Source organism: Burkholderia sp. LK4 (genome assembly GCF_001043615.1).
Taxonomy (GTDB): domain Bacteria; phylum Pseudomonadota; class Gammaproteobacteria; order Burkholderiales; family Burkholderiaceae; genus Burkholderia; species Burkholderia cepacia.
Map to the genome: position 1 here is coordinate 1 of NZ_LDUL01000064.1, position 115343 is coordinate 115343.

The 115343-nt window shown below is 66.8% G+C and carries 100 protein-coding genes and 2 pseudogenes (1 of these 102 running past the window's edge); 29 read left to right on the forward strand and 73 right to left on the reverse strand.

What is annotated here, in order from left to right:
• The 3 genes and pseudogenes from VK92_RS28825 to VK92_RS28835 form a co-directional block, all read right to left on the reverse strand.
• The coding region (locus VK92_RS28825) for a type VI secretion system Vgr family protein (RefSeq protein WP_048468212.1) at window positions 1-1631 on the reverse strand (1631 nt) is incomplete at its 3' end.
• A gap of 271 nt (window positions 1632-1902) precedes the next feature.
• Window positions 1903-2463 (reverse strand): annotated as a pseudogene (locus VK92_RS28830) (sodium:solute symporter family transporter); the annotation flags it as partial.
• Window positions 2464-2472: 9 nt separating this feature from the next.
• Complete coding sequence (locus VK92_RS28835; RefSeq protein ID WP_048022615.1) at window positions 2473-3033, reverse strand: putative glycolipid-binding domain-containing protein; 561 nt, start codon at window positions 3031-3033, stop codon at window positions 2473-2475.
• 256 nt (window positions 3034-3289) lie between these two features.
• Between VK92_RS28835 and VK92_RS28840 the strand changes: the two genes are divergently transcribed.
• The 4 genes from VK92_RS28840 (at window position 3290) to VK92_RS28855 (ending at window position 10219) form a co-directional block, all read left to right on the forward strand.
• Entirely contained in the window at window positions 3290-4183 is an 894-nt protein-coding gene (locus VK92_RS28840) for an urea transporter (protein ID WP_048022616.1), read from the forward strand.
• A complete protein-coding gene (locus VK92_RS28845) occupies window positions 4158-4934 on the forward strand; it encodes a class II aldolase/adducin family protein (RefSeq protein ID WP_048022617.1) in 777 nt (258 codons plus the stop codon). The genes VK92_RS28840 and VK92_RS28845 overlap by 26 nt, the downstream gene beginning before the upstream one ends.
• 59 nt (window positions 4935-4993) lie before the next feature.
• The gene (locus VK92_RS28850) at window positions 4994-5182 is read left to right on the forward strand and encodes a 4-oxalocrotonate tautomerase (RefSeq protein ID WP_048022618.1); all 189 of its coding nucleotides are present in this window, start codon (window positions 4994-4996) and stop codon (window positions 5180-5182) included.
• Window positions 5183-5377: 195 nt separating this feature from the next.
• Window positions 5378-10219, forward strand: a complete 4842-nt coding sequence (locus tag VK92_RS28855) for an NAD-glutamate dehydrogenase (protein WP_048022619.1) — start codon at window positions 5378-5380, stop codon at window positions 10217-10219.
• Between the two features lie 89 nt (window positions 10220-10308).
• On the opposite strand, the gene VK92_RS28860 is transcribed toward VK92_RS28855, so the two are convergent.
• From VK92_RS28860 to VK92_RS28885, 6 genes are all read right to left on the reverse strand, one after another.
• Window positions 10309-11169, reverse strand: a complete 861-nt coding sequence (locus VK92_RS28860; RefSeq protein WP_021161488.1) for a class I SAM-dependent methyltransferase — start codon at window positions 11167-11169, stop codon at window positions 10309-10311.
• Window positions 11170-11176: 7 nt separating this feature from the next.
• Window positions 11177-11527 carry a VOC family protein gene (locus VK92_RS28865; RefSeq protein ID WP_021161489.1) on the reverse strand — a complete coding sequence of 117 codons (351 nt, stop codon included), beginning with the start codon at window positions 11525-11527 and terminating at the stop codon, window positions 11177-11179.
• Between the two features lies 1 nt (window position 11528).
• Window positions 11529-11705 carry a ribbon-helix-helix protein, CopG family gene (locus tag VK92_RS28870; RefSeq protein ID WP_048022620.1) on the reverse strand — a complete coding sequence of 59 codons (177 nt, stop codon included), beginning with the start codon at window positions 11703-11705 and terminating at the stop codon, window positions 11529-11531.
• 87 nt (window positions 11706-11792) lie between these two features.
• A complete protein-coding gene (locus VK92_RS28875; protein ID WP_048022621.1) occupies window positions 11793-12623 on the reverse strand; it encodes an arylamine N-acetyltransferase family protein in 831 nt (276 codons plus the stop codon).
• A gap of 120 nt (window positions 12624-12743) precedes the next feature.
• Complete coding sequence (locus VK92_RS28880) at window positions 12744-13430, reverse strand: hypothetical protein (protein WP_027789362.1); 687 nt, start codon at window positions 13428-13430, stop codon at window positions 12744-12746.
• 814 nt (window positions 13431-14244) lie between these two features.
• Entirely contained in the window at window positions 14245-15729 is a 1485-nt protein-coding gene (locus tag VK92_RS28885; RefSeq protein ID WP_048022622.1) for an amidase, read from the reverse strand.
• Window positions 15730-16097: 368 nt separating this feature from the next.
• Between VK92_RS28885 and VK92_RS28890 the strand changes: the two genes are divergently transcribed.
• The 3 genes from VK92_RS28890 to VK92_RS28900 all read left to right on the forward strand — a co-directional run bounded on the left by VK92_RS28890 (window position 16098) and on the right by VK92_RS28900 (window position 18197).
• Complete coding sequence (locus VK92_RS28890) at window positions 16098-16532, forward strand: universal stress protein (protein ID WP_021161496.1); 435 nt, start codon at window positions 16098-16100, stop codon at window positions 16530-16532.
• 639 nt (window positions 16533-17171) lie between these two features.
• On the forward strand, window positions 17172-17420 hold the full coding sequence (locus tag VK92_RS28895; RefSeq protein WP_021161497.1) for a hypothetical protein: 249 nt from the start codon (window positions 17172-17174) through the stop codon (window positions 17418-17420).
• Between the two features lie 303 nt (window positions 17421-17723).
• Window positions 17724-18197, forward strand: a complete 474-nt coding sequence (locus VK92_RS28900; RefSeq protein ID WP_048022623.1) for a nuclear transport factor 2 family protein — start codon at window positions 17724-17726, stop codon at window positions 18195-18197.
• Between the two features lie 11 nt (window positions 18198-18208).
• Here the strand turns inward: VK92_RS28900 and VK92_RS28905 are convergent, their stop codons facing one another.
• A complete protein-coding gene (locus VK92_RS28905; RefSeq protein WP_048022624.1) occupies window positions 18209-18964 on the reverse strand; it encodes a BPL-N domain-containing protein in 756 nt (251 codons plus the stop codon).
• Between the two features lie 697 nt (window positions 18965-19661).
• Here VK92_RS28905 and acnB point away from each other — a divergent pair.
• A complete protein-coding gene (gene acnB / locus VK92_RS28910) occupies window positions 19662-22247 on the forward strand; it encodes a bifunctional aconitate hydratase 2/2-methylisocitrate dehydratase (RefSeq protein WP_048022625.1) in 2586 nt (861 codons plus the stop codon).
• A gap of 125 nt (window positions 22248-22372) precedes the next feature.
• On the opposite strand, the gene VK92_RS28915 is transcribed toward acnB, so the two are convergent.
• Window positions 22373-22786 (reverse strand): PPC domain-containing DNA-binding protein, encoded by a 414-nt coding sequence (locus VK92_RS28915; RefSeq protein WP_048022626.1) that lies wholly within the window; start codon window positions 22784-22786, stop codon window positions 22373-22375.
• A gap of 389 nt (window positions 22787-23175) precedes the next feature.
• Between VK92_RS28915 and VK92_RS28920 the strand changes: the two genes are divergently transcribed.
• Window positions 23176-24003, forward strand: a complete 828-nt coding sequence (locus VK92_RS28920) for a hypothetical protein (RefSeq protein WP_231600543.1) — start codon at window positions 23176-23178, stop codon at window positions 24001-24003.
• A gap of 169 nt (window positions 24004-24172) precedes the next feature.
• Window positions 24173-25099: an ADP-ribosylglycohydrolase family protein gene (locus VK92_RS28925; protein WP_053076264.1), complete on the forward strand. Its 927-nt coding sequence runs from the start codon at window positions 24173-24175 to the stop codon at window positions 25097-25099.
• A 119-nt stretch (window positions 25100-25218) separates the two neighbouring features.
• On the opposite strand, the gene VK92_RS28930 is transcribed toward VK92_RS28925, so the two are convergent.
• The 15 genes from VK92_RS28930 to VK92_RS29000 form a co-directional block, all read right to left on the reverse strand.
• Window positions 25219-25767: a GNAT family N-acetyltransferase gene (locus tag VK92_RS28930; protein WP_048022628.1), complete on the reverse strand. Its 549-nt coding sequence runs from the start codon at window positions 25765-25767 to the stop codon at window positions 25219-25221.
• Window positions 25768-25905: 138 nt separating this feature from the next.
• Complete coding sequence (locus VK92_RS28935; protein WP_048022629.1) at window positions 25906-27306, reverse strand: MFS transporter; 1401 nt, start codon at window positions 27304-27306, stop codon at window positions 25906-25908.
• Between the two features lie 30 nt (window positions 27307-27336).
• A complete protein-coding gene (locus tag VK92_RS28940) occupies window positions 27337-28581 on the reverse strand; it encodes an NAD(P)/FAD-dependent oxidoreductase (RefSeq protein WP_048022630.1) in 1245 nt (414 codons plus the stop codon).
• Window positions 28578-29540 carry a VOC family protein gene (locus VK92_RS28945; protein ID WP_048022631.1) on the reverse strand — a complete coding sequence of 321 codons (963 nt, stop codon included), beginning with the start codon at window positions 29538-29540 and terminating at the stop codon, window positions 28578-28580. The genes VK92_RS28940 and VK92_RS28945 overlap by 4 nt, the downstream gene beginning before the upstream one ends.
• An 18-nt stretch (window positions 29541-29558) precedes the next feature.
• Window positions 29559-31049 carry an aldehyde dehydrogenase gene (locus VK92_RS28950; protein WP_048022632.1) on the reverse strand — a complete coding sequence of 497 codons (1491 nt, stop codon included), beginning with the start codon at window positions 31047-31049 and terminating at the stop codon, window positions 29559-29561.
• Between the two features lie 72 nt (window positions 31050-31121).
• Window positions 31122-31949, reverse strand: a complete 828-nt coding sequence (locus VK92_RS28955) for an aspartate dehydrogenase (protein WP_021161508.1) — start codon at window positions 31947-31949, stop codon at window positions 31122-31124.
• Complete coding sequence (locus VK92_RS28960; protein ID WP_048022633.1) at window positions 31942-33609, reverse strand: thiamine pyrophosphate-binding protein; 1668 nt, start codon at window positions 33607-33609, stop codon at window positions 31942-31944. Before VK92_RS28960 ends, VK92_RS28955 begins: the two co-directional genes overlap by 8 nt.
• A complete protein-coding gene (locus VK92_RS28965) occupies window positions 33602-34399 on the reverse strand; it encodes an SDR family oxidoreductase (RefSeq protein ID WP_048022634.1) in 798 nt (265 codons plus the stop codon). The genes VK92_RS28960 and VK92_RS28965 overlap by 8 nt, the downstream gene beginning before the upstream one ends.
• Window positions 34396-35253 (reverse strand): IclR family transcriptional regulator, encoded by an 858-nt coding sequence (locus tag VK92_RS28970; protein ID WP_021161511.1) that lies wholly within the window; start codon window positions 35251-35253, stop codon window positions 34396-34398. Before VK92_RS28970 ends, VK92_RS28965 begins: the two co-directional genes overlap by 4 nt.
• Complete coding sequence (locus VK92_RS28975) at window positions 35250-36146, reverse strand: alpha/beta fold hydrolase (RefSeq protein ID WP_048022635.1); 897 nt, start codon at window positions 36144-36146, stop codon at window positions 35250-35252. Before VK92_RS28975 ends, VK92_RS28970 begins: the two co-directional genes overlap by 4 nt.
• A gap of 18 nt (window positions 36147-36164) precedes the next feature.
• Entirely contained in the window at window positions 36165-36692 is a 528-nt protein-coding gene (locus VK92_RS28980; protein WP_048022636.1) for a cupin domain-containing protein, read from the reverse strand.
• Between the two features lie 33 nt (window positions 36693-36725).
• Window positions 36726-37496 carry an SDR family oxidoreductase gene (locus VK92_RS28985; protein WP_048022637.1) on the reverse strand — a complete coding sequence of 257 codons (771 nt, stop codon included), beginning with the start codon at window positions 37494-37496 and terminating at the stop codon, window positions 36726-36728.
• Window positions 37489-38559 (reverse strand): aromatic ring-hydroxylating dioxygenase subunit alpha, encoded by a 1071-nt coding sequence (locus VK92_RS28990; RefSeq protein WP_021161515.1) that lies wholly within the window; start codon window positions 38557-38559, stop codon window positions 37489-37491. The genes VK92_RS28985 and VK92_RS28990 overlap by 8 nt, the downstream gene beginning before the upstream one ends.
• Window positions 38560-38627: 68 nt before the next feature.
• Window positions 38628-38939, reverse strand: coding sequence for a recombinase-like helix-turn-helix domain-containing protein (locus VK92_RS28995; RefSeq protein ID WP_021161516.1), 312 nt, complete (start codon window positions 38937-38939; stop codon window positions 38628-38630).
• Between the two features lie 3 nt (window positions 38940-38942).
• Window positions 38943-39260, reverse strand: a complete 318-nt coding sequence (locus VK92_RS29000; protein WP_021161517.1) for a non-heme iron oxygenase ferredoxin subunit — start codon at window positions 39258-39260, stop codon at window positions 38943-38945.
• A gap of 445 nt (window positions 39261-39705) precedes the next feature.
• Here VK92_RS29000 and VK92_RS29005 point away from each other — a divergent pair, with 445 nt between their 5' ends.
• Window positions 39706-40785, forward strand: a complete 1080-nt coding sequence (locus VK92_RS29005) for a porin (protein WP_048022638.1) — start codon at window positions 39706-39708, stop codon at window positions 40783-40785.
• A 103-nt stretch (window positions 40786-40888) separates the two neighbouring features.
• On the opposite strand, the gene VK92_RS29010 is transcribed toward VK92_RS29005, so the two are convergent.
• From VK92_RS29010 to VK92_RS29090, 17 genes are all read right to left on the reverse strand, one after another.
• The gene (locus VK92_RS29010; protein ID WP_042976374.1) at window positions 40889-41782 is read right to left on the reverse strand and encodes an IclR family transcriptional regulator; all 894 of its coding nucleotides are present in this window, start codon (window positions 41780-41782) and stop codon (window positions 40889-40891) included.
• Window positions 41783-42049: 267 nt separating this feature from the next.
• Complete coding sequence (gene tecA, locus VK92_RS29015) at window positions 42050-42529, reverse strand: type 6 secretion system effector deamidase TecA (RefSeq protein WP_048022639.1); 480 nt, start codon at window positions 42527-42529, stop codon at window positions 42050-42052.
• 101 nt (window positions 42530-42630) lie between these two features.
• A complete protein-coding gene (locus VK92_RS29020) occupies window positions 42631-43110 on the reverse strand; it encodes a hypothetical protein (protein ID WP_048022640.1) in 480 nt (159 codons plus the stop codon).
• Between the two features lie 90 nt (window positions 43111-43200).
• Window positions 43201-44646, reverse strand: a complete 1446-nt coding sequence (locus VK92_RS29025) for a Do family serine endopeptidase (protein WP_048022641.1) — start codon at window positions 44644-44646, stop codon at window positions 43201-43203.
• A gap of 76 nt (window positions 44647-44722) precedes the next feature.
• Complete coding sequence (locus tag VK92_RS29030) at window positions 44723-45082, reverse strand: hypothetical protein (RefSeq protein WP_021161950.1); 360 nt, start codon at window positions 45080-45082, stop codon at window positions 44723-44725.
• 45 nt (window positions 45083-45127) lie between these two features.
• Window positions 45128-45988 (reverse strand): hypothetical protein, encoded by an 861-nt coding sequence (locus VK92_RS29035; RefSeq protein ID WP_048022642.1) that lies wholly within the window; start codon window positions 45986-45988, stop codon window positions 45128-45130.
• Between the two features lie 8 nt (window positions 45989-45996).
• Window positions 45997-46887, reverse strand: a complete 891-nt coding sequence (locus VK92_RS29040; RefSeq protein WP_042976691.1) for a peptidylprolyl isomerase — start codon at window positions 46885-46887, stop codon at window positions 45997-45999.
• Window positions 46884-47342 carry a hypothetical protein gene (locus VK92_RS29045; RefSeq protein ID WP_231600545.1) on the reverse strand — a complete coding sequence of 153 codons (459 nt, stop codon included), beginning with the start codon at window positions 47340-47342 and terminating at the stop codon, window positions 46884-46886. Before VK92_RS29045 ends, VK92_RS29040 begins: the two co-directional genes overlap by 4 nt.
• Window positions 47343-47368: 26 nt before the next feature.
• Entirely contained in the window at window positions 47369-47956 is a 588-nt protein-coding gene (locus tag VK92_RS29050) for a YbjN domain-containing protein (protein WP_042976690.1), read from the reverse strand.
• A gap of 59 nt (window positions 47957-48015) precedes the next feature.
• Window positions 48016-48711: a hypothetical protein gene (locus tag VK92_RS29055; RefSeq protein WP_048022644.1), complete on the reverse strand. Its 696-nt coding sequence runs from the start codon at window positions 48709-48711 to the stop codon at window positions 48016-48018.
• A 12-nt stretch (window positions 48712-48723) separates the two neighbouring features.
• Window positions 48724-50535: a putative porin gene (locus VK92_RS29060; RefSeq protein WP_048022645.1), complete on the reverse strand. Its 1812-nt coding sequence runs from the start codon at window positions 50533-50535 to the stop codon at window positions 48724-48726.
• Window positions 50536-50627: 92 nt separating this feature from the next.
• On the reverse strand, window positions 50628-51326 hold the full coding sequence (locus tag VK92_RS29065) for a TonB family protein (RefSeq protein WP_053076265.1): 699 nt from the start codon (window positions 51324-51326) through the stop codon (window positions 50628-50630).
• 4 nt (window positions 51327-51330) lie between these two features.
• Complete coding sequence (locus VK92_RS29070) at window positions 51331-51741, reverse strand: ExbD/TolR family protein (protein ID WP_021161942.1); 411 nt, start codon at window positions 51739-51741, stop codon at window positions 51331-51333.
• Between the two features lie 24 nt (window positions 51742-51765).
• Complete coding sequence (locus tag VK92_RS29075) at window positions 51766-53571, reverse strand: DUF2341 domain-containing protein (RefSeq protein WP_048022677.1); 1806 nt, start codon at window positions 53569-53571, stop codon at window positions 51766-51768.
• Window positions 53572-53637: 66 nt separating this feature from the next.
• Window positions 53638-55290 (reverse strand): ShlB/FhaC/HecB family hemolysin secretion/activation protein, encoded by a 1653-nt coding sequence (locus VK92_RS29080; RefSeq protein WP_053076266.1) that lies wholly within the window; start codon window positions 55288-55290, stop codon window positions 53638-53640.
• A gap of 150 nt (window positions 55291-55440) precedes the next feature.
• The gene (cysC, locus tag VK92_RS29085) at window positions 55441-55989 is read right to left on the reverse strand and encodes an adenylyl-sulfate kinase (protein ID WP_231600546.1); all 549 of its coding nucleotides are present in this window, start codon (window positions 55987-55989) and stop codon (window positions 55441-55443) included.
• Between the two features lie 95 nt (window positions 55990-56084).
• A complete protein-coding gene (locus VK92_RS29090) occupies window positions 56085-56648 on the reverse strand; it encodes a DUF4915 domain-containing protein (RefSeq protein WP_231600548.1) in 564 nt (187 codons plus the stop codon).
• A gap of 646 nt (window positions 56649-57294) precedes the next feature.
• Here VK92_RS29090 and VK92_RS29095 point away from each other — a divergent pair.
• Both VK92_RS29095 and gspK read left to right on the forward strand, forming a co-directional pair.
• Entirely contained in the window at window positions 57295-57858 is a 564-nt protein-coding gene (locus VK92_RS29095; RefSeq protein ID WP_048022647.1) for a hypothetical protein, read from the forward strand.
• Between the two features lie 32 nt (window positions 57859-57890).
• On the forward strand, window positions 57891-58886 hold the full coding sequence (gene gspK, locus VK92_RS29100) for a type II secretion system minor pseudopilin GspK (protein WP_048022680.1): 996 nt from the start codon (window positions 57891-57893) through the stop codon (window positions 58884-58886).
• Window positions 58887-58953: 67 nt separating this feature from the next.
• Here the strand turns inward: gspK and VK92_RS29105 are convergent, their stop codons facing one another.
• Window positions 58954-60588, reverse strand: coding sequence for a transposase (locus tag VK92_RS29105; RefSeq protein ID WP_048022648.1), 1635 nt, complete (start codon window positions 60586-60588; stop codon window positions 58954-58956).
• Window positions 60589-60770: 182 nt separating this feature from the next.
• On the opposite strand from VK92_RS29105, the gene VK92_RS29110 reads away from it, so the two are divergent.
• Complete coding sequence (locus VK92_RS29110; protein ID WP_048022649.1) at window positions 60771-61595, forward strand: hypothetical protein; 825 nt, start codon at window positions 60771-60773, stop codon at window positions 61593-61595.
• 275 nt (window positions 61596-61870) lie between these two features.
• On the opposite strand, the gene VK92_RS29115 is transcribed toward VK92_RS29110, so the two are convergent.
• From VK92_RS29115 to gspG, 6 genes are all read right to left on the reverse strand, one after another.
• The gene (locus VK92_RS29115) at window positions 61871-62122 is read right to left on the reverse strand and encodes a FecR/PupR family sigma factor regulator (protein WP_226203684.1); all 252 of its coding nucleotides are present in this window, start codon (window positions 62120-62122) and stop codon (window positions 61871-61873) included.
• Between the two features lie 257 nt (window positions 62123-62379).
• Window positions 62380-63375, reverse strand: coding sequence for a FecR family protein (locus VK92_RS29120; protein WP_048022651.1), 996 nt, complete (start codon window positions 63373-63375; stop codon window positions 62380-62382).
• A gap of 11 nt (window positions 63376-63386) precedes the next feature.
• Window positions 63387-63935 carry an RNA polymerase sigma factor gene (locus VK92_RS29125; RefSeq protein WP_011354683.1) on the reverse strand — a complete coding sequence of 183 codons (549 nt, stop codon included), beginning with the start codon at window positions 63933-63935 and terminating at the stop codon, window positions 63387-63389.
• 6 nt (window positions 63936-63941) lie between these two features.
• Entirely contained in the window at window positions 63942-64688 is a 747-nt protein-coding gene (locus VK92_RS29130; protein ID WP_048022652.1) for a secretin and TonB N-terminal domain-containing protein, read from the reverse strand.
• Between the two features lie 182 nt (window positions 64689-64870).
• A complete protein-coding gene (locus VK92_RS29135) occupies window positions 64871-65377 on the reverse strand; it encodes a GspH/FimT family pseudopilin (protein ID WP_048022653.1) in 507 nt (168 codons plus the stop codon).
• Window positions 65378-65384: 7 nt separating this feature from the next.
• Window positions 65385-65852, reverse strand: coding sequence for a type II secretion system major pseudopilin GspG (gene gspG / locus VK92_RS29140; RefSeq protein WP_046196550.1), 468 nt, complete (start codon window positions 65850-65852; stop codon window positions 65385-65387).
• 64 nt (window positions 65853-65916) lie between these two features.
• On the opposite strand from gspG, the gene VK92_RS29145 reads away from it, so the two are divergent.
• The gene (locus VK92_RS29145) at window positions 65917-66363 is read left to right on the forward strand and encodes a general secretion pathway protein GspC (protein ID WP_082160835.1); all 447 of its coding nucleotides are present in this window, start codon (window positions 65917-65919) and stop codon (window positions 66361-66363) included.
• A gap of 8 nt (window positions 66364-66371) precedes the next feature.
• Here VK92_RS29145 and gspF read toward each other — a convergent pair whose 3' ends face one another.
• Entirely contained in the window at window positions 66372-67589 is a 1218-nt protein-coding gene (gene gspF / locus VK92_RS29150) for a type II secretion system inner membrane protein GspF (protein WP_048022654.1), read from the reverse strand.
• 636 nt (window positions 67590-68225) lie between these two features.
• On the opposite strand from gspF, the gene VK92_RS29155 reads away from it, so the two are divergent.
• Both VK92_RS29155 and VK92_RS40830 read left to right on the forward strand, forming a co-directional pair.
• Entirely contained in the window at window positions 68226-69557 is a 1332-nt protein-coding gene (locus VK92_RS29155; protein ID WP_048022655.1) for a substrate-binding domain-containing protein, read from the forward strand.
• A 109-nt stretch (window positions 69558-69666) separates the two neighbouring features.
• The gene (locus VK92_RS40830) at window positions 69667-70140 is read left to right on the forward strand and encodes a substrate-binding domain-containing protein (protein ID WP_419761808.1); all 474 of its coding nucleotides are present in this window, start codon (window positions 69667-69669) and stop codon (window positions 70138-70140) included.
• A 219-nt stretch (window positions 70141-70359) separates the two neighbouring features.
• On the opposite strand, the gene VK92_RS29160 is transcribed toward VK92_RS40830, so the two are convergent.
• The 9 genes from VK92_RS29160 to VK92_RS29200 all read right to left on the reverse strand — a co-directional run bounded on the left by VK92_RS29160 (window position 70360) and on the right by VK92_RS29200 (window position 94221).
• Window positions 70360-83103, reverse strand: a complete 12744-nt coding sequence (locus tag VK92_RS29160; RefSeq protein WP_048022656.1) for a filamentous haemagglutinin family protein — start codon at window positions 83101-83103, stop codon at window positions 70360-70362.
• A 316-nt stretch (window positions 83104-83419) separates the two neighbouring features.
• The gene (locus VK92_RS29165; RefSeq protein WP_048022657.1) at window positions 83420-85660 is read right to left on the reverse strand and encodes a tetratricopeptide repeat protein; all 2241 of its coding nucleotides are present in this window, start codon (window positions 85658-85660) and stop codon (window positions 83420-83422) included.
• Window positions 85657-87900, reverse strand: a complete 2244-nt coding sequence (locus VK92_RS29170) for a tetratricopeptide repeat protein (RefSeq protein WP_048022658.1) — start codon at window positions 87898-87900, stop codon at window positions 85657-85659. The genes VK92_RS29165 and VK92_RS29170 overlap by 4 nt, the downstream gene beginning before the upstream one ends.
• Before the next feature lie 145 nt (window positions 87901-88045).
• Window positions 88046-90166: a tetratricopeptide repeat protein gene (locus VK92_RS29175; protein ID WP_231600551.1), complete on the reverse strand. Its 2121-nt coding sequence runs from the start codon at window positions 90164-90166 to the stop codon at window positions 88046-88048.
• A 186-nt stretch (window positions 90167-90352) separates the two neighbouring features.
• Window positions 90353-91015, reverse strand: a complete 663-nt coding sequence (locus tag VK92_RS29180) for a PulJ/GspJ family protein (protein ID WP_048022659.1) — start codon at window positions 91013-91015, stop codon at window positions 90353-90355.
• On the reverse strand, window positions 90999-91430 hold the full coding sequence (gspI, locus tag VK92_RS29185; protein ID WP_042976664.1) for a type II secretion system minor pseudopilin GspI: 432 nt from the start codon (window positions 91428-91430) through the stop codon (window positions 90999-91001). The genes VK92_RS29180 and gspI overlap by 17 nt, the downstream gene beginning before the upstream one ends.
• A 328-nt stretch (window positions 91431-91758) precedes the next feature.
• Window positions 91759-91965, reverse strand: a complete 207-nt coding sequence (locus VK92_RS29190; protein WP_021161906.1) for a hypothetical protein — start codon at window positions 91963-91965, stop codon at window positions 91759-91761.
• A 340-nt stretch (window positions 91966-92305) separates the two neighbouring features.
• Window positions 92306-92911: an alpha-ketoglutarate-dependent dioxygenase AlkB family protein gene (locus VK92_RS29195; RefSeq protein ID WP_048022660.1), complete on the reverse strand. Its 606-nt coding sequence runs from the start codon at window positions 92909-92911 to the stop codon at window positions 92306-92308.
• A gap of 161 nt (window positions 92912-93072) precedes the next feature.
• Window positions 93073-94221, reverse strand: a complete 1149-nt coding sequence (locus VK92_RS29200) for a metallophosphoesterase (protein ID WP_048022661.1) — start codon at window positions 94219-94221, stop codon at window positions 93073-93075.
• A gap of 577 nt (window positions 94222-94798) precedes the next feature.
• Here VK92_RS29200 and VK92_RS29205 point away from each other — a divergent pair.
• The 5 genes from VK92_RS29205 to VK92_RS29225 all read left to right on the forward strand — a co-directional run bounded on the left by VK92_RS29205 (window position 94799) and on the right by VK92_RS29225 (window position 100723).
• Complete coding sequence (locus VK92_RS29205) at window positions 94799-95092, forward strand: hypothetical protein (protein ID WP_011354664.1); 294 nt, start codon at window positions 94799-94801, stop codon at window positions 95090-95092.
• Window positions 95089-96138, forward strand: coding sequence for a multidrug transporter subunit MdtN (gene mdtN, locus VK92_RS29210; protein ID WP_021161910.1), 1050 nt, complete (start codon window positions 95089-95091; stop codon window positions 96136-96138). Before VK92_RS29205 ends, mdtN begins: the two co-directional genes overlap by 4 nt.
• Entirely contained in the window at window positions 96119-98179 is a 2061-nt protein-coding gene (locus VK92_RS29215; protein ID WP_048022662.1) for an FUSC family protein, read from the forward strand. Before mdtN ends, VK92_RS29215 begins: the two co-directional genes overlap by 20 nt.
• A complete protein-coding gene (locus VK92_RS29220) occupies window positions 98166-99710 on the forward strand; it encodes a TolC family protein (protein WP_048022663.1) in 1545 nt (514 codons plus the stop codon). The genes VK92_RS29215 and VK92_RS29220 overlap by 14 nt, the downstream gene beginning before the upstream one ends.
• Before the next feature lie 305 nt (window positions 99711-100015).
• Window positions 100016-100723, forward strand: a complete 708-nt coding sequence (locus VK92_RS29225; RefSeq protein WP_021162348.1) for an MgtC/SapB family protein — start codon at window positions 100016-100018, stop codon at window positions 100721-100723.
• 50 nt (window positions 100724-100773) lie between these two features.
• Here the strand turns inward: VK92_RS29225 and VK92_RS29230 are convergent, their stop codons facing one another.
• The gene (locus VK92_RS29230) at window positions 100774-101493 is read right to left on the reverse strand and encodes an autoinducer binding domain-containing protein (protein ID WP_021162347.1); all 720 of its coding nucleotides are present in this window, start codon (window positions 101491-101493) and stop codon (window positions 100774-100776) included.
• A gap of 73 nt (window positions 101494-101566) precedes the next feature.
• On the opposite strand from VK92_RS29230, the gene VK92_RS29235 reads away from it, so the two are divergent.
• The 4 genes from VK92_RS29235 (at window position 101567) to VK92_RS29250 (ending at window position 104288) form a co-directional block, all read left to right on the forward strand.
• Complete coding sequence (locus tag VK92_RS29235) at window positions 101567-102010, forward strand: DUF4902 domain-containing protein (RefSeq protein ID WP_042976964.1); 444 nt, start codon at window positions 101567-101569, stop codon at window positions 102008-102010.
• Window positions 102011-102220: 210 nt separating this feature from the next.
• Window positions 102221-102829 carry an acyl-homoserine-lactone synthase gene (locus VK92_RS29240; RefSeq protein ID WP_042976961.1) on the forward strand — a complete coding sequence of 203 codons (609 nt, stop codon included), beginning with the start codon at window positions 102221-102223 and terminating at the stop codon, window positions 102827-102829.
• 50 nt (window positions 102830-102879) lie between these two features.
• Window positions 102880-103644 (forward strand): hypothetical protein, encoded by a 765-nt coding sequence (locus tag VK92_RS29245; RefSeq protein WP_063778376.1) that lies wholly within the window; start codon window positions 102880-102882, stop codon window positions 103642-103644.
• A gap of 257 nt (window positions 103645-103901) precedes the next feature.
• Complete coding sequence (locus VK92_RS29250; RefSeq protein ID WP_048022665.1) at window positions 103902-104288, forward strand: VOC family protein; 387 nt, start codon at window positions 103902-103904, stop codon at window positions 104286-104288.
• A 21-nt stretch (window positions 104289-104309) separates the two neighbouring features.
• Here the strand turns inward: VK92_RS29250 and VK92_RS29255 are convergent, their stop codons facing one another.
• Window positions 104310-104876 carry a GNAT family N-acetyltransferase gene (locus tag VK92_RS29255; protein ID WP_048022666.1) on the reverse strand — a complete coding sequence of 189 codons (567 nt, stop codon included), beginning with the start codon at window positions 104874-104876 and terminating at the stop codon, window positions 104310-104312.
• 495 nt (window positions 104877-105371) lie between these two features.
• Here VK92_RS29255 and VK92_RS42085 point away from each other — a divergent pair, with 495 nt between their 5' ends.
• A complete protein-coding gene (locus VK92_RS42085) occupies window positions 105372-106475 on the forward strand; it encodes a hypothetical protein (RefSeq protein WP_131723313.1) in 1104 nt (367 codons plus the stop codon).
• Window positions 106476-106932: 457 nt separating this feature from the next.
• Here VK92_RS42085 and VK92_RS29260 read toward each other — a convergent pair whose 3' ends face one another.
• Window positions 106933-107154, reverse strand: coding sequence for a hypothetical protein (locus tag VK92_RS29260; protein ID WP_048022667.1), 222 nt, complete (start codon window positions 107152-107154; stop codon window positions 106933-106935).
• 80 nt (window positions 107155-107234) lie between these two features.
• On the opposite strand from VK92_RS29260, the gene VK92_RS42090 reads away from it, so the two are divergent.
• On the forward strand, window positions 107235-107573 hold the full coding sequence (locus VK92_RS42090; RefSeq protein WP_131723312.1) for a hypothetical protein: 339 nt from the start codon (window positions 107235-107237) through the stop codon (window positions 107571-107573).
• Window positions 107574-107833: 260 nt separating this feature from the next.
• Here VK92_RS42090 and VK92_RS42095 read toward each other — a convergent pair whose 3' ends face one another.
• The 8 genes from VK92_RS42095 to VK92_RS29295 form a co-directional block, all read right to left on the reverse strand.
• Window positions 107834-108334 carry a hypothetical protein gene (locus tag VK92_RS42095; protein ID WP_131723311.1) on the reverse strand — a complete coding sequence of 167 codons (501 nt, stop codon included), beginning with the start codon at window positions 108332-108334 and terminating at the stop codon, window positions 107834-107836.
• A 352-nt stretch (window positions 108335-108686) separates the two neighbouring features.
• A complete protein-coding gene (locus VK92_RS29265; RefSeq protein WP_231600552.1) occupies window positions 108687-108944 on the reverse strand; it encodes a hypothetical protein in 258 nt (85 codons plus the stop codon).
• A gap of 347 nt (window positions 108945-109291) precedes the next feature.
• Window positions 109292-110449, reverse strand: a complete 1158-nt coding sequence (locus VK92_RS29270; RefSeq protein WP_048022682.1) for a sensor histidine kinase — start codon at window positions 110447-110449, stop codon at window positions 109292-109294.
• Window positions 110450-110761: 312 nt separating this feature from the next.
• Window positions 110762-111055 (reverse strand): toxin-antitoxin system YwqK family antitoxin, encoded by a 294-nt coding sequence (locus tag VK92_RS29275; protein WP_081057338.1) that lies wholly within the window; start codon window positions 111053-111055, stop codon window positions 110762-110764.
• 94 nt (window positions 111056-111149) lie between these two features.
• Window positions 111150-111503 (reverse strand): hypothetical protein, encoded by a 354-nt coding sequence (locus VK92_RS29280; protein WP_131723310.1) that lies wholly within the window; start codon window positions 111501-111503, stop codon window positions 111150-111152.
• A gap of 384 nt (window positions 111504-111887) precedes the next feature.
• A complete protein-coding gene (locus tag VK92_RS29285; RefSeq protein ID WP_048022669.1) occupies window positions 111888-112229 on the reverse strand; it encodes a DHCW motif cupin fold protein in 342 nt (113 codons plus the stop codon).
• Window positions 112230-112560: 331 nt separating this feature from the next.
• Window positions 112561-113148 carry a class I SAM-dependent methyltransferase gene (locus VK92_RS29290; RefSeq protein ID WP_048022670.1) on the reverse strand — a complete coding sequence of 196 codons (588 nt, stop codon included), beginning with the start codon at window positions 113146-113148 and terminating at the stop codon, window positions 112561-112563.
• 263 nt (window positions 113149-113411) lie between these two features.
• Window positions 113412-113786 carry a nuclear transport factor 2 family protein gene (locus tag VK92_RS29295; protein ID WP_048022671.1) on the reverse strand — a complete coding sequence of 125 codons (375 nt, stop codon included), beginning with the start codon at window positions 113784-113786 and terminating at the stop codon, window positions 113412-113414.
• 161 nt (window positions 113787-113947) lie between these two features.
• Between VK92_RS29295 and VK92_RS29300 the strand changes: the two genes are divergently transcribed.
• Entirely contained in the window at window positions 113948-114643 is a 696-nt protein-coding gene (locus VK92_RS29300; protein ID WP_048022672.1) for an ArsR/SmtB family transcription factor, read from the forward strand.
• A 158-nt stretch (window positions 114644-114801) separates the two neighbouring features.
• Here VK92_RS29300 and VK92_RS43170 read toward each other — a convergent pair.
• Together VK92_RS43170 and ribA are read right to left on the reverse strand one after the other, a co-directional pair.
• Window positions 114802-114960, reverse strand: a pseudogene (locus VK92_RS43170) (tyrosine-type recombinase/integrase); the annotation flags it as partial.
• 221 nt (window positions 114961-115181) lie between these two features.
• A protein-coding gene (gene ribA / locus VK92_RS29310; protein ID WP_048022674.1) for a GTP cyclohydrolase II crosses the window boundary here: on the reverse strand, window positions 115182-115343 show its end. Its footprint extends 489 nt past the window's final position; 162 of the gene's 651 nt are visible here — the last part of the coding sequence; the start codon falls outside the window, past its right edge; it ends in the stop codon at window positions 115182-115184.

A 115343-nucleotide genomic window follows, 5' to 3' on the forward strand; every position in this document is an offset into this window, starting at 1 on the left:
TCGTCGCGCCCCACGGTCTCTTTGCGGTCATTGCCGATGGCGATGGTTTCGTCGTGTTCGACCTGCTCGCTGCGGTCGTTGCCCACGAAGGTGGTTTCGTCGTGATTGACGTGGATGTTCTGGTCCTTCTGCGCGTGGACGTAGATTTCCTCTTGATCCTTCTCGTCCTCGAAGCGCAGTTCGTTGTAGCCCTCGCCCTTGTGCGTCTGGCTCTTGATCGTCATCCGCGTCTTGTGCCGCGGCAGCTCGTACGGCGGCAACTGCAGGCGGTTGTACGCCCGCCCGATGATGAGAGGCTGGTCCGGATCGCCATCCAGATTGACCACAATGACTTCCTGCCCGATACGCGGGATCGCCATGTGCCCCCACATCGCGCCGGCCCAGTTCTGCGCGACCTGAATCCAGCACGAGCTGTGCTCGTCGTACTTGCCTTCGCGATCCCACGGGAACTGCACCTTTACCCGGCCGTACGCGTCGGTGTAGATCTCTTCGCCTTCGGGGCCGACCACCGTCGCCGGCTGCGGGCCGTCGATGCGCGGGCGCGGCAGCGGCTCGGCGCGCCATTCCGCGTCGTCGGGCACCAGCACCGCTTCGTAGCGGTAGTGCGTGCCCTGCTGCGCGTCGGCGCCCTCCTCCGCCTGGCTGGTGTATTGCACGCCGTGATGGACGATGCTGACCGGACGCCAGCCGCGGTTCATGTCCTCACGCGGGTGGCCGGTGAGATCGAAAGCGACTCCCGGTTGCAGGCGCGCATCGTCACCGTTCACCAGCGCGATGCGCGCATCGCGACGGTGACCGCGCAGGCGGTCCTGCGTAAAGGCCTTGCCACTGCCCTCGTGCTTGTAGCGGCCCGGATAGTCGTAGCGCGCGTAGCCGCGGCCCTGACGATCAAGGTCTGTGCCCTCGCGCGGGTACTCGTGCGGAAAGCGTGGGCTCTTGAAGGTGTAGTCGCGCTGCACCTGCCGCGCGGTGCGCACGTTCTCCGTATAGGTGAAGGTGCGCAGGCAAGGCCGCGGCTGGTCGCCGCCCGGTGTCGGGTTATACAGCACCGGCTCGCCCTGCTGACGACCGAAGATAAACAGCCGATCGCAGTGGATCAACCGATGACCGTCGGCCTTGTGCTGGAAGGCGTAGAAGAAGCCTTCCTCGCGCAAAATACGTTCGATGAAGTCGTAGTCGGTGTCGCCTGCCTGCACGCAATACTCGCGCGCCAGATGCTCGTTGGTGACACGCTGCTCGTAGTCCAGCGTTTGATTGTGTGCCTTGAGCACGGCCGTAGCGATCTCGGGCGCGCTCAGGGTCTGGAAGATACGCCAATCAGACGAGAGCTTCAGGCGCGCCAGGCGGGGTTCGACCACTGCGGAATAGCGGGTGCGGCGAAATCCCGTCTCTCCCTGAACAAACGACGAAACGGCGCCATGAACGTAGCGCACCGGCTGCCCACCCTGCCAAATCGTGAGCACGCCGCTGCGATCAAGCACCTCGCCAAAGTCGATGGCGGGATTCGCGCTGGCGAGTTCCACCTGCAACAGGAAGGTCTCGGACAGGCCCTCGTGCAGGCTGAACTCGACGACCTCGAATGATTCGTTGCCAGCGGTGAAGGTAAAGCGCAGGTCGGATTGGATAGCCATAGTTAAGCTGCTCGCTGAACGCCCAGCGGCAACGATTAACTATTGCGAGATCCCCGTCTATTGGACGAATCCGAAAGTTGCGCTTTTCCTCGACCTAGCCTCCACCATATTCGTGAGTTGCCCTGGTCGTATCCGCGATCGAGCCAGATTGCCCCGGCCACCTTGTCGCAAATTCCGTCTCTACTGGCGATTACCTCTGCGCCGCCCCCCAAAAAAAAGCGAAACCCCGAGAGATCTCGATCCTCGGGGTTTCACCACCCACAATCACGGATCAGTGCTGCACGGCCTCGCCCGCCAGCAAGCCCGTCTGCGCGTAGAACTCCTGCTGCGCGAACGCGTCGCGCTCGCGCCGTGCACGCTCGCCGCGATCCGCGAGCGAACCGACGACGATTCCGACGAACGCGAGCGGCACCGACACGAGCGCCGGGTTGTCGAGGAACACCGGCGCGTGCGCGTGATGCAGCACGTCGACCCATACCGACTTCGACAGCACCGTGAGCGTGACCGCCGACACGAGGCCGAGGCCGCCGCCGAGCACCGCACCGCGCGTCGTCATCCCGCGCCAGAAGATCGACATCGCGAGCACCGGGAAATTCGCGCTCGCGGCCACCGCCGCGACGAGGCCGACCATGAACGCGACATTCACGTGCTCGAACAGAATCGACAGCCCGATCGCGACCGCCGAAAACGCAATCGTCGCCGCGCGCGAGATACGCATCTCGAGGCGCTCGTCGGGCTTGCCGCGCGCCCACATCTGCGCGTAAAGATCATGCGAGATCGTCGTCGCGCCGGCGAGCGTGAGGCCCGCGACCACTGCGAGGATCGTCGCGAACGCCGCGGTTCAACGGCCCGTCGGCGCCGGCAGGCGTCTGAACAGCGTCTCGTAGTCGATCACGAGCCCGTCTTCGTCGATGTCCATCTCGGCGGTGAAATTCCGGAAGATGCCTTCGTAGCGGTAGCGCCGGCCCGGCTCGATGCACGCGTAAGCCTGCTTGACCGGCGTGACCTTCAGGTCCGGCGTCGAGATGTACGCGACGTCGATCGGCCGCCGCTCGCCGCGCGCGAGCCCCAGGCGGCCGATCGGCAGCGCGTTCGTGAACGGCGTCGCCGCGATGTCGATGTCGATGCAGCCGTCGAGTTCGGGCAGCGCACGGCCCGTGCCGTCGCGCCAGTGGCCTTCGCCGTCGCCGCGCAGCTCGAGCGTACCGCCGCCCATCACCTTCAACACCGCATACGTCACGCGCCAGGCCGCGTCGCACTCGACGCGATACGCGAGCCCGTACGCACGGCCGTACCGCTGGCCGACCACCGCGCTTTCGACGACGATCCCGCCGCCGCTCCGGTCGAACGTCAGATGTTCGACCCCGTCGCCTTCGAGCGACGCCCATCGCACTTCACGCATCGTTTCCCCTCCCGGTTTCTCCGCTGCGGGACACTGTCGCACGAATCCGCCGATGAAAGCGCCGGCGGATGCCTGAATTGCCTCACCACGGAACGTTCGCCCCGAAAAACGCCATGCGGCACCCGCCAGGACACGGCCAACCACCCGCATTCCCCATTTCGGGGCAGCGCCGACAAATCCTGACTATCCAGAATTCCCTATTCCGGTGCATCGGATTGTGTCCTATGCTCGCGGCTCGTCCTGTTCCGCCGCCATCATGCCTACCGCCCGCTCCGCCTCGCCGTCGATCGACCTGCGCATCCTGCTGCGCGGCATCGGTCAGATCGTACTGCAGGCGAACGCGCTCACCGGCGCGCTGCTGCTCGCCGCGCTGGCGCTGACCGATCTGCGGCTGGCATGCGCGGCGCTGCTCGGCTCGGCCGCCGCCAGCATGACCGCCGTGCTGACGGGCGCTGCGCGCCACGACGTCGAACAGGGGCTGCATGGCTTCAACGGCGCGCTCGCCGCGCTGATCGCGGCGCTGTTCGCGCCCGCTTCCCTTGCAGCCGTCGCGCTGGCGCCGCTGGCCGCGATCGGCGCGGCGCTCGTGCAGCGCGCGATGCGCACGCCGCTCGCCCGCTGGCGCCAGTGCCCGTATTCAAGCCCGTGCCTCGCCGCCACCGCGCTGTGGCTGCCGTTTGTCGCACCGCAACACGCGACCGACGCGACGGCCGGCATGGCACTGACGCCGTCGTCCGTCACCGACGCATTGCTGTCGGGAGTTGCTCAGACCACCTTCGCGCAAGGCGCATGGGCCGGCGCGCTGATCGTCGCCGGCCTCGCCGTCGCGTCGCGCCGCGCGGCCGCGTTCGCGCTCGGCGGCGCGATCGTGTCGACCGTGCTGCTGCTCATGCTCGGCGCGACCGGCGCGCCGTTCGCCGACGGCCTGCTCGGCTTCAACGGCGCGCTCGCCGCACTGGCGCTGATGTCGCGCGGCCCGCGCGCGGCACTTGCAGCCGCCGCGCTCGCCGCGCTGATCCAGTGGCTCGCGATGCGCGCCGGCATCCCCGTGTTCACGGCGCCGTTCGCCCTTGCATCGTGGGTGACCGTAGCCGTCGCGCGCCGCCTCACCTTCGGAGAACCCGATGTCGTCATTCGCACACCGTCCTGATGCCGTGAAACCGGGCGGCCCGATCTCGGACGCCGAACGCCGGCTGCGCGTCGACCTCGCCGCCGCCTATCGGCTCGTCGCGCTGAACGGCTGGGACGACCTGATCTACACGCATCTTTCCGCGACCGTGCCCGGCGAGCCCGGCCACTTCCTGATCAATCCGTTCGGCCTGACGTTCGACGAGGTCCGCGCATCGAACCTCGTGAAGATCGACCTGGCCGGCAACCGGATCGGCGCCGGCGAGCACGCGGTCAACGTAACGGGCTTCGCGCTGCATGCGGCCGTGCATGCCGCCCGCGCCGACGCCGTCTGCGTGATGCATCTGCACAATACGGCCGGCATCGCCGTATCGATCCAGCGCGACGGGCTGCTGCCCGCGTCGCAGCACGCGCTGCGCTTTCACGGCGACCTCGCGTACCACGACTACGAGGCGCTCGCGTTCTCGCCGGCCGAAGGCGCGCGGCTGACCGCGAGCCTCGGCACGAAATCCGCGATGCTGCTGCGCAACCACGGCACGCTGACGGTCGGCCGCACCGTCGCCGAAGCCTATGTGCTGATGGACACGCTGATCAAGGCCTGTGATATCCAGGTGCGCGCGCAGGCCGGCGGCGGGCCGCTCGTGCTGCCCGACCCGGCGGTGGCCGACCGCACCGCCGAACAACTGCGCGACGGCGGCGCGATCGAAGGCGAACTGGAATGGCCGGCGCTGCTGCGCCGGCTCGACCGGATCGATCCGTCGTATCGCGACTGACACCGCATCCCTGGCCGCGATCGCGGCCGAACCCGACACACTCAACCGGAGCACTTGTCATGCCGACTTTCAATATCCAGCTCTTCGAAGGCCGCACCGTCGAACAGAAGCGCGAATTCGTCGAAGCAATCACGCGCGTCACGTGCGAGACGCTCGGCTGCGAGCCGGGCGCGGTCGACATCATCCTCACCGACGTGAGGAAGGAGAACTGGGCGACGGCCGGGAAGCTGTGGAGCGACGAGCGCTGAACGTCACACCCGGCGATGCTTGAGCACCCGCCCGCATCGCACTGACTCATCCCCTGCGGCGCCCGCCCGGCGGCGCTGCAGGCAGCCTCCTTCTCCGCCTCCCGTTGTGCGCGCGCACATCGCAATGTCACGCGATCGGTGCATATAATGCGGCTCAGACGCAGCAGCCGATGGCCACCCGACGAGGAGACCGCCATGGAAGCGAAGAACGAGGAAGTCGTCGCACACCTGCTCTCGGACGTCGTCGAATTCGCGCGCGGGCGCCTGCCCGAAGCCACGTTCCGGATCGTCGAACCCTTCCTGCGTCATTACTACGACTTCGCCGATGCCGACGATCTGCAGAGCCGCAGCATCGCCGATCTCTACGGCGCGGCGATGGCGCACTGGCAGACCGCCCAGAAATTCGTGCCCGGCAGCGAGCGGCTGCGCGTGTACAACCCGATCCTCGAACAGCACGGCTGGCATTCCGACCACACGGTCATCGAGATCGTCAACGACGACATGCCGTTCCTCGTCGATTCGGTGACGATGGCCGTCAACCGCCTCGGGCTCGCGCTGCATTCGGCACTGCACCCGGTGTTCCGCATCTGGCGCGGCGTCGATGGCGGCATCGAGCGCGTCGATGCGGGCGGCGCAACGCCCGGCGACGGGCAGTCGCAGCTCGCGTCGTTCATCCATTTCGAAGTCGATCGCTGCGGCGATGCCGCGCTGCTTAACACCTTGCGCAACGACATCGCGCACGTGCTCGGCGACGTGCGCGCATCGGTGGAAGACTGGCCGAAGATCGTCGACATCGCCCGCGCGACGATCAAGGAGATGAAGGCGCGCGAATCGACCGCGGAAGACATCGAGGCGCGCGCGTTCCTCGAATGGATGGCCGCCGATCACTTCACGTTCCTCGGCCAGCGCGACTACGCGCTCGTGTCCGACGGCACGGGCTTCGGGCTGCGCGGCATCGAGGGCACCGGCTTCGGCATCCTGCGCGAATCGCTGCGCACGTCCGGCGCCCCCGACGTCACGCCGCTGCCGCAGGCCGCCGCCGACATCATCACCGGCCCCTGGCCGATCTTCCTGACCAAGGCGAATTCGCGCGCGACCGTGCACCGGCCCGGCTATCTCGACTACGTCGGCGTGAAACTCGTCGGCGCCGACGGCAAGGTCGCCGGCGAGCGCCGCTTCATCGGGCTCTATACGTCGACCGCCTATTTCGGTTCGTATACCGAGATCCCGATCGTGCGCCGCAAGTGCGCGAACATCGTGCGGCGCGCGGGCTTCCTGCCGAAGGGCCATCTCGGCAAGTCGCTCGTGACGGTGCTCGAAACCTATCCGCGCGACGAACTGTTCCAGGCCGACGAAGACCAGCTCTACGACATCGCGCTCGGCGTCCTGCGGCTGCAGGAACACCAGCGCACGCGCCTGTTCGTGCGGCGCGACCGCTTCGACCGCTTCGTGTCGTGCCTCGTGTTCGTGCCGCGCGACAAGTACAACACCGACCTGCGCCGGCGCATCGCGAAGCTGCTCGTCGATGCGTACAACGGCGTGAACGTCGAATTCACGCCGCTGCTGTCGGAATCGGCGATCGCGCGCATTCATTTCGTCGTGCATGCGGAACCGGGCACGATGCCCGACGTCGACACGCGCGAGCTCGAAACGCGGCTCGTACAGGTCACGCGCCGCTGGCAGGACGATCTCGCCGACGCGCTGCTCGACGCCTTCGGTGAAGAGCAAGGCAACCGGCTGCTGCAGCGTTATGCCGATTCGTTCCCGGCCGGCTACCGCGACGACTATCCGGCGCGCACGGCCGTGCGCGACATCGAGCTGATCGAGCGGGTGAAGGATTCAGGGCAGCTCGCGATGAACCTGTACCGGCCGATCGAGGCGGAAGCGCGCGCGTTCCGCTTCAAGGTCTATCGCGCGGGCGACCCGATCGCGCTGTCGCGCAGCCTGCCGATGCTCGAGCATCTCGGCGTGCGCGTGGACGAGGAGCGGCCGTACCGGATCCAGACGCAGGACGCCGCGCATGCGTGGGTGCACGACTTCGGCCTCGAGCTCGCGGACGACACCGAATTCGACATCGAGCGCGTGAAAGGCCTGTTCGAGGATGCGTTCGACCAGATCTGGAGCGGCCGGATCGAGAACGACGACTTCAACCGCCTCGTGCTGCGCGCCCATCTGAGTGCGCGCGAAGTGACGATCCTGCGCGCGTATGCGAAGTATCTGCGGCAAGTCGGCTCGACCTTCAGCGACGCGTATATCGAGCGCGCGCTGACCGGCAACCCGGCGATCGCACGGCAGCTCGTCGAGCTGTTCCTGCTGCGCTTCGACCCGGCCACCGGCGACACGCGCGACGTGCAGGCGGAGCGGCTGCTGAAGGCGATCGAAGGCGCGCTCGACCAGGTGCCGAACCTCGACGAAGACCGCATCCTGCGGCAGTTCCTCGGCGTGATCAACGCGACCGAGCGCACGAACTACTTCCTCGTCGACGCGAACGGCGAATCGAAACCGTATCTGTCGTTCAAGTTCAATCCGGCGAAGGTGCCCGGGCTGCCCGAACCGAAGCCGATGTTCGAGATCTGGGTGTACTCGCCGCGTGTCGAGGGCGTGCACCTGCGCGGCGGGCGCGTCGCGCGCGGCGGCCTGCGCTGGTCGGATCGCCGCGAGGATTTCCGCACCGAGGTGCTCGGGCTGATGAAGGCGCAGATGGTGAAGAATGTCGTGATCGTGCCGGTCGGCTCGAAAGGCGGCTTCGTCGTGAAGAACCCGCCGCCGCCGAGCGATCGCGAAGCGTGGATGCGCGAAGGCATCGCGTGTTACCAGACCTTCCTGCGCGGCCTGCTCGACCTGACCGACAACCTGGCCGGCAACACGATCGTGCCGCCGCCCGACGTCGTGCGGCACGATCCGGATGACCCGTACCTGGTGGTGGCCGCCGACAAGGGCACGGCCACCTTCTCCGACTACGCGAACGCGATCTCGCACGAATACGGCTTCTGGCTCGACGACGCGTTCGCGTCCGGCGGCTCGGTCGGCTACGACCACAAGAAGATGGCGATCACCGCGCGCGGCGCGTGGGAATCGGTCAAGCGCCACTTCCGCGAGATGGGCATCGATACGCAGACGACCGACTTCACCGTGGTCGGCGTCGGCGACATGTCGGGCGACGTGTTCGGCAACGGGATGCTGCTGTCGCCGCATATCCGGCTCGTCGCCGCGTTCGATCACCGGCACGTGTTCCTCGACCCGAACCCCGATCCCGCGACGAGCTTCGCGGAGCGCGCGCGCATGTTCGCGCTCGAACGCTCGAGCTGGGCCGACTACGATCCGGCCGCGATCTCGGCGGGCGGCGGTGTCTATCCGCGCACCGCGAAGACGATCCCGCTGTCGCCCGCCGTGCAGGCCGCGCTCGGCATCGACGCGCACGCGCTGCCGCCGGCCGAGCTGATCCGCGCGATCCTGCAGGCACCGGTCGACCTGCTGTACAACGGCGGCATCGGCACCTACGTGAAGGCGGCGCGCGAAACCCACCTGCAAGTGGGCGACCGCGCGAACGACGCGGTGCGCGTGAACGGCGCGGACCTGCGCTGCAAGGTCGTCGGCGAAGGCGGCAACCTCGGCTGCACGCAATTTGGCCGGATCGAGTTCGCGCAGCGCGGCGGCCGCATCAACACCGACGCGATCGACAACTCGGCCGGCGTCGATTGTTCGGACCACGAAGTCAATATCAAGATCCTGCTCGGGCTCGTCGTGTCCGACGGCGAGATGACCGAGAAGCAGCGCAACGCGCTGCTCGCGGAGATGACCGACGAAGTCGGGCTGCTCGTGCTGCGCGACAACTACTACCAGACGCAGGCGCTGTCGATCGCCGGTCGTTATGCGGTCGAGCTGCTCGATGCCGAGGCGCGCCTGATGCGCTGGCTCGAACGCGCGGGCCGCCTGAACCGCGTGATCGAATTCCTGCCGACCGACGACGAAGTCGCCGAACGGCAAGCCGCGAAGCTCGGCCTCACGTCGCCGGAACGCGCGGTGCTGCTCGCGTACAGCAAGATGTGGCTGTACGACGCGCTGCTCGAATCCGACGTGCCCGAGGATCCGCTGGTTGCCGCGATGCTCGTCGACTACTTCCCGAAGCCGCTGCAGCAGCGCTTCAGCGAACCGATGCGCCGCCATCCGCTGCGCCGCGAGATTCTCGCGACGCATCTGACCAACGCGCTCGTGAACCGCGTCGGCTGCGCATTCGTGCACCGGCTGATGGAAGAAACCGACGCGAAGCCCGGCGACATCGTGCGGGCGTGCATCATGGCGCGCGACGTGTTCGACCTCGATGCGGTGTGGCGCGACATCGATGCGCTCGACAACCGCGTCGCCGACGACGTGCAGGCGCGCATGTTCGTCGACGTCGCGCGGCTGCTGGAGCGCGCGGCGCTGTGGTTCCTGCGGCATCTGCAATCCGGCGCGGTGGCCGACGGCGGCGTCGCCGAGCTGATCGCGCGCTGCCGCGACGCGGCCGAGCGGCTTGCGCCGCAACTGCCGTCGCTGTTGCCGGCCGACGATCTCGAAGCGCTGTCCGGGCGGCAGCGCGTGCTGGTGGAAGCCGGTGTCGACAGCGCGCTCGCGGTGCGCGTCGCGAGCGGCGACATCTCGGCCGCGCTGCTCGACATCGCCGAAGTGGCCGCGACCAGCAACCGCAGCCTCGAACTCGTCGCGGGTGTGTATTTCTCGCTCGGCACGCTGCTCAATTACAGCTGGATCGGCGAGCGCGCGGCGACGCTGCCGACCCCGACGCACTGGGACATGCTGGCGCGCGCGGCCGCACTCGCGGAAGTCGCGCGCCTCAAGCGCACGCTCGCGGCGAGCGCACTTGCGGAATCGCCGGATTCGACCACGCCGGAGACGATCGTCGGCGCGTGGCGCGCGCGCCGCGAAGCCGCGCTCGCACGCTACGAGCACCTGCTCGCCGACTTGCGCGCGTCCGGCGGCGCCAGCCTCGCGGTGCTGCTCGTGGTCGTGCGGGAAATGGCCGTGCTCGAACGCGCGTGACCAGGCTGGCGGGCGCCCGGTGGACGAGCGTCGCCGGTTCCGCGTGACCGGAACCGGCGCGCTGCCGGCATGCTTGCGCACGCGCGAGGCTAGACCGTCGCGACCAGCAGTTCCTCCGCGTTGTTCGGCGGCCTGAGTCCGTCCGCACGATCCGCGAAATACCGACGCGTCAGTTCGGCAGCCGCAACGTGCTCGGTCTTCGTGAAGCCGGCCTCCCGCGCGAGCGCCTGCATCTGTGCCGGCATGAAGAAGCTGATGAACGGCGTGCCGCTTGCGCGCGCACCCTTCGCGGCCATTTCCAGCCCCGGACGCACGTCCGGATCCGCATTTTCCAGCGGCAGCAGGAACGTCATCGCGAGCGTCGAGCCCGGCGCGAGCGAGGCGACTTCGCGCAACGCCGCCGCGTTCGCCTCGCGCGTCAGGTACATGCTGACGCCGGTGGACACGACGACCGCCGGCTTGCCGGCATCGAAGCCGGCACCGACGAGCGCCGCCCGCCACGACTGTTTCGCCTCGAAATCGACCGGCACGAAACGCAGCCAGTCGGGCACGCCGAAGCCCAGCTCGACGAGGCGCCGTTGCTTCCAGCGCTGCGGCGCCGGCTGGTCGACTTCGAAGACGGTCACACGCGACGCCATGTCGGGCCGGCGCTGCACGAAGCTGTCGAGCCCTGCGCCGAGGATCACGTACTGGCTCACGCCGCGCGCGGCCTGCTCCACCACGAGATCCTCGATGAAGCGTGCCCGCGCGACGATCGACGCGCGAAACGGCCGCGTGAACTGCGGATCCATGTCACCACGCTGCTGCCAGCCGGGCTCCGGTGCGAGCAATTGCCGCCCGACTTCGTCGGCGAGCACATGCGGCGGCGCATCGAGTTCGACGTGCAGCGCACGCCACAGCGCGACGCGCGCGGCGGTGCTGTCGGGGGCGCTTTCGCGGGGTTCGGTCATGTCGGCCTCACGCGCCCTGCTGCCCTGGCGCCTGCAGGCGCCACACGCGACCGTCCGGATCGCGTACGGTCATGTCGCGCGTGCCCCAGTGCGTGTCCTCGAACGGCGTGACGACGTCGACGATCGGCTGCGGCTGCACCGCCTGTTCATTCGGCACCTTGAGCACGACCTGCATGTCCGGCGTTTCGCCCGGCGGCACTTCGGCGATGAACAGGAAGGGGCCGTCGCCATGACGCAGCTGGCCCGAGTTGTGATCGGTTTCGAACTCCAGCGTAAAGCCCAGCGCCTGGAAAAACTTCGCCGACTTGCCCCAGTTGTGCGTCGTCAGGTACACGGCTTCGATTCGCTCGGATGACATGTCACTCCTCCTTGGTGGGCGGTTCCGCGCCCGGCGGCGGCGCGGCCAGGTACGCGCGCAATGCATCGGCCACCAGCGCGGACAGCGACTGCTCCGTTTCGATGGCGCGATGCTTGACCTGCCGGATCAGGCTCAGCGGCAGATACACGTTGAATTGCTTCACTTCTTCGTCGGTCATGATGGCTAGTATGCTAGCAATCTAGCAAAAATCAAGTGCGGATGCAGCCCATCTGCGCGGGCTGCGATCGGGTACCGTGAGCCCGCGTTACGTCGCAGCGCGCGCCGCCAGCCGCGCGAACAGCGCGTCGAGATCGAATCCCGTCGTATCGATGCCGATCGTGTCGCGCAGGCATGCGGCCCATGCGGCCGCATCGTCGAACGTGACGGACTGCCCGGCACCCGCCGCATCGCGGATCGTCAGCGTGGTGTTGCGCAGCGCAGCGCGGCCGTCCGGCAGCACGCGGCATGCGATCAGGTTGTGCAGGAAGATCGATTCTGGATACGTCGACGTGAACCAGTTCGCGGCGTCGTAATCGATCCATTCGACCCGCTTCGACTGGAAGCGGTAGGTGGTCTGCCAGCCGTCCGGCGTCTCGAACTGCATGTCGAATTCACCGTCGACCGGCGCGGCGACGACGCGGAACGCGCCGTGCGGCGTCAGTTGCCGCTCGTCCGGCACGAACCGTAGCGGCGCGGTCAGCGTGGCGCTGCCGAAACCGATGTCGGCGAGCCAGGCCGCGCCGTCGAGATCGATGCGCAGCAGCATGTGCGTATGCGCGGTGGCGACTTCCGGCGGCTGCATCCAGCGCACACGCGCGATCATCGGCGTCACGCGAAAGCCGATCGTCGTGAGCGCGGTGTAGAACAGCTTGTTGAGTTCGAAGCAGTAGCCGCCGCGGCGGCGTTCGATCACCTTGTCGACGATCGCGGGCAGGTCGAGCGCAACGCGCGCGCCGGTCAGCGGATTGAGGTTTTCGAACGGAATCGCTTGCGGGTGCAGCAGGTGCAGCCGGCGCAGCACGTCGAGCGTCGGCGCGACCGGGCCGTCGTAGCCGATGCGGGAGAAATAGCGCGAGAGGTCGAACGAGTCAGTCATGAACCTGCACCGAAAAAAGGGACACGCCACGATAACATCGCGCGGAATCCCCATGTTGTGCGGGGCGATCTTCGCCGTCGCGCGCGATGCCGGCACTGCATCGCGCGGCCCCGCGCAACGTTACGGCAGCAGCTTCAGCGCCGACGACGCGACCGACGGCACCGAAATGCCCTGGCTCGTCGCGAACTGCACGGCCTGGCTGAGCGTCGCCGCGAGCGACTGCAGCTGGCCCGGCGCACTTTGCGCGATATATGACGCAGCCTGCATGTTCTGCGGGTTCAGGCCCGACTGCAACAGCGACGCCGCGCTCGTCGAGCCGAGATTGCCGAGCCCCGACTGCAGCTGCGAATACTGCGTGAGCCCCTGCCCGAGCGACGCGAGGCCGTTGCTGAACGCCTGCTTGTCGATCGGCCCGTGCGTCGCGCCGCCGCTCGCGAACGCCTGGCCGAGCGCCTGCGACACCGATTGCTGCGCGCCGCCCATCTGCGACAGCGCGGCCGGCGTCAGCGCGTCGCCGCCGGCCAGCTGGCTCGCGGCCTGCTGCGCCTGCCCGGCCGCGCCGGTCAGGCCCATCGCCGACGCGAGCGAAGACTGGCCGGTCAGCACCTGCTGGTTCGCGCCGACGTAAGCCTGCAGCAATTGGGAAACGCCGCCCTGCGCGGGCGCCGCCTGCTGCTGCCCGCCGCCGAGCAGCGACGCGCCGAGCGACTGCAGGTCGAGCTGCGCGTGCGCGGCGCCGCTTGCCAGGATGCCGAACGCGATGCCTGCCGAGGCCAGGTACCGGCCCGTCGCGCGAATGTGTTTCATGTGTGTTCCTCGTGCCGGAATGATCGAGGCCAATATTGTCGAAGCGCGCCGCGCGCCGCCGCAACGACTGAAACACATCGAAACGAAATCACGAGGCACGAAGGCTTGCAATTCCGCGGCCGGCGTACGCGCTCGAGCGGATTTGTCCGGGTTTGCCGCGCGATATCGGCCGTGTGCCGACATTCGTTCTCGAGGCGCATCAATGGCGGCGAATGTCGGCGTCTGCACGGTGACACGGCCGGTGGCCTGCCAGCCGTCGCACGTCTTGAACCGCGCGTCGGATTCAACATCGACCGGCGGCATGTGACGCGGAACGTGCCGGGCCGCATTAATCACATGACGCCACGCCGTCGCGCACATGCGCCCGTGCCGGGATCAGTGTGATGCGTGCCGACGAACAGCACGGCGCGGCGTGACGCGGAACGTGCCGTGCCGCATCAATCACATGACGCCACGCCGTCGCGCACATGCGCCCGTGCCGGGATCAGCGTGATGCGCGCCGACGAACAGCACGGCGCGGCGTGACGCGGAATGTGCCGGGCCGCGTCAATCACATGACGCCACACCGTCGCGCGCATGCGCCCGTGCCGGGATCAGTGTGATGTGCGCCGGCGAACAGCACGGCGCGGCGTGACGCGGAACATGCCGGGCCGCGTCATTGACATGACGCCACGCCGTCGCGCAACGCGCCCGCGCCACGGGCTCGGCGTGACATGCCCCGGCAACACGTTCGGAAACAAAAGCGAAACGAGCGGCTTGCCGCCGCCCGCTTGGTCATCCGCCATCCGCAACCGGCTATCGCCCGGCCTCCGTATCACCCCGCCATCCACGCCGGCAGCCGCCCGTCCACCCATCCGGCCGCCTGCTCGTAACCGCGCGCGAGCTGCAACACGGCGAGATCGGCACGCGGACGCCCGATCAGTTGCATCCCCATCGGCAGCCCCGCGTCGTTGAAGCCGACCGGCACGCTGATCACCGGGCAGCCGGCCAGCGTCCACGGCACGACCGTTTCCATCCAGCGGTGGTAGGTATCCATCGCGCGGCCCGCGATCTCCGTCGGCCAGCGCTGGTCGACGTCGAACGGGAACACCTGCGCGGTCGGCGCCGCGATGAAGTCGTAGCGGTCGAAGAAGCTCAGCACGGCCTGATGCCACGCGGTGCGCTCGACGCTCGCCTCGAACACGGCCGCGCCCTGCATCGCGAGCAGCCCTTCGACCTCGTAGATCGCCTCGGGCTTCAGCAACGCGCGCCGCGCCGGGTCGCGATAGTGCGCCAGCAGCCCGCCGCCGGACAACAAGTGCCGGTGCGCGAGCCACAGGCGCCAGATCCGGTCGGGCGCGAACGCCGGAAGTGCGGCATCGACGTCGCAGCCGATCTCGCGCAGCGTCGCCAGCCCCTGTTCACACAGCGCGAGCACACCGGCCTCGGTCGCGAGATAGCCGTTCCAGTCGCCGACCCACGCGATGCGCTTGCCGCGCAGATCGGTGTCGAGCGGCTGCGCGAACACGGCCGGATCCTCCGCGAGCGACAGCGGATCGTTGCAGTCGTAGCCGGCCTGGATCGCGAGCAGCTGCGCGACGTCGCCGACCGTGCGGCCCATCGGCCCTTCAATGCCGAGCTGCTGCACGAACACGTCGACACCCGGCCAGCGCGGCACGCGGCCCTGCGACGGGCGGAAGCCGTAGATGTTGCAGAACGCGGCCGGATTGCGCAGCGAACCGCCGAAATCGCTGCCGTCCGCGACCGGCAGCATCCGCGACGCGAGCGCCGCCGCCGTGCCGCCGCTGCTGCCGCCCGCGCTTTTCGTCAGGTCGTACGGGTTGCGCGTCGCGCCGTAGACTTCGTTGAACGTGTGCGAGCCGAGCCCGAATTCGGGCGTGTTGGTCTTGCCGATGAAGATCGCGCCGGCCGCGCGCATCCGCGCGACGCACACGGAATCGGCCTGCGGCACGTTTTCGCGGAAGATCGGCGAGCCGTAGGTCGTCCGCAGCCCCTTTGTCATCGCCAGATCCTTCGGCGCCTGCGGCATCCCGTGCATCCAGCCGTGGTACTCGCCACGCGCCAGTGCCGCATCCTTTTCCGCGGCTTCGGCGAGCAGCGCGTCGCGATCGCGCAGCGCGACGATCGCGTTGACCGCGCCGTTCACGCGCTCGACGTGATCGAGATACGCGCGCATCGTCTCGACGCACGACACGGCCTTGCCGCGGATCGCCGACGCGAGTTCGCCGGCCGACAGGCGCACGATCGGGTCGACGGGGATGGAAGCGGGAGCGAGAAGCTGCGGGGCGCCGTGCGGCATGCGGGGTCTCCTGGAATCGGAATGGGATGGCGGGCCGCATGGCGGCGGACGCCCCCCAAAACGGCCGGGCGGGGCCGCGCCGCGGCCGATGCACTACTCTACGCGACGCCGGATCGGCAACCTCCGATATTTTCCGCCGCGATTCATTGCGGTTCCGACTGAATCGGGGCCACAGGCCGCGCTTCGCACGCGCCGCCCGCGCGGATGAAATCGTTTATGCGCATAAACTTAAATTTCTTATATTTCTATCAGGCGCGGGACGAGACGGCGCGCGTTAACAACATTTTTACGCGGCCGCCCGTTCTCTTTAGATCGTTCGTCCCGGCCGCACGCTACGCTGGAATCATCTCGTTTCCTGGACAACGTTCATGCTCAAGCTGCTGGTACCGGTCGGCCACTCGCCCCGCTCGCTTCAGGCGGTTCGCCACGCGACATTCCTGTATCGCGAACGGTGCGCGTCGGAAATCGTACTGATCAACGTTCAGGCGCCGCTCGAATCGACGCGGCTCGAGGCCTACCATCCGCTGTCGCGGCTGCGTTCGATCGAGGAGAAGTTCGCGTCCGCCGACCTGGCCATGGCAGAGCGAATCCTGCAGGAAGCCGGCGTCAAGTACAGCGTCGTGATGAAAGTCGGCCCGGTGGCCGATACGATCGCCGCCGTGGCGGCCGAGACGGGGTGCGACGAGATCGTGGTCGCCGCGCCGCGGCACGATCCGTTACATGCGTTGATGTCGGTGTTCCGCCGCAGCGTGATGAGCCGGCTGGTGCGGATTACGAACGTGCCGGTCACGGCCGTGCAATGACGGCGATGACGCGCGGCAACGCGACGGCGGCCGTTCGCTGACGGACCACGGGTTTGCAGCGAGCCGTGCGACACCGGTGCGCGTTACCGCGTTCCGCATTACCGCCCACGCACGCACCGGCGTTCCCGCCGCGCTTACTTGATGACCTTGCGCCAGAACACGAAATAGGCGGCTGCCGAAGACGCAACGAGCAGGATGGCCCACATCGGAGCGAGGCTGATCAGGACGGAAGAGACGTTAAGCATTTGGATTCCTCACTATTTCGACAGCGATGTTCAATTCGCACCTGCTTGCCGGAACCGATGCATTCCTCCGCGATCGCGTTCCGTCAAACCATGCGTTCATGCTATCGCTGTGAACGGCCGTCCGGCCGCCCCCTCCCGCCCGTCTCCTGACATTCGTCAAACTCGCGCGAATCGCGGGCCTGTCGCGCTGAAAACCGTCGCGCGAATGTCTCGCCGCCCGTCCGGTTTCGCCCGCCGGCCGCATGGAAACCTTGCCTTCGCTCCGCCCGCAACACGCGAAAAACGGGACACGATCACCCCGCCCGCCCCCGATTCAGCAGACGTTTACCGGGGGAACCCCCAAGTGCTTCGTCGAACGTGTCCGCGTTACGCTTGTGCGACGAGGAGACGAACCATGAGACGAGCCGTACATATCGCTGTTTTCGCGCTGCTGGCGTACCTCATCGGCGATCGCGCGATCCTGCATGCGCAGGGCCGCGACACCAGCCCGCTCGCATGCGAACAGGGCGCCGCGCAAGTGAAGGTCGACGCGCTCGGCCGCGGCTTCGGCGAAGCAGCGGCCAGCAGCCAGGGCGAGGCATTCATGTCGGGCTGCCTGGTGACGGGGCGCGGCAACCAGGACGTCGCACTGGCGAATCGCTGACGTGCATTCGCCGACGCTCCGGCCGGGCTCGGGTCGCGACGGCTGAACCGGAGAAGCCGCGCACGCCCTCATCCCTTCCCGCTTGTTTCGATCGATATCGCGACATGCCGCGACGCAGGTCACGTTCAGGACGGCAGTCATGCCGAACGCGGCACGTGACCTGCATCGTCGCGTGGAAGACACGTCGACATCCGCTCGATCGGGGCATTCCTGCCGTATGGCATGCCCCCGTCGATCAACCGGTCGAATGTCCGGCCGCCGCGTCGAGACTCCGTTTCATCTGCAACGACACCCCACCCAACGATGAGCCATCCGCACACCGAGTTGATCCAGCGCTTCTACACGGCGTTCCAGCAGCGCGACATCGACGCGATGCTCGCCTGCTATGCCGATGACGTCGTCTTCAGCGATCCCGCGTTCGGCGAGCTGCGCGGCGACCTCGCACGCGACATGTGGCGCATGCTGGTCGCGCGTGCGCAGGACTTTTCCCTGACGTTCAGCGACGTCGCCGCGGATCAGCAGGCCGGGCGCGCCGAATGGATCGCCCATTACCGGTTCACCACGACCGGCCGGATGGTGGTCAACCGGATCGACGCGCGGTTCCGGTTTCGCGACGGGCGCATCGTCGAGCATCGCGACAGTTTCGACCTGTGGCGCTGGGCGCGTCAGGCGCTTGGACTGAAAGGCGCGCTGCTCGGCTGGACACCTTTCGTGCAACGCGCGATCCGCGCACAGGCGCGGAAGAACCTCGACGCGTATCGCGCACGGCGGAATTAGCTCGCGCACCATCATGGCTTCATCGTCGCGTTGATCAGGTCGTACGCCATGTCCGGCAGAACGCCGTCCGGATTCCGGAGGCCGTACTCGCGATACCAGCTTTCGTCGGCTTCGGGATGCGGGCCGACGAGCCCGACACGCCCTTTGCCGTAGCGATAGGTCGCGGCTGCGATATCGCGGTTCGGATAGATCGCCAGCACGGCCGCGCCGGGGGCGGCCGGGAGCATCGCGCCGTCCTGGAAGTAGATCCAGCGTTTTTTCCCGCGCCATACCACCGGCGTCACCGTGTCCGCGATACCGTGAAGCGTCGAGCGCGGCCGGTCGACCTCCGAGTCGATCTGGCCCGCGACCAGCCCGAAACCCGGGTCGCCCGCCAGGTAGGCGCCCATGCAGATGCCCAAATAGCGCCCGCCGTTCGACACGTATTGGCGCACGGCCTCGATCGCGTCTTTCCCGATGCTGGCCGCCGCGCCCGGGATGTCCTGCCCGCCGCCGGGCTGGACATACAGCGCGGCGCCGGACAGGACGGGAGGCGTGATCCGACGTTTTTCCGCCGGCCCGACGTAAAGCACCCGGAACTTGTGCTCCGATTCCCGCAGGCGCCTCGCAATCGTCTCGGGGCAACCGTCGCATGCGGCCGGGCCGCGGTAGACCAATGCGACGGGGCGGCTGTCGAAGCCGCGCGTTTCGTCGTCGGCCGCCGCCGCATGAACGAGCGACGACGCGACGAGCGACAGGACAACGAAAATCGATTCTCTGGATCGCATGTTCCCGACTGACGGGACTCGAGGGTTCGCGGTCGGCCGTTCACGACGAAGCAGCCGGCACGCGCCAATGCCGCCGTGTTTTGAAATCTCGCTGAAAGGCACGTGAAATACAGCGTAGGCGCCCGAAAGCGGTATGTGTGTACCGTTTCCTGCGTGCTTGTACAGAAATGTGCGCAGCCGGCTTCCGTGCTTCCGTGCTTCCGTGCTTCCGTGCTTCCGTGCTTCCGTGCTTCCGGGCTTCCGGGCTTCCGGGCTTCCGGGCTTCCGGGCTTCCGGGCTTCCGGGCTTCCGGGCTTTGTAACCGGTAGCGCCCCCGCGCGGGTCGCAGCCTCGGGCGCCCCTTGCCTGTTCACACGACAGCGGCCGGCGCCGCAACGCGGGCGACCCGGCGCAGACGGACGCCCCCGGATCCCGCTCACGCACACCGCCGCCCCCGCTTCTCCCATCAACAGTCGGGACACCCGAGACACCTCGCCCGCAGGCATGCCCCGGCGCGCCGCCGAAGCACATCCGCAATCACCGGCTCCCCCGCGCCCCCCACACTTTCCCGCACCCCAACTCTCAACTCTTATATAAGACATAAGACATTTGACGTTACAGATCATTGAGATTAGAATCCCGCTCAAAGCAGTGCCTGGAACAGCCCCGGAGTGCCGGCAAGGCCTTCCCCTCAAACGCAATATCAGCAGGTCTCCCCATGCTTGAAAACTTTCGTGCTCACGTGGCCGCCCGCGCCGCGCTCGGTATTCCTCCCCTGCCGCTGACGGCTCAGCAGACCGCCGAACTGGTGGAACTGCTGACCAACCCGCCCGCCGGCGAAGAGCAGACGCTCGTCGACCTGATCACCCATCGCGTGCCGGCCGGCGTCGACGAAGCCGCCCGCGTGAAGGCCGGCTTCCTGGCCGCCGTGGCCAAGGGCGAGACCGCCTGCCCGCTGATCTCGCGCGAACGCGCGACCGAACTGCTCGGCACGATGCTGGGCGGCTACAACATCCAGCCGCTGATCGAACTGCTGTCCGACGAGGCCGTCGCTGCCGTCGCCGCTGACGCACTGAAGAAAACCCTGCTGATGTTCGACCAGTTCCATGACGTGAAGGAACTCGCCGACAAGGGCAACGCGCACGCGAAGGCCGTGCTGCAGAGCTGGGCCGACGCCGAATGGTTCACGAGCCGTCCGGAAGTACCGGAAAGCCTGACCATCACCGTGTTCAAGGTCACGGGCGAAACGAACACCGACGACCTGTCGCCGGCGCCGGACGCCACCACCCGCCCGGACATCCCGATGCACGCGCTGGCGATGCTGAAGAACGCACGCCCGGGCATCACGCCGGAAGAAGACGGCAAGCGCGGCCCGGTCAAGTTCATCGAATCGCTGAAGGAAAAGGGTCACCTGGTCGCCTACGTGGGCGACGTGGTCGGCACCGGCTCCTCGCGCAAGTCGGCCACCAACTCGGTGCTGTGGTTCACCGGCGAAGACATCCCGTTCGTCCCGAACAAGCGCTTCGGCGGCGTGTGCCTCGGCGGCAAGATCGCCCCGATCTTCTACAACACGATGGAAGACGCCGGCGCGCTGCCGATCGAGCTCGACGTGTCGCAGATGGAAATGGGCGACGTGGTCGAACTGCGCCCGTACGAAGGCAAGGCGCTGAAGGACGGCAAGGTCATCGCCGAATTCCAGGTGAAGTCGGACGTGCTGTTCGACGAAGTGCGCGCCGGCGGCCGCATTCCGCTGATCATCGGCCGCGGCCTGACCGCGAAGGCGCGTGAAGCGCTGGGCCTCGCGCCGTCGACGCTGTTCCGCCTGCCGCACCAGCCGGCCGACAGCGGCAAGGGCTTCTCGCTCGCGCAGAAGATGGTCGGCCGCGCATGCGGTCTGCCGGAAGGCCAGGGCGTGCGCCCGGGCACGTACTGCGAACCGAAGATGACCTCGGTCGGCTCGCAGGACACCACGGGCCCGATGACCCGCGACGAACTGAAGGATCTGGCCTGCCTCGGCTTCTCGGCCGACCTCGTGATGCAGTCGTTCTGCCACACCGCCGCATATCCGAAGCCGGTCGACGTGAAGACGCACCAGACGCTGCCGAACTTCATCAGCACGCGTGGCGGCATCGCGCTGCGCCCGGGCGACGGCGTGATCCACTCGTGGCTGAACCGCATGCTGCTGCCCGACACCGTCGGCACCGGCGGCGATTCGCACACGCGTTTCCCGATCGGCATCAGCTTCCCGGCAGGCTCGGGCCTGGTCGCATTCGCGGCCGCCACCGGCACGATGCCGCTGGACATGCCGGAATCGGTGCTGGTCCGCTTCAAGGGCAAGATGCAGCCGGGCGTCACGCTGCGTGACCTCGTCAACGCGATCCCGCTGTACGCGATCAAGCAAGGCATGCTGACGGTCGCCAAGCAAGGCAAGAAGAACATCTTCTCGGGCCGCATCCTCGAAATCGAAGGCCTGCCCGACCTGAAGGTCGAGCAAGCGTTCGAGCTGTCGGATGCGTCCGCCGAGCGTTCGGCCGCCGGTTGCTCGGTGCGCCTGAACAAGGAACCGATCATCGAATACCTGAACAGCAACATCACGCTGCTGAAGTGGATGATCGCGCAGGGCTACCAGGATCCGCGCAGCCTGCAGCGCCGTATCGCGGCGATGGAGCAGTGGCTGGCCGACCCGCAACTGCTGTCGCCGGATGCCGACGCCGAATACGCGGCCGTCATCGAGATCGACCTCGCCGACATCCACGAGCCGATCGTCGCCTGCCCGAACGACCCGGACGACGTGAAGACGCTGTCGGACGTCGCCGGCGCCAAGATCGACGAAGTGTTCATCGGTTCGTGCATGACCAACATCGGTCACTTCCGCGCCGCGTCGAAGCTGCTCGAAGGCAAGCGCGACATCCCGGTCAAGCTGTGGGTCGCGCCGCCGACCAAGATGGACCAGAAGCAGCTGACGGAAGAAGGCCACTACGGCGTGTTCGGCACGGCCGGTGCGCGTACCGAAATGCCGGGCTGCTCGCTGTGCATGGGTAACCAGGCTCAGGTGCGCGAAGGCGCGACGGTCATGTCGACGTCGACCCGCAACTTCCCGAACCGTCTCGGCAAGAACACGAACGTGTATCTCGGCTCGGCGGAACTGGCGGCCATCTGCTCGCGTCTGGGCAAGATCCCGACCAAGGAAGAGTACATGGCCGACATGGGCGTGCTCACCGCCAATGGCGACAAGATCTACCAGTACATGAACTTCGACCAGATCGAGGACTTCAAGGAAGTGGCCGACACCGTGCAGGTGTAAGCACGCAGTCGGGCTGCGGCGGGTGGTCGACGTCGCAGCGCACTGGAAGGCGCCGCGTGCCGAAAGGCCGCGGCGCTTTTTTTATGCGGCGAGAAAAGGACGCAGCGATCGATGCATAGTCGCATTCATAGGGTGTCGCCGCCCGGCTCGCAACGGATCACCAGTTCGTTGAAGCCGGTGCCCGCGTCGGGCTCGCGCGAGAAGCGATGCGCGGGCATCAGCGCGAGCAGGATCTCGGCCGTCGTGCGCACCACACAGCCGCTCGCAACATGGCCGCCCGTCACGCGGCCGGCCGCATCGGAAATCGACATATGCAGATGCGCGCCGTCCGGCGACACCGAGCCGGCCAGCGTCAGGATTTCGAGGTCGCCGCGCAGCTCGGTCGGCTGATCGACGCCGGCGAAGCGCAACTGCGCGACGCTCAGGCTGCCGATGCCCTGGATCACGAAGGCCGCATGCGCTTCATGCCGGTGTAGCGCTGCCTCGATGGCGCCGCGCAGATCGTCGCCGGGGGAAAGACGCAAAGGATGGGCTTGCATGGTCGAGAACCTGTGGGTCGATCGCGGTATCGACCCAGCGTACGTTCGTCCCGTGAATCCGGCAAGTCATCCGCGCTCGATAATCCCGCGCGTCGGTGTCTTCCCGGCGTCGTTTCATCCGATGTCGTTCGACCCCGGGCCACCCGCGCATACGGGCCCCTGCCGCATGGTTTCGCACCGGCCGCAGCGCATCGGTCTTGTTTTCCGTATGAAACACACACGCGTCCGTCTGAGAACCGCCCCTAACGTATGCAAGAATCAGTTCCTCGAGGAAATCCCTGCTTTATCGCCCCCTTCACCGAACGCCCCGTCGAATGCCCGAATGCCCGAATACGTATGAGCGGTTCCACACCCCGAGCGACGACATTGCCGCGCGGGAAGTCGCGGCGATGAGCGACGAGGAGCGTGCGCGCGCCAGGTCGGCGGGGACCGTGCATGTCCGAAGCTGGCTCGCCATTCTGATGCTGCCGGTCGTAGTCGGGCCTGTGATCCCGGTGCTCGCGTATTTGCTGGGTATGCTGGCTTACCACGGAACGGTCGATCCGACCTTCGACATGGATCGTGCGGTGGACGGAACAGCCGTCACCATCATATGGGCCACGGCGCTCTTCATCGCAGCGTGGATCGGCCTGAACTGGTGCGTCGCGACGTACGGCACCCGACAGCGGTACTGGCGCGAAATGCCGTCCAACGGACATGTCGAATTGGAGCGCCATACGCTATGTTCGGCAATCGTCGTGTGGTCGGACGACTACGATCCGGAACCCCTCTACGTCGACGAATGGATCGACGGCAAGCTCAAATCCAGCAGGACCCGACTCAGGCAGTGGATCCTGGCCCGAACGTCCGTCGGTCATTGGCTGGTGCTGGATCATCGAATTGCGGCAGACAATTGGTACGCGCCGCCAACGTTCCCGTCGGAGACGAAACGATTGATCCCGCGGCGAGAATTGGCAATCGCATTTGCGCCGCGCACCCATATCCGCATCGGATTGAGATGGAGTGGACCGGCGGCGCCATTGGCCGTGACATCCTATCTGCTGGCTCGCGCCGAATGTGAGCGTCTGTCTGCGGCGGCTCACCACCATGCTTTTTTTCCGCCGGACCAATATGGCGTTGTCGACCCCGCCGATGCAGACTGGGTCGGGGAACTCGCCGCCAAGGCACTGGAGCGCGAAGTGCCTGTCGACGTGCCGGCCGGGCGAGCGTTGACGTAATCGTCGCGGGTCGTTTCAACGACGACTGCGGCCGCCACCGCGCGAAGGCGCACGGCGAACAGTCTGAAAAGGACGTCAATTGGCGGCGACGGCATAATGACGGGGTTCGACTCAAGGTCTTGCGCATGGCCTTCCGCGACGCAAGCCGCCCCAACCCGAATTCCTTTCGATGACACCGATTCCGAACCGACGATCCCGCCTGCGCGGCGGCCTGCTTGGCCTGCTGATCGGCGACGCGCTCGGCGTGCCGTACGAATTCCACGACGCCGCTTCGATTCCGCCCCCTGCCGCGATCGACATGACCCCGCCGCCGGGCTTCGCTCGCGCGCACGACGGCGTACCGCCCGGCACCTGGAGCGACGACGGTGCGCAGGCGCTCGCGCTGCTCGACGCACTGCTGCGCGAGCGCGACCTGAATCTCGATACGTTCGCCGACAACCTGCTGGACTGGTTTCATCGCGGCGCATTCACGCCGGACGGCCGCGTATTCGACGTCGGCCTGCAGACGCAACGCGCATTCCATGCGCTGGCGGCCGGCGCCGCGCCCGCAGCGGCCGGGCCCCGCGACGAGCGCGACAACGGCAACGGTTCGCTGATGCGCTGCTTCCCCGTCGTGATGGTCGCCGCGTCCTATGACGACGCGATCCGGCTCGCGCACAAGCAGAGCGTCGTCACGCATGGGCACGTGCGTTCGCAGCTTTGCTGCGCGCTCTATTGCCTGACGGCGCTGGGGATCGTCGATGGCCAGCCCGCGCCCGATGCGGTGCGCGCAGCCGAGGACGAACTGCTCGCGCGCTACGAAGGCACGGCCGACGAAATCGAACTGAAGATCGTGCTCGACGGCCGCTTCGACGCGCCGCAAGGATCGGGTTACGTGGTCGACAGTTTCTGGTCGGCGATCCATTGCCTGCTGTCGACGGGCAGCTACGAGGACTGCGTGAAGCGCGCGATCGCGCTCGGCAACGACACGGATACGACGGCAGCCATCGCCGGCAGCCTCGCCGGCGTGCTGTACGGCGAACGGGCGTTGCCCGACCGATGGGTCGCGACGCTGCGCGGGATAGACAAGGTCGAGGGCTGGCTCGCACAGTTGTGAATACAACCTCATCGGCCGGCCGTCGAATCGAACCTGGCGGGCCGAGCCCGATTGCGCCATGCAATTGCATCAACGCATGCGCGATCGTCTCCGCCGGGAAATAGACCGCCGCCGCGGCATCAGCCGCGATCGCTCGCCAGCAACCCGTACAGCGCGCTGTCCGACACTTCGTCACCGACGATCCAGCGTTCGCGCAGCAACCCTTCCCGCGCGAAGCCGAGCCGTTCGAGCAGCCGCGCCGACGCGACGTTGCGCGGATCGATATCGGCTTCGATCCGGTTCAGCCGCAGCGTGCCGAACGCGTGATCGATCACGGCCGACGCCGCCTCGCGCATGTAGCCGCCGCGCCAGTACCGGCGCCGCAGGCTGAAGCCGATCTCCGCACGCCGGCATTGCTCGTTCGCATGGAACAGCACGCATTCGCCGAGTGCTTCGCCGGTTTCACGCAGTTCGAGCACGCAGATCAGGTCCTGCCCGCTCGCGGACGTGTTCAGGTTGCGCGTGACGCGCTCGACGGCCTGTTCGATGTGCGTCATCGGCGAGAACGAGAAATAGCGCATCGCTTCCGCATCCGACCAGATCTCGAAGAAGGCGTGCGCGTCGGCTTCGCGCAGCGGCCGCAGGACGAGGCGGGATGTTTCCAGCGTGACGGGTTCGAACAGGGGCATGACGACACTCGATCGAAAAACGGGAGCGTGAATTAGAACACGCAAGCCTCGAGTCGGCCATGCCAATACCGCCGCGAAAAACAAAAAGCCCGGGCATCGCCCGGGCCTCGCCACGTCATCCGCTACCGCCGGCCGCGCTTACGCTTCGAGCGCTTCGAGCACCTTCCCCTTCGTCTCGATCCCGACGAAGTGCACGGTCACCGCCGCGATCAGCGGCACGATGCCGATCAGGTAGAACGCGGGCGCGAGATTCCCGCCGATGATCGCGTGCGGCACCACCATCGGCGCGACGAACGACGCGATCTTCAGCCACGCGCTGCCGAGCCCGCAGCCCGACGCGCGGATGCTCGTCGGATACTGCTCCGGCGTATAGACGTACGCGGTGATGAACCCCGACGCCATCAACCCGAGCGACAGCGAGCAGAAGATCGAGACGACATACACCGACGACGCGTGATAGACACCCGCGAACGCCAGCGACAGCGCGCACAGCACGAACGACCACACGATCACCGGCTTGCGGCCGAGCTTGTCGACGAGCAGCGCCGACGCCAGCGACCCGAGCACACCCATCACCGAGCCGATCACCGCGAGGTTCAGCGCGAGCTGCAGCGGCGCGTGATAGAAGTTCTTGTAGATCGTCGGCAGCCACGTCGACAGCCCGTACTGGATGAACCCGCAGGTCGCCCACAACGTCGCCACCGCGAGCGTGCGCTTGCGATACGCGGCGCTGAACAGGTCGCTCATCCGGCGCTTCGGGTGCTGGCGCACCATCTCGTCGAACGCGGCCACCTGCGTGACGGGCGGCAGTTCGCCGCGCACCGACGCTTCGAACGCGCTCGTCGCCCGCCCGGCTTCCGCGAGCCGCCCGCGCGACGCGAGCCAGCGCGGCGATTCCGGCACGAGGCGCGTCAGCACGAGCGACAGGATCAGCGGCAGCCCGCCGACGAAGTACATGATCTCCCAGCCGAAGCGCGGCACGAGCCACGCGCCGAGTGCCATCGACACGAGCAGGCCGATCGGGAACACGATCTCGTACAGCAGCACGAAGCGGCCGCGGCCATGTGCGCGCGTGATCTCGTTGATGTACGTCGCGGCGACCGGCAGCTCGCCGCCCAGCCCCAGGCCCTGCAGGATCCGCAGCAGCACGAAGATCTCGAACGTCGGCGCGAAGCCGCACGCGATGCTCGTGATGCCGATCACGGCCGAGCTCCACGCGATCGCCTTCACGCGGCCGTGCTTCTCCGCCAGCGCGGGAAACAGGAACGCGCCGATCAGCTGGCCGATCGCGCCGGACGCGATCAGCAGGCCGATCTGGGTCGGCGACAGCCCCCATTTGTGGATCAGCAGCGGCAGCGTGGCCGCGATCGTGATCACGTCGAAGCCGTCGAAGAACGTCGCGGTGCCGATCAGCACGCGGGCGCGGATCTGCATTGCGTTGGCCGGAAGCCGCTCGAGCCGCGCGATGATCGCGCCGGGCGTGGAGGCGGCAGCTTCCATCGTGGCGCGACCGGCCACGACATTGTCGAAAGTGCTCATGCGGGGGATCTCCTGGGTTTCGTCGCCCGGTCAGGCCAGTGTCTTGCTCGTGTCTGCCAGCGCTTCCGTATCCACTGCCCGGCCCTGGTTCATCCACTTGCGCGCGAGCTTCAGCTCACGCGCGTTGTTCACGGCGATGACACCTCTCACATGCCCTTCGCCCACGAAAAACAGCGTCGCGCGGCGCGCGGCAAGCTCGCCGCGCACGACGAGCTGCGCATCGGCCGGCAGATCGCCGAGGATCTGCAGGTTCACGTCGTACTGATCCGACCAGAACCACGGAATCTCCGCGTACGGTGCGCGCACGCCCAGCACGGCCTTCGCGGCCGCGATCGCCTGGTTCTGCGCATTGGCCCACGATTCGAGCCGCACGCGCCGTTTCAGCCAGCCGTTGTGATGGTTCGCGACGTCGCCGCACGCGAAGATCGCCGGGTCGCTCGTCGCGCCGAATTCGTCGACGACGATGCCGTCGTCGATCGCCAGCCCCGCGTCGCTCGCGAGCGACGCGTTCAGCGCGAGGCCGATGCCGGCCACCGCGAAATCGGCGTCGATCGTCGTGCCGTCGGCGAGCGTCGCGCGTACCTTCGACGCGTCGTCCGGCTGTGCGTCGAGCGACGCGAGCGCCGCGCCGAGCCGTACGTCGACGCCGTTCGCGCGATGCAGGTCGAGCAGGAAATCCGACACGATCTGCGGCACCGAGCGGCCGCACAGCCGCGGCGCGCCTTCGACCACGACCGCCTCGACGCCGAGCTTGCGCGCGGTCGCCGCGACTTCGAGGCCGATCCAGCCGCCGCCGATCACGAGCACGCGCCGGCTCGCGCGCAGCTTCTCGCCGAGTGCGGCCGCTTCGTCGAGCGTGCGCAGGTAATGCAGGTTCGGCGTCTTCACGAGCGCGTCCGGCAGGCGGCGCGACGTGCCGCCGGTCGCGATCACGAGGCGGTCGTATTCGATCTCGCGGCCGCTTTCGGTACGCACCACGCGGCGCGCACGGTCGATCGACGCGGCGCGTTCCGGCTGCCACGCCTCGACGTTCAGCGCATCGAACTCGTCGGGACGCACGACGCGCACGGTTTCGATGTCGGCGTCGCCGGCCAGCACGGCCTTCGACAGCGGCGGCCGCTCGTACGGCAGATGCGGCTCGTCGGCAATCATCACGAGACGGCCCGCAAAACCTTCCGCGCGCAGCGTCTTCAGCACCCAGCCGGCGGCCTGGCCGCCGCCGATCACGACGACCGTGCCCGGCGCGGCGTTCGCCTGTGCGTTCTCTTCGCTCACGATTTGCGCTCCGTCATGAACTTGCCTTCCGGCGCCTTCGCGTGCTTCTGCCGGCGCGTGTTGCCGTCGAGGCCGCCGTCGACGGCCCATTCGGCGAACACGGTCGGGCCCGGTTCGAATTCGCGCGGCTGCCACTCGGGCGTCAGCATGTCTTCGTCCGCGTAGTACTCGATCAGGCCGCCGGCCGGGTTCTGGAAGTACCAGAAGTACGCGGACGACACCGGATGACGACCCGGGCCGAGTTGCGTTTCCCAGCCGCAGCGGTCGATGTGCAGGCCGCCGCCGAATACTTCGTGGATGTCGCGCACGGTGAACGCGACGTGGTTCAGGCCGCGTTTGCCGTTCGGCAGCGCGAGCAGGAACAGGTCGTGGTGGCCGCCGTGCGGCGCGCAGCGCATGAACGCGCCGCGGCCCGGGTAGCGGTCCGAGGTCTCGAAGCCCAGCAGCTCGTGATAGAACTTTTCCTGCGCGTCGAGGCAGTTCGTGAAGAACACGACATGCCCGACCTCGACCGGCTCCGCACGCGCGTAGATCGGGCTCGGCTGGTCGACGCGCAGCGTCCGGCCCCACACGTTCGACGGCGAGCCCGTGATCTCGAGTGCGCGCTTGCGCGTGACTTCGATGCGGATCGCCATCCCGTTCGGGTCGGTGCAACCGAACGCATCGTTCCGCGCATAAAAGCCGGGCTGGCCTGCAAACTTGCCGCGCAGCGCGTCGAGTTCCTGCTGCGTCGCGACGCCCCACGTGACTTCACGCAGCGTCGGGCCCGCTTCGAACGCGGGCGGCAGCGCCGGGTCGTCGGCCTTGACGACCAGCACGGTGCAGCCGTTCAGCGTCTCGAAGCGCGCCTGCGTGTCGTCGTGCTCGACTTCCTTCAGCCCCCAGTCGGCGAAAAAGCGCCGGCAGGTGGCGAGATCGTCGACCCCGTACGTGATCTGCTCGATTCCCAGAATGCTCATTGCGTTTTTCCCCTTCGCTCAGTTCGCCCACGGCAGCGGCGCGTCGTTCAAGCCCCAGTAGAGGCTCTTCTGCTGCATGTACTCGCGGATGCCGAGACGCCCCTTCTCGCGGCCCATCCCGCTCTCCTTCCAGCCCGAGAACGGCGTGGAGATCGAGAACAGCTTGTACGTATTGATCCAGACGGTGCCCGTCTCCAGCGCGCGCGCGATACGCCACGCGCGCTTGTAGTCGCGCGTCCAGATGCCGGCTGCCAGGCCGAACACGCTGTCGTTCGCCTGCGCGATCAGCGACGCCTCGTCGTCGAACGGCATCGCGACGAGCACGGGGCCGAAGATTTCCTCCTGGCAGATGCGCGCGCTGTTCGGCAGGCCTTCGAGAATCGTCGGCTGATAGAAGAAGCCGTTCTCGCGACCGTCGCCCGACGGCCGCTCGCCGCCGCACAGCAGGCGGCCGCCTTCGTCGAGGCCGAGCGCCACGTAGCGCTCCACCGACTCGCGATGCTTCGCGGTGATCAGCGGCCCCATCTGCGTGTCGGCGCGCGTCGGGTCGCCCACGCGCAGCTTGCGTGCGCCCGCGACCAGGCGCTGCATGAATTCGTCGTACACCGCGCGCTGCACGAACAGCCGCGAACCCGCGATGCACGCTTCGCCCGACGAGCTGAAGATGCCGTACAGCACGCCGTTCACTGCATGATCGAGATCGGCGTCGTCGCATACGATCGTCGGCGACTTGCCGCCGAGTTCGAGCGACACGGGCATCAGCTTTTCCGCCGCGATGCGCGCAATGCCGCGGCCCACTTCCGTGCCGCCCGTGAACGACACCTTCTTCACGAGCGGATGGCGCACCAGCACGTCGCCGATCACCGAGCCCTTGCCCGGCAGCACGCTCAGCACGCCCTTCGGCACGCCGGCTTCCTCGCAGATGCGGGCCAGCGCGAGCGACACGAGCGGCGTGACCTCGGCCGGCTTGAGCACCACCGCGTTGCCGCCGGCGAGCGCCGGCGCGAGCTTCTGCGCATCGGACGCGATCGGCGAATTCCACGGCGTGATCGCCGCGATCACGCCGATCGGCTCGTGCACGCTCATCGTCAGGTAGTCGCCGCGCGACGGCGTCAGTTCCTCGTCGAGCGTTTCGAGGCACGCCGCGAAATAGCGGAACGTGTTCGCCGCGCTCGCCACCAGCACGCGCGTCTCGCCGATCGGCTTGCCGTTGTCGCGACGCTGCAGGTTCGCAAGCGCCTCGTGGCGCTGCATGATCAGGTCGGCGATGCGGTACAGCACCTGCGCGCGCAGGTGCGGCTTCAGCCCGGCCCAGTCGGCGCGGCGCCAGGCGGCGTCGGCGGCCACGACGGCTTCGGCCGCGTCTTCCGCGTTCGCCGTCGACACCTCCATGTTCAGCGACTGGTCGGCCGGATAGATGCTCGCGTAAGGCGCGCCACGGCCGCGCCGCCACTCGCCGCCGATCAGGATGTTGCCGTCGGGTACGAGGCTCGTATCGAAAGGAGTCATGTCACAAGTCCCACAAATCTGTCTCTGCACGTCCGCCCTCGCGGTGGCGCGGGCGGACATTCAATGGCCCGGTCAGATCACGCAGCGGGCCGCGCGGTTGCGCAGCGCGCGGATCGCGCTGTACGCCGTCAGCGCGGACGTCTTCGGGTTGTCGGGCAGCGGCTTGCCGCTCATTTCCAGCGACATCTCGCCGAACGCGCCGCGCGCGGTGATGCGGTGCACGTTGCGCTCGACCGCCGGATCGGCGATCAGGCGCACGTGCGTCGCGTCGAGGCCGAGGCCCGCGAGCGCCACGGTGGCCGCGACGTTCGCGTTCTTCGGGTACAGCCGCGCGGCGTCGCGCGCGGTGCCTTCGAAGATCACCTTCGCCTCGCTCATCGCGCGCAGGTCGCACATCTCCTCGGCGGGCGTGCCGAGCCAGCCGAGCGGCGGCTTGCGGCCCACGTACAGCACTTCGTCGAGGCCGCCCTGCTTCGCGGAGGCCAGCGCGTCGATGCCGCCGATCGCGCCGGACAGCAGCGTGACCGTCGCGTCGCCTTCGTCGGCCGCCTGCGCGAGCACGTCGAGCAGCGCGAGGTCGGACAGCGCGCCGATCGACGCGACCGCGCAGTCGGTGCCGGCCTTCAGCAGCGGCACGACGTGATCGACGAGCGCGCTATGGCCCGCGCATTCGAGCGCGAACTCGGGGCGGCGGGCCAGTGCGTCGACCGACGACACGACCTCCACCGCGCCGCCCAGCACGCCCTGCACCGCCGCGCGCTGGTGTTCCGGCACGATCACGTGCGCGACGCGCAGCGACGCATCGTGCTCGACCGCGTGGTAGACGGCCGCGCCGATCGCACCGAAGCCGATCATCGCGACATCGACGGGGGCGTGGGCCCGCTTTTGCCCGTTAAGCATACTGGCGCTCCGTCGGCGCTTCCTTCTTCACCGGCGGGCCCGCGAACTGCGATGCGAACGAGCCGACCGACAGCATGTCGACCTCGACCATCACCGGCCCTTCCTTGGCCATCCCTTCGCGCACGATCGCCTCGGCGTCGTCGAGCGACGTGATCCGGTAATGCGTGAGGCCGAAGCTCGCGCAGAACTGCGCGAAATCGGGCTGGTGCAGTTGCACGAAGCAGCGGCGGCCGCCGTAGTGCGCGTCCTGGATGTTGCGGATCACGCCGTAGCACTGGTCGTTCATCAGCACGATCATCACGTTCGCGTTTTCCTGCACGGCCGTCACGAGCTCCCCGACGTTGACCATCAGGCCGCCGTCGCCGACCAGGCAGACGGTCTTCGCCGCCGCGCCCGCGAGCGCCGCGCCGATGCCCATCTGGATGCCCTGGCCGATGCCGCCGCCGAGCGCATGCACGCCCGAGCGCGGCTCGAAGATCTTCAGCAGGCGGTTGCCCCACGTGCTGTTCGAGATCGTCACGTCGCGCACCCAGTTGTAGTCGCGGCCGACCGCCCCCTGCAGCGTGTCGACCAGCTTCTTGTACGGCCCGAGGCCCTTCGACACGTCGGCCACCGCCTGCTCGCGGGCTGCCGCGAGATCGGCCGCGAACTGCGGATCGACCGACAGGCGGCCTTCAAGCCGGTCGGCCAGCTCGGCCAGCACGCGCTTCGAATCGCCATGCACGAACAGCTCGTTGCGATAGCCGCGGTTGTCGGCGAGTGCGTCGGCATCGATGCGGAACAGCGGCTGCGGCAGCGCGAGCTTGTACTTCAGCGTTTCGTTGCCGCGCAGGCGCGAACCGACGACGACGAGCGCATCGCAGGTCTTGTAGAACGCTTCGACGGACGCGTGCACGTTGAACGCGCCGAGCGTCGCCGGGTGATCCTCCGGCAGCACGCCACGGCCCTGCACGCTCGTCACGACGCCGAAGCCGAGCTTCACGAGGCGCTCGACTTCCGCGCGTGCATGGCGCGCGCCGCCGCCGAGCCACAGCAGCGGACGGCGCTTCGCCGCGAGGGCATCGGCGAGCTTGGCGACGCGTGCGGAATCGTGCTCGCGCACCGTGACGTATGCCGGTGCGAGGTCTTCCGGCCATTCGATTTCAGCTGCCTGGATGTCGATCGGAATCTCGACCGACACCGGACCCGTCGGCGCCGTCTGCGCGATGCGCACGGCTTCGCGGATCGTCGGCAGCACGGTTTCGACGGTGCGCACGCGGAAGGCGGCCTTCGAGATCGAGTCCAGCATCGACAGTTGATCCGGCGCTTCGTGGATATACGCGAGATCCTGGTCGAGATACGGCGTCTCGATCTGCCCCGTGACGTGCAGCAGCGCGGTGCCTGCCGTCAGCGCCTCGACCATCGCGCCCGCCGCGTTGCCTGCCGCCGTCCCCGTGCTCGTGAACGCGACGCCGAGGCCGCCCGACACGCGGGCCAGGCCGTCGGCCATGTTCAATGCGCCGGCTTCGCCGCGTGCGCCGACGTACCGGATGTTGCCGCGCGAGTTGATCGCGTCGAGGATCGGCATGTTGTGGATCGAGATGACACCGAATGCGGTCTTCACGCCGCACTGCTCGAGAAAGGCGGCAATCAGCTCGCCAACCGTGGTTTTTTCAGACATGGCGTGCAAAGCCTCCAGAAACGTCGATATGGCTGCCCGTCGTGTAGGACGACAGATGCGTTGCGAGATAAAAAAGTGCCCAGGCTGCCTCGTCGGGCTTGCCGAAGCGGTTCAGCGGAATGTGCTTCGTGCGCGCGATCGCGCCCGTCCAGTCCTCCCAGCTTTCGCCGGCCTGCGCCTGCGCTTCGTAACGGCGGCGCCACTGGCCCGACTCGACGATGCCGATCAGGATCGAGTTCACGCGGATGCGCTGCGGCGCGAGTTCGTTCGCGAGCGACTTCACGAGGCTCAGCACGCCCGCGCGCGCCGACGACGTCGCGACCATGTGCGGCTCCGGCTGCAGCGCGAGCAGCGAGTTCACGCAGGTGATCGTCGGCGCCTGCGCATCGCGCAGCAGCGGCAGGAACGCGCGCGTCGGGCGGATGATGCTGAAATACTTCAGTTCGAGCTCGTCGCGCCACGCGTCGTCGGTCGTGTCAGCGAAGGTCGACACGCGCCCCTGGCCGGCGTTGTTGACCAGCATGTCGGCGCGGCCGAAGCGTGCGGACACCGCTTGCGCGAACGCGGCGACGTCATGCTCGTCGAGCACGTTGCAGCGCGCGGCGAGCAGTTGAGCGCCCGGGTATTTTTCGTTGAGCATCGCCTCGGCGCGCGCCAGGCGCTCGCCGTCGCGGCCGCAAATCGCGACCGATGCGCCTGCCTGCAGGAACCGTTCGGCGGTCGCGAGGCCGATGCCGGACGAACCGCCCGTCACCACCGCCACCTGCCCGGTCAGATCGATCTGGATCATCGGAGTCCTAATGCTTTCATAAACGTGTGCTCGTCATCCGAGCGGTAATTGAGCCGCCGCGACAGTTCCGCCGCCGCGCGCTGCACCTTGTCGATCAGCCCGTCCGCGATCAGCGCCGCGTCGATTTCCGGACGCGGCACCGTCACCGTGATGCACGCGACGATCTTCTGCGTCTCGTTGCGCACCGGCGCCGTGACCACCGAGATGCCGCGCTCGAACGACGAATTGCTGACGCCGTAGCCGCGCAGCGCATCCTCGCGGATCACTTCGTACAGCGCGTCGACCGTTTCCGGTGTCGCGTTCGTCATCCGGTTCAGCGTGCCTTCCGGATACAGCGAGCGCAGCTCCTTCAGCGACAGGTCCCCCATCAGCACGTGGCCGTGCGTCGTCGCATGCGCGGGCAAGCGCGTGCCGACGTTCACGCGGATCGAGCTGAACACCGGCGACTGGCTCTGTGCCTTCGCGACGAACACCACGTCTCGGCCGTCGCGGATCACGATGTGCGTCGTGAAGCCGGTGGCGTCGCGCAGGCTCTCGATCACGGGCAGGCCGAGATCGGTCAGCTCCAGCGAGCTCAGGTATTCGAAGCCGAGCCGCAGCACGGCGATGCCGAGCTTGTAGTTGCGATCCTTGTCCGCGCGCTCGAGGAAGCCGAGCGATTCGAGCGTCTGCAGCAGGCGGAACACCGTCGTGCGCGGAATGCCGAGCCGCTTCGACAGCTCCGGCGCACCGAGCACGGGCTCGCGCGGCGAGAATTCGGCGAGGATCCGCAGCCCGCGTTCGAGGCCGGGCACCACGTAGTTGGCTTCGGCCTTGTCGTTTTCGGGTTCGGGTCGTTGCAGCGGTTCGTTCATGCCAGCCCCCGCTGTTGGTCGCACTGACGGCAGAACGAGTCGATCAGCGCGGAATAGACGGCCGGCGCCTCGACATAACCGGCATGACCGGCTTGCGGAATCACCTGCAGCCCGACGTGCGCGGCCGCGGCGATCCGCTCGCACGCGGCGGGCGGCGTGATCGCGTCGTTCGCGCCGACGGCCACGGCCGTGCGGCCGCGAAAGCCGGCGAGATCGGCCGCGAGATCGGCGTTCGCAAGCAGATGCGTGGCCTGCGCATAGCCGGCCGGCACGATGCGCGCCATGTTCCAGCGCACCCACGCACGTGCCTCCTCGTTCGCGAAACCGGACAGCATGTTGCCGCTGCGCTGTTCGGCGAGCCCGGCCGGGCCGAGTTCGGCGAGCATCGCGAGCCGCGCGTCGCGGCGCGATTCGCGCGTTTCGGCCGGTGCGCTGCCGTAGCCGCCCGCGGGCGACACCAGCAGCAGGCCGGCGATCCGCGCGGGCATCACGCGGGCGAGACCGCCCGCGACGATCGCGCCGAGCGAATGGCCGACCAGCACACAGCGTTCGATGCCGAGTGCCTCGAGCCACGCGTTCAGCGATGCCGCGTAATCGGCGGCGGCCGGCGACGCGCCGTGCACGGGCGTCGACACGCCGTAACCGGGCGCGTCCCACGCGAGCACGCGCCGCGATGCGCCGAGCGTGTCGAGCTGGCTGACCCACGATGCGGCGCCCGAGCCGATGCCGTGCAGCAGCACGACGGGCAGCGCGCGGCCCGCATGCTGCGCGCCGGCCTCACGGTAACCGATCGTGCCCGCCGCGCCGGCCGCGCAACGCTGCTCGGGAAACTGCCCGAGCAGCGCGGCGAACGCCGCGGTGCGGTCGCGCTCGCGTTTGTCGATGACACTCATTGCTTCACCCGTCCCGTCTCAGCGCTTGATCTTCGCGAGCGGCGAATCGGGCGGATACGTCGGCGTGACCGGCTTCGGCGAACCGAGCATCACGCACATCAGCGCATCTTCCTCGCCGATGTTGATTTCCGTGCGATACACGCCCGGCGGCACCGAGATCAGGTCGCGCTCGCCGAGGATCGCTTCCCACGTCTCGCCGTCGCGCTCGCAGATCACCTTCATCTTGCCGCGCAGCACGAAGAAGATCTCTTCCACGTCGATGTGGATGTGGCTCGGGCCGATGTTGCCGGCCGGGATGACCATCGTCGAGAACGTGAAGTTGCCGGCCGGCACCGTGTTGACGTCCTTCGCGACGCCCGTGCCGCCCGTGCCGACGTAGCGCATCTGCGCGCGGCGGTACTTCGGGTCGTAGTCGACCTGGAACTTCAGTGCGTCCCAGTCGTAGCGCCGCGTCGCGTAGCGAGCAACGCGCCCTTCCATCCAGTCGTTGAAGCTTGCGCCTTCCGGCTGGTCCCACGACTTGCGTTCGAGATCGGCGTCCGCCATCGTCCTCTCCTTCATCAGAGTGAAAACTTCAATTCAATTCATTACGAAGCCGCCGTTTACCGGCAGCAATTGACCCGTCACGAAGCGCGCGCCGTCCGACAGCAGGAACAGCACGGGGCCCGTCACGTCGTCGGGCACCTGCGCACGCGTCAGCGCACGGCCCTGCATGTAGAACGCGTGGCGCTCGGCCGGCACGTAGGCGGTCGCCTCGACTTCCGTCAGCCCCGGCGCGATCGCATTGACCGTCACGCCGTGCGCGCCGAACTCGCGTGCCTGCGCATGCGTCATCGCGATCACCGCGCCCTTGCTCGCGACGTACGCGAGCAGCTTCGGCGCACCCCACAACGCGGTGTCCGATGCGAGGTTCACGATCGCGCCGCGCCCCGACTGCGCGAGGTGCGGCAACGCCGCATTGCTGACGAGCCACACGCCGCGCACGTTCACGTTCATCACGGCGTCCCAGGTCGACACGTCGAGCTCCGTCGACAATTTGCCGCCCGAATTCGTGATCGCCGCGTTGTTGATCAGCGCGTCGATGCCGCCGAGCGCCGCCGCGCCCTGCGCGACGAATGCATCGACACTCGCCGGATCGGCCAGGTCGAGCGTGAAGAAAAACGCGGTATGGCCGGCTTGCGTGAGCTGCGCGGCCAGCGCGCGGCCTTCTTCGGCGAGCACGTCGCCGAACGCGACCTGCGCACCCGCCGCGACCAGCGCCTTCACGAACGCCGCGCCCAGCCCGCGCGCGCCGCCCGTGACGAGCACGCGGCGCCCCGGCAGCGACACGACCGGAGCGCGCTCAGCCATGCGAGGGCTCCGCCGCGGCCTGCGCCGCACGATGCGCGTCGAGCGCGGAAAGATGCTCCTGCGCACGCTGGCGCAGCATCCGGCGCACGCGCGTGATGCCGACGTCGTGCTGGTACAGGTATTCGTGATCGCGCGCGTGCGGCGCGAGGCTTTCGAGGACGTAGCGGTCCTGCTCGAGCACGTCCCAGTGCAGGCCCTCGAGGCGGTTGCGGTACATGAAGCGCCACACGTCGCGCTGCCAGCCGCTGACCTTGCGCGTGCGCCAGAAATAGACCTGGCAGTTGTCGCCGTCGACCGGCGTCGCGAAGCCGATGATCCCGAAGTTGCCGCCGGGGCCGAACTTCTGCTTGTACGGAATCGCGAGGCGCATCCACAGGCAGCCGGTTTCGCCGAGCTCGACCCAGTCGAAATTCACATCGCGCTGGCCGATCTTCTCGAACATCAGGCCCGTTTCCGTCTTGCGCACGCGCATGTCGGCCTGCTTGTCGCCTTCGGCCATCGAATGCGACGTCGCGTGCAGGTACGCGCCGTGCATCGGGTCCATCACGTTGTCGATCGCGTACTGGTAATTGCACTTCCAGTTCGACACGCACAGGAAGTGGCCGTACTCGTCGGCGACCAGTTCCTCGGGCAGGTTCAGCGGCGCCGGCTCGCCGTGCGCTTCATCGCCGAACCACAGGAAGATCGCGCCGGCCTTCTCCTCGACCGGATACGACTTCACGCACTTCGTGCCTTCGAGCGGACAGTTCGACACGGCCGGCACGCGGTTGACCGTGCCGCCGCCGTCGACTTCGATGCCGTGATACCAGCACGCGATGTTGCCGCCGAGGTTCCAGCCGAGCGACAGGCGTGCGCCGCGGTGCGGGCAGCGATCTTCGAGTGCGTGAACCTTGCCCTCGTGATCGCGCCACAGCACGATCTGCTCGGACAGGCGCGTGAGGCCGACGGGTGCGTTCGACACCTGCCAGCTCGGCGCGACGGGATACCAGTAGTTCTTGATGCCGCGGTCGAGATAGTCACGGACCGGGTCGTGTTGGACTGCGTGTTGTACGGGGGACGTCATCAGTGTGCTCCGGATGCGGTTGTCGGGTCGGCGCTCAGGCGCTCACGCGCGCGGCGCGGTCGCTGCGCTCATTCCGCCAGCGAGGCCATTTCGGCGCGGAAACGCTCAGGTGTCCAAACCGTGCCGTCCGGCGCGCGAAAGCCGATGCGGTTCAGGCCCGCGACGACATCGTCCAGTTCGGTCGCGCCGCTCTCGAACACGCGCTCGAGCGCATCGCCGAGGTCGTTTTCGTACTGGGTCGGGGCGGCCTTGCGGTTCTGCCAGACCTGGTTCTCGGCCTGGCCGGGGATCTCGATCTGCCCCTTGCCCGCGACGTTGTTCGGCTGCGGCGCCACCCACGGCTTCAGGAAGGGATTGAAGTTGACGGTCGCTTCTTTCATCGGTTACTCCACCTTGATCTGGATTTCCTCGCCGGCAAGGCGCACCGCGTACTGCTTCAGCGCGCGCCCGCCCGGACCCTTCAGGCATTCGCCCGTCCTGATGTCGAACACGGCCTCGTGCAGCGGGCATTCGACCGTGCCTTCGTCGACGAACCCCTGCGTCAGCAGCGCGTACGCATGCGGGCACACGTTCTCGAGCGCATACACGTCGTCGCCGACGCGGTAGATCCCGATTTCGACGCCGTCGGTCCGCTTGAACTCGATCGGCGTGTCTTCCGACAGCGCGCCGGCGTGCCCGGCGCAAACCCATTGTTCAGACATCTCACACCCTTCCTTCTGATCGACTCTCGGTTTGTTCCGATTTGTTCCATACCCGGAACAGCAGTTTATGGATGGTGATTATAGGAGCGACTTTTCACGAGTAAAACAAAAAGCTGCACGCCCTAGGGAAAACACCGACCATTGGGTCGGCAGTTACTTCCGCCTGCCTTGCCAAATGTAATTTTTTGTTGTGTAGCGGGCATTTACGGCCTTTTTCCGGGCGTCGTGCACCGCAACCGCGCACCGTCACGAATTCCATCCGTCCCGAAAAAATTATTTTTGATACGGCGCTCGACGCCCCTATACTCCATTCCATCAGAGGCACATTGTTCCTTGTATGGAACATAAAAAATGCCCGCTCGATGGCGAAGACGCGCAACGGCAGGCCGTTCCCGCGCAGGCCGCCACGGCACGTTTTCATCAGGTTGGAGATTCAGGAGATCAAATGGTCAAGCATGCGGTAGCAGCAACAGTGATCGGATTGGGCGCCGTGTCGGGCGCGTGGGCGCAGAGCAGCGTGGTGCTGTACGGCAGCATGGATGCGGGGGTCGCGTACGTGAACAACGTCGGCGGCCATGCGAAATGGGCGATGATCCAGGGCAATACGCAGCCCGACCGGTGGGGCCTGAAGGGCAAGGAAGACCTCGGCGACGGCCTGTCGGCGATCTTCCAGCTCGAAAACGGCTTCTATACGAACAACGGCCAGTTCGCGACCGCGAATACGATCTGGAACCGCGCGGCCTTCGTCGGCCTCAGCTCGGAACGCTACGGCACGCTGACGCTCGGCCGCCAGACGCCGCTGTCGTTCGACTATCTCGATCCGCTCAGCACGGCCTACCTCGCGATGAGCTGGTATGCGTTCCACCCCGGCAACATCGACGGGCTCGCCGCGACCGGCAACGTGCCGTACAACAACGCGGTCAAGTATCGTTCGCCGACCTTCGCGGGCTTCTCGGCCGCGGCGACGATGGCGCTCGGCAACACGACGAACTTCTCGACCGGCAAGTCGGTCGGCGTCGCGCTGAACTATGCGAACGGGCCGTTCAAGGCGTCGGCCGTGTACTCGAACGAGCACGACCGTTCGATCCTGATCAGCACGACCGGCATCACGTCCTTCCAGGGGCAGAACACCGCGAACGGCTACATCGCGAACAAGGTCGAGAACATCGGCGCAGGCGCGTCCTACCAGTTCGGCGACTTCCTCGTGCATGGCCTGTACACGCGCACGAAAATGCAGGCGAACGGCTATTCGGACACGTTCCAGAGCTACGACGCGGGTGTGAACTATCGCAGCAGCGCGTTCAACACGATCGCGGGCGGCGCGGCAACCACGACGCTGGCCGGCCGCCGCTGGACGCAGGTCGAACTCGGCGACATCTATTCGCTGTCGAAGCGCACGCAGCTTTATGCGAACGTGCTGTACGAGCACGGTTCGGGCGGCGCAAAGGCCGCGTTCTTCACGGCCGGCGTGTCGAGCACCGCGAACCAGGTGGTCGTGCTCACCGGGATCCACCACTCGTTCTGAACGGCGCCAGGCAGCCGGTGCCTGAAACGAAACGAGGGGCCCGCGGGCCCCTCGTTTTCTTTATTGCGGTGCCGCGTGCGGCGGCCCGCCCGACAAGTCGGCGTCAGAACATCGCGACCTTGTGGCGCGCGTGCGCGAACGTCGGGTCGCTTTCGAGCGGACGATAGTTCAGGCGCTGGGACAGGTCGACCGCCGCGCCGCACACGGCTTCGACGAGCCGTTCCTTCTCGCCGGCCTCGCCGATCTCCGAGCGCGGCACCGTCGCGGTGATCGCCGCGACGATCGAGCCCGAATGATCGCGCACGGGCGCCGTGACCGCCGAAATGCCGCTCTCGAATGCCGCCTCGCTGACCGCATAACCGAGCCGCGCGTAATGGCGCACGCGCTCGTACAGTTCGTCGACGGTGCCCGGCGTGCGCTCGGTGAACTGTTCGAGTTTCTTCTCCGGATAGAGCTGGCGCAGTGCGTCGCGCGTCAGGTCGCCCATCAACACGTGGCCGTGCACGGTCGCATGCGCGGGCAGGCGCGTGCCGACGTGCACCTTCACCGAACCGAACATCGACGCGTTGCTCTGCGCCTTCGCGACGAACACGACGTCGCGCTGGTCGCGGATCAGCAGATGCGTCGACAGGCCCGTCGTATCGCGCAGCCGCTCGAGCACGGGCGTGCCGAGATCGGTCAGTTCGAGCGAATTCAGGTATTCGAAGCCGAGCCGCAGTACGCCGACGCCGAGCCGGAAATAACGGTCGCCGTTCACGCGCTCGAGGAAACCGAGCGCTTCGAGCGTCTGCAGCAGGCGGAACGTGGTCGTGCGCGGAATGCCGATGCGCTTCGACAACTCGGGCGCGCCGAGCACGGGCTCGCGCGCGGAGAATTCGGCGAGGATCCGCAGCCCGCGTTCGAGCCCCGGCACCAGGTAGGACGATGCGCCGCCGGACGATTCGTCGTCGCCGGGCGCCGCGGATTCAGGCGCGTCGCTCATCGTTGTCTTGGCCATGTGGACATGGACGGAAGGAAATCAATCACGAAACGGGTCATGGATCGTCGTGGGCAGGCGGCCATGCGACCCCGGCGCGCACGCGGGCTCGCACCCGCGTGAATCGCCGCGGCGCAGCATGCGCTCCACGGCACCACGAATAGTCATTCACGGTCGAGAGGATAGCAGCGATGGACAGCGCGGCGCCATGCGGAAATCGCCGAACGACGCGATGCCGGCCGTGGGCGCGGCGCGCGGCGGCCGGCGTGGCAGCCGAAGCCGCGCCGCCTACAGGCGCGACAGGTGAACCCGGATGTTCGCGCGGTCATACGTGAATCCGCCGGCCGCGTCCGGCTCGAGCACCCGCGCAAGGTCGACCGCGTACATCCAGCCGCTGCCGAGACGGCCCCCGTTGATCGCCCGGATCCGGCTGCCGCCGACGGCGATCGCGGCATGAAAAACGGTGCCGCTCCGCGAGAAGCCGACCGCGGTTCCGGCCGGAATGCTCGCGCGCCCGTCCCATTCGCCGCCGGTCTCGAAGTTGAAGCGGGTCCGCCAGTGCTGGCCGATCGTGTCGAGCAGCGCACCGGGCGCGATCATCGCGTCGCTGCGCAGCAGATACCGGACATAGGCCGCGGCGTCGTAACAGACGCCGCCGGACACGTACTCGTTGATGTCGGCCATGCCGAACATCAGCGCCTGCGCGTGCTTCTGCCGTTCGGCGAAACCGGATTGGGCGACATGCCCGCCTAACTGGCTCAGTTGCATGGGTGGCTCCTCGTGAAGAAGCAGGACGTCATCGTCCTGCCGACGCAATAACGTCATATGTTATTACGATATCCGGCCACGCCGGCATTCCGGCCCGGGCGTCACGGCATGCGGGAGGCCGATGCCGGCGCGGCAGCGGCCGCATCGGGATTCGGCGCGAGCCGCAGGCGCACGCGCAACGGCTGCAGCATGTCGGGCGGCGGCGGTTCCGCCAGCGGGCCGGCCGTGAGCAGTTGCCGCAGTGTCGCGTCTGCATCGGGATCGCCGAGCGACGCGAATTCGACACGCGTGACGGCGCCGTTCGGGCCGATCCACGCGCGCACGACGATCGCGGGCGGCGGCGCGGCGGCGCTCGCGTTCAGCACGCGCGCCTCGAGATAGCGGTGCAGCCGATCGGCCGCGTCGCCGTCGGCTTCGAGCCAAGTCTGGAACTGCTGCCCGGCAAGCTGTCCGTAGCGCATCCATGCCTGCGGCACGTCGGTCGTCTGCGCGACGGCCGGCGCGATACCCAAAACAAGCGCCCACGCGACGACGATCGCCCGCCACCCGCCGGACACGCGCCATTCCTGCCTTCGCTTCATTCCGCCTCCCGTTTCGACGATGAGCCGTCGTGCCGCGTGACATCGCCCGCGCAGCCGCCCACCTGCCCACCCGATCAACCGCCCACCCGCTCAACCGATCTCGATCGGCACATACAGGCGCGTGCCGCCGCGCTGGACGAGCAGCGCGACGTTGCCGCGCGCGGCATCGATCTCGGCCATCAGCGCGCCGATGTTCGCGACCGGCGTGCCGTTGACCGACAGCACGATATCGCCGGCCTGCAACCCCGCGCGCGCGGCCTGGCCGCTCGCCTGCTCGACGACGAGCGCCTGGCCGACGCCGAGCCGCTGGCGCTCCTGCTCGGTCGCCGCGCGCAACGCGAGCCCGAACCGCGCGGGCCCTTGCTCGCCGCTTGCCGGCGCCGACCCGCTGTCGAATGCGGCGACGGTCGCGATCACGTGCCTCGCCTTGCCCGCGCGCCACACCAGCAGGTCGGCTTGCCGCCCGGCCCGCATGAGCGCGACCGTGCCGAGCAGATCCGCCGATTCGGCGACCGGCTTGCCGTCGACGGCGAGCACGACGTCGCCCGGTTGCAGGCCCGCGTGCGCGGCCGGGCCGTCCGGTTCGACCATGGTGATCAGCGCGCCGTCCGGGCTCGCGAGGCCGAACGAACGTGCGAGTGCCTGGCTTACCTCCTGCACGGCCACGCCGAGCCGGCCGCGCGTGACCTTGCCGGTGCGCAGCAGCTGGTCCTTCACGTCGAGCGCGATGTCGATCGGGATCGCGAACGCGAGCCCCTGGTAGCCGCCCGTCTTCGAGAAAATCATCGAGTTGATCGCGATCACGCGGCCGCCGAGATCGAACAGCGGGCCACCCGAATTGCCGGGGTTGATCGGCACGTCGGTCTGGATGAACGGAATCGCGCGCTCACCGGGCAACGAGCGCGATTTCGCGCTGACGATGCCCTGCGTGACCGTGTTCGCGAATCCATACGGCGAACCGATCGCCATCACCCAGTCGCCCACCTCGGTGCGTGCCGGGTCGCCGGTCGCGACGACCGGCAGGTCGTGCGCGTCGATGCGGATCACGGCAACGTCGGAGACGGGGTCGCTGCCGATCACGCGCCCCTTGAACTGCCGTTTGTCGGTCAACTTCACGTCGATCGCGACGGCGTCGCCGACCACGTGCCGGTTGGTCAGGATCACGCCGTCCGCACTGACGATGAAGCCGGAGCCGAGGCTCACTTCCTCGCGGTTGCCGATCACGCGCCGCGCGAGAAACGGCGCGAGCGGATGATCGGGCGCGATGCCCGGCGGCAGCTGGATGCCCATCTGCGTGACTTCGCGCGTGACGCTGATGTTGACGACGGCCGGGCCGACGCGCCGCACCAGCGCGGCGAAGTTCGGCAACGCAACGGCCGGCGCAGGCGACGCGGCAACCGGCTGCGCCGGCCGTTCGGCGGCCGATGCCGATGCCGGTGCCGGTGTCGTTGCACCGGCGCACGCGCAGGCCAGCGCCAGCCCGCCCGCCATCGCTCGCAGCACAACCGCCCGGTTCGTGTACCTGCCCGCCTTCATGTCGCTGCTCCTCGTCGGTTCGCGCCGGAACGCCGCCGGCTCATCGATACGCGCGCGGCACGCCCGGCCGCACGCATTACTTCGGCGGCACCGCGACCGGCGCATCCGGCCGCTGCGGCGTCACCGACCGGCCCCAGTTCGAACCGAACCGGTTCCGCTCGGTCGACAGGTTGAAAGTACCGAGACGGTTCGACGGCTGCTTCGACAGCCGCTCCGCATCCGTCTGCGATGCGCCCGCCTGCGGATCGGCCTTCGGCGTCAGTTGCCGGCTCAGGCAGTCGTACGACAGCGCACGCTTGCCGTCGACTTCCGCATCGACGCACACCGGCTTCGTGGCCGCCCCCGCGCTCGCCGCCGCGCGGCCGCCCTGCGCGTGCGTGCCGGTTGCCACCAGCAGGCAGACGATCGTCGCGATTGCGCTTCGTCGCATCTTCATGCGCGCTCCTTCAGAAATGACGCCATGGCACCCGCGCTGCCGCGGTCACACGTTCGCGCCCGGCACCGACGTGCGCGCCAGGAAACGCGCGAACGCCGCGCGATCGGCGTCGTCGACGGCCGGCTCTTGCGTATCGACCCGCTGCGCCCAGGCGTCGCGCATGCCGTCGACCGGCTGCCACGCCTGCACCTGCGCGCCGGTCGGATACGGCGTGACGAGCGGCTCGCGATAGTCGACGCGAAACAGCGACGGCGCGCCGTTGCCGGCCGCCCACAGATCGCCGACGTCGCGCACGCTCGCGTCGAACCAGAATCGGACCCACCGCACGCCAGGCGCGCGTGCGTCGACGCCCGACGCATCGGCGCCCGACGCATCGGTACCCGAAACATCGGCACCCGACGCGTCCGGCACGCGCAGGAAACCGGCAAGCACGAGCAGCACGGCCGCCAGATCGTCGTCGCGCAACATCCGGTACGACCAGAGATCCGCGACGTCGACGCAGGCGATCACCGCGATGAAGCGCCCGATCGTGAGCGCGGGCCACGCGCGCCGCATCAGTGCGTAATGACGCGCCCAGTGCGCCACGAAGCGCTCGCGATGCCGGGCGGCCACCTGCGCGTCGCGCGAGCCGCGAATCGTCAGGTCCTCCGGCTGGTACTGGCGCGTGGTGAGCACGCACTGCGCGGAGCATCGCGCGCTCCGGTGCCGCGCGTAACCGCCCGCACCGGGCAACGGCTCCAGCGCCCCAAAGCACAGCGGGCAATGCGTGGGCCACTCGCCGGGCCGGCCCGGCCACGGGTTCGCTTTCGGCATGCGCGGGCGGTCGGCAGCCCCGGCCGGGCGGCGGCGCCCCGGCGTGCGCGCATCGGGTGCGCCGACGCGCGGCGTCGAACGGACGGTTCCCATGCGCGCGCCTACCGGGCGGATGCGAGCGCTTTCTTCAGCGCGTCTTCGTTGATCGGCGCGTTAGCGGCGAGCTTCGCGAGATACGCCTGCGCATTCTGCTGCGTGCGCTGCGCGCGCAGCATCGCGCGCAGTTGCTCCTTCACGTCGGCCAGCGGGCGCGGTGCGGCCGCGCGAACGTCGATCAGCTTCACGACATGAAAGCCGGCCGGCGTCTGGATCGGCGCGGAGACCTGGCCCGGCTTCAACGCGTCGGCCGCCTGACGGACTGCCGGCACCATCAGCTGATCGGGCACGAACCCGAGATCGCCGCCGTTCGCGGCGCTCGCCTTGTCCTGCGAATTCGCCTTCGCGAGCGCTGCGAAATCGCCGCCGCGCGCGCGGCTCGCGAGATCGGCCGCCTGCTTGCGCGCCTTGTCGAGCGTCGCGGCATCCGCGTTCGGCGGCACCGCGATATAGATCTGCGCGACGTGCAGCGCGCGCGGCGCGGTGAACGCGGCGCGATTCTTGTCATACGCGGACTGCAGCTCCGCGTCCGACGGATAGTCGGCCGGCGGTGCATTCGCCGACGCCAGGTAGCTGCGCACGACGATGTCGCGCTGCGCCTGTTCGACGGCCGCCTGCACCTGCGCCTGCTTGTCCCAGCCCTTCGATTTCGCCTCGGCCAGCACGGCCTTCTGCGCGAGCGTCGAACGCACGACCTGGTCGAGCGCCGCGGGATCGGCCGCGAGACGCTCGCGCCCTTCGGGGCTCACCGACTTCAGCAGCCCCGCGATATCGGCCTGCGTGACCGATGCCTGCGCGGCATTCGCGATCACGTCGTCCTGTGCGTGCGCAATGAACGGCGCACCCAGCACGAGACTGCCTGCCACCGTCGCCAGCATCTTCATCTTCGTCATCATCGTTCGACTGCCCTCTCGATCGTTCCTGAATTGCGGACGCCGCATCGGCGCGCGTCCGTCAGCGTCATGCGCAGGACGAGCGGCTGCGCCATCCCGCGTGGCGGCGCCGCGCCGACCGCCCGGCCGACGAGTGCGGCGTGCAGCGCCGCGTCGAGCGCCGCTTGCCCGGCCGCACCGCTGTCGATGCGCGTCACGTGCCCGTACCGGTCGAGCCACGCGCGCACCGGCAGCACGGGACGGTCGTCGCCCGCATCGGCCCGTTCGCCGGCCCAGCGCTCGATGCCGGCGCGCAGGCGGCAAACCGCCGCGTCGTCGCTTTCGTTGTCGCCGTCCAGCGTCGCCTGCAGCCACCGCGCGATGCGCTGTGCATACGCGCCCCACGCGGCGGGTATATCGCTCGCGGCCGCGGCTTTCGCGTCGTGCCGCGCGCGGCCCGGCAACCACGCACGCAGCATGGCGCCGATCCGGCTGCTGCCGCGCATCACTGCGCGGCAGCCTCGACTGCTGCCGTGGCCGCTTCGGCGGTCGATGCGCGTGCCTGGTCGCCGGCCGCCGCACGCGCCGCCGCTTCCTGCCCGGCCATCGCGGGACGGTTGCGCAGGTGCAGCAGGAATTCCTGGATCAGCCGGTCCCACAGCTCGATCGTCGAGCGCAGGTAGCGCTCGGACACGCCGCCCGCGACGATCACGTCCATTTCCAGCGCAAGAAACTGCCCGTGGCTCGCGAGACGCGCGAAGCGCTTGGTCCGGTTCCAGTCCGCGACGAGCTCGGCCGGCAACTCACCCTGCACCTGCAGCACGCACGACAGCGTGTAATCGATGTACGGCAGCGCGGCGGGCGTTGCATCGGCACCCTGCGGCGCGAGCGCGGCAGCCGGGTTGCCGAAGCGCACCGCGAAGCCGATGCCCTGGCTCGCGCTCATCAGCTGCACCGCGCCGTTCTGCTCGGCCGCCGTCACGCGATAGCCCGCGCGGCGCAGCACGTCGGCGAGACGGTCGGCGCTGATCGCTTCGATCGGCGCGTCGTGTGCCGCGCGTTCGTCGCCAGCGTTCGGTTGCTTGTCTTGCATGTCTGTCTTCCCCATGTTCAACGAATCGATCGGTTCAATCCCGGTTGCGGGCCGCGCGCTCACTGCGCGTTCGCCGAAGCGGCCGAAGCCGGTGCCGGTGCCGGTGCCGGCGCGGCGGCAACCGGCCGCGCGGCCGGATCGTACTTGCCCGCGTACAGCGCATCGCCGTAGCGTTGCGCGAGGTCGTCGTACTTCACGCGCGCCGACTGCGCGAACGGCTGCCGCGACGAGAACAGCGTGCCGATGCCGACGTGCTCGTACGCGTCGAGAATCTCGTGCCCCACGCGATACAGCTCGGCATTGTGTGCCTGGCAGGTTTTCAGCTGCGTGTCACGCGCGGCGACGTCCTTCTGCAGTTGCGTGTGCTGCGCATCGCGGGCACGCGACACGGTCAGCAGGTCCTCGTAGGACGACTTGTATTTCGCCAGCGACTTCGCGTCCTGCTCGCGGCCCGCCCGTTCCTGCGCAAGCGCGCGCCTCGCCGCGGCCTCGGCGCCCGAGTCGCCGCGCGCGGCCGCCAGTTGCCCCTGCATCGCCTTCAGCTGCGCAAGTGCGTCGTCGCGCTGCTTCTCGGCCGCCGCCTTGTCGCTCTGCAACTGCGCCTGGCTGTCCTGCAACTGGCGCAGCTCCTGCACGGTCGAGCGCAACTGGCTGCGCAGCTTGTCCTCGATGCTCTGCGCATGCGCGCCGCCGGCCGCGGACAGCAGCGTGCCGGCCAGGGCGGCCGCGAGCATCGTGCGAGTGATCGTGTTCATTCCCGGCTCCGGTCAGAAGCGAGCATTGAGCTCGATCTGCAGCACGTCGATCGATACCGGCGGCCCGTACACTTCCTTCGAGCTCAGGTAGCGGGCCGACACCCACGTGTCCCGTGCAACCGCGTAGGCGGCGCCGAGCACGTAACCGCGCGCGTTGGTGCCGCCCAGGTGGAAGTCGGGATCGTTGAACGCGTCGAGCACGGCGTCCGGCTGCAGGTACTTGTATGCGATCGAGAAGTTCCACTGGCCCTTCTCGCGCGGTTCCGGCTCGCCGAACGTCGCCTTCGCGAGGAAGCCGTTCGGGCCGCTGCGATAGTCGGCGCGCGTCGCGTTCACCGACGTCGATTCGTAGTTGTTGACCGGCAGCGACGCCGCCGCGAACGCCTTGTTGTCGTTGTACGCGAGGTTGCGCACGTATTCGCCGTCGAGACGCAGCTTGAAGCGGTCGGCGACGACCGTATCCCACTGCGCCTTCAGGTCGAGCAGCCTGTAGTTGTACGCGAGACCGAAAAGCTGCGGCTGCGGCGTCATCCCTGGCGCGAGGTTCGGGTTCTGCACGATGTTGCGCAGTGCGATCAGCGTGTTGCCGCCCTGCATGAATGCCGGCGCCTCGTTGTCGGTGCTGCAGCTCGTCGCGCCGAGATACAGTGCGCACGGCGACGACAGCGTGCCTCGCATGTTCTGGAAGTCGTAATACGCGACGGCGCCACGCAGCCGGTTCTTCGCATCGATCTTCCAGTCGGCGCCGAACTGCGCGCCGATCATCCACTTCGTGTCGCTGCCGGCCTTGTCGGTGCTGTTCGACGGGAAGTTCTCGCTCGTGTACTGGATCGGGAACACGCCGAGCGTGCCGAACAGCGTGACGTCCGGATTCCACGGCAGCGCATGGCGCAGGTTCGCGGCGAGCCCGTCCATCATCAGGTCGTCGGAGAACACCAGGTCCGACTTGAAGAACGGGTTGTCGAAACGGCCGGCCGTCAGGTTCAGCCACGATGTCGGCTTGTACGCGAAGAACGCCTTGTTCAGCCAGATGTTCTTCTTCCCCCAGCCGCCGCCCGCGGTCGACGTGGTCGACACCGGCCCATTGTCGTTGCCGCTCGCGAGCTGGAGGCCGGCGATCATCTCGTCGGACAGCGTCGCCGTCACGCCGAGCCGCGCGCGGTAGCGCAGCAGGTTGTTGCGGTTCTGCGTGGTGTTCTGGGTCGGCAGCTGCGTCGTGTTGGTGTTCGGGTTGATGTCGAACCCGTTGCCCTGGTTGATCGCCGCGAAGTTCGTCACGTTGTTCGCGTTGCGGCTGCCGTAGAAGTGGTACTCGTCACGCACGCGCATGTCGCCGTCGAGCTTGATGCGCGACACCCAGTCGGGAAACGTGTTCGGCTGCGCCCAGTTCTCGGCCTTGGCCTGCGCGATCACTTCCTGCTTCACCTGGTCGCGGATCTGGTCGCGCACGAGCTGCGGCACGTACGGCACCGCGACGTCGCCCGGCTGCGTCGGCGGGTTGACCACGCCGCCCGCCACGACCGGTGCGCCCGATGCGCGCGCCGACCTCGCCTGCACGGCTTCCGTGCGCGCTTCGGCAATCAGCTCGTTCGCGTTCTGCTGCGTGAGCACGCCGCGCTTGACGAGCAGGTTGATCAGGTTGATCACCACGCTTTCCGTCGGCGCGGCCTTCCCCGACGCCGCCTGCGCCTCGAGCGATTGCCCGTGCGCGGCGGACGCGCACGTCAGCCCGAGCGTCAGCACCGCCGCACCGACGCGCGACAGGCGCGCGGGCAGCGCGCCGTTGCGGGGCACCCCACCCCGTCCGTTCATCTTCCGAATCATCGAAGCACTCCGAACAATTTTCGTTTCTTTTCCGGCAGCATCCGTGCGACGGCGCTGCCCCATGATTCTTGCGTGGTCTCTGTCGCGCATCGTCATGCCGGCTTGCGGCCCTGGAGCTTGACGAGCACCGGATACGCGGTCGCGGGCGGCGGCACCTCATCGACCCTGCCGAGCGCCTCGACCGCCGCGACGACGGCCGCGTCGATCTTCGCGTCGCCGGTGGACTGCGCGATCGTCACCTTCGTGATCCGCCCCGACGTGTCCATCCACAGGTTCAGGCTGCCCGCGAAACGGGCGCCGCCTGCCTCCTGCACGCCCTTGTCCTGCTCGATCGCACGCTGCAGCACGTACACCATGTATTGCGCATAGCTCGCGTTGCCGAACTTGCCGCCCCCGCCGCTGCCCAGCATGCCCGACCCGTCGCCCGCGCCGATGCCGAAGTTGTCGCTGCCCGCCTGCGCGTCGGCATTCATCGTCATCTGCTTCGGCTGGTTGTCCGACGGCTTCGGCGCCTCGGACGGCTTCGGCGCGATCGTCGGCCGCTCGACCGGCGTCTTGACCTCTTCCTTCACCTTCTCGGGCGGCGGCTTCTGTTTCGGCGGCGGCGGGGGCGGCGGCAGCGGGATCACCGTCGTCACCTGCGGCGCGCTCACGCGCTTCACGCCTGCGGTATCGCCCGCGAAACGCCAGATCAGCGCGGCCACGCCGGCAAGCACCAGCGCGATCGCGACGGGCTTCACGTAGCGGCCGGGGCCCTTGTCCGGCGGGCCGCCGTTATAGGTCATTTCCATCGCGTCAGCCGCCCTGCTTCGCCTTGCCGGTCACGAGCCCGACCTGCGACAGGTCGAGGCGGCGCAGCAGGTCGAGCACGTCCATCACCTTCTGGTACTGCACGCCCGCGTCGCCCTTCAGCACGATCGGGAAATCCGGGCTGGTCGCCTTCTCGGTGCGCAGCCGGCTCTCGAGCTCGTCCATCGTCACCGGGTACGCGTCGAGGAACACCTGCCCCGAATCGGCGACCGTGATCGCCTTCGTCTTCGGCTTCGCGAGACTCGCGGACGAGCTCGCCTTCGGCAAGTCGACCTTGATGCCCTGCACCGACGCGGTCGTCATGATGATGAAGATGATCAGCAGCACGTACGCGAGGTCGAGCATCGGCGTGATGTTGATGTCGTCGTACGGCTTGTCGTCGTCCTGAACCTGCATGGTGGTCTCCTGCGTGCGATGCGGTCAGTCGGCCAGCACCGCGTGATCGGGCGCGCGGTGCGCTTCGGCGAGGCGCGTGACGAATTCGTCGACGAACACCTGCATGTTCGCGGTCACGTTCTTGTTGCGGATCAGCAGGTAGTTGTAGCCGAACAGCGCGGGGATCGCGACGAACAGCCCCGTGACGGTGGCGAGCAGCGCGGCCGCGATACCCGGCGCGATCGCGTTCACGTTGACGTCGCCGGCCGCCGCGATCGCCGCGAACGTGATCATCACGCCGACCACCGTGCCCAGCAGCCCGAGGAACGGGCCGCCCGAGATCGCGATCGTCAGCAGTACCATCGACTTCGACAGCCGCTGGTTTTCGCGCACGAGCGTCGCGTCCATCGACGCGCGGATCGCCTCGATCGATTCGGACGTGATCACCGTGCGGCCGTTGCCGTCCACGCGGCTGTGGATTTCATGCACGCCGGCCTTGTACAGCCGGTACAGCGACGACTGGTACAGCCGGCGGCCGTCGGCGCTCGCTTCGTCGACATGCGCGAGACCGACCAGGTGGCGGCCCGCCACTTCGCGGAAACGCTGCACGAAATACTGGTTCGCCTTGTCGACGGTGCCGACGTAGCGCGCCTTGGTCCACATCACGATCCACGACACGAGCGCCATGCCGAGCAGGATCGTGATGACGACCCACGCGTCGACGGTCACCGACTGCACGATCACGCCGAAATAGCCGAAGCCGAAGCCCGACTGCTTCTCGTCGGCGCCATACGCGACGAGCTTCGATTCCGAGCCCTGCGCGAGCGCATCGACCGCGATCGCGGCCGGCGAGCGCGCGACCTTCGACAGGCGCAGCTCGTCGAGCGCGCCCGCATACGCGGCGAACCCGGCCGGCGCGCCGGTCGTGTCCGCCGCGACCGTCGCCGCGCCGGTCAACGCGGGCAGCGTCGCCGCGACTTGCGCGGCCTGCTTGCCGTTCACGTAGACGGTGAGGTTCTTGCCGTCGGCCGTGACCGCAAGATAGGTCCACTGGTTCGCGACGACCGGCGAGGCGGCCGGCGTGCGCACCGGTGCCGGATTGCCGGCTGCGCCCTGGACTTCCGCGAACGGCACGCCGTTGTCGAGGCCGACCAGCAGCGCGTTCGCGCCATCGCGGCGGCTGTAGAGCAGCGTGTTCGGCGCCAGCGCCGACGGCTTCACCCATGCGCTGAACGTGAAGCTGCCGCCGGCCGGCACATTCAGCGACGCGCTCGCCGGCAACGTCAGCGACCCCGTACCGTCGAAGCGCGCACCCTTGCCGACGATGCCGTCCTCGACCGTACGGAACGCCGCGTTCTGCGCATTGTTGCCATACGCGGTCGCATCCTTCGGTGGCGCACCCGCCGCACCGTTGAAGTGGTAGACGAGCGTGTAGTCGGCATCGAACGTCTCGGCCGGCTTGCTGCCGTCGGGCGCCTTCTTGTTGCCGTAGTACATCCAGATCGACTCCGCGGCACCGGCCGGCATCTTCGGCACGTCGACCCAGATCAGCGCGACGCCGAGTACCGGGTCGTATTGTTCGACGTGGTAGTTCAGCGGCGTCTTGTCGTCACCGGCGACGAAGCGGATGTCGGCACCGTTGTCGGCCAGCCCGTCGAACTGGAAGTTGCCCGAGTGCAGGCGGATCAGCAGCGGCACGCGGCCGGCCGACTCCGCGAGGTTCGCGCCTTTCGCGCTCGCGTCGATCGTGATCGCCTTCCGGTACGACCAGTCGTTCTGCCACCATGCGTTCGCGATGCCGGGCAGCACGCCGAGCATCACCGCCAACAGGAAAAACAAGACTCGCTTCACGATCCACTCCCCGAATGTGCGGGCGCCGCGCTCGTCGCATCGCCCCGGCACGATCAAAAAAATCCGTCAGAACCCCAGCCTTACGAAGAAATCGAACCGCGGGCTGTACTGCCGCGTATAGACGCCCGCCTTCAACGGCCAGCCGGCCTCGAAATCCGCGCTCGCATACTTCATGATCTGCACCCGTGTGCCGACGCCGACACTCATCAGGTTGAAGCGCGCCGTCTGCTCCGGCAGCGGGCTCAGCAGCCACAGGTGCGCCGCGTCGAAGAACGCGTGGAAGCGCCACTCGTTCACGCGGCTGCCGACCACGCCGCCGAGCCATTTCGCGAGCGACGGACTGCGCAGCTCGAGCGACGCGATCACGCCGCTGTCGGCCGTGTCCTCTGCCTGCATGTAGCCGCGCACGCTGTTCATCCCGCCCGCGGCGAACTGCTCGCTCGACACGAGCGGCGAGTTCGAGATCTGGGCGTTCACGTGCGCGTTGGCCTGCATGTCGTTCGCGAAGCGCTGCGTGTGGTTCACGTCGAACTTGCCGTACACGAAATCGGGCGTTGCGTTGTAGCGCTTGTTGTCCCACGCGCCCCAGTCACTGCCGAGGCCGCGGATGTTCGTCGTCAGCGACGCGGAAAACGACGTCTGCGAGTTCTTCAGGCTCAACTGGCCGTTGTACGACAGCGTCACCGGCACGTACGTGAGCGGCGCCGTCGAGCCGCCCTGCCCCGGCAGCGACACGTCCTCGTCGTAATGCTTGCGATCGATCTCGATGCTGACCGAATGCGCGTAGGTCTCCGTCGCCGGCAGCGAATAGATCGCGGTGAAGCCGTACGTGGTGCCCTTGCCCAGCACGTTGGTGTTGCCGACCGACGCGACGTTGCTGTCCGAATGCACGACCGTCGCGAGGAAACTCCAGCGCGAATCCCTGATCGGCGCGAGATACGAGAACGCATAGACACGCGCATCGTTCGGATGCTGCGGCGCGAGCACGTAGGTGCCGGAAATCACGTGGCCGAGCTGCCACAGATTCGAGTAGCTGAGGTTCGCGGTCGTGCGCAGCGTCGACGTGCCGGGGCTGTTGTCGTTGTTCAGTTCGAGCGAGCCGTGCAGCGGGCTGTGATCGTCGACCTTCAGGTCGACGTCGACCGTCTGCGGCAGCGCACCCGGCTTGAGGATCGGAATCACCTGCCGGTCCGCCGAGCGGTTCAGGTCGGTGAGCTGCTGCTGCGCCTGGTTGAAATCGGGCACCTGGCCCTCGGCCAGCGCGGGCACCGCGTCGCGAATGTTCTGCGGCGAATTGTATTGCGCGCCGTCGACGCGCAAGCGCCCGACCTTCGCTTCCGTCACCTGCAGCAGGATCACGCCGTTCTTCACCTGCTGCTGCGGCAGCTCGACGACGACCGACTGGTAGCCGCGATCCTGGTACGCCTTCTGCAACGCGTCACGTGCCGCGTTCACGTCGGCGAGCGTGCGGCCCGGCCCTTCGAACGGATACACGGCCTTCTCGATCTCGAGCGTCGGCAACGTCGTGTTGCCGCGCACCACGAAGGCATTCACGTCGAACGACTGCGGTGCGGCCGGTGCCGCCTTCGCGGCCGGCGCGGCTTCCTGCGCATGAACGCCCGGTGCGAGGCCCATCCCTCCGGCCAGCACGACGCCCGCCAGGCATCGGCAGTTCAGCCGCCATCGTTCGCGTGACTTGCGGTCTACTCTCGGCGGCATGCGCCATTCCCCTTTGTTGTTCCGGATCGAAGCGAAGCTGTCGCGAACTGCCGCCGCTCCGCTATCAGTTGCCTGTTTCACTTTGATGACTCTTTGTTCGTCATCCTTAGCATGAACTGCGAAATACCATTTCCCGCTATCGATCCGGACTCAGCCGTGCCGCAGCGGTGCCGCCTGCGGATCGGCCGCACCACCGAACTGCGCGACGGCGAACCGCATCAGCGCGTCGACGCACATCGCGAGCGACGCGCGGCCGGTGTCGATCGTGAGATCGGCTTCGACCGGTGGTTCATACGGCGCCGAAACACCGGTGAATTCCGGCAGCACATCGCTCCGCGCCTTCGCATACAGCCCTTTCGGATCCCGCGCCTCGCAGCAGGCGAGCGGCGTGCTCACATACACTTCACGGAATGCCGGCCCGACGATCGCTCTCGCGGCATCGCGCATCGCCGCGAGCGGCGAAATGACCGCAACGATCGCAAGCGCGCCCGATTCGCTCGTCAGTGCCGCGACTTCGGCGATGCGCCGCACGTTTTCGAAACGGTCCTGCACCGTAAAGCCGAGATCCCGATTCAGCCCCGTCCGCAGCCGGTCGCCGTCGAGCACCACCGGATGCACGGATCGGTCGCGCAGTTGCGCCGCCACCGCATCGGCCAGCGTCGTCTTGCCCGCGCCCGACAGCCCCGTGAGCCACAACACCCCGCCGGCCCGCGGCGACGCTCTCCACCCTGCACGCGCTCCGTCTACCGATAAGGACGAAACGACGCCGGGAAACCCGCAACGATCGATCGTCATCACGCCTGCTCCGCCGCGTTCGCGGGTTCATCGTCCTCGCGCAGACGCGGCTGCCGGATCGGCGTGAAATTGAAATAACCGTCGATCACGCTGATGCATGAGTAGCGTGTGTTGACCGCGAGCAGCACGTGCTTGTCGAACGCCATGTCGTGCAGGTCGAGATCGCCGGTGTAGTACGACATGCGCGGCACGAACATCGCGTCGTAATGATCCGGGCGGGCCGGATAGCGCGGCGCGAGCGTCGACACGTTGGCGAACACCATCAATTCGTGCATCGTCGCGACCGCGAGCCGGTTACCCGACACGGCCATCCCCATCGAGCGCGGCAACAGGCACGCGGACAACGTGGGCACACCGTTATCGGCGCCGATCACGGCCACGCCGGACGGGCGGCGGCTCACGGCCAGCGAGCACCCGAGCGCCTCGAGCTCCTGCAGGAAACGCCCCGTGTCGCGCAGGTTGACGACCGGCGACAGCGCTTGCGCCTGCCGCGCCGATACGTCGTCCGTCGGCGTGCCGCGCTCGCCGGCCGGCCGGGTTTCCTCGAACTGTTCCACTGTCATGCACCTGTCGGCTTCACGCCGCCTGATGAGAAAAAATGCGCGCGTCCGCGTGTTCCCGCCCGCCGGCACGACGCATGCGCGCCGGTCGCGGATGGGGCCGCATACGGCACACCGAGTCGCAGCTCCCACCTACCTAGACGGAACGAAGCGCGCATTGCCGCAATGTTTTTTGCGTGACGTCGACCGGTCCGCCGGCACGGGCAGGCGGTCGACGCAAGCGGCCTGCAATGCGCGCGCAGCGCTCCCTCGCGCAGGACGCGCGAGACGCGGTGCATGACCTTGCTTGGCCCCCGTTTCGTGTACGTGCGTCGTCCGGCCGACCTGCGGCGCGTCAGCGTGCTGCCATTGCGCGCGGACGACCGGAAAACGTGTCGCCGTCTGGCCAGCCCGCGCGAAAACGCGACGTGCCGGCGTGCGGCCCGACAATCCTCGGGTTTCAACCGGGAAGTTTTTGTGACATTCCGCTGAAGATATTCACGAAACGCTCGCGAAACACGGCGCGAGATCGCCGGGACCGTTTACGGTGCATCGCCGGCGCATCGCCGTATCGCGACGCACGCAACGGCACGCACGAAATCCTGCGGCTTGCGCGCGCCCGCTTCGTCCTAGCTATTGAGAACGAAACACGTCAACGACAGGACACTCCATGTCATTCGCCACGATGCTCGTCCGGTGGCTCGCCGGGCGGTTGTCCGGCGCCGCCGGAATGCCCGGCCGGCCGCTGCCGCCCGCCGCTCATGTCGCGCCGCATCCGCCGCTGCGCTGGCGCACGCCGTGGCTCGCGTGGCAACTGCTGTCGTGGTCCGCGCTCACGCTGCTCGCGCCGCCGATCTGGACGATCGGCACGCTGCTGCTGATCAATCCGTCGAGCGACCAGCCGCTGTTCTGGGCGCTCGCGATGGCGATCGTGCCCGTCGCGAACGGGGTCGCGATCGTCACGACGAACCAGCGCCATCACCGCGCGCCGTTCACGCGGCGCCCGGCGGTCGCGGCGCACATGTTCGCGATCGCGATGGCCGTCGGCTGCGCGCTGTTCGGGCTGCTGCTGTGGCGGTCGCACGCGATCGCCGGCCTCGTCGGCCCGCTTGCCGACGACGGCATGCGTCCCGTGACGCTCGCATGCTGGGTCGCGGGGCTGGCCGCGCTGTTCGGCGTCGCGTCATCCGCGCATGCGAGCATCGCGCATGCGTGGCTGGCGTTCGAGGTGTGAGCGCGCCGCGCCGACACTGCGGGGGCACGCGGATGCATCGATTCGGAAAAGACAGGACGGCGCACGCACGACGCGAACGCGGCATCGCGATCGTGACGGTGCTGCTCGTCGTCGCGCTGGCGGCCACGCTCGCGGCCAGCGTGCTGTGGCGCCAGCAGGTCGCGACGCGCGACGTCGAGAACCAGCGGCTCGCGACGCAGACGATGTGGATCGAGCGCGCCGCGGTCGAATGGGCACGCGCGACGCTGCGCGCACAAAGCGCGACGTCGAACGTCACGTTCGCCGGCCAGACGTGGTCGGCACCGGTTGCCGACGTGCCGCTCTCGGACCTGTTGCCGTCCGACGCGCTAACGGTCAACGCCGAGCTGTCGCGCGCGTGGATCTCGGGCAGCGTCGAGGACGCGCAGGCGCGCTTCAACCTGACGAACCTCGTGTCGCGCGCCGCGCCCGGCAAGCCGTGGCAGTCCAACGGCGAAGGCGTGCTGGCGTACCGGCGCCTGCTCGGGCAGCTGTCGCTGGACCCGGCGCTCGCGCAACCGACGGCCGACTACATGCTGCGCTCGCTGCGCGACGCGAACGGCCCGGGCGGCTGGCCGCTGCAGCTCGTGTCCGTCGACGATCTCGCACGCATTCCCGGCTACGACGCGCATGCGGTCGCGGCGCTCACGCCGTTCGTCACGATCCTGCCCGACCTGACCGTCGTCAACGCGAACACCGCGCCCGAACCCGTGCTCGTCGCCGCGATTCCGACGCTGTCGGCGAGCCAGGCCAGGCGGCTCGTCGACCGGCGCGCCACCGCCTACTTCGTCAGCACCGGCGACATCGCCGAATACCTGTTGCCCGCGCAGGGCGGCAACCCGACGCTGCCGGACGGCTCGGCCGTGGGCGTGAACAGCGGCTATTTCATCGTGCACTGCCGCGTGCATTCGGCGCGGATCAACACGCGCATCGACACGCTGATCGCGCGCTACGGCAGCGGCAATTTCGCGTGGACGTCGGTCATCTGGGTGCGGCGGCTGACGAGTTGAAGCCGGAGGCGGCACGTGCCGGCGCGATGAACGGCAAGCCGGGCCGGCAACGTGCGGCCGGCGCCCGCTAATTCAACGACGACTCGCTCAGCGTCACCGGGCGCAGGCCCTGCGACGCGGCCGCATCGAACGACAGCCGCGTGAAGCTCGTCTCGCGCACTTCGCCGAGCAGCCGGTTCCAGTCGTCGATCGACACGAGCAGCGCGATCGGCCGGTTGTACTTGGTGACCATCACGAGCGCCTCGCCCGCGTGCCGCAGCGCCTTCGACGGATTGCTGCTGAAGTCGCGCGTCGCCATCGCGATCGTGCGCAGACTGAACACGTTCGCGGCCGGATCGTCGCCGTCGTCGTGCATCAGGCGCTCGAGCGTCGCCGCGCGCAGCATCGCCTGCGACTTCGCGGACAGCCGGTTGTCACGGCGCCGCCGCCGCTCGCTGCGCGGGTCGACGTGCGCAGCGAGCATCCGCACGATCTGGCCGAGCGCCGTCGCCGGCAACTGGTCATAACGCTGCCACCAGTCCGGCGGCAGCGCGATCATCATGCCCGCGTAGGTGGCCGCCACGCCGTCGGCGATCAGCGACGGCAGGCGCTCGACGTCGCGCGCGTCGAGATCGAGCGTGCCGCCGACGACACGCGTCATCACGCTGAACGCGTTGTAGGCAAACGCGGCGATCCCGCTCGCCAGCAGTGCCGCACGCGCGGGCACGGCGCCGAACGGCGCGCCGCACGCGACGGGTTCGAGCGCCAGCGGCAACGCGTCACGCCAGCGCCGGCACGACAGTGCAACGACCTGTGGCGCGTCGAACCGCCCGGCCGGCAGATTGGTCAACAGCGTGACGATGTCGCCGGAGGCCTCCGCGCCGTGCCATTCGATCCGTCGAAACGCGCCCGACACGCCGCCTTCGCCGGCCATCCCGACGGATTGTTCGCGCACGCGCCCGGCGCCGAACACGCCCGCTTCCCGCCAGTCGCCGAGCGGCCGGCACGCCGCCGGGCAGGCGTATTCGCGCAACACGAACGCACCGCCGCGACGCGGCCAGCCGGACAGGATCGCGTCCGTATCGAAGCGCCCGTCGACGATCCACAGCTCGCCCGGTCGAACCGTTTCCAGCAGCGCGCCGACGAATGCACGCTCGTGCGACCGACCCCGCTCGCACGGCAGCAGGTCGACGATCATCCCGAGATCCGGATCGTAGACCGGCAGGACGCGCACACCGCCCGCCGCCGCATCGCGCGCGGGGTCGTCGCACGCGCGCCCGCAGTCGCAACCGCCGGCCCGCGGCGCACAAGCCTCGCCGGCCCCGTCCAGCACGCGCAGCCGCATCCCGTCGACCGCACGCGCACCGTCGACGCCGCGCACCGACGCGACCGGCAGCAGCAAGTCGACGCTGTCCCTTACCAGCGCGCGCCCCCAGCCGGCCCGCCACCGGCTCATGCAATCGTGCAGCGCCGTCACGGCCGTACCCACCCCCGGCGCAGCGGCCGCCTCGCCGTCGGACATCCGCCGTCGCCCCGCAATCGACGCGAGCGCGTCGACGGCCAGGGCAAACAGCGCCTCGCGGATCGACTCGCCGTCGGGTTCGTCGCCGGCGTCCGCCGCGGCGCCGACCCAGTCGTCGTGCAGCGCGCATTGCAGCACGAGCCGCGCCATGATCGTCATCGGGCTCTGCTCGACAAAGCGTTCCACGATCGTGCGCATCATCGGGTTACCCCACATTGTCCGGTTGAACGCGCGGGCCGCCGCAACGGGACGCGCACGCGTGCGGCGCGATGCGTTCGCACTTGACGGCGCGCGGTCGACACCGCAGCATCGTGGGCGACCCGATCCGCGCGACGACACGCCGTCGCGACGGTCCGCCCGCAATCGATGCACGAGGCACCGGCATGTACGTAGATCCCCGCGTGGCGCACGGCCGCGCCCGGTTCGACCTGAGCGGCTCGCCACGGCTCGTCGCCGACGAGCGCCGCTGGGAAATCAGCGACGTCGTCACGCGCGGCATCGACGATTTCAACGGCGTGCGCAACCGCCGCAACCTGCTGCGGCTGCTCGAACGCCAGATCGCACCGAAACTCGCGCGCCTCGGTCTCGAACCGTACGTCGGTGCGCTCGGCCGGGCCGAAGGGCTGTTCGTCAATTTCTCGACGATGAGCGCCGAGCACGGGCTGCGCGAATTCCAGCTTCAGCTGACGGTGCCCGACCTCGTGCTGCGCAGCTTCGCGTCGAACGTGATCCGGCCGCACGCGGTCGCGCGCTGCATGCAGCGCAACGGCGTGATGTCGCTGGCGGAAGTCGAACATGAAACGCGCATCGCATTCGTCGCGGCGCGCGTGATGCGCTCGCTCGCGCTCGCGGAAGGCTGGCGGCAGATCGGCGTGCCGACGCCGCACGGGTTGTTCGTCGGCGCGCTGACCGACGCGGACGACGTCGCGATGAACACGTATTTCCGGCCCGGCGACAACGACCGGCCGTCGCGCTGGAGCGGCTTCTCGGCGGTCTTCGCGACGATGCCGGACTGGCGCCCGGAACAGGTCCGGCACGGCGGCGAACTGCTGCAATGGATGGTCAACCATATCGTGGCCCTGCAAGAATCCGCATCGTTCGTCGAACGCTTTCCCTTTCTGCGCGAGCCGCTGCGCGATGCCGGCGATCCGCTCGATGCCGCATGGAACGGCGCACGCGCGGGCCTGCAGCCCGGGTCGCCATCCTGAATCGGGAATCCGGGTTGTCGTGACGCGGCCGGCACGTACTCGCCACGCGCGCCGCCGCCATGCATGAACGGCGATCCGGGAGCCGTCTCCGGCCCCCGTTCCCCGGTCTCCGCTTTACCGCCCCTCTTCACGGTCCTGCTACACGGCCCCCTCGCTCTCTCGTATACAAGGTCGAAGCGGGCCTGCATAACCCGCAGACTTTCTTCCGGCGCCATTGGGTCAACGCGCGAATGCGATCGCGCACCACACCGGTGCGTGCGCGGATCGCCGCCATGTCAATGCGTGCGTGTCGATCCGCCGGGCTCATGACGGCCGACCGCCTCCAGCAGCGCCCACATCCAGATCAGCTCGCGGACCGTGCCCGCATGCTCGTCGCTCTGCGCGCGCCAGCGCGCGAAAGCGTCGTGTTCCTGCTCCGTCGTATCGCCGGCGCGCAGCCACAGCAGCCAGCGCACCGCGCCCTCGCGGATCGCATCGGCGCGCGTATTCGCGTCGCCGGGATCCGTGTCCCGTTGCGATTCGTTCATGATCACGCCACCGCCCGAAGCTCCATCGACACACATCCCCCGCACCGCGCATCGCTGCGCGGCCGGGGCGCTTGCCACCCACGCCTCGGGTCCGACGACGTCACACCGGGCCGCCATCAAGGACAGCCCGGCGTTTGCCGGCCCTCATTGATCAAGTCGTATCGGACGGCCGTAACCCGCAGTGCGCGGACGGCCGCAAGCGACGCGAACGCATCGCGCGCGGAAGGAAAACGGGGGAATGAAGCGCGGGAAGCCGGTCAGCTCAACAGCACGATGTTGCCGGGCAGGCGCGTGATGTGCGCGCCGTACAGGCGGCCGACCATGTCGATCACGTCGTCGAGCCGCGTGATCGGGAACTGCGCCTGCATCCGGTTCGCGCCGAGCGACGCGCGGCGCAGGATGACCTTGCCGCGCCGGTAGCGGTTGATCTCGTCGACGACGTCCGACAGCGGCACGCCGTTGAACACCAGCATGCCGCGCCGCCATGCGCTGACGGCGCCCGGATCGATCCGCGACACGGGCTGCACGCCGCGATCGTCGTAGACGACCTGATCGTCGGCGTTCAACATGCGCGCGCCGCGCGGATGCTGGAGCGCGACCGTGCCGGACAGGCAGGTCACGCACACCTGCGTGCCCGTGCGCCGCACGTTGAAGCGCGCGACGGTCGCCTGCATGCGGCCGCCGCCCGCCACCACCGTGACGGGCTGAATCGGCGTCGCGCGGCCGGCCGGCGGCGCGACCGCGTCGATCTCCGCTTCGCCGGCGACAACTTCGACGCCGTGCGCGGCATCGCTCGCGGCCAGCACGTCGAGACGCGTCTGCGTATTCAGCTCGACCGTCACGCGCGACGACAGCGCGACGCTGCGCTGTTCGCCGGTGCCCGTGTGGTAATCGGCGGCAATATCGCCGAGCGACGGCCACAGCTGCATCGGCGGCCGTACCGCGAGCCACGACGCGCCGGCCGCGACCGCGAAACCGATGAATGCGCGCCGCCCGGTGCGCATCGTGCGCTCGCGCCTTGCAACGTTTGCCCAGGCAGCGGCCGCCCGCTCCTCGTGCGCAAGCTCGGTCGCCGCCGTGCGCAGCGAACTCCAGGTGTCGCGCAGCAGATCGGCGGCCTGCGGACGATCGGCACACCAGCGCTCGAACGCATCGGCTTCGGCCTGGCTCGCTTCTCCCGAGCGCAGACGCAGCAGCCACGCACTCGCTTCGTCGAGTTCGTCGTGGGCAGGTTGGGCCTGGGCTTTCGTCATCGTCCTGATGCTCAAAATTTACGCGGGCCGCCTCGCGTGCCCGTGTACGGATCACCATCTTCCTGCATGCGCTGCAGGCAGTACTTCATCGCCGCGCTCAGCTCGCTTTCGACGAGCCGCAGCGAAATGCCGAAATGCTCGGCGATCTCGCGGTTCAGCAGGCCGTCCACGCGGGCGGCCAGCAGGATCGCGCGGCGCCGCGGCGGCAGGCCGCGCAGCACGTCCTTCAGGGTCTCGACCTTGCGGCGCGCCGCCACGATCCGCTCGGGATCGGCCAGCTCGTCGGGCATCTCGAGCAGCGTCTCGACATCGTCGTCGTGCAGATGCCGCCGTTCGCGGCGATGCTGGTCGATCGCGACATTGTTCGCCATCCCGAGTATATAGGCGTCCGCGTTCGTCACCTGCGTGGAGACGTTCGCGTTCTCGAGGCGCAGCCAGGTTTCGTGGAGCGCATCGGCGGCGCCGTCCTTCGACCCCGTCACGCGTTCGAGCCGCCTGACCAGGTACGCGTAGCGCGTCGCCAGCAGATTCCGGAGCCCGGAGCGGTTGCTGTCGGACATGGCCGCCTAGCCCCGAACGGCCGGCTGCGGCGCCGGGCAACGGAAATGCACGCCGTTGCCGGCCGGCCGCAACAGGATCGTGACCGGCTGCGGCAGGTCCGCAGGCGGCGCGTCGTCCAGCTTCAATGCGCGCAGCGCGCGCATCACCGCCGCGTCGCGGGCGGCCGAGCCGCTCGATGCCACCATGTTGACCGCCACCACCGCCCCCCTGTTGTCGATGCGCACCTGCGCGACGAGTCGATAGCTGCCCGGCACCGCCCCTGGCTGCGCGCAGAGCGCATCGATCAGATGCGCCTGCAACAGGCCCGCGAACGCGCGCCGGTCGCCGGAATCGCCGATCCCGTCGATCGGCAAGGCCGCATCCGCCGGCGTGTCGGCCGTCGCGGGCGCCTGCTCGGCGGCCGGCTGCGCGACGATGATCGCTTCGTCCGGACGCGAGAATTCCGCACGCAACCCCGTTCCGGCCAGCATCCGCTCCAGCGCGTCGCGCGGCGCGAATTCGCCCTGGACCGGCGCGCTCGTGCGCCCGTCGAGCAGCGGCGCCGGCGCCAGCACGATCAGCTCGGTGAGCCGCGCGAAGTCCTGCAAGGTCTTCGCGAGCGGCTGCGCGGGCAGATCGAAGCGCACCACGCTGCCCGGCTGGCGGACGATGGAACCGGTCTCCTGCGCGTGTATGCCGTGCATGCACGGCACGACGAACGCCAGCCACGCGACGAGCGCCAGGACACCGGTCGGCGCCCGTGAACGAGTCATGAATCCCTGGACGGAAGTGGAGTTGCACGTTGCCGGCGAAACGCGCCCCCCCGTGAGCGGTTCCGCAGCAAACGAACGTCAGATTGTGAGCGGGCACTATGACAGTCCGGTGAAGCGTGCAGCGATGCGATTCAATCGCGGCGCGTTCCCACATTGCGGGCATGCCAGGCGCCGAACGTCGCTCACGGCCGGCGCACGACGAAGGTGCCGATGCCCGTGCCGACGACGGCCATCCGCACGTCGCCGGACCACAGCGTGATCGTCACGGGTACGTCGATGCCTTCACTGCCGAGCACGACGCGCGACGGCACTTCGCCGCCGCCGGTGTACCGCACCGACACGCCCGTCACTTCCGCGCCCCAGCGGCGTGCGCGATACAGGTCGTCGGTCATCGGCGCCCACGCGCCGCTTTCGGTGCGCTGCACGAAGCGATAGCCTCCGCCGACCGTCTGCCACGCGATCGGAATCGACCGCACCTGCGCTTCGTCGCCGGCCGATTCGAGCAGGTTCGCCAGGCGCTGGGCCTCCTCCGCCAGATCGGTGCGTCGATTGCGCGACGGCGCGAGCGTCACGACCGCGACCAGCAGCCCCACGATCACGAGCACGACGAGCATCTCCAGCAGCGTGAAACCCGCCGCCGTGCGATGCGCGGTGAGCGCGCGCCGTCCGCGACTGTTCAGGATGCGCATTATTTCGTCACTGCCACGAGCCGATGTCCGCATCGTTCCCCTCGCCACCCGGTTTGCCGTCCGCGCCGTAGCTGAACACGTCGATCGCGCCGTGCGCGCCCGGGTTCAGGTATTGATACGCGTTGCCCCACGGATCCTTCGGCAACCGCTCCAGATAGCCGCCATCCTTCCAGTTGTTCGGCACCGGATCGGTTGCCGGCTTCTGGACCAGCGCGGTCAGCCCCTGCTCCTGCGACGGATAGCGGCCGTTGTCGAGGCGATACAGGTTCAACGACTGCATCATCGTGCCGATGTCCTGCTTCGCCGCGATGCGGCGCGCCTCGTCCGGACGGCTCATGATCTTCGGCACGATCAGCGCCGCGAGAATCCCGAGGATCGCGACCACCACCATGATCTCGATCAGCGTGAAGCCGCGTTGCGTGTGTCCTCCCGCGTGGCCGGCGTATCGCGTTCGGGTTTCGTTGGGCCCCGTCATCATGCATTCACCCTCGCAACAAAGAATGGAAAACCTCTTCTGTTCATCGCACCGACTCGTCGCCATGAAACCGTTCGACCTGCTTCGCATCGCGCCTTCGCGCGCCGATCTCGTTCCACTCGCCGCGACGCTCGCTGCCGCGGCCGCACTCGCGACCGTGTCGCTGTGGGCCGTGCGCGTGCTGAGCGCTGCCGATGCGCCGGTCGCGACGCTTGCAGCGCCGCCCGCGCCGATCGACGTTGCGGCCGGCGCGCGGCTGTTCGGTGCAAAACCCGACGACGGCCGCGATGCCATCCAGCTGCTCGGCGTGCTCGCCTTCGATGCGCGCCGTGCGGCCGCGATCGTCAGCGTCGGCGGCGACGCCTCGCGCGTCGTGTCACTCGGCGCGGCGATCGGTGAAGCCGCGAAGCTCGCCGAGGTTCGCGCGCGCTCGATTGTCGTCGACCGCAACGGGCTGCATCGCGAGATCGCGCTGCCCGCCGCGGAGAAAGCCAACGCATACGTGCGCTGAGCCGAGCCTCACTGCACCATGTTGTTCAGCTCGATGATCGGCATCATCACCGCCAGCACGATCACGAGCACCACGCCGCCCATCGCGAGAATCAGCAGCGGTTCGAGCAGGCTCGTCAGGAACATCGTGCGGCGCTCCAGCTCGCGCGATTCGCCTTCGGATGCGCGATCGAGCATCGTCGTCACGTCGCCGGTCGCCTCGCCCGAGCGGATCAGGTGCACCAGCACTGGCGGAAACGTCTTCGTATGGGCGAGCGCACGCGACAGTGCCGAGCCTTCGCGCACGCGCACGATCGCATCGTCGACGTTCGCGCTCATCGCGCGGTTCGACAGCGTCTCGCCGGCCGCCTGCAACGCGCGCAGGATCGGTACGCCGGCTGCGGTCAGGATGCCGAGCGTGCTCGCGAAACGCACCGTGTTGTAGCCGCGCACGAGCTTGCCGGCGAGCGGCGCGCTCAGCAGCCAGTGGTCGAACTTCAGACGCGGCCCGTCCTGCGACAACACCTTGCGGATCGCGAAGACGATCGCAATCGTTGCAAGTAGCGACGCCCACCACCAGTGCCGCACGAAATCGGACAACGCCATCATCACGACCGTCAGCGTCGGCAGCTGCTGCTTCGTGCTGGTGAACACGTTCGCGACCTGCGGCACCACGTAGCTCAGCAGGAACGTGACGATGCCGAATGCGATCAGCGTGACGATACCCGGATACGTAAACGCCAGCAGGATCTTCTGCTTCAGTGCGTTGCTTTGTTCGATGTAGTCGGCCAGGCGCGACAGCACGATGCCGAGCTTGCCGGTGTGCTCGCCCGCCGCGACGAGCGCGCGATAGATCTCCGGGAAATCGCGCGGATGCTGGCTCAATGCGTTCGCGAACGAATGGCCGCCGACGACTTCCGCGCGGATCGACGCCATCAGCTCGCGCACGTAGTCGCGCTCGGCCTGTTCGCTCAGCACCGACAGCGATTCGTCGAGCGGCAGCCCTGCGACCAGCAGGCTCGCGAGCTGGCGCGTGATGATCGCCTGCTCGCGCTGCGACAGCTTGCGGCCGAGCGACAGGCGCTGATGACGTTCGCCGTGCAGGCGTTGCGCGGCGAGTTCGACGACGAGCGGCGTGAGCCCCTGCGTGCGCAGATGGCTGCGCCCGGCGCGCGCGCTGTCGGCTTCGAGCACGCCTTTCAGCGTGCGGCCGGTGGGATCGATCGCTTCGTAGCGGAATGCCGACATGTCACTGCCCTCGGGTCACGTGTGCGACTTCCCCGGCGACGTCGTGCAACGAGTCGGACGGAGTCGTCGGAGAAGACTAAGGAGTGAACCGGCGCAGATTTGTGACGGATGTTGGGCTACCTTTTTGAGGTTTAGCGGGCTTTATTACTTCCGGCCGTTGTTCTTATATTTGATAAACGATTTCATTCTGGGCAGTGACATCAATTATTCAATCATTAATCATCCAGCAATCACGATCCAATGATCTCCCAATGATTCAATTAAATGAATTTCCGGAATATCGCAACCGGATGATCGATTCACCTCTGGAAGAAATGTTCCGTAGCATCTGCCACGAAACCGACTTGATGTTCGGATAGCGCCGCTGTACGCACAAGCACGCCAGCGGAGCGACATCGCGCCGCATCGGGCCGCCTTCCCAACATCTGGGAATCGATCGCCACGCGAATCGATCACGATTTTTCGCCAGCCAATCCGGATAACGCATTGGCAATATCGACAAAAATGTTCCGTACCATTCGTTATTAAAAATTCACACGCGTCATACGGAATTCCCCCTACATTTACCCGGCGGTCCACAAGTATTCAAACCGCAGTAGCAGGGGTTCCGTTTATCTTCGTCCAAGGAAATTTCTCATGAAATCCAGCAAGCGCAAGATCTGTCAAGTCCTCGCTCTCGTCGTTTCGGGCATGGGCGCATCCCTCGCGATGGCCGCAGGCCCGGTGATTCAAGGTGGCGGTTCGTCGCTCGTCGCGCCGACGATCGGCTCGGTCAGCAACCCCGCCAGCGAAATCGGCCTGTTCGGTACGTCCGAAGGCACGTTCACGTACTACTCGGTCGGCTCGGGCGCCGGCCAGAACGCGTTCCTGAACAACCAGCCGACGTTCTTCGGCTCGGGTGTCACCGGCACGGTTCACTTCGCCAACAGCGATGCCGCACTGACCACCGCTCAGGTCACCGCGTACAACAACACGGGCCTCGGCACCACGAACGGCCCGCTGATCCAGATCCCGTACATCGTGACGGCCATCACGGTGCCGGTCGTCAACGCGCCGGCCGTGACGAGCTCGACGACGCCGCAAACGACGCCGGGTCAGGCGCACAGCATCGCGCTGAACGACGACGACCTGTGCGGCATCTTCTCGGGCAAGATTACCGACTGGAACAAAGTGATCAACCCGGAAACGGGCGCTGTCTACACGACGACCAGCAAGCCGATCAAGGTCGTCTACCGTTCGGACGGCAGCGGTACGACCGAACTGCTGACCCGCCACCTGGCTGCCGTCTGCACGACTGCCAATACGGCTTCGGGCGTCAAGTTCACCGATTCGCTGACGTTCGCGAACACGTCGGCGTTCCCGTCGGGTGTGCCGGCGAACTTCATCGCGGCCTCGGGCAGCGGCGGCGTTCGCGGTTCGCTCGCATCGCTGTCGTCGGCCGGCACGGCCGCCGTCGCCTACCTGAGCCCGGACTACACGAACACGTTCCTTGCTTCGCAAAGCTCGGTCGTGACGTCGTCGGGCGCGCTGCAACTGCCGATCGCCAGCCTGTACAACACGAAGGACACGAAGTACTACGCACCGACGTATTCGAATGCGAAAACGGCGCTGGGCACGATTTCCGCTCCGTCCAACCCTGCTGATGCGAATGCATGGGTACCGGTTTCCGGCACGGCATACGCAGCGCTAGCCAACCCGTCGTCCGGTTATCCGGTCTCGGGCACGAGCCAGATCATCCTGAGCCAGTGCTATTCCAACGCTGCCGCGGGTACGGCTGTTCATGACTTCCTGAACAACCACTACACGAATGCCAGCTACGCATCGGTCATCCACGGCAACGGTTTCGACGTCGTGCCGTCGAGCTTCCAGACCGCGATCTCGGCGAACTTCCTGAGCAACTCGAGCAACAACTTCCTCGACATCAACGATTCGAGCGTCTGCGGTGCAGGCGGCTTCGCCGGCCGGTAAGCCGGATCGCTTCCGAATCAACGTCCTGATGAACCGCCTCGAGTGATCGAGGCGGTTTTTTGTTTCAACACGCCGACCAGTCGCGCTGAACGACGACGACCTGTGCGGTATCTTCTCCGGCAAGCTGACGAACTGGAACCAGGTGATCAACCTGGAGACGAGGGCGGCCTATACGACGAACGCACCCATCAAGGTCGTCTACCGTTCGGACGGCAGCGGCACGACCGAACTGCTGACCCGCCACCTGGCTGCAGTCTGCACGACTGCCAACAGGGCTTCGGGTGTCAAGTTCATCGATTTGCTGACGTTCGCGAACACATGGGCCCTCCCCGCAGGCATGCCACCCACTTTCATCGCTGCGTCCGGCGATGGTGGTATTCGCGCGTCACTTGCATCACTGACGTCGATCGGTACGGCGGCCGTCGCCTATTTGAGCCCGGTCTATGCGAACGCGACGACAGCGCTCGACACACTCTCCCCGCCGCGAGGAGCCGCCATGCAAGCTACGCATCGGTCATCCACGGCAACGGTTTCGACGTCGTGCCGTCGAGCTTCCGGACAGCCATCTCGGCGAACTTCCTGAGCAACTCGAGCAACAACCGGCTCGATATTGGCGATTCTAGTGTTTGCGGTCCAACCACATTTCCCGGCCGTTAGAAGACGCGGCTAGGGCGTGTTTACGCCCTAGTCCAACGAAATCCGATGAACCACCGGGACGATCAGGTGGTTGATCGTTCTCCATTGCTGATAAGCGCCATCGGCTCTCGACGTCTTCGTCCTGCAACATTCCTTCCAACCCAACTCAGAACCTGTTCAACTTCCCCAACTCCTCCTTGCTGAGCAAAGTTCTCTGAGTCGGTCCCGCCGCCCCGAACCCCAACAACGAAACCGAATTCGACGAATCGTAGCCAACCTGCTCCGATCTGCGACGCTTCGATATGCCATCCGGGCCGTTATCACCGAAGCCCTCGACCTGCACGCTGATCGTCCAGCGACGCGGCGCGACGCCCGATGCGTTGTTCCTCGCGATGTCCTGCGCGACCTGGCTCGCCGCCGACGCCGCCGAACTCGCCGCCGTCAGCGCACCCGTGTTCACCGCCTGCACGAGCGGAATGCCGGTCGCCTTGCCCGTCACCTGGATGTTGTCGGCATTCACGACACGCAAAGCCGCGACGTTCAGGTTGCCCGCGCGAATGCCGGCGTCACCCGCATCAACGGTACCGCGCGGCGCGATCAGGTTCACCGTGCCTTTCGGCGCGCCCGGTATGCTCTGCAGCGTCGCGATGCCCGCACCCGTCACCTGACCGCGCGAATCGACCGTGCAGTAATGGTTCGCATCGCAGACATACTGCGGCGCCGGCGTGTCGGCCGACGTTTTCGCGCCCTTACCCGCGTTGATGTCTCCGTTCGAACTCCAGATCGTCATGTCGCCGCCCTGCTCGGTGAAAATCCGGCTCTGCGCGAGCAGCACGCTCTGATCCGTGAAGATGTCGACGTTCCCCTTCTCGAGCGTCAGGATCCCCATCGTGCCGGGGCCGGCCACTACGTTTCCGGTGCTGTCGACGATCTGCGGCGGCGCCGTCGTGCTGCCGACGAGCGCCTGCCCGCCGGGACCGAGGATCGTCACATCACCGCCTTGCTGCGTCTGGATCGTCGTGCTGCGAATGTCGAGATCGCCGGTAGCGACCTGCTTGTTCGCACCATTCGAGCCACCGCCCAGATTGTTCGCGGGATAGCCGAACGAAGCCGGAAACAGCGTGTTGATCGCCTGATAGCCTCTTGCGTACTGACCGCTGTATCGGCTCGCAGGATCGTTGAAGTCGGCACCGACTTGCGCGAGCACGCCGAACAGCACCTTCTCCGCGAATAGTTGCTGAACGTACGACGGCAACGCCTGGAATTGCTTCCACGCTTCGTCGGCCGTCAGCCGGCCAACCTTCGCCAGCGCCGCATCCTTGTCGGCCTGCAGGCCCGTGTCGACGCCAATTCCCGCGTCGTACTGCTCCATGAATGCAATCAGTGCGGGCGTTGCGCTCGGTACGCCGGCAACCGAACTGCCCGGCGCGACGTAGGTCGAGACGAAGCCGGGAAGATCGATGCCTGGGCCTACGCCGAACAGCACATTGATGCTCGCACTCTCGTGCGGCAGATTCGGGTTGTTCGCGTTTCCGACTGCATCGATGCCGGTGAAAAGGTGCGCGAGTCCGCCCACGTTGACCTTCCGGTTATACAACTCGGCTTGACTCGTCAGCGGGCCGACATTACGTCCAGCCTGAACATCGAACCATCCCGGTCCGCCAAGCGACAGTACCGGCACCGCACCGGTGGTCGTCGAAATCGGCGTATCGTAAATGTCCCGCCCCGCCACGACGCGCGTCACATCGGAGCTGCGCAGATTCTGCCCCCAGAACGCCAGATTGACGATGTCCTGCCCGGCCTGCAAAAGCGCGGGTTTGTCGACCGAAAACGTGACGAGATTCTGGTAAAAGCCGTCGCCGGTAACTGATGTATTTATCCCGCCATTGACGATGCTTCCGTTCAAGCTGTAAACGCGCACAGGCTGCAAATCTGCACCGTGAAGCGGATTCAGCGCATGAGCTGCAAGCGTCGTATTCGTCAACGCCGGGATATTCGGTGTCAAGCTCGGATTCGTCGGCGACGGCATCTGCGATGGATCGGCGTCCGATAGACCGAACGTTTTCGGCAATGCTGCGTCGATCCGCGTGGCCGATACATTGGACAGGTACACCGATTGACCCGCGATCAAGTTCAACTGACCGACTGCCGAAGGATAGAGAACGCCTCCGGATTGGATGTCGATTGCACCGTCGAATGCGGTCATGCCGAGGCTCGCAGGCAACACGCCATTTGCACCGGTCAACGCTCCTCCGAGCGCGCCGAGTTGAACGTCGCCGGTCGTGGACAGCACATTGACCGCCGAAGTCGGGGAATAGACCTGATTGTCAGGATACTGGCCATAGCTCGAAAGATTGATGACACCGGTCGGCTGTCCACCGCTCTGCACAAATCTGCTTGAATAAGACGGATTCAATACCGCGCCAATCCCCACACCCTGACGTGCGGTAACGTCGAATATGCCGTCCTGAGTCGCAAGCACCGTCGACACGTCGATCGGACCAGCGCCGAGCACACGAGGTGCGACGGAAATATCGGACCCGATGCGGCCGCCAGCCGATATCGTCCCCGTTCCCTTCGCAACGAAGTAGTCACCACTCAGGATGTCTCCACCGGCGCGTACGGTCAGATTTCCTCCGCCGACAGTGACAGGCTTGCCGCTTCCGTCCAGGTACCACGTGGTCGGCAGCGACACGGCCAGGTCCGAAATATTGCCGCCGGCGCTGATCGATACGTTACCGCCGACGCTCATCACGCCTTGATCGAACGCACCGAAATCGATCGAGGTACGGGTCAGCGGAGTAGTGACGATTTGTCCGTCCGAGGTTTTCCCGCCCGTGATCTGCATCCACTGCCACCAGTACTGGCTGATGCTGTTGCCGGCATTTCCCGTTACAACTCCGGTCGTATCGATCACGTTCTGCATGCCGTTGATGTCGCCCTGAGCATGAATCGTCAGGTCTCCCGCGGAATCGGGATTCACCGCCGGCGTGACCAGAACGTCCTGCGTACCGCTCGCTCCAGGCGCAATCGCGGTCGCAACACCGACCGGCGGCGCCCCCGTTGCCGGGGCGCCCGCTGTATAGATCACGCCAGGAATGACCAGAGCGGTCGGATCGGCAGTCTTCGTCGTGTCGAACAACGACACGCCGTTGCCCGCAGCGACGTCGATCGAGCCGGTGCCGGTACGGATCGTTACCGGCTCGACGAGTGTCAGGCCGTTGCTGTCGACATAGCTGGCATGCCCGCTCAGCATCACATTGCCTGCACCGGGAGAAGTCGAGCCTGCATTCGTGAGCGTCGAAACGGGTTGCAATGCAAGCGGGTTCGCACTCTGTACATCGGCACCGGACACGATCCGATACGACGAACTACCACCGCCAAGCAGCGTCGCGTACGCAACCGGCAGCGGATTGTTTGCCGTCGGCACGTTAGCCACCGTATTACCGGGCAGAACGCCAATATTTACGACCCCCGTATCCGGAACCGATGCTGGCGCATTCGGCGCATAGAACATGTTGTAAGCGCCGCGCGGCGTTCCGAGAATGCTTTTGGTGAAGCGAAGGGTATTGGAGTAGTCCGAATATCCGAGGATATAGTTCGCATAGTCGGCCAGGTACGCGGCCTGCCCGGACACCGACGCGTTTGCGGCCGGCCCCGTCGGCGGCGTTGGGGCATCCGGCGTACCGAATCGATTGACCGCAACAATGTTGTATGTCCCCAGGTAAGCAGCAGAATCTCGCGAGCCATTCAGATCGGGCCCCCAGTAAGCGGTCAGATAGTCGGTATAGGTTGCGAAATTCGCCGGGTTCGGTGCCGCGGTGACCGAAGGCTTGACCGGCACGATATGCCCGAGGTATTGCGCCGCCGTTTCCGGCGATGTCCAAGCCTCGGTCGTGATCTGCCATGCGCCCGTGTATGACAGGTACGCCGAATAGTAGCCAGCGGTCTGTCCCTTCAACGGCGCAGCAAGCACCCCGTTCGGATCGAGCGATGCGAGGCTTGCGGAATTTCCGTCCGTGAAGTTCACCGTGATTTGCGTCGGATCATCGATCGCCACAAGTTGATCGAACTTCTGCTTCGCGTCCGTGTAGGTACCGGTTGCCGTAACCGGCCCCACCCCGCCCAGAATCGACGCCACCTGGCTCTGATAGAACCCGTCCGAAATGCTTGCGTACGCATCGAAATCGTTCGCCGCGCGGAACGTCAGCGTCGGCGCGATCGTCGACCGATAGCGGAAATCGGGTGTGATGCTGCCGCTATTGTTCGGTGCGCCCGCGCCGAGGTTCCAGTTCGACAGCACCGAAATATTGCCGCCGTTGACCGCATTGCCCGGATTGTCGAGCTCGATGCCCGGCACGACGCTGAAATTCTGCAGCGATGCACCGGCGAACTGGCCGGCGACGCCATCCGGGCCATGCTGAACGAACGCCATCAACGTGCCCGGCGACGTACCGGAACCGTCGGCGCGATATCCATAGAACGCGACATGATCGGCATTCGCGGCCCCTGCGACGAAATACGCACCTGTCAGCCCGGTAAAGCCGCTGCCGGAAATCCCGTTGCGCAATTGATCCTCGGTGACCGCCGTCGACTCGCCGGTCGCGTTGTTGACGAGCGTTCCGCCGCCTGCGCCGCCAGGCGTATAGCTGTACGTCGCCGGCGTGCTGCCCGGCACCGTGAACGTTCCGGCAAGCAGATGGCCACTGCCGTCGTACCAGCCGGCCGGATCGATGAGGCCGTCGAAATGCTGCGAGCCGGTCGTCGCATCCGCTGCGCTCCACACCGCATACGCCTCGACGGTCGTCTTGCGCGAACCATGCACGCCGCCACCATCGAGCGCGATATTGACCGTGCCGTCGCGCAGCAGCGGTGCACGGAAATTGACCGTGCCGTCGAGTGTGCCGCCCGGCGTACCGCCGGACACGTCGATCGACGCATTCGAGCCGAGCCGGATCAACCCGGACTGCGCGGCGGATACATTCTCGTAGCCGTAAGTCGCGTTGTACGGATCGGCTACGGCCGGATCGAACGTCGCGCTCGTGCCGATCGCGACCTTGCCGCCGCGCTGGCTCGCATCGGTCGCTTTCGCGAGCAGCGAACCCTCGATGTCGACACCGCTCTTGCCGTACAGGCTGATCTGCCCGCCCGCCTTGCCCGACGCATCGATCGTCCCCAGCACGTTCACGTTGCCGTTCGCCGTATCCGACGCGTTGCCCGCGCCGCCGTCGGCCGTCAGCGACACCGCACGGGCGGTCAGCGCATTGCCCGCCGACAGCGTCAGGTTGCCCGACCGCGTATGAATGTCGATCGACTGGTTCACGCCGCTCGATGCGAGTGTCTTCGCGAGCGAATCGAGGTCGGCCGCGCCGCCCGTGTCGAGCGACAGCGAGCCGCCCGCGTAGCCGTTCGTCGCGCCGCCCTTGATCGTGCCGTTCAGGCTCGCGACCTGCTTCGGCGCCGACAGCGTCAGGCTGCCAGCCGCGCCGCCCCCCTTCGCGCCCGAGAAGTCGAGCGTCGCACCCGGCTGCACGTCGACCGTCCCCGCATCGGCGGTCAGGATAATCGAACCGGCCGGCGCGTACTGCGTCACGTCGAAGAACTGCTTCGACACGCCCGCCGAACTGACCGTCGAACCGCCGCCGATCGTCAGGTTGCCGGTGGTCGCCTCGAGGCTCACGTTGCCGGCGGGCGCCGCGATCGTCGCACCGTTGTCGGCAAGCGTGCCGCCAACGAATTTCCATGCGCCGCCGACCGGCGCATTCGTCAACGCGGTGCCCGCCGCGCTGTTCAACGTCAGCGCCCCGGTCGTCTTCACGGTCGACGCGGAGCTCGTATCGGCCAGATACACGGGCGCGTTGAGCGTCACCGGCAGCGCACCGAAATCGAACGTCCCGGTGCCTTGCCCGACGATGCCGCCGGTCGCCGTCAGGTTCGCCGACGAGAATCCGCTCAGCGTCTTCGTGCCGGTGCCGAAGTCGATCTCTTTCGCGTTGACCGTCAGCGCACCGCTGCCCGGCGTGACGGTGCCGTTCGCCGCGCCCGTCTCGTTCGTGAACGCGATCTGCTGTCCGTTCAGCGTCACGCGGCCGCCGTCGCTCGTGAACGTACCCGCGCTCAGGTCGACGCGCTTGCCGAACGTCGCGCTCACGTCGCCGACGAAGCCCATTGCACCGTAGCTGCGCAGCGACACGAGATCGGCGTTGGCGAGTTGCGCCAGGCCCGCCGGATCGATCACGAAACCCGGCAGCGCCGCCGCGGCCGCGCCGCTCGCGTTCGTGAACGTGATCGCCGAACCATCCACAGTGATCGCTTTCCCGGACAGCACCGCGTTCGGATCGACCTTCAGGTTGCCCGAGGAATCGAGCATCAGCGCCTGGCCGCCCGACAGCGTCGCGCCTGCACCGACCGTCAGCAGCCCCGTGCCGGTGCCACCCGTGCGCGTGAGCGGCGCCATCGCGCCATTCGACACGCGCAGCAGTGCGCCGTCGCCGGCGATCGTGATCGGCTGATCCTTCGCCGCCGGGTAGTCGCCCGCCGCCGTGATCGATGCACCCGCGTCCACGCGCAAACCGTTCGCCGCGCTCGGATCCGTGCCGCTCGCGTCGGTTTTAGTCACGAACAGGATCTCGGGCCCCTTCAGCGACGAATTCCCGTCGTTCGACACCACGACGCTGTTCGCGATCGGCGTGATCGTCACGCCCTTGGTCGTCGCCGCGCGCGTGCCGCCGATCAGCAGGCTGCCGGCACCCAGCGAATCGAGCGCCTCGCCGCCGATCTGCAGATAGCCGGGCAATGCGGCGCTGCCGCTGCCGGTGATCTGGATGTCCTGCGACGCGATGTCGACCTCCGCCGGCGCGCCGCCCGGGCCGGCCGCCGCGTTGAGCGTCGCGCCAAGCGTCAGCGCCTTCGTCGCGGCGAGCACGAGCTGGCCGCCATCCACCGGCAGCGGCGGGGTCACGTTGCCCTGCTTCGCGGCCTGCGCGGTGAAGAAGTCGTTCGCGCCCTTCAGCGTGTACTGCGAATACTGCTGCCACGTCGCGCCCGACTGCACGTTGAAGAGCGTCGGCGTCGCGCTGCGGGCGCCCGTCACCGCATCGGCGAAATACCCGGCCGCCATGACGGTGCCGTCCGGCAGCACCTGCGACGCGCCCGGCACGACGTTGCCCGTCGTCGCCGACACGGTCACGCGGTACGCGCCGGGCAGCGTCGCATACTTGCCCGGCAGCAGCGTGTAATAGCCGGGCGCGAGTCCCGGCACGCCGGACAGGTACACGGCCTTGCCGATCGCGTCGTTCAACCCGGCCTGGCCGACGCCCAGCGTCACGGTCTTGGTCGTCGGCGTGCCGTTGCTGGCGACATCCGGCTGCACGGTCTGCGCGAACAGCGGATCGTAGGCTGCGACCGGCGATTGCGTGCCCGGCACGATCGCATAGACGTTCCCGCCGCCCGCATTGACCGGCACCGCCGTCGCGCCCTTGCCGCTCGCATAGCTCACGTTGTATTGCGACAGCACGTCGCGCGTGCCGCCCGTGCCGGGCACCCATTCGGCGGCCTGCAGGTCGCCGCCGCCGGACAGGTCGATCGTCGCGCCCTTGTTGAGTGCGACGCTGGTGCCGTTGACCCCGATGTACTTCGCTGGCGGCGCGGTCAGGTCCGACGCCGTCGTGCCAGCGATCGGATTGAATTGCCATTCGACGCCATCGACCGTCGTACCGTAAGGAATGATCGAACCGCCGTTCGAAACCGACGTCACGCTGCCGTTCGCGAAGGTCACCGAATCCGTCGCCACGAGCAGCAGGTTGCCGAACTGACTCTGCGTGGCGCTGTTCGTCGGGTCACCGACGCCGAACACGATCGTGCCGGACGGCGCACGCACGGTGCCGCCCTGCACGATGTTCGTTGCATCGACGAGCAGCGTGCCGCCGGCCGACAGCGGCGTGCCGGACACACCGGTCGTGCCGAACGTGACGGTGGTCGGCGCGGGTTTGCCGGTGGTCGAATCGACCGGGCCGACCGCATCGACGATGAACGTGCTGCCGGTCGCCGGATACAGGCTCGCCGCGTTGAACGTCACGTTGCCTGGCGTGTACAGCACGCCCGGCGACAGCCCCTTGCCCGATGGATTGGAAGCGCTCAGACGGATGTCGCCGCTGCTGGTGAAATTCGCCTGCCCGATATTGTTGAGCTGGAACTGGCTGCGCAGATCGACGAACGACGCATTCACGTTCAGCGTCGCGTCGGAACGCGTGGCGACCGGCGTGAAGGCGGGTGTCCCCGAAGGGGCCATCGGGCCGGCAAATGCGACGTACGGCGCGCTGATCGTCACCGTCGTGCCGAGCGGAACGGCCGGCGGCTGGGCGAGCAGGTCCGCGAGCGCCGAGTTGCCACCCACCGGCTTCGCAGGGGTCGACAGCAGCGTCGAAAGCTGATCCATCCCGATCGCCGCGATCCGGCCGGTATTCAGCGTGACGGATTCGGGCAGCGTCAGGTTCACGTTGCCGGCAAACGCGATCGGCGGCGCCGCGAACGGGGATGGCGTGCCATCGCCCAGCACGAGATTCGCGATTCCCGAATCGTTCAGGCGATCGACGGCGAACTGGATCACGCCGGTGGGCAATCCGGTCGGCAACCCGGTGGTCGGATCGATCGGCGTCGGAAAATCCTTGCCCGGCGCAAGCCCCGCGGGCAACAGCATCCCGCTTTGCTGCACGACGAGCGCCGTCGCACCGGGCGCACTGCTGTTCGCCCGCGGCAGGATCGTCAGCGTACCGCCGCGCGCCTGCGACGCGCCGGCATGGCCGGCCATTGTCCCGTCCGCAAAGAGGCCGTACGCGGGCGCCAGCGTGATCGAGCCCGCATCGCTCCACACGGGCTGCGACGCATAGGTGCCGTTCGCCTGCAATCGGTCGAAGTTCGCGGATGTGCCCGACACGTCGATCTTCGACCCGGCTTGCGTCACCACATAGCCCGCATCGCTCGACAGCGTCACCGAACCGCCAGGCAGAACCTTGCCGGTATTCGGCACGACGGTCGTTCCACCGATCTTGACCGGCGCGGCAAGCGGATTGGCGAGAGCGACACCGGATACGTCGAGCGTTGCATCCGACCCGAGCCACGCGGATCGGCTGTTGCTTGGCGTGAAGACATTGAATTGGCCCGGTTGAGGGGCCGTGGTGCCGGTATCGGCGCTCAGTACGATCGACCCGCCCGGCGCGACCACCGAGCCGAGCACGGTCACCTGCTTCGGCGATGCGAGCACGATGCCTGCACCGGCGTCCGCGTGGATCGATGCCCCCGACGACAGCGTCACCGCACCGGTCACGCCCGGATACGACGGCACCGCGCCGTTGTTTGCCGCCGTCAGCCACGACACGACGTTACCGCCGGTCAGCACGAGCCCTGTCGGCTGCCGGTGATACGCATCGAGTTGGCCGACCGTCGTCAGGCCGCCCGCGGACAAGCTCGCGCCCGAACCTGTCTGCTGCAGCGCCAGCGCGTCGGGAAGCAGGTTTCTCTGCGTGAGCGCAACCGTCGCGCCCGGCGCGATGGTCGAGTCGTAGTACGCGTTCAGCACGTACTTGCCGAAGCCCTGTTGCGCAAAGAAATTCTCGGGCAGATACACGTCCCACGGCGCCGCTGCCGCCTTGTCTCCACCGATCCGGAAGCCGAGCGCGCCCAGGGTCATCGTCCCGCCCCCCGAGAAACCGTCGCTCAGGATCGTGCCGCCCATCGCAATCGTGCCGGCAGTCGGCTGGGTGTCCGGCAGGTTCGCGCCGCCGTCGTTCGTATGACCGAACTGCGCGCCGCCCGCCGGCACCGCATAGGTCTGCAACGCAACGTTGCCGCCGCGCCCGGCCGGCACGCCGTTCTGTATCAGCAACTGGCCGTTCGCGAGCATTTCGCCGCCGCCCGACACATCGAGCACGCTGCCCGGTTGCAGCAGGATCGATCCTGTCGCATCCACGGCGGTGCCGTTCACGAACGTCGCACTCTCCCTCGCCGACAGCGAAATGCTGCCGCCGTTGATGAACTGGCTGTTGCCGGGCGTCGTGCCCGGTGCGGCCTGCACGTCGTTGTTCACCCACTGGCCGGCCGCACTGAGCGCGCCCTGCGGCCCGACGACCACATTGCCGCCGCTCGTGATCGAAATCGAACCGGACGGCGCGGACAGGCGCCCCGCGACGGTCACGTCGGCGCCGACCGCCGGGCTGTTGAGCGAGATCGAACCGCCCGGTTGCAGGTTCAGCTGTGCGCCCTGCCCCACCACGATGCCCTTGCCCGCGTTCTTGTCCTCGGTCACGTTCAGGTTCGCGAACCCGCCGTTGTTCAGCGTCGCGACCGGTACCACGCGCGTCGCCGGCAGATTGTTCGGATCGTTGGCGGCCAGCGATTGCGGCGCCCCCTTGTCGAGCGGCGTGTCGATCGAGAAACCCGGCATCAGCGCGCTCAACTGCGGTGCCGAGTCCTGCAGGATCGTCAGTCCCGACAGCGCATTGAGCGGCAGCGACGCGGTGTTCGCCGCACTGTTCCACGTCATCCCGGCCAGCGCAGTGCCGGCCAGCTTCGGATCGGCCCCCAGGTTGAACGTGCCGCCGGACGGCAGGCTGTTGCCCTGCATCTGCTTCGCACCGCCGAACGCCTGCGCGCTGATGTCGCCGTCGAGCACCAGCGCCTGCGACGCGAACAGGTCGAGCGTGCCCGCGTTGCCGCCGACGATGGTGTCGGACTGGTAGGTGCCGCCCGTCTGCAGCGGGTTGAACCACGACTTCGTCACACCCCAGCGCGGATGGCTTTCGACGAACTGCCCGGCAATGCCGACATAGCGATCGTACGGGCTCGCCTGCCCGATCGGCACGATCGCGCCGTTGGCGTCGACGAGCCGCGTCGTATTGACCATCCCGCCGTCGTAGTGCACGTACCCGCCGTTCAGGTTCATCGACGAACCGGTCGCGGTCATCACCTCGTTACCGGACAGCGTGATCGTGCCGCCGTTGGTCAGCAGTTGGTCGACGGTACGCGGAATCAGGTTCACATAGCCGGACAGATTCAGGATCGGGCTGCCGACCCACTGCACGCCGTCGCTGCGCGTGCCCGACAGCGTGCTGTCGACGACCACGCCCTTCAGCCCGAACAGGAAACTGTTGCGCAGCAGCGGCGAATCGGCGAGTTCGTTCTGGCCGATCCGGTCGACCGTCACGAGCGTCTGCGAAATCGGCGCCTGCACGTCCGCCAGCCCCGACACGTCGATCGTCGCGCCGTCGTCCACGTAGATGCGGCCCGGCACCGCGGTCTGGCCCGACACCTGGTTCGTCACGACCGACGGCGCATAGGCCGTCACCGACACGTTCGAGCCCGGCGCCTCGATCAGCGAGCCGCCCTGGAACCAGACGGAGCCGGCCGTCATCGCGATGCCGCCCGGCGTGAAGGTCGTGCCGGGCGTCGACGTCGCGGTCTGGCCGTTGTTGTCGGGCAGCACGGTCGTCACCGATCCCGGCCCGAAGCTCAGCAGACCGGCGCGATTGACGTTGTCGCCGCCGCCGGGGCCGCCCGTGACCGGCGTCGAGCCGGTATAGGGATTGCCCAGCGGATTGTTCGACGCATATTCGTCCGCCGTCGAGATCGTGATCGTGCCCGGCGTGTTCACGCTCGTCGTCACGCCCACCACGCCGTTCTGCGCGACGCGGCTGCCGAGCAGGTTCACGTTGCCTCGCGCAGCCTGCACGATACCGGTGTTCGTCAGCGTGCCGGCCGGCGTGACGTCGATCGACGCGCCGGTGGCCGGGTCGACGGTCACGATCTGCCCGCTCAGCTCCGGCAGCAGCACTTGCGGATTGCCCAACGTTCCGGCTCCGTTCGGCCGCAGGCTCACCCCCACGCCCGCCGCCAGCACGACCTGTCCCGACGTCGCCGCGATGCTGCCCGCGTTCGTCACGTTCGGCGCGGCGACCAGCACGAAACCGCCGTCGCTGGCCGTGCCGTTGGTGTGCGTCGTGATCGACGCGCCCTGCTCGATGGTCACGTCGCCCGGCGGCTGATACGCACCGCTCAGCAGCGCCTGACTACCGAGCCCGAGCACCTCGTTCGGCTTGCCCCCGTCCCCGGCCGTTCCGCTCGAACTCCCCGACTGCGGATAAGCCAGCCCGCCCGTCGTCCCCGCCGGCAGGCTCAGGAACTGCTGGTTGCTCGCGACGATGCCCGCGGGCGTTGGCACGAGCTGGTTCTTCATGTCGAGCAGGTTCAGCGACGAAGCAACCAGCGAATGCACGTTGACCTGCGATCCGGCGCCGAACAGCACGCCGTTGCGGTTGATTACGTACACGGCGCCCTGCGCGGTGATGTTGCCGAGAATCTGGCTCGGCCTGCCGCTCGGATCGTTGATCCGGTTCAGCACGGCCCAGTTGTTCGCGCCGTTCGTCTGCGTGCCGCCCGATTGATCGAAATTCAGCGTCGTCTGCCGGCCGACGTTCATCGTCTCCCACGTCAGCACCGCGTTCTGCCCGGTCTGCTTGACATCGACGTTCACGTGCCCGCTACTGTCGACATTCTGCGTCGGCGCGTTCGCGTTGAACCACAGCACGGGATTGTTCGTATCGCTCGACGCGCCAGCCGCCACCTGCAGCCCGCCCGGCGTCAACCCGTTCGGCACGGTCGAAGGCAGCTTCGCCGCCGCCGCTGCCGCATTCTGCTGCGCGGCAATCTGCGCGGCGATCGCATGCGCTGCATACCCGAGGTTGCGGATCGATGGCTGGCTCGCCTGCAGCGCCTGCTGCGCCGACACACCCAGATTCGGCATGCCCGGCGCGCCGCCGGCACCGCCCGCACCGCCGCCGGACGCACGCGCGGCCGCCGCCCCGAGGTTCATGATGCCCGCCGCGTGCACGTGCGCGGACGCGCCCGCCAGCAGCATCAAGGCCACGGCCCGGACCAGCGGCCGCAGTTCCGATTTCAGGACCGGGCGCGAGCCCGTCGCGTCAGGTTGTCGTGCCGTGCGTGCGCGTGCTGCCATTCTTCACCCCGAATCCTATGAAATTGCGCTGGACGACGGTCGCGCGGAAAGCGGCGCCAATCCGTTTTCGCGCTCGGTCGTTGCAACCGGGATCGACCCCGGCCACTGGAATCCCAAGAACATACGAAGGCCCGATGGCAGCCGCGTGGCGGGTGTTACGGACGATTCGGGCCGCTTGCCAAAGGTCCGTAGCTTTTGTCACAGTCGGCCGGGCCGGTCACGCGGTGTCGCGATGCGCAAGGATGCGGGCCGCGAGCGCCTGCGCCACGCGTTCGACCAGTGCCGGCCAGTCGCCGGGCAGCCCCTGCCGGAACAGCGTCGCGGACGGATACCACGGGCTGTCGTCGCGTTCGAGCAGCCAGCGCCAGTCCGGCACGCGCGGCAGCATCACCCACACGGGGCGTCCGAGCGCACCGGCCAGGTGCACGACCGACGTATCGACGGCGATCACCAGATCGAGCGTGTCGACGAGCGCGGCCGTTTCCGCGAAATCCTTCAGTTCGGCCTCGAACGACAGCACGCCGCTTGCCTCGAAAGCTTCGGCGTCACGCGGGCGCACGCCGACCTGCAGGCTCACGAACGTCGCATCGAGCGCGACGAGCGGCGCGAGCGCGGCGAACGTCATCGACCGGTTTTCGTCGTTCGCATGAACCGGATTGCCCGACCACGCGAGCCCCACGCGCATTCGTCGCGGCGGGGCGGCCGCATCGAGCCGTTCGACCCATGCGGCGCGCCGTTGCGGGTCGGCATGCAGGTACGGCACGTCGGCCGGCACCGTGTCGAGCGTCGTGCGGAACGCGAACGGCAGGCTCATCAGCGGGCAATGCAAATCGAACGCCGGCACAGGCTGTCCGTCGGCGACGACGCGGCTCACGCCGCGCAGCGTCCCGAGCAGGTCGGCCAGCGCGGCCGGCGCGTCGACCACCACGGTCGCGCCGCGCTCGTGCGCGAGGCTCGCGTAGCGGCAGAACTGCAGCGTGTCGCCGAATCCCTGCTCCGCATGCAGCAGCAGCGTGCGGCCGGCGAGCGGTTCGTCGCCCGTCCATTGCGGGCGGTCCGCATGACGCCGATGCAGCGTCACGTCGGCGGCATCCCAGCGCGCTTCATGCTGCCGCCAGCCGGCGTCGAAGTCGCCCGTCACCAGACGGCAGAACGCCTCCGACCGGCGCGCGACGCCGTGATTCGGGTCGCGCCGGCTCGCCAGCGCGAAATCGGCAAGCGCGGCTTCATGGTCGCCGAGTTGCTGCCGTGCCACCGCGCGCGCGTAGATCTCCTGCGCCGTCCGGCCCGGCGCGCTGACGGCCGCCGCGTAACTCGCGAGCGCATCGTCGTAGCGGCCGAGCAGTTGCAGCGCGATCGCGCGATTGCACAGCACTTCCGCGTGCGGGCCGCGTGCTTCGAGCGCACGGTCGTAATGCGCGAGCGCTTCGTCGAACGCACCGAGCGCCCGCAGCGCGCCGGCCCGGTTGCGCAGCGCGTCGAAATCCGCCGGTGCGCGCGAGAGGGCTTCGCCATATGCGTGTGCGGCTTCCTCGTGCCGCCGCAGCCCGAGCAGCGCGTTGCCGCGGCCGACCCACGCGCCGACGTTGTCGCGGTCGCGCGCCAGCAGCCGGTCGCCACGCTTCAGCAATTCGTCACGCAGATGCAGCAAGTCGAGCGCGACACAACTCACGAACAGCAGTTGCATGTCGTCCGGCATCCGCGCGAGCGCTTCGTCGAGACACGCCAGCGCTTCGGCCGGACGCCCCAGTTCGATCAGCGTATAGCCGCACGCGTAGACGAGATCGGGCGTCTTGCCGCGCACCACCATCGCAAGCTGAAAGCAATGCAGCGCCTCGTTGCCGCGGCCGAGCGCACGCAACGCATGGCCGCGTTCGGCGAGCGCCGCCGGGTCGTCCGGCGCGATCCTCAGCGCGCGCTCGATGCTGATCAGCGCGTCGGCGGGCCGGCCGAGCGCGCGCAATGCCTCGCCGCGCCGCACCCACGACACCGCGCGGCCCGGCTCGCGCGTCAGCGCAAGATCGTAGGCGCCGACCGCTTCGCCGTGCCGGCCGAGCGCATGCAGCGCGTCGCCGCGCGCCGCGTAGGCCTGCGCATGGCCGGGATCGCGCTCGAGCGCCTGCGCAGCCGCGTTCAGCGCTTCGCGATGACGGCCCGTGCCGCTCAACGCCTGCGCATGATTCACGAAATTCCACGGGTGATTCAGCCCGGACTGCATCGATCGCGCGATCAGCGGCTCCGCGCGCACGGCGTCGCCGAGCTGGAGGTGCGCGAACCCGAGCAGGTGCAGCGCCTCGACGTGATCGGGCATCATCGCCAGCACACCCTCGTAGAGCCGTCTCGCGCTCGCGTAGTCGCGTTGCTCGAGTCGTGCGCGCGCATTGCGCAGCGCATCGTCGACGGCGGCCCGCAGCGGCGCGGCACCCGCGCCGAACGCCGGTGCCTGCGCCGTGCTCATCGCGACGCTCCCGCCACCAGCGCCGGCAGCGCGTCGCGCAGCCGCTCGACGACGGGCGCCCACTGTCCGCCTTCCGGCTGGCGAAACAGTCGCGCACCCGGATACCACGGGCTGTCGTCGCGATCGAGCAGCCAGCGGAAGTCCGGCGTGTGCGGCAGCATCACCGCGAGCGGCCGGCCGAGCGCGCCCGCCAGGTGCGCGACCGACGTATCGACGCTGATCACCGCATCCATTGCCTCGGTCAGCGCGGCCGTTTCCGCGAAATCCGTCAGTTCGTCGCCGACGAAGCGGATCGGGCTCGCATCGAGCACCGGACGATCCTCGTCGCGGATCACCTTCTGCAAACTGATCCATTCGTAGCGTTCATCGAGCAGCGGCAACAGGTCGGCGAGCGTGATCGAGCGATTGCGGTCGTTCAGGTGCAGCGGATTGCCGGACCACACGAGGCCGATGCGCGGCCGGTCGCTCTCCCCCAGCCGAGCGCGCCAGTGCTCGACTCGCGCGGGATCGGCGCGCAGGTACGGCCCGCCCGCCGGAATCGACGACAGGTCGGTGCGGAATTCGAGCGGCAGGCTCAACAACGGGCAATGCAGGTCGAACGGCGGCAGCGGGTCGCCGCGCGCGACGAGCACGTCGATGCCGTCGAGCGTCGCGAACAGCGCCTTCAGCTCGACCGGCGCCTCGACCACCACGCGCGCGCCGAGCGCCTTCACGAGCGGCACATAGCGGCAGAACTGCAACGTGTCGCCGAGCCCCTGCTCCGGATACAGCAGGATCGTCTGCCCGTCGAGCGGCATGCCGTGCGTCCAGCGCGGCTGCGCGAAATCGCGCCGGCTGCCGTCGAGCTGGCTGTCGCGCCAGCGCCATTCGTATTCGGCCCAGCCGGCCTCGAAATCGCCGATCGACAGGCACAGGAACGCGCGCATGCAGTGCGCCAGCGCATAGTCGGGGTCGATGTCGATCGCTTCCGCATACGCGTGCAGTGCGTCCTCGTGCCGCCGCAGCGCGCGCAACGCGCTGCCGCGATGGAAGTGCGCGAGCTTGTCGCGCGGCGTCGCGGCGATCACGCGGGCGAGATCGTCGAGCGCGTCGTCGTAGCGATGCGTCTCGATTCGAACCCGCGCACGCGTGAACAACGCTGGCGCATAGTGCGGATCGATCGCCAGCGCGCGGTCGCACATGTCGTGCGCATCGTCGTGACGGGCCACCCGCATCAGCGCGCTTGCATAGTTGCACAGCACGCCCGTGCTGCCCGGCTCGACTTCGAGCGCGCGCGCATAGCTGTCGACCGCATCCGCGAAGCGGCCCAGATGGCTCGCCGCGTTGCCGCGATTCGCGAGCGAGCGCGCATGGCGCGGGTCGATCGCGAGCGCGCGGTCGCAACGCATCAACGCCTCTTCGTGTCGGCCGAGCTGTTCGAGCGCGACCGAGCTGTTGAAAATCGCATCGACGAACGTCGGGCTCGCCGCGATCGCCGCATTGAAATCCGCCAGCGCGTATTCGGGATCGTGCAGGTCGAGATACGCGACGCCGCGCAGGAACAGCGCGTCGGCGCTGCCCGGCCGCAGCGCGAGCGCGTGACCATAGCTGTCCGCTGCATCGCGGAAGCGGCCGAGATCACGCAGCGCAAGCCCGCGCGCGCGCATCGCGTCGAACGTGCGGCCCGCGAGTGCGATCGCACGATCGCAATCGGCGAGCGCATCGCCGGCTCGGCCGAGTGCGCGCAGCATGTCGCTGCGCTTCACGTAACCGTCGGCGAACCCGGGCGTCAGTTCGAGGAGGCGATCGTAGACCCCGCATGCTTCGTCGTATCGCGCGAGTTGCGCAAGCAGCCCGGCCCGCTGAAACAGCACGCGCTGATGCAGGGGATTGATCGCGAGCGCCTCGTCGAGCCGCGCGAGCGCATCGTGCTCGCGCCCGAGCCCGGCCAGCACCGCCGAGTAGTTCGCGAGCGCGAGCGGCACCGGCTGACGCTCGACCGAGCGCCGCATCAGCGGCTCGGCATCGTCGAGGCGCCCCTGCTGGAACCGTACCGCGCCGAGCAGATGCAGCGCCTCCGGATGCTCGGGATCGAGCGCCAGCAACTCGGCATAGGCATGCTCCGCATGCTGCAGCGCGCCCTCATGATGCGCCTTGCGCGCGCGCAAGAGCAGCCGTTCGAGCTGCATGGTGTCGGGCGGGCGGCGATCCGGCGCGACCGGCGCGCTCGCAAGTGTCGTCCCTTCCCCGTTCGGTGTCATCGTGTGGCCCCCACTGGTCGCTGTTCGTATCGCGTGTCGTGTCTAACGTGTCATCGGTTCGAGCGCGGCACGCACCGCGTCGATCGCATCGGCCCAGTTGCCGGGTGCCGGCTGGCGAAACAGCCGCGCGGACGGATACCACGGGCTATCGTCGCGCCGGCGCATCCAGCACCACGCCGGCGGCGTCGGGCAGCAGCACCCACGCGCGCGCGCCCAGCGCCCCCGCCAGATGCGCGACCGCGGAATCGGCCGCGATCACGAGATCCAGCGCGCCGATCAACGCGGCCCTGTCCGCGAAATCGCCGAGTTCGTCGTCGACGCGAGATACCGGCGCATCCGCCAGCCGCGCGGCGTCGCGCTCATGCAGCGGTCGCTGCAGGCTGATCCAGTCGACGTTCAGATCGAACAGCGGCGCGAGTTGCGCGAAATCGATCGACCGGCCGGCGTCATCGGGTCGTGTCGACTCGCTCGCCCACGCGAGTCCGACGCGCAGCCTGCGCCGTTCGCCGAGCAGCGTGTCCCACTGGCGCGTTCGCTGCGGGTCCGCGTGCAGGTACGCGGCAGTATTGGGAATGGTGTCCGCTTCTGTGCGGAACACGTGCGGCAGGCTCGGCAGCGGCACATGACAATCGAAGGCGGGCAGCGGCTCGCCACGCACAATCACGCGGGCCGCACCGGTGAGCGACGCCATCAGCACGCGCAACGACGGCTGCACCTCGAGCACCACTTGCGCGCCGCGCGCCGCGACGAGCGGGACATAACGGCAGAACTGCAGCGTGTCGTCGATGCCCGGTTCCGCATGAATCAGGATCGTCTTGCCATCGAGTGGTTCGTCGCCACGCCATACGGGCTGCGTGAACGGCCGTGCATGGCGCGCGAGCCGCGGATCGCGTACCCGCCATTCGTAGCCGCGCCAGCCGCGCGTGAAATCGCCTTCCGCCAGGTGCAGCGCTGCCCGCGCGCAATGCGCGGCGGCGAAGTCGGGTTGCAGCGCGAGCGCGCGATCGTAGGCGGTGAATGCTTCCTCGACCTTCCCCGTTTCGCCAAGCACGTTGCCGCGGGCCAGCCAGTTCGTCGCAAGATCGGGGCGCAGCTCGAGCGCCCGATCGAGCGACGCGATCGCTTCTTCGTAACGACGCAGGTCACGCAGCACCGTGCCGCGGTTCGCCCACGCTTCAGCAAACCGCTCGTCGAGTGCCAGCGCGGCGTCATAGCTCGCGAGCGCCGCATCGAAGCGCTGCAGGTCACGCAGCACGGTGCCGCGATTGCACAGCGTGTCGGGCGAGCGCGGATCGATGACGAGCGACCGGTCATGGCTGTCGAGCGCATCGTCGTGGCGCCCGAGTTGCAGCAGCGCATTGCCCCGGCTCGCGAGCGCGCGAGCGTGATCCGGATCGAGCGCCAGCACACGTTCGCAACGCGCGAGCGCCTCGTCCGCACGGCCGAGCCGTTCGAGCACGGCCGCGCTGTCGCAGAGCGCGTCGAGCCGCGCGGGATCGGCCGCGAGTGCGTCGTTGAAGGCGGCAAGCGCTTCGTTGAGGCGGTCGAGCTCGGCAAGCGTACGGCCGCGCTCGGCCATGATCGCGACGATGCCCGGGCGGATCGCGTTCGCGCGATCGAAGCAATGCAGCGCATCGGCCGCGCGCCGCAACGCGCGCAGCACGAGGCCGCGGTTGAACCACGATTCGAACGATTGCGGATCGACCATCAGCGCGCGGTCGTAGGTGTCGAGTGCGTCGTCGAGGCGGCCGAGCGCGCGCAGCGCGCCGCCGCGATTGCAGAGCGCGTCGAGCACGAGCGGCGACACCGCCAGTGCACGGTCGAACGACGCAAGCGCGTCGTCGTAGCGGCACAGGCCGATCAACGTATTGCCGTGGCGCACGAGCGTCTGCACGTCGTCGGGCGCCGCGCGCAGCGCGTTCGCGAAATGGCCGAGCGCTTCGTCGACGCGGCCGCGCTCGCCGACGATCGCCCCGAGATCCGACAATGCGCGCACGTCGGGTGTGATCGCAACCGACTGGCGCAGCAGCGCTTCGGCCTGATCGGCCGCTCCGCGCTGGAATTGCAGCACGCCGTACAGATGCAGCGCCTGCGGATGATCGGGCTCCTTCGCGAGCACCGCGAGGTATTCCCGTGCCGCGTCGTCAAAGCGACCGGCGCCATGCCACTGCTGTGCGCGGCCCAGAATCGCCGCCGCTTGCCATTGCCCGCGCGCGTCGTGTCCCGACGCGCCCGCGTGTGCATCATGCCGGTGCTCGACCGTCACGTTCGCCCCCTTCCCGTTTGCCGACGCCGCCGCTGAACCGGCCGATGGAACCGGTCGCGGCGGTCATGCTCGTCACGAGACTAACGGACGGCCAATAACAGACGTATGACGAAAGTTACGGACCATTTTGTCCGGGGGACGGAACGGCTTTGGGGGCCTCGCCGCGTACGCCGGACGGCATCGCGCTTACTGGCCGATCGGGATCGTCCGCACGTATTCGACCGCCGGCGCGCCCATCGTGACCGAGAAGCGCACCCCGCGCGGCACCGGCACGCCGATCGACGTCGAGTTGCTGATGCCGTGCTGCGCGAGAAACTGCGCATAGGACTGTTCGATGTCAGCCTGGCTCGTCGTCCAGCCGCCGGGCGCGATCCATACGGATACCTGCATCGAGCGCGCATCGTTGCTGACCACGACGCGCACGAGCGTATCCATGTGATGCAGCGCGTCGTCGACTTCGGCAAGCGACGCAAGCGGCTGCGACGCGCTGCGCACGAGTTCGCGCCCGTTGAGCTGGTAGCGCACGACCTGCATCTGCGTCGGTCCGCCGCCGACGCCGAGATGACGCACCATCACGAGTTCGCCCGGACGAATGCGCAGCGGCGGCCCGAACACTTCGTCGGGCGTGACGAGGTTCGTCAGGTCGAACTGCAGTTGAGAGAAGTAGCGGCCGAGCAGACGCGTTTGCGCCAGATTCGACGCGATATCGTCGCGGCCGCGGATCGTCGCATCGAGGCCGCGCCACGACAGCAGCGCGATCACGGCGAGCAGCGTGATCGCGACCAGCATCTCGATCAGCGTGAAGCCTCGGGCACGCGCCGTCGCGCGCGGGTTAGCGGCGCGCTTCATTCTGGATCACCGTGACGACCTCGGCGAGCACGTTGCGGCTCGACGCGGACGGATACACGCTCACGGTCACGCGCCGCACGAGCGGGCTCGGCATCGCGGCCACCGACTGGCGGCACACGAACCGGTAGCGGCCCTGCGGGCATGCAAACGTGTTCGTGCCGACGGACGGCCAGGTCGAGGCGATGCGGATTTCGCCGAGCGCGTTGTCGGCGCTCCATAACGCGAGCAGGCGCATGCGCGCCATGTCGGTATCCGACGCGAGCGCGCCGATCGCGCGCATCACGGCACCCAGCGCCACCGCGACGATCGCCAGCGCGATCAGCACCTCGATCAGCGTGAATCCCCGTTGCGGCGCCCGCGCCGTGCGCGATCCGCCGCGCGCATGGCGGTTGTAGTCGGTTCTGTCGTCGCACATGACCTGCATTCTTGTCGATGGGTCGTCGTCCGGCGTCCGGTATGCCGATCGCGGCTCACAGCCGCATCGCCGGCGCGACGGACGCCGTGCACGGACGTTAAGCGCCGCGTATGGCACACGCGTGTCGAATGGTACGGACCATTTGGCGCGGGCAGCCCGGACGGACGGGCGCCCGGGCGCGCCGCATCCGCTATCGCGCGACGGACACGGCACAACGCGGCCCGGCGGGCGGGCAAACGGATGGAAAACGGGAAGCGATCGAAAGAAACACCCGGCAGCGGGTGGTGAGCGGTGAAGGCGATCCTCGGGCGGGATCGACGCGACGGCGTCAGGCGGTCACGGCGGCGTCATACGCGGCGCGGGCAAGCTGGCCGGCGGCATAAGCCTCGGCCTCGCCGCGAAAGCCTTCCCGGCTGAACGCAACGACTTTCACGCCAACGCCGGTCGCCCGCTTCACCGTCAGCGCCCATTGCCATCCGCCGTCTTGTTCAAAGACGTGCAGCGAGGGTTCGAAGGAAGGGTCGATTACGGTCACGCGTTTTACTCCTGCCCCCTTGCGCGCCGCATCGGCGACGCTCGGGGCATGTCGAAAGGGTCGCGCCGGGATACGACGCGCTTCTGCCATTCGACAGTCTAGTCAAGGATTGTTGCGACGCACCATCAGAGGTTTCACTCATCTATCGGTACCGGGCGGTCGATCGAATTTGCCTGAAATCCATATGGGACGGGTCTCAGCGCCGATCGATCGCACACGGTTCGGCACTCATGCGGCAACGTGCCGCATGCTCGACCGCTTGCCTGCATCGGTCGCCCGTGGCTCGCAAAATCGGGGCGCGAATCGCCCGGCGATCCGGGCACCTCGGCGACGAGGATCGTTACCGGCCCGTACCCGCCGGCATCACGCGCCGGAACGTCAGGTTCACGCGTTCGCCCTGCACGCCCGGCGCCTTCGGCACGCGATGCTGCCATTCGGCCTGCGTGCGTCCGCGCATCACGAGCAGGCTGCCGTGCACGAGGCGATACGCATGCGTGACACCGGTCGCGCGATGGCGCAGGTCGAACACGCGCATCGCACCGAGGCTCACCGACGCGATCACCGGCGCATCGCCAAGCTCGGGCTCGTTGTCCGCGTGCCAGCCGAGGCTGTCCAGCCCGTTGCGGTAGCGATTGAGCAGCACGCTGTTGAAACGCGCGCCGCACGCCGCCTCGACCGCGCGCTTCAGGTCGAGCACGGCCGGCGTCCACGGCGCCGGCACGTTGCGGATCCCCGAATACACGTAGACGGCATCCGGCTCGCCCTGCCACGCGGTGAGCCGCGGCAACGGAATGCGTCCGCGCGGCGTGCGGATCGTGTCCTGACGCCACGCGACCTCGTCGATCAGCGCGGCCAGCACGCGATCGGCATCGGGCGGCGCCAGCCAGTCCGGGTACCAGTCCACGTCGGGTGCGGGCGTGTCGGCAAAAAGATCGGGCGTCGACATGTCGGGAGGAACGGGCGATGAGCGGAGCGAACGGTGCATGCCTGCATACTAGCCAACGGCATCGCACGCCGCCATGCGCTGTCATTCGCAGACGAGGCAGGCTGCCGCCCGGCTCCCGCTGACGACGGGCGGGCGGCAGCCCCGCGGATGGTAACCGTGCGCTACCCGCCGCGCGTCAGCCGGATCAGCGTGATCTCGGACGGCACGCCGAAGCGGTTCGGCGGCCCCCAGTATCCGGTGCCGCGGCTCGTATACAGCCACAGATCGCCGAAGCGGCTCAGCCCGCCGATCACCGGCTGCTGCAGCCTCACGAACGGCGGCCACGGCAGGAACTGGCCGCCGTGCGTGTGCCCCGACAACTGCACGGTAAACCCCGCGCGGTTCGCCGCTTCCGCGCTGCGCGGCTGGTGCGCGAGCAGGATCTTCGTGGCCACCTCGCGCGGCGCACCCGCCAGCGCCTGCTCGGGATCGCTGCGATGGGCGGGATCGAAGCCGCCCGCCGTGAAGTCGGTGACGCCCGCGAGCACCGCGTGCGCGCCGTCGTGGTCGATCAGCACGTGCTCGTTGAGCAGCACCGTCAGCCCGATGCGCCGGAATTCGTCGATCCACGCGTGCGCGCCCGCGTAATACTCGTGGTTGCCCGTCACCAGGAAGCTGCCGTGCCGCGACTGCATGCGGCCGAGCGGTGCCGTGTGCTCGCGCAGGCGCTTGACCGAGCCGTCGACCACGTCGCCCGTCACGACGACGAGGTCGGCATCGAGCGCATTGACCGCGCGCACGATCCGTTCGACATAGGGCCGCTTGATCGTCGGCCCGACATGGATGTCGGACAGTTGCACGATCGTCAGCCCGTCGAGCCCCGCCGGCAGCCCGTCGACCGGGATCGACACGCGCTTGACCGCCGCCGTGCGGCGCGCGCCGACGAACCCGACCACGGTAACGAACACCGCACCGGCCAGCACGCCGAGCGCCGTGCCGGTCGCCGCGCCTGGCCACGCGCCGTCGTGCCCGAGATGCCGCCATGCAAACACGCCGAGCAGCACGAATTCGCGGAGTAACGTCAGCAGGAGCAGCGACGAGAAGAAGCCCATCACGACCGAGCCGGCCCAGCCGGCCAGTGTCGCGGCCCAGCCTTCGTCGAAGCGGCGCGAGAACATGCCGACCGGGATCAGCACGACAAAGCTCGCCAGCACGAGCGCCGCGATCGTGCGCACGACCGGCGACGCGAACGCATCGGGAATGATCCGCATCCCGACGTACAGATGGAACAACACGCCGATTGCAATGAACCGGACAAAAAAACTTCGCATGGAACGTTCACCTTCGTTGCGATACGGCCTTGACGCTTCCGCGACGTGCGTTGCACGAGGCCGTGAGGCTTCGTTCCGCGCGCCGCGCCATGCGTACGATGGTACACAGATCGCGGCGGCGACGACCGGTCGCCGGGTTTGGCGTCGATGCCGTCCGGCACGGCGCGCGACCGCGCCCTCATCGGCCCGCCGGGCCGCCTGATTACCATGCGTTCAAACGACAATCGACCGCTTCCGCCCTGATTGCGCACCGATTCCGCTCTCCCGACATCGCAAATTCAGCCCGCTCCGTTCGTCTGACGATCCTTTACAGTTCGTTAGCAACCCTACGCGTGCCCGCACTGGCAGAATCGAGACGGCCCGGTCTGCGCTGCCCCCGGTTGCGAAAACGCGATGCCGGGCGTGCGGACTGGCCTCCCTGAACCGCCAACGCGCCGCCACGGTGCGCGGGACGGATGGCTGGCGATCCGCACCGCGCTGATTTATTATCGGCTCCGTATCCCGGAATCGTCGTCGCGGCGACGATCCGCATTGCGCCGCGCCCGGCATCCACCCCCACCGTCGAGCTCGTCACATCATGAGAAAAACAACGCCGCGCGCGCCCTTGCGCGTCGCCGCCGTCCTTGCGCCAGCCCTGCCGCTCGCGGGTTGCGCATCGCGCGGTGCACCGTCGTACGTCCTGTTCGGCGCATATTTCCCGCTTTGGCTCGTCAGCGCGATCGTCGGCGTGATCGGTGCGATCGTCGCGCACCGCGTATTCGTCGCGACCGGCTGGGCCGCCACGGTGCCCTACCAGCTTGCCGTCTGCACCGCGATCGGGCTCGTGGTCGCCGTGATCGTGTGGCTCACCGGCACGGGGCCGTTCGCATGAAGGCCGCCGGCACCGCCCGCCCCTCCGTCAAAGGCCGCGTGATCGCCCTCGCGATCGTCGCGCTCGGCATCGCCGCACTCGCTTACGCGTATCTCCGCACGACGGCCTACCCGTCCACCGACGACGCGTCGATCGACGCGGACGTCGTGCACGTCGCGTCGCCGGTCGGCGGCCGCATCGTGCAGCTCGCGGTGCATGAAAACCAGCGCGTCGCGAAGGGCGACCTGCTGTACGTGATCGATCCCGTGCCGTACCGGCTGACGGTTGCACAGGCGCAGGCCGACCTCGAGCTCGCGCGCGCGTCGCTCGACACGCGCCGCCGTTCGCTGATCGGCGAGCGCTCGAACGCGGCCGTCGCCGCCGAGCAGGTCAAGCGCGCGACGCAGAACCACGATCTCGCGACGCGCGACGTGAACCGGCTCGCACCGCTCGCCGCGCAGGGCTACGTCAGCGCGCAGCAGTTCGACCAGGCGAAGGTTCGCCAGCGCGACGCGGCCGTGTCGCTCACGCAGGCACAGGAACAGCAGCGCGCGTCCGCGCAGACGATCGGCGACGAAGCCGACGCGATCGCGACGCTGCATGCGCGCGAGGCCGCGCTGGCGCGCGCGCAGCATGCGCTCGAAGACACCGTCGTGCGCGCACCGCACGACGGGCTCGTGACGGGCCTGACCGTTCTCGCCGGCGAAACCCTCGCGCCGAACCAGTCGATCTTCACGCTGATCGACGCGCGCGAATGGTTCGCGGTCGGCAATTTCCGCGAGACGGCGCTGAGCCGCATCGCGGTCGGCGACTGCGCGACCGTCTATTCGATGATCGACCGCAGCCGCCCGCTGACGGGCAAGGTCGTCGGCATCGGCGCGGGCATCGCCGACAGCGCGCGCATCAACCTGCCGCGCTCGCTGCCGATCGTGCAGAACTCGGTGAACTGGGTGCACGTCGCGCAGCGCTTCCCGGTGCGCGTGAAGCTCGACGAACCCGACGGCACGCTCGTGCGCGTCGGCGCCAGCGCGATCGTCGAGGTCCGGCATGGCACTGCCTGCCGCTGAGGTTCGCTCGCCGGGCCCGCGCGAAGTCCTGCGGCTGCTCGCACCGTTTCCGGGGCGCGCGTCGATTGCCGCGCGGGTCGCACTGATCTGCGCGCTGACCGCGTTCGTGACGGCCGCATACGGGACGCCCGAAGCCGCGCTGTCCGCGTACGTCGTGTTCTTCATGATCCGTGCCGACCGCGTGACGAGCGTCGTGCTCGCGGCCGCGCTGCTGCTGATCGTCACGATCGTGATCGGGCTCGTGCTCGGCATCGCGATCTTCAGCATCGACTATTCGATCCTGCGGGTCGCGTGCATGGCCGTGCTGTCGGTCGCCCTCCTGTACCTGACTTCCGCCAGCAAGCTGCGCCCGGTGGGCGCGATCCTCGCGATGATCGTCGGCTTCGGGCTCGACCAGCTCGGCCTCGCGCCGTTCGGCGAAGCCGCGACGCGCGCGCTGCTGTACATCTGGCTGACGATCGCGATCCCGGCCGGTGTCGCGATCGTCGTCAACCTGCTGATCGCGCCGTCGCCGCGCAAGCTCGCGCACGCGCAGCTCGCGAAGCGCCTGCGGCTTGCCGCGCAACGGCTGCGCGGCGACGATGCGGCGCGCGACGCATTCGATGCCAGCCTTCATGAAGGCGACAAGCAGCTGCTCACATGGCTCAAGCTGTCGACGCTCGAAGGCTCGTCGTCCGCCGCCGACTTCGCGGCGTTGCGCCAGGCCGTGGCATCGAGCACCGCGCTGCTCGTCGGTGTCGCGCTGGCCGATCGCGAACCGGGCGCGCGCCTGCCCGACACGTACGCCACCCCGATCGCCGCGACGCTCGACGAGATGGCCGACATCCTCGACCAGGGCGGCTACCCCGTCGACGTGACGCTCACGCTGCCGCCGGCCGACACATTGCCGCCGCTCGCGCGCGTCGCCGTCACGGATATCCATGCGGCGATCACGCGCTTCGCGGAACCGGTCGCAGCGGCCGAAGCAGCGACGGATGCGTCGGCCGCCGCGGCCAACACGCCGGCGGCCGCGCCCGGAACGCCTGCCGCCGCGCCGCCCGCACCGCGCGGCGGCTTCTTCCTGCCCGACGCGCGCACCAATCCCGACCACATCCGCTACGCACTGAAGACAACCGCCGCGGCGATCTTCTGCTACCTGCTGTATTCGCAGCTCGACTGGTCGGGCATCCATACGTGCGTCGTCACCTGCTACATCGTGTCGCTCGGCTCGACGGCCGAGACGGTCGAGAAGCTCACGCTGCGGATTCTCGGCTGCATCGTCGGCGCGCTGCTCGGCACCGCCGCGCTCGTGTTCGTCGTGCCGTCGCTGTCGTCGGTCGGCCATCTGATGGCGCTGGTGTTCGCCGGCGGCTGGCTCGCCGCGTGGGTCGCATTCGGCTCGCCGCGCATCGCATACGCGGGCTTCCAGATCGCGTTCGCGTTTTTCCTGTGCGTGATCCAGGGCGCCGGCCCCGGTTTCGACCTGACGATCGCGCGCGACCGCACGATCGGCATCCTGCTCGGCAACGTCGTCGTGTATCTCGTGTTCACGCGCATCTGGCCCGTCAGCATCGGCAAGCAGATCGACGCCGGGCTCGCCGCGCTGACGGACCAGTGGCGGCGCGTCGCACAGGTCGCGCAGCCGGCCGAGCGGCGCGCGCTCGCGGCCGACGCGTTCGCCCGCCACGGCGCGATCGCACAGGCGCTCGGGCTGGTTCACTACGAACCGTCGTGGGTGCGTCCGGCCGCCACGTGGCTCGCCACGCGGCGGCGCGCGCTCGCGGAACTCGGCGCGCTCGAAGGCCCGCTGTTCCTGCTCGCCGAACGCAAGCCCGGCGACGCGGCGATCGCCGCGCAGCTTGCGCGCGTGACCGACCCGCGCGACGACGAAGCCGCGCGTCATCCGGATTCGCCCGCGCCGCCGGCCACCGCGCAGGGCCTTGCCCCTGCCGACCCTGCGCGCGACGCGCTGCTGAACCTGATCGACACGCGGCTCGCGCACATCGCCGACGCCGCCCGTCAAGCCACACCGAAGGAGCCTGCCCCCCATGCGCCTACCTGAACCGCCGGCCGCCTCGATCGCCGCCGCCGCCCTCGCGACCGCCGTCGCGCTGGCCGGCTGCGCGACGTCGTCGATCGATCTGGCGCCGGAGGCGTCCGACCGCCCATGGCAGCCGCAAACGTCGGCTGCCGGCGACATCGTGCCGGGCCCGCCGCGCGCGTCCGCGCAAGGTTCGCACGACTACACGCTGCCCGCGTCGCCCGCGCTCGCGTCCGTCTCGCCGCCGGCTGCGCTCGATGCCGCGCACGCGTACACGCTGCCCGAACTGATCGATCTCGCCGAATCGGCGAACCCGCTGACCCGCATCGCGTGGAACGACGCGCGCAACGCGGCGCTCGCGGTCGGCCTGGCCAAGGCCGCCTACCTGCCGAGGTTGTCGGCGACGGCCATGGGCGCATACCAGGCAAACCACGGCTCGACGTCGACGATCCTCGGCGACTCGTCGAGCGACACCACCGTTCACGGCACGATCTCGGCGCTGTCGCTGCAATGGCTGCTGTTCGATTTCGGCGGCCGCGCGGCGCGCGTCGAGGCGGCCGAGCAGGCGTCGATCGCGTCGAACGTCGCGTTCACGGCCGTGCACCAGCAGGTGATCCACGACGTGACCGTCGCGTACTACCGCTACGAAGCCGCGCGCTCGCGCGCCCTCAGCGCGCAGCAGGGCCTCGCGAACGCGGACGCGATCCTCGCGGCCTCCCGCGCGCGGCTCAAGCACGGCGTCGGCACGGTCGTCGAGCTCGCACAGGCGACGCAGAACCGCGCGCAGGCCAACCTCGCGCTCGTGCAGGCGAACGGCGCGGAGAGCGACAGCTATCTCGCCCTCGTCTCCGCGCTCGGCATCTCGCCGCTGTCGAAGCCGACCATCGCCGCGCTGCCGAAGCGGCCGCTGCCGCCCGGACTCGGCTCGTCGGTCGACGCGATCGTGTCGGACGCAATTGCGCGCCGCCCCGACCTGCAGGGCGCGTTCGCGCTTGAAAAAGCCAATCGCGCGAAGATCAAGGCCGCGGAAGCCGCGTTCATGCCGAAGATCTTCCTTTCCGCGTCGACGTCGTATGCGAGCGGCGGCACGTCCATCTCCGCGCTGCCCGCGATCGGCGACCAGTCACCGACCGTCAACCTGAACGGCAGCCGCTACGGCGGCGGCGTGTTCCTCGGCGTGACGATCCCGCTGTACGACGGCGGCCTGCGCTCGGCCGTGCTGATGCAGGCGCGCAACGACGCGGAAAGCGCGTCCGCGCGACTCACGCGGACCAAGGAGGAAGCCGTCCGCCAGGTCGTCGCCGCGCAGAACGCGGTGCAGACGAGCCTTGCGTCGCACGACGCCGCGAAGGCGCTCGTCGACGCCGCGCAGACGAGCTACGACGCGGCGCTGACCGCGTACCGGAGCGGCGTCGGTTCGGTCACCGATGCGACGATCGCGCAAAGCCAGTTGCTCGCCGCGCGCAACGCGGAGGTCGACAGCTATGCCGGTGCGCTGTCCGCTGCCGCCGCGCTTGCGCTCGCAACGGGGACGATCGGCTCGGCGCAGTAGCACGACCGCCGCGAGGCGGTTGACGCATGCACGCGCCGCCCACTAGAATGCCGGCCATTCTTCCTTCAGGAACCATCGTGGACAGTTGCAGCACTCCGTTGCGTGCGCCGCTTGCCGCCTGAACGCCTGTCCGACGCAGTTCTCCTGCCCGGCTCGCGTTCCGCGAGCCGCACGCCTACCGTTTCACACTGAATGACGCATTCGCGCGGTACAGTACCGCGCGATGACGGCTATCGTCGTGTCGCCTTCGGCCTTGCGCCGCAGCGGCACGGGACGGCACGCGCTCCTTGCACGGCAGGACAACCATGACTTTCGATTTCGCACTCCGCCTTTTCACCGCGTTCGCCTGCGGCGTCGCCATCGGCCTCGAGCGCCAGATGCGCCAGCGCACGGCCGGCCTGCGCACGATCACGCTCGTCGCGAGCGGCGCGTGCCTGTTCGTCACGCTCGGCGTGCTGACCGGCAACGGCGTCGCGGGCGTCACGCAGATCGCCGCATACGTCGTGTCGGGCGTCGGCTTTCTCGGCGGCGGCGTGATCATGCGCGACAAGGGCTCGATCCAGGGCATCAACACGGCCGCGACCCTGTGGTGCTCGGCCGCCGTCGGCGTACTGGCCGGCTCCGGTCATTACGTGCCCGCGCTTGCCGGCACGGGCGTCGTACTCCTCACCAACACGGTGCTGCGCGGCGTCAGCCAGGCGATCAACGCAACCCCGGTGTCGAACGCCGATCTCGTGCGCGAATACCAGATCACCGTGATCTGCCTGACCGCCGACGAAGTGCACATCCGCACGCTGCTGTCGAACTCGATGTACGCGAAGCCGCTGTCGTTCCAGAGCCTCACGAGCGAGGACGTGCCCGACCAGCCGGACCGGCTGAAGGTGACCGCGACACTGAAGCTGCATCCGAAGGATCAGCAGAAGCTCGAGCAGATCGCGAGCCGGATGAGCATGGAGAAAAGCATTTCCAGCGTGAGCTGGACCGCGAAGGAAGCGGAGCCGATGATGGAGTGAGCGGCCTGGCGGCAGCGGCATTTCGCGCTGCCGCCCGCCCTCGTTCGAGGTCAGGGCGCCTCGATCAGCCCGGCCGAGATTGCCTTGACGACCGCCTGGACCTTGTTCGTCGCACCCAGTTTCTCGAGGATGTTGTTGACATGGAAGTTGACCGTTCGCTCCGAGATGCTGAGGATCTGGCCGATTTCGCACGCGGTCTTGCCCTCGGCCGTCCAGCACAGCACCTCGCGCTCGCGCGCGGTCAGCGTGACGCCCGCCGCCGGCGACAGCTTCGGCACCATGAAGCGGCTCATCAGCGAATGCGACAGGTTCGCGAGCCAGTTCGTCTGGAGCGTCAGCATGTTGATTTCGGCCGGCGTCAGGCGGTCCGCATGGCGTGCGATGCTCAGCAGGCCGAACGCGCCGCGGGCCGCCCAGCTCGATTGCGCGACGCCCACCGACAGCCCGAAATCACGCGCGTCCTGCCACAGCGGGCACGGTGCGATCTGGTCGACGTCCGGCCAGACGATCATGTTGGTGCTGAGCGCGCCGTCGCGAACCGTCGAATCGATCTCGATGTAGTTGTGCGCCTGATAGTGCGCCATCCAGCCGTCGGGATAGGTATCGAAGATGGCTACCGACGGCTTCGATACCGGCAGCGGCACGCGAATGCCATAACAGCAGTATTCGAATCCCAGCCGTTTGGAATAGGCGGCGATCCGCTGGAAGAGCTGCTGCTCGTCTTCCGCGGCACTGAATTGTTGATAGGCATCCTGCCAGCGCAGTTCCATTCATTCTCCGACAACGTCACGCTGTCATACTTGTCAGGTTCCAGCACCCGTTCGACGCTGATACATTCCGCGCATGACTTCACCTTTGCTGCACCCGGTCCCCGGCCCGTCCCCGGACGGCTACGTACGCCTGTCAGAAAGCGCACTGGCCGTGCTTGCGCTCGACCATGTCGCAAGCGGCCTCGACGCGTCGCTGCGTGCGGAACTGCGCGACAGCGCAATCGACGCACGCCTCGCCGGTTATACCGAATGGCATCGCCCGGCCAGTGCCGGCGTCGCTTACGTGACGGTCGGCTGGGACTGGTACCTCGAACGCGCGACGGGCACGTTCGTGATCGCGGGCGGCGACGTCCGCAGCAACGTGATGGCCGTCGACGCCACGGGTGCCGACATCGGCATGCTCCGCACGGCCGCCGCGCTTGCCGCGCGGCTCGCGCGCATCGACTGGCCCGCAGCGGTCGCGTCGGCCCTGCTCGGGCACAACGACGCCTATCATGCCGGTCCGACGCTCCAGTGACAACTGGCCCCGCATTCCTCTGACAATTTACGCAGTGCTGGCGCTCTTTATAAGCAAAAGCGGCACGGTTTTCAATCCCGTTGATCAAGAAACCGTTACCACGTCCTGATCGGCATCATTCCACCGTCACCCTGTAAGAGTTACCAGTTACAGCCCCCTCGTGCGGCGCGATGTAATGCGCACATACAAAAGCACAGATCCGAGGACACCATGCGGACCTTCGTTCACGAGGAAGGGCGGTTGCCACACGAACTTGCAGCGGATCTAGGGCGCTATCGGCGCCGTGTGTTCGTCGAACAGCTCGGTTGGGCGCTCCCGTCGGCGAACGAAAGCTTCGAGCGCGACCAGTTCGATCGCGACGATACCGTCTACGTGTTTGCGCGAAACGCCAGCGGCGACATGTGCGGATGTGCGCGCCTGCTGCCGACGACGCGCCCGTATCTGCTGAAGTCGCTGTTCGCCGACCTGATCGCCGAAGACATGCCGCTGCCGCAATCGGCCGCTGTCTGGGAGCTGTCCCGGTTCGCGGCGACCGACGACGAAGGCGGGCCGGGCAATGCCGAATGGGCCGTGCGCCCGATGCTCGCGGCCGTCGTCGAGTGCGCGGCGCAGCTCGGCGCGCGGCAGCTGATCGGCGTGACGTTCGCGAGCATGGAGCGGCTGTTCCGCCGGATCGGCATACACGCGCACCGCGCAGGCCCGCCGAAGCAGGTGGATGGGCGTCTGGTGGTCGCGTGCTGGATCGACATCGATCCGCAAACGTTTGCCGCACTAGGAATCGAGCCGGGGCAGGCCGCCCGGCAAGCCATCGCCGCCTGACCCGGAACGCGCGTTCCTGCCGGGCGGCATCGTAACGAAGGAGAATCAACGTGGACCAGTCTCAGGTCTTTCGCGCGATGATGCCCGGGTTGACGAGCGCCGGCGGCGCCCGCATTACGGTCGCCTACCCGTCGTTTCCACGGCCGCTGCCGCTCGTGCGGCTCGACCGTCGCGGCCTCGTGTTCCGTGCTGCCGGCGCGGCACCGCTGGTCTGCGGGCTGCCGCGTGCGGCGACGTTGCTGGTCGCGGACGAGCCGCTCTGCTCGCTGCGCCTCGTGATCCGCGACATCGCCCCGGCCGGCGAAGGCCGGCATGACCTGACGATGCAGCCGTCCGGCGCCGCCGGTGACGAATTGCTGTGGCATGCGCTGCGCGATCGCGAGCCCTACCGCCGGCTTCAGCACCCGCTCGCCCCTGTCGACACGTCCATCGCCACCGACGGCGAACCGCACGCACCGGCCGGTGAAGCCGGGCCGCGTCCGTCGCGCAGCGCGGCCTTCCGGCTGCCGTGCCACAGCGACGCGCTGTTCTTTGCCGACTGGCTCGAATATCACTTCGACGAATTGCGCGCGCTGTCGCAACAGCACGGGCCGCAACTGCAGCTCAACCAGCTCGAGCGACAAGTTGCCGACGACGAGGTCGGCGTGCGCTTCCTCTACGACATCGACGGGCATGCGACACGCCACGCGCTGACCGACTGCGCACGCGAGGCCTGTGCATGGATCGAGACGGAGATGCGCGACAAGTTCGCGTTGCCGGTCGCGCAGGAGCGATTCAGCGCGTTTGCGGCGCACGCGCGGGCCGGCGGTATGTGAACGCGGCGCAACGGGAAGTTGTATCGATACAACTAGGGCTTGCCATGACTCGGGTTTTCCCTTAAATTCACGTCTGTCTCCTCCATGTCTCCAAACATGGATTCAGCCCGCTCAATGTAGCGGGCTTTTTCTTGCCTGCTCGAATTTCGGGGCCATACCACCGCCCTCCTTCATCGATTGCCTGCCTGGGCATTCCGGCGCGCCACGAACCGGATCGATTATCATCGGCGGGTCTGCCACGCTCCCTCGAGGCCATCTTGCACGCCCATCTGCGCATTGCCCGCCCGGTCAGCAACCTCGCCCGAACCGAGCGCATGTATCGCGACGCTCTCGACCTGTCTGTTCTCGCACGCTTTGAGGATCACGACGGCTTTTCCGGCGTGATGCTCGGACGCGAGGGCCTCGACTATCACTTCGAATTCACGCACTGCCCCGACCATCCGATCGCGCCGTCGCCGACGCCGGAAGACCTGATCGTGTTCTACCTGCCCGATCGGCCGGAATGGGAAGCCGCCTGCGCACGCGCCACGGCGCACGGCTTCATGCCCGTGACCTCGTTCAATCCGTACTGGGAAATATCCGGCCAGACCTTCGAGGATGCCGACGGCTACCGGATCGTGCTGCAGAACGGTACGTGGCGCTGACAGGCGAATCCGCGTGAGTCGTTACGCGTCGGCCAGGCCGGCGGCGCGCGCGGCATACACGACGTGCCGACGCAGCGCGTGCCCTTCCGGCAACGCGGGATGGTCGAAATCGCGCGCGGGCTGACGCTGCATGCCGAGCCGCTGCATCACGTGCTGCGATCGTAGATTGGTGTCGGCTGTCCACGCGAGAATCTCGCCGAGCCCGATCCGCTCGAACCCGTCGGCCAACGCGGCAGCAGCCGCTTCGGCGACGTAGCCATGCCCCCATGCGTGGCGAGCCTGCCGCCACATGATCTCGACGCACGGCGCCATCGGGTGCGTTGCGCGCACCTCGTGCGACAGGCCGCACACCCCGATCAACATCCCGTCGGCGCGGCGCTCGACCGCCCATGGGCCGAAACCGTACGCATCGAAATGCGCGTCGAAGCGCGCGATGACGTCGCTCGCCTCGTCAACGGACATCGGGCCGCGCGCGAGCCACGCGGTCACGTCCGGATCCGCATGCAGCGCCGACAGCGCGCCCGCATCCACCGGCTGCCAGCGACGCAGCGTCAGACGCGCGGTTTCGATTTTCGACGGTGTGGACATGGGGAACAGGATCGTTCAGGCGGCGTGACAGGAGGGTCGTCACCGACCCGAAGGCAGCGCGGAAGAAGGGGGAATCGCGATCGTCGCGTCCGCCGGCGACGATCACGGGAACTGATGACGAGAAACGGGCGCCGGCAGCGCCCGTGGGGATTACTCGTTTTCTTCGAAGTAACGGCCGCGCCTTGCTTCACAAGCATAAAGCCATAAACCTACGCCACAACCTACGCTCACTGTTTTCGCGAACGACCGTTGACGACCCTCAACTGCCATCCGGACTCCTGACACCGCAATGACAGCTTTCAGGGTACAGTGGACGCTCGCCCCAATAAGTAGCTTGGCAAATTATCAGCCTGTGCGGTCATTGGCTGCCTGCTAGGCCGATGCCCGCTATCGTGCAGTACAGCGGCGATTGCGCCATCAGGTAAATTTGGACATCGGGAAACGCACTTCATCTTCGATGACTGTGTTTGATCTTAAAAATATGGATTATCCAAATTGGACAAAGAAGGCATTAAAAATGTCAAAGAAGAGATCGCGTCGTTAAACACCGTTGACATCATCGGAATTGCCGATGAAATAGTCAGGCGGGTGGAGAATTATGCGAGCGTATTGTACAATCGTGTTGGAAAAACGATTTGCTTTAATTGGACAGATAAACCAGAAGTCACCGCGTACACTTACAGCAAAACATCCAAGAATGACTGTGTTGTTTTCAGCTATCAATTCGCCTTGGATCTTTATCGTGAAGCGTGTCTGCTAAGCAGGTTGGCTCGAATTCATTTCTGTGAGTCGAAATATGAGCCGATATTTGGGCCACCAATGGCTGGCCGCCTCGGAGTATTACCCGCAGGGCGCAGCGAAGAGCAATGCTCTCGGCTGATGTTTGAAGCAACCTTGGAGTGGGTGTTCTTGCATGAGATGGCTCACCTTACTCAGGGGCATATCAAAATTCGGAACTTAGCTTGTCCGGAAAGTCCCGTAGGCGTGATTGAGGAGATGAGCGCTGATCGCAGTACACCATTGCAGGGATATGAAGCGCTTATCTCGCATGCAACCGAAATTGCCGCTGACCACGAGGGGCTCGTGATTTGGTTTCAATATCGGTATGTTCTGAATCAGAATTCGCTTCCATACGCAGATGTCTATATGGCGGTGTGCGGGTTGACGTCCCTGTTTAACCGATTTTTCGGAACGTCTGGAGATGATTTCAAATCAGAGCCAGGCGGGTCACATCCTAATCCGGCAATGAGATGGGAACTACTCCTTCCAGCGTTTCTGGGCTATCTCCTCGATGAAAGGGTACGACATCGTCTCCCTGACTGGCATTACACCGACGACGAGATACGTATGCAACTCACGGAGGCTAATGCGCTGGCGAACTTGCAGTGGATCATCTGCTATGGTCATCGCGGAATTGACCCACTAGCCTTCATCAGTATGGCGAAATTAGAACGCCCAGAGGTCCGGCGATATCTGAGAAAAATAGTTCCAATTTTTGACCAGATTACCCCCGAAATTATAAAACATTATATTTTCCCGACGAGGCCGGCGGTGCCAGTTTTCACGGAAGAATGGAGAAGGCGAATAGCCGAAGTCTGACTCTAATGATCGTGGGTGCACACCTTGGGCTGATCGGAAAGCACCTTCGCGCAAGACCGGTATTGAAATTTAGAAATTTCAACTCTTTTTAATAATTCGATCACTAATTGACTGTGGTCGAATGACCGTTGTCAGAGCAAAGCGGTCGCACGAATGTCCAAACGGTGATCGCGACATGTGACTCTTCTTGGCCGGTAGCCGCCTCTCGCCATCGCCAGCGACAACTGGCCGGATGGCGAACTTCGAGCGACCCCGTCCGGCCCACTGGCAAACTCGGGCAGCCAAAGCAACTTTTCCCGGTCACATGAGCATGCAACCCACCGCAGCATCTGCACCCGTCACTCCAATGATGCAGCAGTACCTGCGCCTTATTTGACAGGGTTTGGCACACAAACCTACGCCAAAACCTACGCTTACATTTTCTGGATCGGCAGTTACCGCCCCGAACCGAATATCATTAAAGTGGCTTGCCGCCTGCGGCAACTTGGTGAATCTGCCCGCGCTTGCGGAGCATCTTGGACGCGGCGGCTGCCAGCGCATCATCCTCGATTATTTTCGCCATTAGGCGTCCCGTGTCGTCAAAATAGCCAACGAGATAGCTGTCAAGGGCAAACCACCGATCCAGGGCAATACCTTCGCCGGTCAATATTTGGATAACGTCTTCGTCTTTGATTCCCATAACTCCGCAATTTCCTGTTTTGGTCGAAGTCGAACATAAGTCACAACCACAAACCCACAGTGCCATGCCCGGAGAACGCGTTGACTAGCCTCGTAACACGGCAGGCTCCCATCGACTTCGAAATCGCGAACGCGTTGATTGTTGCGACGCCGGAAACATGGCGGGCTGCAAACATGATCGTAACGCGTACTGGCGAGCAGGCTGCCCTTGAAATATCTATCACGAACCCGGACGGAATGACAGATGCCGTCCGACCGACGAATGAAATCGTTTCGGCTCTTCAGCAATTGGTGAGCTTGCATCGCGGACAAAGCAAAATTTGGGTAAAAGCCATGTACTCCGTGGCAATGATCGAGCCCGGACAGTGGCGCTACTCGGCAACCTTCGAGTATGCGACGCGAGTAGGCCCAACAGCCTAGACTAGACCGGTCCGTCAAGCGCGCTGGTAAACTCGGGCAGCCAAAGCAACTTTTCCCGGTCACATGAGCACGCAACCCACCGCAGCACCCGCACCCGTCACCCCAATGATGCAGCAGTACCTGCACCTTATCTGATAAGGCTCTGCGAACAAACCCACGCCAAGACCTACGCCCGCCTTTTTGAGGATCGTCCGCTAACGACCCGAAGCAGTCATCGACCCCGCTACGAAGCAGTCATTCGACGCGGGCGTAATACGTGATCAGACAACACGGCGAGCACGTGGCTTCCATATGTTCGTACGTGGCACGTATTTTTCATACCCCGTTCCATCTTCAACGCCGACGACTTGATGGCCGAAACATTCAACCATCGCAACGAGACTGCCGGTGCCGCCATATGGATAACCATGCGGGTTGAACTCCAACACATGCCGTGTTGCCCGCGGTCGGATTGCAATGAGGTCGTAGTCCCCATTCCAGAATGCATCAAGCATGGACGCGAAGTCCCATCCAGGTGTCGGCATCTCAGGAGAATGTCGCTTCGGAAGCGGAGTGGAAAACCAATATTCGTTCCACTCCGCCATTTCTTCTGCGGTCAGGTTCGGAAAGTAGGTGCGTTCAGCCTCGGTCAGATAAGCTGATAGATGTGACTCGTCGGCGGGCTCATCGCTATCTTTTGCGGCTTTCACAAGGTCAAAGAATTCAGTCAGTCGCTGTAAGGCCTTCTCACCATTCGATTCGAAATCAACGTAGCAGTACACCGGTCCGCTTGGAGCGGCGGCCGCCGCTGAGTCATTCTCTGAGGACGAGGCGGAGTGTATAGCCGAAGCCGTCACACGCTTTTTGAAGGGCCACATATGTGATTCGAATCAGTAGGGTGTAGCCGGTCCATGCGGGCACCGGGACTAGCTATTTTTAGCGATTTAGGTGGCTGTGTCGAATGTCTCAAGCCGCCGGCTGCTGCCTTCCGGGGTTGCTTGCACTTGGCCTAGCGCAGTTGCCCGAAATCGACCCGTAGCGGACCTTCAGTGTTCTCGAGAACAGTCGTTCAGAGCACATCAAACTGACATCGCACGGTATGTCGCAGGCCGCATTGACCGAGTGCTCCCCGGACTACGTCACCGGGGGCGGTAGCGGACTTCCGTCCTCGAATGTTCCAAGAAGCGCGCGCGCTTTTTTTAATAGGCGCTCGATTTCGACGAAAGGTAAATCCCTCTCAAAAAGGGAGACCTCCACCGAATTATTGACATCGCTGCGAAATACTTCGGCAACAACCTCTTCGTGGTCGTTGACGAGCTCGAGTCCAAGTCCATCACGCAGGACGTCTGAGGCCATTTGAAGTCGAAATACTCTACCTATATCTTCGGTCACGATGACTGATCCTTAGAAAGGCGACTCTGTCTTATATGGGATGAGAAATTGTGGACAATGTTAGCCGTGCCGTCGACCGTCCCCTCATGGCCGGTAGCTGTCCCTCCCCATCAGCGACAACTGACCGGCAGCCGCCGGTCGTGATCTCCAGCAACTGGCCGAACGGCGAACTGCGAGCAGTCCCGTGCGGGCCACTGGTAAACTCGGGCAGCCAAAGCAACTTTTCCCGGTCACATGAGCACGCAACCCACCGCAGCACCTACACCCGTCACTCCAATGATGCAGCAGTACCTGCGCCTTACCTGACAACGGCAAAGTGCGAAAGCCACGCCGCGAGTTACGCCGCGCTATTGCGGCTCGACACGGGCTTCCGGATGCTCACTTTGTGTGCCCCTTGGCAGATGCACCGCGAATACCGTTGCTGTGTGATCGGACCGCGCCTCAATTCGCCCGTGATGGGCTTTAGCAATCTCGCTGGCGATGTACAAGCCGAGCCCCAGTCCGACATCCTCGTCGGCTCTTTCCGATCTGTCGACGCCACGCTGAAGCGGGTCGAAGATACGGTCGAGCACGAGCGGATCGATGGCAACCCCGCCATTCTCCACCTCGATATGCACCTCAGTATTGTCCGACGTCGCCGCCACCCGCACCGGGGTATCAGGCGCGCCATACTTGACGGCGTTGCTCACCAGATTACTCAGGAGTTGCTGCAGTCGCTGATAATCCCAGTCTCCCCGCAGGTCGCCGCTCGCATCGACCTTGATCTCGCGATTCGGATGAACTGCCTGCAATTCATCGACTACATTCACGAGGACTTGAGCGAGATCCATATTGCGAGGAACAACGCCGATGCCTAACCCGAGTTGGGTCCGATTGAAATCGCAGAGATCGTCAAGGAGAGCCTGCATGCGGCCACCACTTCTGATCAGCCGGGCTGCGGCGTCCGATATTTCCTCGCCCGCATTGAGCGCCGCCAGATATGAGGCCGTTAACTGAATGGCCTGCAGCGGCGTGCGCATGTCGTGACCCAGCATACCCAGCAACAGGTCGCGGGCCTGCTCGACCTGCGCGGTAAAAAAAGCGACCGATTCTGCGAGCGCCTGATCTATCGCCTCATTGAAGCGAATCATATCGTCCAGGTGTGGTGCGCTCGGCTGGCACTCATCGATCCACAAGCGCAGCACGCTGGCACGCAAAGCCCGATATTCGGCCGCTAACTGGTTGATGTCGAAGCCTCGCCGAGCGCGCAGGACGGCATGCGTCTGCGCCGCCGTCTCCTCGGCGTTCGTCGGTTCGGGAGCGCGCCCAAGCGATTTTTCGCGTTGCGCTTCCCTCGTTTGCGGGCTACGCAGGTCCTCGACCACGGCCTCCAAGATCTGGCGTGCGTGGTCGCGGAGCCCGCGCGAGTCCATTCTTCGTGCGGCCGGTAGCAGCGTGCCAGCGAACGCTTCCCACTGCACCAGAATCGGTTCCATGTTCCGAACGATGAAATCTGCTAGACGCATGTCGCCCCACATAACGGATGAACGGTGGATGCTTCTGTCGCTCCGCGACGATATCACGTGAATACCGGCGATCGAAGGCTATTACATCAGAAGCTGCGCATAATCCCGCCCGAGGGCACGCCATGGTTTCCAGTCAACGGCACTGGGAAACTGGACTTTCAAAGCAACTTTTCCCGGTTACATGAGCATGTAACCCGCGGCAGCACCTGCCACCGTTACGCCAATGATGCAGGAGTACCTGCGCCTTAGCTGACAAAGGTTAGCGTAGAAAGCTACGCTGAGACCTGCGCGCACCGCTGTCGAGATCGGCCGTCACGTTCCCTCGAGTTGGCCTTCAGCATTCCAATACGTCCAGTTCTCCGCTTCGGTTCCGTGATCGTAGTCCCCAAGGGCGGCTAGTTGTCCGTTTGGATGGAAATCCTTCCAGACTCCGTGCTCAACGCCGTGTTCGTAGGTTCCTTCAGACGCGAGAGTGCCGTCCTCTCTGTATTCAACGAAGAGACCGTGCCGAATCCATCGCCGCCCATCAGCAGCCATGTATCTGCTATAGCGATATCTAAGCGCACCGCTTGGATACAAAACTTCCGCGATGTTCAATTCCGCCATTGCGCCCTCCGCTCTGTTCATCTTCGTCAGCCAGCACATCCTGGCGATACGGCGCGAGGCTGATCTAATATGTCCGCGCCCGCCGCAAGGGCCGTCAGGGGCCGTTACCTCCCCAATAAAAATTCGTACAACCACCCAACCGGTTTTGGAGCGTCTTGAACTGAGTGATGACGTTGTTCTGGTTGAACTTCAACACGAGCGTGCACTCGTAGGTGATCGTCTCGTCGACCCAGTGGTCAGTGATAGCCAAACCGCCTGCCGTTTGTTCCATGGTCTGGCCAGCGGCCCTGCGCACCGTACCCAGCGAGGCCGTGTTCCAGTACGCCACCTTCTCACCGTCCTTCGCCTGTGCGTATCCTGCCGGTTGGCCCCATTTCTGGTAGGCCCGACTCATAGGCTTGCCTTCCCATTTGGAGCGGGCAACCATCTCCGGTATGGTCGGAACCACGTTTCCGCATCCTGACATCAGCACAGTCAGTGACAGCGTCAGGACAGTGGTCCACACTCTATTCTTTGTCACGGATTCCTTCCGCGTGGAATAGGTTGGTTGGCGAAGCGCGATTATATGTTCGACTCTCGTGGAACAAAACGAAATTGACAACGTTTGCGAAGTAAGGGCGTCATTTCACCGGACATCAGCCAAAGCAACTTTTCCCGGTCACACGAGCATGCAACTCACCGCAGTACCTGCACCCGTCACTCCAATGATGCAGCAGTACCTGCGCCATATCTGAAGCCTCACAAAGCTACGCTGAAACCCACGCCCGCACTTTTATGGACGGGTTGAATCCGCAGCCCAGAACGGTCCTTTGACGTGCTCAATTGCGGCCGCTCAGTCAACGATAAAGAGCTTTGCACCCGTCTTCGTATAGGACCGGTGTGGCTCTGCGTTATCGCCAACCTGGTAACTCATGCCGGCGGTCAAGACGAATTTCCGTCCATCTTCGAGGGTTGTTTCCAGCTCGCCTTCGAGGCAGAAAAGGACGTGCCCTTTTTGACACCAATGGTCCGCTAGATAGCCAGGTGTATATTCCACCATCCGCACTCGGATTTGGTTCGGCTTTTCACCGAAAAAACGTGTGCGCCAATAAGCTATTCCAGTTTCCCCTCTGTGCTCCGTCGCCTCGACTTCGACCCAGTTGGTCGTGCCGAAGGCAAATGCGTCCATTTTCACACGGGTATTCCCTCGTCAAAAATTAGTCTCCTGCGCATAAGCTAATCGGCCATCGTGCTTCGTACCTCGCTACCGCATTCCGACGGCATGGCGCAAAGGGGGATTGTTATGCGATCACTGAACTTATCGCTCACGAACTACGTGGAAATGTCGAAGATCCCTTCATGGCCGAGCTGTGCCCGATGCGGTCGGATATGGCGCATGTGTTGACAGTTCGATCCGCCGCGGGCCTGCTGTTCAACCGTTGGCATCAACGGCATGCAGAATTGCAAGGGCAGTACGAAAGACCTGCGCCATATTGACTGCCGATTCCAATACTCGGCGAGTGCGTCTATGCCTTCCTAGCAATGATGCGCCGGACAGCTTTACCCGACGAAGGACTCACCACTTGCTCATCCAAAACAACAGCGGCGTCAGACAGGGCTTCAAAAACCAGCGAAGGATCGAAAGCAGCGTAGAGCCGTCCGTGCTCGTCCCGCCGGTCGCTTCCCTCGGTGACGCGCCAGCTCAAGTACAGGGTGCCACCCGGTTCGGTGATGTGCAGGAGCTTGCGAACCGAAGGCACTATCCGTTCAGCTTGTAGGTGCATAACAACCGTTTCACACAGTACATTTTGGAAACTGCCTTCTGCGATGCCCTCAAGCTCTGGTAGAGCGGCAACCTGAAACTCGACGTCGGGATGGCGTCGTCGAGCTTCTCGCAACAAACCCGTTGATGGCTCAAAGCCCACGGTCGGGAAACCATGTGCGGTCAACCAGGCAGCATCGCGTCCGCTGCCACAGCCGACGTCCGCCGTGCGTCCCGGACGGAAGTACTTCCGTATCAGCGCGTGCAAGTCTGCCGCTGAAGGCTGCTCCTCCCAGTCTTTTGCAAACGCGGCGGAATTTTCGTCGTATGCGCTAAGAGTTCTGATGTCCATGGATTTGTTTGGATGCGATGCCCGGTGTTTCATCAACGCGGCAATAGACGGGGAACGCTATGGCGCGGGCCAGCCACATCCGTACACAGTGGGTGCTAACCGCGCCAGGTCCGTCACCATCAATTGATTGCCATCTAACCGTGCTCCAGAAGCATGGAGTTATTGGCGCGAGTACTCCACGATCTGATTGTCGCCGATCGGCCACAATAACTCGTTCGACAACTGGCTTGCGGCGAGATTCGAGCTAGATACGACCTTCTCTTCTAGGCCATGATCGTCTCAGCGTGATGAAAGATTTTTGCCACAATCATCCAACGCCCGTCGAACTTCAGCAGATTGAGGTTATCGACGAAGATCTTCTCGAAGATGCGAACGCGAACCTGTGCAAACGCAATCTCCGGAGACAGGATACCAATCTGCAGAATTTCGTCCACGCGCGGTTGCAACATGCTCTTCGGCGGCTTGCGGGTAGCAATCTCCGAGCGATACTGGGCGAATGGGCGAAGGTTGAACTCCCCGTCTTTCATCGTGAAAAGCGAACTGGTCGGGTGAAATATTAAGTCAAATTTCTCCAGATCGCATTCATACATAACATCGAAGTAAAGTTGCAGAGCCTCTTGAATGTTGGCAATTTCCATGTCACGTACCCTTCCTGTATGAGTGAAACGTTGTTTCTTGTACCCGGTATAACCTCAATCCTGCGGGGATTCGGCCCAGCTTGAAGCGGGCGAGTCTGTATTGGACGGCGGTGTTAGTATCCGCGAATCAGCCTCGACAACGTTTCATCAGACGGTGAACTATGGACGATACGCCGGATATTCCACGGGTTGCCAAACTCCTAGCTGACGTAGCACGCACCAGGATCGTGTGGACATTGATCGATGGTTCAGTTCGTGCCGCGGGCGAGTTGGCCTATCAAGCGGGCATCTCGGCACAATCGTGCAGTGGACATTTGATGAAGCTGGTCGATGGCGGCCTGCTGGCCGTCGAGGCACAGGGGCGTCATCGCTATTTTCGGATCGCCAACGCCGAGGTAGCCTGCATGATCGAGAGCATGGCCGCCCTCGCTTCGGGAACGGAGCTCGGCCTGCCGCGGTCCCTTTCGTCTGCGCGTTCGTCGACCGAGGCATTCATGCATGCCCGAACCTGCTGCGACCACTTGGCCGGGGAGATCGCGGTGGGCGTACTTGCCTCCATGCAGAAGGCGCGTTGGTTGCGACGGAAGGATAGCGAACTGATCGCCACTCGGCTCGGCGAGCATCAGCTGCGCGCGCTTGGCGTTGACTTTGATTCTGCGCGAGATGAGCGTCGCGTGTTTGCACGCTCCTGTGCAGATCTTACGCAACGGCGCCCCCATCTCGGCGGTGCACTGGGCGCGCACATGCTCGACCTCTACATTGGTCAAAGCTGGATCGTGCGCTCACCCAAATCCCGTCTCGTCAGCGTCACGCCAAAGGGAAACGAGATGTTTCGCAGACTCCTGGAACTCGCATGAGCTTTTTGTACTGTCATATTGTTTACAGTTCCGCAATCCGTCTGCAGTGAGCGAAACCGGCCGCACCGAGTCAGACGATCTGACGCTGTCCGTTTGATCAAACCTCGCTTTCTACACCAGATTACTTAGTCGGATAACTCCATGCGGAGGCGAGCGGCGAGTTTCACCTGACGCATCCGGTCGTCAATGGGGGATTTATATCGGTAGATCCAGGAGCGACGGCTCTCGCTGGCCTGAAAGCGGAGTCCCGGGAATCCGCCAAAGGTCATGTGCTGGCCGGCAGGCAGCTTGCTCGCGGTTCGTGCGTCGAATCTCATCAGCGGTCGGCGTAGGTTTTTGTTGTGGGCCGGGACCGCAGCGTAGCTTTTCGGTCTGGCGCAGGAAAATGTTACGCCAGAGCGCCAAGTTTTCGCCTATTTCGTCAAGTGCAGACAAGGCACCTGACAAACGCAACTTTCGGCTCAAACCCTTTACCATAAAGGCTTCGAGGTGCGAAAGCCAGATGGAGCAAGGGGCTCCGCAGAGCCCCTTGTTTCCGTTACTCGTTTTCTTCGAAGTAATGCCCGAACTTCATCTGCTTCGTGCGGATATAACGCTCGTTCTCCTCGCGCACGGGCACCGCAAGCGCCACGCGTTCGCAGACGGGAATACCGTGCTTCGCGAGCGTGTCGAACTTCGCCGGGTTGTTGCTCATCAGCCG

Bases quoted from the DNA above. Each gene is read 5' to 3' on its own strand.
- VK92_RS29025 (WP_048022641.1), bottom strand. From the start codon at position 44,646: ATGAAGGCGGGCAGGTACACGAACCGGGCGGTTGTGCTGCGAGCGATG.
- VK92_RS28895 (WP_021161497.1), top strand. From the start codon at position 17,172: ATGAGACGAGCCGTACATATCGCTGTTTTCGCGCTGCTGGCGTACCTC.
- VK92_RS29060 (WP_048022645.1), bottom strand. From the start codon at position 50,535: ATGATTCGGAAGATGAACGGACGGGGTGGGGTGCCCCGCAACGGCGCG.
- VK92_RS29105 (WP_048022648.1), bottom strand. From the start codon at position 60,588: ATGATGCGCACGATCGTGGAACGCTTTGTCGAGCAGAGCCCGATGACG.
- VK92_RS28905 (WP_048022624.1), bottom strand. From the start codon at position 18,964: ATGCGATCCAGAGAATCGATTTTCGTTGTCCTGTCGCTCGTCGCGTCG.
- VK92_RS28955 (WP_021161508.1), bottom strand. From the start codon at position 31,949: ATGCTTAACGGGCAAAAGCGGGCCCACGCCCCCGTCGATGTCGCGATG.
- VK92_RS28925 (WP_053076264.1), top strand. From the start codon at position 24,173: ATGACACCGATTCCGAACCGACGATCCCGCCTGCGCGGCGGCCTGCTT.
- VK92_RS29000 (WP_021161517.1), bottom strand. From the start codon at position 39,260: ATGTCTGAACAATGGGTTTGCGCCGGGCACGCCGGCGCGCTGTCGGAA.
- VK92_RS29130 (WP_048022652.1), bottom strand. From the start codon at position 64,688: ATGACTCGTTCACGGGCGCCGACCGGTGTCCTGGCGCTCGTCGCGTGG.
- VK92_RS28860 (WP_021161488.1), bottom strand. From the start codon at position 11,169: ATGACCGAACCCCGCGAAAGCGCCCCCGACAGCACCGCCGCGCGCGTC.
- VK92_RS29220 (WP_048022663.1), top strand. From the start codon at position 98,166: ATGCGCCTACCTGAACCGCCGGCCGCCTCGATCGCCGCCGCCGCCCTC.
- VK92_RS29165 (WP_048022657.1), bottom strand. From the start codon at position 85,660: ATGAGCACGGCGCAGGCACCGGCGTTCGGCGCGGGTGCCGCGCCGCTG.
- mdtN (WP_021161910.1), top strand. From the start codon at position 95,089: ATGAAGGCCGCCGGCACCGCCCGCCCCTCCGTCAAAGGCCGCGTGATC.
- VK92_RS28990 (WP_021161515.1), bottom strand. From the start codon at position 38,559: ATGACGTCCCCCGTACAACACGCAGTCCAACACGACCCGGTCCGTGAC.
- VK92_RS29020 (WP_048022640.1), bottom strand. From the start codon at position 43,110: ATGAAGCGAAGGCAGGAATGGCGCGTGTCCGGCGGGTGGCGGGCGATC.
- VK92_RS29110 (WP_048022649.1), top strand. From the start codon at position 60,771: ATGTACGTAGATCCCCGCGTGGCGCACGGCCGCGCCCGGTTCGACCTG.
- gspK (WP_048022680.1), top strand. From the start codon at position 57,891: ATGCATCGATTCGGAAAAGACAGGACGGCGCACGCACGACGCGAACGC.
- VK92_RS29230 (WP_021162347.1), bottom strand. From the start codon at position 101,493: ATGGAACTGCGCTGGCAGGATGCCTATCAACAATTCAGTGCCGCGGAA.
- VK92_RS28835 (WP_048022615.1), bottom strand. From the start codon at position 3,033: ATGCGTGAAGTGCGATGGGCGTCGCTCGAAGGCGACGGGGTCGAACAT.
- VK92_RS29145 (WP_082160835.1), top strand. From the start codon at position 65,917: ATGAAACCGTTCGACCTGCTTCGCATCGCGCCTTCGCGCGCCGATCTC.
- VK92_RS29195 (WP_048022660.1), bottom strand. From the start codon at position 92,911: ATGTCGACGCCCGATCTTTTTGCCGACACGCCCGCACCCGACGTGGAC.
- VK92_RS29040 (WP_042976691.1), bottom strand. From the start codon at position 46,887: ATGATGACGAAGATGAAGATGCTGGCGACGGTGGCAGGCAGTCTCGTG.
- VK92_RS28850 (WP_048022618.1), top strand. From the start codon at position 4,994: ATGCCGACTTTCAATATCCAGCTCTTCGAAGGCCGCACCGTCGAACAG.
- VK92_RS29065 (WP_053076265.1), bottom strand. From the start codon at position 51,326: ATGGAAATGACCTATAACGGCGGCCCGCCGGACAAGGGCCCCGGCCGC.
- VK92_RS28900 (WP_048022623.1), top strand. From the start codon at position 17,724: ATGAGCCATCCGCACACCGAGTTGATCCAGCGCTTCTACACGGCGTTC.
- VK92_RS29055 (WP_048022644.1), bottom strand. From the start codon at position 48,711: ATGAACACGATCACTCGCACGATGCTCGCGGCCGCCCTGGCCGGCACG.
- VK92_RS29050 (WP_042976690.1), bottom strand. From the start codon at position 47,956: ATGCAAGACAAGCAACCGAACGCTGGCGACGAACGCGCGGCACACGAC.
- VK92_RS28995 (WP_021161516.1), bottom strand. From the start codon at position 38,939: ATGAAAGAAGCGACCGTCAACTTCAATCCCTTCCTGAAGCCGTGGGTG.
- VK92_RS28965 (WP_048022634.1), bottom strand. From the start codon at position 34,399: ATGATCCAGATCGATCTGACCGGGCAGGTGGCGGTGGTGACGGGCGGT.
- VK92_RS29120 (WP_048022651.1), bottom strand. From the start codon at position 63,375: ATGACGAAAGCCCAGGCCCAACCTGCCCACGACGAACTCGACGAAGCG.
- VK92_RS29160 (WP_048022656.1), bottom strand. From the start codon at position 83,103: ATGCTGCTGGCGGGCGCGTCCGCGCACGTGCACGCGGCGGGCATCATG.
- VK92_RS28855 (WP_048022619.1), top strand. From the start codon at position 5,378: ATGGAAGCGAAGAACGAGGAAGTCGTCGCACACCTGCTCTCGGACGTC.
- VK92_RS28870 (WP_048022620.1), bottom strand. From the start codon at position 11,705: ATGACCGACGAAGAAGTGAAGCAATTCAACGTGTATCTGCCGCTGAGC.
- VK92_RS29005 (WP_048022638.1), top strand. From the start codon at position 39,706: ATGGTCAAGCATGCGGTAGCAGCAACAGTGATCGGATTGGGCGCCGTG.
- VK92_RS28885 (WP_048022622.1), bottom strand. From the start codon at position 15,729: ATGCCGCACGGCGCCCCGCAGCTTCTCGCTCCCGCTTCCATCCCCGTC.
- VK92_RS28980 (WP_048022636.1), bottom strand. From the start codon at position 36,692: ATGGCGGACGCCGATCTCGAACGCAAGTCGTGGGACCAGCCGGAAGGC.
- VK92_RS29300 (WP_048022672.1), top strand. From the start codon at position 113,948: ATGGACGATACGCCGGATATTCCACGGGTTGCCAAACTCCTAGCTGAC.
- VK92_RS28920 (WP_231600543.1), top strand. From the start codon at position 23,176: ATGAGCGACGAGGAGCGTGCGCGCGCCAGGTCGGCGGGGACCGTGCAT.
- VK92_RS28840 (WP_048022616.1), top strand. From the start codon at position 3,290: ATGCCTACCGCCCGCTCCGCCTCGCCGTCGATCGACCTGCGCATCCTG.
- VK92_RS28915 (WP_048022626.1), bottom strand. From the start codon at position 22,786: ATGCAAGCCCATCCTTTGCGTCTTTCCCCCGGCGACGATCTGCGCGGC.
- tecA (WP_048022639.1), bottom strand. From the start codon at position 42,529: ATGCAACTGAGCCAGTTAGGCGGGCATGTCGCCCAATCCGGTTTCGCC.
- VK92_RS29275 (WP_081057338.1), bottom strand. From the start codon at position 111,055: ATGGCGGAATTGAACATCGCGGAAGTTTTGTATCCAAGCGGTGCGCTT.
- VK92_RS29155 (WP_048022655.1), top strand. From the start codon at position 68,226: ATGAAATCCAGCAAGCGCAAGATCTGTCAAGTCCTCGCTCTCGTCGTT.
- VK92_RS28985 (WP_048022637.1), bottom strand. From the start codon at position 37,496: ATGGCTGAGCGCGCTCCGGTCGTGTCGCTGCCGGGGCGCCGCGTGCTC.
- VK92_RS29255 (WP_048022666.1), bottom strand. From the start codon at position 104,876: ATGTCCACACCGTCGAAAATCGAAACCGCGCGTCTGACGCTGCGTCGC.
- VK92_RS29235 (WP_042976964.1), top strand. From the start codon at position 101,567: ATGACTTCACCTTTGCTGCACCCGGTCCCCGGCCCGTCCCCGGACGGC.
- gspI (WP_042976664.1), bottom strand. From the start codon at position 91,430: ATGTGCGACGACAGAACCGACTACAACCGCCATGCGCGCGGCGGATCG.
- VK92_RS29200 (WP_048022661.1), bottom strand. From the start codon at position 94,221: ATGCGAAGTTTTTTTGTCCGGTTCATTGCAATCGGCGTGTTGTTCCAT.
- VK92_RS29070 (WP_021161942.1), bottom strand. From the start codon at position 51,741: ATGCAGGTTCAGGACGACGACAAGCCGTACGACGACATCAACATCACG.
- VK92_RS29260 (WP_048022667.1), bottom strand. From the start codon at position 107,154: ATGGGAATCAAAGACGAAGACGTTATCCAAATATTGACCGGCGAAGGT.
- VK92_RS28970 (WP_021161511.1), bottom strand. From the start codon at position 35,253: ATGAACGAACCGCTGCAACGACCCGAACCCGAAAACGACAAGGCCGAA.
- VK92_RS28975 (WP_048022635.1), bottom strand. From the start codon at position 36,146: ATGAGTGTCATCGACAAACGCGAGCGCGACCGCACCGCGGCGTTCGCC.
- VK92_RS29045 (WP_231600545.1), bottom strand. From the start codon at position 47,342: ATGCTGCGTGCGTGGTTGCCGGGCCGCGCGCGGCACGACGCGAAAGCC.
- VK92_RS28935 (WP_048022629.1), bottom strand. From the start codon at position 27,306: ATGAGCACTTTCGACAATGTCGTGGCCGGTCGCGCCACGATGGAAGCT.
- VK92_RS28865 (WP_021161489.1), bottom strand. From the start codon at position 11,527: ATGTCATCCGAGCGAATCGAAGCCGTGTACCTGACGACGCACAACTGG.
- VK92_RS29240 (WP_042976961.1), top strand. From the start codon at position 102,221: ATGCGGACCTTCGTTCACGAGGAAGGGCGGTTGCCACACGAACTTGCA.
- VK92_RS29135 (WP_048022653.1), bottom strand. From the start codon at position 65,377: ATGCGCATCCTGAACAGTCGCGGACGGCGCGCGCTCACCGCGCATCGC.
- VK92_RS29215 (WP_048022662.1), top strand. From the start codon at position 96,119: ATGGCACTGCCTGCCGCTGAGGTTCGCTCGCCGGGCCCGCGCGAAGTC.
- VK92_RS28930 (WP_048022628.1), bottom strand. From the start codon at position 25,767: ATGCCCCTGTTCGAACCCGTCACGCTGGAAACATCCCGCCTCGTCCTG.
- VK92_RS28890 (WP_021161496.1), top strand. From the start codon at position 16,098: ATGCTCAAGCTGCTGGTACCGGTCGGCCACTCGCCCCGCTCGCTTCAG.
- VK92_RS29095 (WP_048022647.1), top strand. From the start codon at position 57,295: ATGTCATTCGCCACGATGCTCGTCCGGTGGCTCGCCGGGCGGTTGTCC.
- VK92_RS29035 (WP_048022642.1), bottom strand. From the start codon at position 45,988: ATGGGAACCGTCCGTTCGACGCCGCGCGTCGGCGCACCCGATGCGCGC.
- VK92_RS29010 (WP_042976374.1), bottom strand. From the start codon at position 41,782: ATGGCCAAGACAACGATGAGCGACGCGCCTGAATCCGCGGCGCCCGGC.
- gspF (WP_048022654.1), bottom strand. From the start codon at position 67,589: ATGTCGGCATTCCGCTACGAAGCGATCGATCCCACCGGCCGCACGCTG.
- VK92_RS29125 (WP_011354683.1), bottom strand. From the start codon at position 63,935: ATGTCCGACAGCAACCGCTCCGGGCTCCGGAATCTGCTGGCGACGCGC.
- VK92_RS28875 (WP_048022621.1), bottom strand. From the start codon at position 12,623: ATGACTGACTCGTTCGACCTCTCGCGCTATTTCTCCCGCATCGGCTAC.
- VK92_RS28845 (WP_048022617.1), top strand. From the start codon at position 4,158: ATGTCGTCATTCGCACACCGTCCTGATGCCGTGAAACCGGGCGGCCCG.
- VK92_RS28880 (WP_027789362.1), bottom strand. From the start codon at position 13,430: ATGAAACACATTCGCGCGACGGGCCGGTACCTGGCCTCGGCAGGCATC.
- VK92_RS29295 (WP_048022671.1), bottom strand. From the start codon at position 113,786: ATGGAAATTGCCAACATTCAAGAGGCTCTGCAACTTTACTTCGATGTT.
- VK92_RS29115 (WP_226203684.1), bottom strand. From the start codon at position 62,122: ATGAACGAATCGCAACGGGACACGGATCCCGGCGACGCGAATACGCGC.
- VK92_RS29270 (WP_048022682.1), bottom strand. From the start codon at position 110,449: ATGCGTCTAGCAGATTTCATCGTTCGGAACATGGAACCGATTCTGGTG.
- acnB (WP_048022625.1), top strand. From the start codon at position 19,662: ATGCTTGAAAACTTTCGTGCTCACGTGGCCGCCCGCGCCGCGCTCGGT.
- VK92_RS29090 (WP_231600548.1), bottom strand. From the start codon at position 56,648: ATGACAGTGGAACAGTTCGAGGAAACCCGGCCGGCCGGCGAGCGCGGC.
- VK92_RS29290 (WP_048022670.1), bottom strand. From the start codon at position 113,148: ATGGACATCAGAACTCTTAGCGCATACGACGAAAATTCCGCCGCGTTT.
- gspG (WP_046196550.1), bottom strand. From the start codon at position 65,852: ATGACGGGGCCCAACGAAACCCGAACGCGATACGCCGGCCACGCGGGA.
- VK92_RS28945 (WP_048022631.1), bottom strand. From the start codon at position 29,540: ATGAGCATTCTGGGAATCGAGCAGATCACGTACGGGGTCGACGATCTC.
- VK92_RS29170 (WP_048022658.1), bottom strand. From the start codon at position 87,900: ATGACACCGAACGGGGAAGGGACGACACTTGCGAGCGCGCCGGTCGCG.
- VK92_RS29030 (WP_021161950.1), bottom strand. From the start codon at position 45,082: ATGAAGATGCGACGAAGCGCAATCGCGACGATCGTCTGCCTGCTGGTG.
- VK92_RS29205 (WP_011354664.1), top strand. From the start codon at position 94,799: ATGAGAAAAACAACGCCGCGCGCGCCCTTGCGCGTCGCCGCCGTCCTT.
- VK92_RS28950 (WP_048022632.1), bottom strand. From the start codon at position 31,049: ATGACTCCTTTCGATACGAGCCTCGTACCCGACGGCAACATCCTGATC.
- VK92_RS29180 (WP_048022659.1), bottom strand. From the start codon at position 91,015: ATGAAGCGCGCCGCTAACCCGCGCGCGACGGCGCGTGCCCGAGGCTTC.
- VK92_RS29080 (WP_053076266.1), bottom strand. From the start codon at position 55,290: ATGCCGCCGAGAGTAGACCGCAAGTCACGCGAACGATGGCGGCTGAAC.
- VK92_RS28960 (WP_048022633.1), bottom strand. From the start codon at position 33,609: ATGTCTGAAAAAACCACGGTTGGCGAGCTGATTGCCGCCTTTCTCGAG.
- VK92_RS29225 (WP_021162348.1), top strand. From the start codon at position 100,016: ATGACTTTCGATTTCGCACTCCGCCTTTTCACCGCGTTCGCCTGCGGC.